Here is a 115,343-nt window from a genome sequence, read left to right as displayed (position 1 = left end):
AATATTTAGATTTAGTTTTTTCAATTTTATTTATGATTGAATTTCTTTCAGATTCTTTTTTTATAATAACATAATTTATATCGTCTGGAGTGAAAGTTAATTTCTCCTTTTGAATTTTTAAATTATATTTCTGTTTCATTCCTTGAATATTTTCTTCATTAATTTTTTTCATGTTTCCAAAAATCGAATGTTTTAAAGTTGGGTCTAAAACGTAACGCCATTCTCTTTCATCCGAAAAGCGATAATCTTTTATAGTTTTTTTTCCAATTCTTTTTAAATCAGCTTGATAATTCTTTAAATATCTAAAACAATCAAATGCAAGTTTTTTTTCCTCGGATAATTCCGTAATTTTTATTTTTTTTGATTCACCTTTTATTGTTTGCTGTAGTTTCATGAAATGGTTTGATAATGAAGAATTTTGATCTAGGTACAACACAGGGTTTAAACCATTTTTTTCTGCCCAGCTTTTTTTCAACCCTATTCCATAATTCCCGTAGTTATTTATATGCGATAAAATTTGAGAAAAAGGAATGTCACAAAATGAAACCATTGGGACAATAATATCTAAATAATCACTTTTAGTATGAATAATTTCTCTACAATATTGGACATTAAAATTATTTTCGATTATACTATTTAGTTTGGTAAGACTAGAGGTGAAATGAATTATTGAATTCGAGCTTAATGGCATATTATGATTTTTTCGGGTAATTACTTACAACGTTTTTGTATAAGATTAGTGTGGGAGGTAGACAATCGAAAAATTGTCAGCCGAGCCACAAGGTTATACTTATTTTATGTTTTTATCTTGTCGATTTAAAAATACACAAATAAGTAAAAGCGACATTGTAAAAAAGAAAAAACCTTTGGGCAAACCATAAAAACCCACATTAATTTTATTTGGTGTTGTGGCACGTTTTAAAAGTTATTTATATGAGAAAGAGCTTCAGAATGTGAAAGCTCGTTTTTTCCTTCGTAAATAAATATATGTTTTGAATTTAAATGTAGGAAAGAATCTCTTAAAGCACGTTTCTCGGTACTGGAGAGACCTCCTTCAGTTAATTCCATTTGATGAATTATTACCTTTAAAGAAGGGGCCAAAAAGTTATCTTTTGTTAATTCGGTAATTATATTCTTTAGGAAATTTTCTGCAATTTCAAATTCACCTAGTAAAACTCTTGAATTAGAGAATTTTTCTTTGGATTCTCTTGTGATACATTGTCCGGTGTCAAGTCTACATATTTTAGCTTTGTTTTTATATAGATTAGCATATATTGGTATAGAGGTAAATATTCCCATTATTTTATTGTTTTATTCTGATTTAATGTCATCATCGGTTCCAAATTTCCCGTCAAAACCTGCTGATATGATTAAAAATTTTTTTCTGTTATTAGTTGTGGAGTATTCATATGGTCGATTCCAAGAATCATTTTCCCAGAGTTTTCTTAAAGGGTTATTTCCAATTATCTCACTTAATGTCTCGGGGTATGAGTTGTATTTTTCATTCCACATTTCCATTCTTTCTGAAATCTCAGAAATTTCTTTTTTTGTTTCTTTCGGTAGCACCGAATTTCCTTGATAACTAAAAAACACAAAACCTATAATATTACCTATAACAAATATTAGAATTATAGCAATACTCGATGGTTGCAATAAATATTTTTGAAATGGTCTTTTATTTCCGTCTATAGCTTCTTTTTTTGAAACTTTTCTACGATGTTTGAAATCTCCTAGAATTATTCCAAAATCGGCTAAAATTGAAAGTATTAATTCAATCATTTTTTTCGGGGCTATGTGCTACAACGTGTTTGTATATGAAAAGTTGCGTTTTTTGGAACGCGAATTTTCATAGTATTTTGTTTTTTTATAAAAGTAATGAATTTTTCAATTTAAGTAGGAGCGTAGCAATTTTTTATATACGTTGTTGTAAACTATGCTTTTTATTTTTTCGCCATTAATTTCTCATAAAATTTTTCCTGTTCAGCGTCATTCTTTGCATTGTCAAATAAGTCAAAAAGACCAAACCAATATAGTCTCTCGTTCATAGTCATTCCGGTAATTCCATCAATTGCCGAGTTTCTAAATTCAGTCCACATTCCGTAAATCTTGTCAAAGTCATTTCGCTTTTCAATCCACGTATTGCCAAGAAATCGCTCAACATTATCTCTTAATTCAACAGCATTTCTTTCATCCGTTTTCCATTCCTGAATATTCTCGGCTAATTTTTGAACTATTTCTTCATTGGAAATTTTCCGAATATTTTTTGTCAGTTCGTCCAAATTCATTTTTCGAAATTCAGTTTAGGTATTGTTTACAACGTTTTTGTATATGATTTGTTGCGTGTTTTAAGTAACTAATTTAGTTAATAATTACCGACCAAGAAAGTACGCAAAGACTTTCGTAAGTAGGCAAGAAGCCAGCAATAAATTATATACGGTGTTAGCAAATCGTTTTTTATTTTTTCACAAGTTTCAAATTCCGTATTGCGTAGAATTCAATTCCATTTATTGGTTTTATTTTCCGCTTTTTTATTAGGTAAGTTATGGTCGAATTAATTTCATTCCATTTCTTATCCGATTTACTTTCTTTCTCCAGTTTTATAGTCAGAATAAGAGTTTCTTTTTCAATTTTCCATTCTCCTTTTAATTCCGAGTATAATATTTCGTGATAATGATAGAATTTTGTTCTATGAAAAGTTCCGTCTTTATAAAGTACTAAACTGTCAGAATCGACATAATTCCATTTAATTCCACTTTTAGATTTCTGTTTTGTCTTTTCTTTCTTATACACATATTCAGATTGGATTTCTTGCGAAACCAAAATGTTAGTTAAAAAACTAAAAATAAATATTAGAAATATTTTTTTCAAATAATAAAATTTTTGGTTATTTTCAGGTTTTGAGTGATTTTTTTACTTCGTAAATACATTATCAAGGCACATAAACTAATTGAATGTCAATTGAATATTCATTATTGTTTTCTCTTATTTCAGCATTCAGTACTAAATCGCTCAATCCTTCTTCTTTCGTATAAAGGTCTATAAGTACATTCCAATAATTTCTATAATAAATATAAACTGATGAATTCCAAGTTTCATTCGGAAGTTCAACTAATTCTTCTCCATAATCTTCAATATATTCTTTGATTTGTTCAGCAGTTTCATTTGAAATCGGATTCACGTTTTTTATTTCTGAAATTAAATTATAATCTCCTTTCACAAAACCGTTTACAATTTCCTTAAAAATCGGTCTCCAAATGTGTGGTATTGGAAGTTCATTTTCCTCGTTTTTCTCAACTTTAATTTCAGTCATTTCCTATAATTTATGATTTCCAAATTCAATTATTTCCTTTGTTGAGTTTGAGTAGTTAATGTTTGCTAACGTTTTTGTATAAGATTAGTGTGGGAGGTAGATAATTCGTGAATTATCAGCCGAGCCACTGAGCTTATACTTATTTTATGTTTTTATTCTTGTCGACCTAAAAATAGATAAATAAGTTTAAGCGGACTTTATAAATAAACTAAAACTTTGGGCTAAACCATAAAAACCCACATTAATTTTATACGGTGTTGTGCCCAGTTTTTATTTTTTCAATTAGTTTGTCAAATCGTTCATTTCTGCACCAGGCTGTTCTGTCAAAATTTATTTCGTGAACTGTTCTGTCATAATTTTTTATAATTAAAACCCTTTGTTTTCCAAAAAGAGAGTCTTCCTTGGTTTGTATATCGTAGCTTAAGTTTTTATAATCGTAATGATTATCATTTTCCTGATTATTTGCTAGGTTAACAGTTTTAATCTCTAGTTTTTGGTCAAAGTCATTAAAATCAATTTTGAAAACTTCTCCGAATTTATATTTTTTTCTAGTCCGATAGATAAACCAAGTTATAACTCCAATCGAAATTATGAGACTCGACCACAATGGATTTTCAAATAAAAGTTCAGCAGTTGTGTGTACTCTAGTCGGTTTACCTTTAGAAACTAATAATGGAATGACAATCCAACTTGCTAAAAAGAGAACAATGAATAATACAATATATTTAATTCCGATTGTAAAGAAATTTAAATCAGAAGTAGGTTTTTCTATTTCGTAACTCTCGTTCATAAATTGGGCACAACGTTTTTGTATAAAGTTAGTGTGGGAGTTGATAATCTCTAGATTATCAGCCTAGCACTAAGCTTATACATATTTAGTGTTTTTATCTTAGTCGACCTAAAAATAGTCAAATATGTGTAAGTGAGTTTATAAAGAGACCATAAACTTTGAGAAAACCATAAAAACCCACATTAATTTTATACGATGTTGTGCCACGTTATTTCTTGTTTTTCAATTCTTTAATCATTCTCGTTTTATTTTTTTCTGAAGGTAATATTTTAGACCAGGATACAATAATCAAATCATAGCCACCTGATTCTGATTTTTCCTCATCTGTCAATTTTATCACAATGTCATTTGATGCACTTACACAACTCTCTAGTCGATTTTTAACTGATTCAAAATACTGTTTTTTAGTTTGACTTCTCGAACCATTATTTCCGTAAAAGAATCCGATTTTTAATTTAGTAAAATCATAGTTTATCTTATTGTTTTTAAACACTCTATTGAAATAACCTGATTCTAGTTTTGTCAAAATGGGGTTTTCATCAAGTCCAAGTTGAAATAAGTTAGAAGGTTTTTCTTTCTCACATTCCGACAATCTTTTAATCACCTTTTCGATAATTTTTTCATTAATATCTTTTTTTTGAGTGTCCATAAGAACTAGAACATCATATCCATTTGTTTCTTTTCGTTGAATTGAATCTAGGACAATCATTTTGTTGTTGTTACAGTCGGAAATTTCATTCTTTTTGTAATAATATTTAAAGTAGTCATTTTTACTTCTCAGGTTTATTCCAAAATCAACAGATATGAATGCCGTTTTCTTTTCTTTGAAATCAAAATCAAGTCGTTGATTTTTTAATAAAGTATTCAAGTAATCTGATTCAGTCATGTTTAAAACTGGATTATTGTCAATACCTAAATACAAGCCTTGACAAAAAGCAAGTCCAATAGTCAGGTTAAATATTAAAATCAAGATAAGTTGTTTCAAATGCAGACTGTTTTATTTAATGTTGCACAACGTTTTTGTATAAGATTAGTGTGGGAGGTAGACAAACTTTATTTTGTCAGCCGAGCCACTGAGCTTATACTTATTTTGTGTTTTTATTTTTGTCGATCTAAAAATAGCTAAATAAGTTTAAGCGGACTTTATAAATAAACCAAAACTTTAGGAAAACCATAAAAACCCACATTAATTTTATACGGTGTTGGGCAACGTTATTTTAATTAAAGATTTTTGTTAAATTCTATATCCTTTTTTAATATTTTTTTTTGTTGATTCCCTCTAATGATAAATGAAATTCCACTAATTATAATTACTGTTCCTACTATCATATGAACTAGAAAAATAATTAAGCCAAAAATTAATACTAAAATACCGTAAAGGATATTTCGTTTAGGTTTTAATGACCCATTTTTAGAGTTATTATTTCCTGCTGCATCAAGTTTTTGGGTTAACTTTCTTTCTGCTTCTTCTTGGTCTTTGATAAACGATTCACATTTATCATCAAAGTCAGGTTTCTCATTTGTTAAGCTACAAGTCAATCCAATTTTGAAGTCAGTTTTTCTATTTTTACAAATTGTACAAAATTGCATTCTTTCTGTTGTTGTCATAGTCTATTTTATTATTCTTTCTTCGAGTTCATTTATAGTCTTAAATGTTTCAGTGATATATTTTTCATATTTACTTTTGGAAACACCAAAAAACCAGTTTTTTCGAGGTTTGTTAATTATTCGGTTAAAGAGAAGTTCGATTTTAGAATCGTTATCATAATTAGGGAAACTGTCTATTACTTGGTGTTGGGAAATCTGTCCACTAAAAAATTTACGTGCCATATATGCCGCATATTGTCTATCGGATTTTTTTTTGTTTTCGTTCATTACTTATGTTGCCCAACGTTTTTGTATATGAAAAGTTGCGTCTTTTGAAACGTAATTTTTCATAGTATTTTGTTTTTTATAAAAGTACTGAATTTTTCAACAGAGTAGAAGTGTAGCAATTTTTTATATACGGTGTTGGGCTACGTTTCAATTCACAATGACTACAAATGTAACTCCTACTAAAACTCCTATTCCGAAAAGCGTTTTACTGTATTTTTCACCTGCACCTATAAAAACTCCATTAATTTGATTTCTGTCAATTTCTATAATCTCTTTTCGACGTTTATTTTTTCCAGATTTATACTTTACTGAAGCTTCAGCAGTTATATAGTTTTCATTAATTTCTATTATTTTCAAATAATTAATTTTCAAATAATTGTTTTTTAATTTCCTCCGTGAATAGAACAAAATCTCTTTTTCATCTTTAGGTTCCGTTCTAGTTTTTTGACTAAAATTAAAAATCGAGTCATTTATTTTAATATTTATATCTGTGTTTTTTAATATAATGTCAAAATATCTGTTTTCAATAACCTTTCCAGTCCTTGTATTCGTTCCAGTTAATTCAATTTTTTCTTTACCTTCAAGTTTGTAATAAACAGTGTTTCCAAATCGAACCATAGGAGAAAATGGCCATATTTGAGCATAATTAATATTTGAAATAAAAAAGAATATAAACAGTAATTTTAATATTAGTTTTTTCATGATGCATTTTTATTCAAAACGTAATTCAGGTATGTTGCCCAACGTTTTTGCATAAGGGTAGTGTGGGGTTTTAAAATCCGTGAATTTTCAACCTAGCACTTAGCTTAAACTTTTTTATTTTTTAATTTGTGATTAAAAATAGGGAATAAGTTTAAGCGAACGTTTTTAAATAATAAATAATTTTCAATTTTTTTCTATATCCCACATTGGCTTTATGCGGTGTTGGGCATTGCGGACACACAGCTTAGTTTCGTACTGAGTAAGAATTCTTTAGTGTTTACATAGTTTTCGTTTTTATGATAATAAATATTTTTCAGATAGATGTTTTCATTCCGCAAGGAGCTTAAAGTCTGAGTACTTTCCTGCGTAATAATTCTCATTCGTGTTGAATATTCACACTATTCCATAATTTATGATTTTTTCACAAGAAGTGATAATTCCTACCATCTTATGAGGAATATTCTTTTGTAAAATATTCACTCCATAAGAAACTAAAAATCAAGAGAATTTAATAATTCCAGAATATTTTCAGATTAAATTTTCGGTACTGGGGAATGCAACTAAACAACTTCTAATAAACTGTGAGTAGGACTTTTATATAAAGTCCGCCGTGTTGCCCAACGGTTTTGTATAAGGTTAGTGTGGGAGGTAGACGATCGTAAGTTTGTCAGCCGAGTCACAAGCTTATACTTATTTTATGTTTTTATCTTGTCGACCTAAAAATACTTAAATAAGAATAAGCGACAATATAAACAGACCAGAAACTTTGGGAAAATCATAAAAACCCACATTAATTTTATACGGTGTTACCTGCTGTTTTCATTCAGTTTATCAATTTTCTTCGAACAACTATATTTTCCTATTCGTATTATTATAAGAATTAAAATTATAATGCTTGTAAACCAAGCGGTATTATATACTCCGGATGAAAACTCTTTTATGGGAATATATAGAGGGAAATTAAATCCGACTATTATTAAAATTAAAAATTAATAGTAATTGGTTTTAGTGAAATTTCTTATAATCCGATTATTAGTACAAATAGAAAGAAAGAATTGTATTTAGTTGCAAAACAAATTAATTCATAAAGATCAGGATTGTCTGATTTAAATGAGTATATATGGATAGGCTTAGTTGAATAAGAATTAGAACTATGGAGAAAATAGGAATGGTAATTTTCATGAAGGATTTCCTTGATGTTTCTTTCACAGCTATTTATTTCAATTCGTAATCGATTAATAACTCTCTTAATTTTAAATCTGATTTATACTCGACGACATTTTTGATAATATAATATTCATTATCGTTTTTTATATATCCTCTTTCTAATACTTTTAAATCAATTTTTTTTAGTTCATTCGTGAGTAATTCAATCGTGTTAAAGTTATTTTTTAATAATTCCGTGTTTAGGTTTTTTATACTTTCTTGATGGAAATCTTTTAACCAAATAATAAGGTCAGAAAGCATTATTTTTAAACTGTTAAATTTTATTTTATCACTCTTTAATTCTAACTTCTTTAGATTTTCAATAGGGTCAGTCCCTGGAGATTCAAACAGTTCTTTAATGAGTTTGTTTTCTGATTTTATAAATTTAATTATAATAGAAACCGTGTCTTTGTAATTATTGTAATTTTTAGAATTAATCATTTTTCATATTGCTGGTAACGTTTTTGGCTATGATAAGTTGCGTTTGGCTGTTTTAAAACGACCCGTTTTGGCGAACCGAACCGACCAGTACTTGAGCCAAAACATAGTGAGTGTTTTAAAACTGCGTACCTTTAGTTTCATAGCTTTTATAAGACCGTAATTTAGAAAAATAATTTTGAATGCAAATAGGAGTGAAGCAATTTATTATAGCCGGTGTTAGCTGCTGCTTTTTGTCGTATTAGGTTATTCAGTTAATTTCTTTCGTTAAAGACTCAATATTCTATTTGAAATTATTTCTCATTAAACGATTCATTAATTAGATTCGAGTCAATAGTAATTTTCATTGCTTTCTTGTTTTTCCTATTTGCTTTGTTGAAAATCTGTTTTTTACATTTATTGTTTTCACAGAAGTATTCTTTGGTTCCGATTTTCAGTTTTATAGTATCAATAATTTCACTAGGGAAATATTCAATAAATTTTTCGTCCCATTTTGTTCCGAATCCAAGTATTATATATCCTTTTTTATTCGGTTTGAATTCATATAAGTCAGATTCTTTATTGTTGCTTTTATTAGAATAAGAGATAATAACTCTTTCATTCAGTTTGTTGTTGACTTCAATTTTACCAGGTATATCACATCCAATTGTTATAAAACTTATTAAAATCAATAAAAATATTTTTTGATGCATTTTTGTCAATAAATTTTCGTGTACTGCTTGCTGCTAACGTTTTTGCATAAGGGCAGTGTGGGGTTTTAAAATTCGTAAATTTTCAACCTAGCACTTAGCTTAAACTTTTTTATTTTTTAATTTGTGATTAAAAATAGGGAATAAGTTTAAGTGAACGTTTTTAAATAATAAATAATTTTCAATTTTTTTCTATTTCCCACATTGGCTTTATGCGGTGTTGGGCATTGCGGACACACAGCCGAGTTTCGGACTGAGTAAGAATTCTTTCGCATTTACATAATTTTAGTTTTCATGATGAAAAATTTTTCCAAATACATATTTTCATTCCGAAAGTAGCTAAAAGTCCGAGTATTTTCCTGCGTAAAAATTCTCATTCGTGCTGAGGATTCACACAATTCCATAATTCATGATTTTTTCACAAGAAGTGATTATTCGTACAATTTTGTTAGAGTTTTTTTCAAAGATTATCTATGTAAGAAACTAAGATCTAAGAGGAATTAATAATTCAAAATTATTTAAATTCCATAATATTTTCAGAGTAAATTTTCGGTACTGGGGAAGGCAACTAAACAACTTCTAATAAACTGTGAGTAGGACTTTTGTGTAAAGTCCGCCGTGTTGCCCAACGTTTTTGTATATGAAAAGTTGCGTTTTTTGAAACGCGATTTTTCAAAGTATTTTGTTTTTTATAAAAATAATAAATTTTTCAAGTTAGTAGGCGTGTAGCAATTTTTTATATACGGTGTTGCCTGTAGTATTTATTCTAAGAATAATTTTATTTTAATTTCTATTTGTTCAAGAACATGTTGATAGCTTTCTACAGCTATAAAATGATTTTTAGTAAGGTTTTTCATATCATTGTATGCTGAAATGACTTTACTACAAATATTATTTATTTCAATTGAATCATAATCCTCGAGAACTAATTCCGATGATAAAATTAATAATGGATTTACAAATTTGTCAATTAATTTATCTCTTGTAATAAATCCATCTTTTGCAATGATTTCTTGATCGTTGTAAGTTTTTAGAACAAGTTTTGAATATTTATTCATAAAAACATCGTTAGATTCATATGACCAAGTTTTAACTCCGTTTATGGTAGTAACTCCATTACTTCTTTGTTTTGATAATTTAAAATAATTTGTAAAAAGCAAGAGTCTGTAATCAAAGAAATTTTGTTCGTAAAAATTATACTTATTTATATAATTTCGAATTTCTTGCCTCAGAGATTTTTGTAAGCTATATAGAGGGTATAAATTAGTCATAAGAATATTTATTTCTTCTATTTTTTGTTTATTTGAAAATCCAATTTTTCTATATATTTCTTTAATAGAAATAAATTGTAGAAATTCAACTTGTACCTCTTGGTAAATTTGAAGATTAAATTTTTTTTCGTTTAAATATTTTTTTATGGATTCGATTTGTTTTGAAATAGGAGTTTGAATAGAAATTAAGTTTATTTTTAATAATTCGTATTCGGAATAACGAAGTGATATTTCTTCAATCTTTTTGTCTTTTTTCTCAGCGTTATAGAAAAATCGTGCAATAAAATATGCACCAAAAATACTTCCTGCAGTCACAATTAAACTAATTATATCAAACCAATTTGGCTCATGTAAATTTAAATATATAATGTTAGTCATGTTTCAAAGTATTATTGGAAAACGGAGTTGTTTGTATTTTCTTTTCTAGTCTTTCGATTCTTTTTTCCTAATCACCTTTCCAATTTTCTTCTCTTGCTTTTTTGCACATAATAAGTGCCTCTTTGAAATTACGCTCTTTTTCAAGGATAATAGAATATTGTCTATAACCTTGATGAAAAGGTAGAGGTGAATCCTTATATTCAGTTAAAAATACTTTCTTTGTCTCAGGTGCTATTTCAATTTGTCTTAAACAGCTTTTTTTTGCTAACTCGTAAAATTTAGGATTTTCTCTTTTTTTATAGTAGTATGCTGTAATTTTTTGGAAATAAAAATGTCGGTCGACAACATCACTTGATTCAAGCAATACTTGCTCAGATAGAGAGATTATTTTCGAAAATATATTGTGATTATCAGTTTTGTTAGAAGTTGAAATAAAACTTGATAAAAATGCTAATTTTGATTGGCTAGTTTCTGAAATTTTAGTTTCAAAAAGTGATTTCGGATTTACCATTGTGCCTAGTGAGAATTTTTTCTGTAGTTCTTCTTTTTCTTCTTTTGTTAATGTTTCCCAAAAAGAAACTAAATCATAGTACTTGATTAACCCACTAGTTTTTTTCTGAAATAGTTTTCTAAACATTAGTTTTTTCTTTTTAAGAACGGATTATTTTCTTCGCTAGTGCACTTAATATTACTGGCAACGTTTTTGTATAAGATTAGTGTGGGAGGTAGACAAACTTTATTTTGTCAGCCGAGCCACTGAGCTTATACTTATTTTATGTTTTTTTCTTTGTCGACCTAAAAATAGATAAATAAGTTTAAGCGGACTTTATAAATAACCCAAAACTTTGGGTAAACCTTAAAAACCCACATTAATTTTATACGGTGTTGTAGCCAGTTTTTTCTTTTTTATTCTTTCTCCAAGCAATAACTTTTACTCCTTTCGAGTACTGGATTTTGTTCGGTTCATTTTTAATTAGCTTGTCAAATCTTTGATAATTTAATTCTAAATTTTTCAAGTCAATTTCATTAATTGGCCATTCCAAATGGTGAATTTCAAATTCATTAATCGACTTTTCTGTGTCTTGGAAAAGAGCGTATCTTTCGGTTAGCCATTTTTCCAATTCAGTTTTTTTCGTAATTGATTTTCCAATCTCAAACTGAATATATAATTTGTCATTAAATTCCGAGTTATTGGATTCGTATTGGTTTTTAGTCCGTTTTATTTTTGAAAATCTATACGGAAGTTCAGACATACCTTTTGCAACTTTACAAGACAATCTTTTTCCGCCTTCAATGCTCAAAAAATATACTCCAGTTTTTTTATTTGATTTTACATAAGTTCGAATATTAATTTCATCAAAATCCGAAATCGGTGGAAAAGCAGGTAAATTTTTAGGTCTTATCTTTTCCATAGTGAAAGCAACAACCGAAACCCATGGTTTTCCGTCAAAAAGGTCAATTTCAAGTTCCTTTGGGACAAACTTTTTCAATTCTGATAATTCCACTTGCCAATGAAGAAATATTGCATTATTCCATTCTTGATAAAATTTCCAATTTTCATTTGGGATGTTCCAAGGTCTGTGTTCTGTGGTATTTAATATCTTTCGGATTGTCATTCCTCAAATTGGCTACAACGGTTTTGTATAAGATTAGTGTGGGAGGTAGAAAATCTAAAAATTGTCAGCCGAGCCACAAGCTTATACTTATTTTATGTTTTTATCTTGTCGATTTAAAAATAATCAAATAAGTATGAGTGACATTGTAAAATGAGACAAAACTTTGGGCTAAAACTAAAAACCCACATTAATTTTATACGTTGTTGGCAAACGTGTTTTTTAATTTTATATTAAATTTACTTCCGATCGGGTCGGTTCCATTTATTTCTAATTCATTATTTTTTGTTCGTGATGTCAAATAATAATAATCAAACTGTTTTATTATTTCAATTCCGCCATTTGATAAGTTAATTGCAATAAGTTCACTTTTTAGTTCAAACTCGTTGTTTTTCTCAATTGGTAAAATCTGTTGTAAAAACACTCTGTTGTCAAATTCAGCTATAAAATCAGAAAAGACCTTTCCTTTCAAAAAAGGCAATTCGGGAATACTTTTTAAATAGTAAATAGGGTCTTGATCAAGCCATTCAATTTCCTGTTCACTTAAAAACATATTTGAAGGTTCAGATTTTTCTATTCTTAGATTTTCGTTTTCAATGAGAACAGTCCATTTTAGGTCTTTAAAGTTCTTTTCTTTTTGAAATGGTTTTAGAAACAAGTAATCAATTACGTTTCCGATTGCCCAAATTGGAACAAAAATTATTAGAAAAGGAATCATAATTATAAATAGCAAAATTTCAACATACCAAGGATTTTCCCCAATGTTGAGTTTGCCTTTTATTTCCCTTATTTCAATTGATAATCGTGAGTTCATTATATGTTTGCCAACGGTTTTGTATAAGATTAGTGTGGGAGGTAGACAATGATTATATTGTCAGCCGAGTCACAAGCTTATACTTATTTTGTGTTTTTTCTTTGTCGATTTAAAAATACTTAAATAAGTGTAAGCGACGCTATAAAGAAAGACAAATCTTTGGGAAAAGACAAAAAAACCACATTAATTTTATACGGTGTTGTAACCAGTTTTTTCTTTTTTATTCTTTCCCCAAGCAATAACTTTTACACCTTTTGAGTATTGAATTTTATTCGGTTCGTTTTTAATTAGTTTGTCAAATTTTGGATAATTAAATTCTAAATTTTTCAAATCAATTTTATTTATTGGCCATTCTAAATGGTGAATCTCAAATTCGTTAATTGACTTTTCTGTGTCTTGGAAAAGAGCATATCTTTCAGTCAGCCATTTGTCCAATTCCGTTTTCTCCGTAATTCCTTTTCCAATCGTAAACTGAATATTTAATTTGTCATTAAATTCCGAGTTATTGGATTCGTATTGATTCTCAGTTCGTTTGATTTCTGAAAACCTATATGGAAGTTCAGACATTCCTTTTGCAACTTTACAAGACAAACTTTTTCCGCCTTCAATACTCAAGAAATAGACACCAGTTTTATTATTTGATTTTACATAAGTTCGGATATTAATTTCATCAAAATCCGAAATTGGTGGAAAAGAAGGTAGGTTTTTCGGTCTTATCTTTTCCATTGTAAAAGCAACAACTGAAATCCAAGGTTTTCCTTCAAAAAGGTCGATTTCTAGTTCTTTCGGAACAAATTTTTTCAATTCGGATAATTCCACTTGCCAATGAAGAAATATTGCATTATTCCACTCCTGATAAAATTTCCACTTTTCAGTCGGCATTTTCCAAGGTCTATGTTCAGTTGAATTTAATATCTCTCGGATTGTCATTTCTCAAATTGGTTACAACGGTTTTGTATAAGGACAGTGTGGGAGGATTAAAATCCGTGGATTTTCAGCCGAGCACAAAGCTTAAACTTTTTCATTTTTTAATTTGAGTTTAAAAATAGAAAATAAGTTTAAGCGGACGTTTTAAATAAAAATAAATTTTCAAGTTTTTTTAAATTTCCCACATTGACTTTATGCGGTGTTGGGGCAGCGGATCGCAAGTAATTTTTCCATTCTGCTTTAATTCATGATATTTATATTCTTTTGGATTTTCCGAATACCACTATTTTTTCGTCTTTAATTTTCTTCTCAAGATTATTTCTGTCTAAGTTTATCAAATAATTTTTCTTCTGAGTTGTCTTTCGGTTTTGAGTGAGAATTCGGCAACACTTTTTCCAAAAGTTTTCTTTCAGTTTTGAGTAGATTTTTTCAAGTCGGGTAGAAGAGGAAAAATTCCGCTCTACTAGTTTTTCGATATACTTGAAATCTCGCTTATATTTTCAGACATAAAATGCGAGCAGTGAATTCAGAGTGAATTCACCCGTACGCCCCAACGGTTTTGTATAAGATTAGTGTGGGAGTTTGACAATGATTAAATTGTCAGCCGAGCCACAAGCTTATACTTATTTTGTGTTTTTTCTTTGTCGAACTAAAAATACTCAAATAAGTAAAAGCGGCATAATAAAGAAACCAAAACTTTAGGCTAAACCATAAAACCCCACATTAATTTTATACGGTGTTGTGCCTAGTTTTTTACTTTCGTTAAACTTAGATATTCTTTAAATGCTATGATTAAAAGTAATGAGAAAGGAAAATCAAATCTTTTGACTTCCGGTTTATCTAAGTAATTAACTTCACTAATATTGGCACTCGTTTGGTCTCTCCAATTTCCATATTTAATAACTGAATATTTAATCGAAATATTTAAATCTGAATTAGTATATTCATAATCACCTTCTGATGCCATATGATTTTTATAGTCAATTAAAGTAATTAAATTTCCATACTTCCTAAGTTGACTCTCATCAATTAGTTTTGTCGGATTTCGTTCAGCTAATTTTTCTAGAGCTGTCTTTAAACTCGTTATTGAACCATAAAATGAAACCAAAAAATCAAACACTAATATTTTTGAAAAATGCCAACTTGATGCTCTTCCATAATTTTCACCTATTCTGAACTCAAAAATATTTAATGTGTACTCCTTATCAAATAGTTTTAATAATGTTCTAAGGTTTAATAAATCATTATTGATTAAATCTTCTAAAATTTCTTGAAAATTTACAGTCGTCGCGCTTCTTTTTTCTTTTAAGTTAATTATGTGATCGTATGCACCTTGTATTTTTATTGATGAAAGTATCTTATCTACGGATTTACTAACAATTTTTTTATTGTCAAAATAATGTATTTCTCTACTGTAAAATTTGTCAATATAACCTGAGAAATCAACTTTTGTCCCATATTTTGAATGGAATAGATTCCTAATATTTTCAATATCACATACAAGAATTATTTTATGGAAACCAAATTTATTTTCTGTTGAATTTCCAATGTCAAAATGACAAGCAAAAACGTTTAGTATTCTGAAAATATGTTCAGGATCAAGTCTGTCTAAATCATCAATTACAAGAATTATTTCTTTATTATTTTCTTTAAGTTTTTGTATTAGTCCAGAAATTAATTCCGTTATTCTATTTTCTTCATAGATAGAATTATTTCTTGCTGTAAGTTCTTTTAAAAAATCAATAAGCTCTTTCTTCTCGTCAATTTGTGATTCAGAGTTATGCTCTTTAATATTGTTTACTAGTTTTTTAAAGTTTTCAGATATGTCACTAAATGCTTTTCCAATCTTTCCACCACTCTTTGCTAAAAGAGATATAGTGTCTAAAAAATTGTCTTTTAAATAAAACTGAGCTGTTAGTAAATTTGAAAAATCCGTTTTTTCATAATCAACATTTTTCCCAAGAAGCTCAAAAGCAATATCATATTTTATATAATCAATAATATCATCGTTATTTGAAATTGAATAATTGACAGGAGAAAGTAAAAATAATTCATAATCTTCAGAGTTTTGTTCAAAATATTCATTTAAAAAATAACTCTTTCCAATACCAAATATTCCAGAGAAAATCATTTGGGTATTGTCTTCTAGGTTCATGTGATTTTTGAACCTTTCAATTTCTGATGTAATGTCAATTTTCAATTTTATCGGATGGTTTTAAATTAGGCACAACGGTTTTGTATAAGGACAGTGTGGGAGGTTTAAAATCTGTGGATTTTCAGCCGAGCACTGAGCTTAAACTTTTTTATTTTTAATTTGAGTTTAAAAATAGGAAATAAGTTTAAGCGGACGTTCTAAAAAAAAATAAATTTTAGGTTTTTTAATATTTCCCACATTGCATTTATACGGTGTTGTGCTGCGTTTTTTAGTAATTCGTGTTATTCAGAACTTTTACTTTTTCAGATAAGAATAAAATAAGGTTTGTGATTTCTTTCGTTTTTTCAAATTCCACTAGAGAGACAGTTTCTTCTTTATTTTCGGTATGAATTTTTATGATTGTACATTTTTTCAAAGATTGATATAACCAATATAAACTTCCAACTAATAGAAAAATTGGCAGAATTGTCAGAATAATTCCACCCCTGTTAGTAAAGTCGGGAGTATTGCGAAAATTCGTGTTGTTTATAATGATTATTAACCAATAGGAATTCAGTATTGTAAGTAATGAAGAAACAATTATGGAAATTTTCCAATTCGAAATCATAAATCCTTTCTGCATTGTAATTTGATCAATGTCTGAGTAATAAAAATGTCTGATAACTTGGTTGTTCTTAATAATATCAATTCCAATCTCATTTATATTAATATATGGGGATTTGAATTTCATTATTTTCATCATTTTCAAATTAATTTCTCGGATTTTTCATGCGGGGAATATGCTGCACAACGGTTTTGTATAAGGACAGTGTGGGAGGATTAAAATCCTTGGATTTTCAGCCGATCACTGAGCTTAAACTTTTTCATTTTTTAATTTGAGTTTAAAAATAGGAAATAAGTTTAAGCGGACGTTCTAAATAAAAATAAATTTTTAAGTTTTTGAGATTTCCCACATTGTATTTATACGTTGTTACCTATTGGTGCCACAAGAAGCTAAAAAAATCTTCATTAACGAGCTCAAGCAAATCTCTTAGTGATTGGGAATGACTACATATCGTAAAAAAGTAATTAGATGAATCCTAAGACTACAACTCTCGATTCCGAAAGGAGCTAACAGTTCGCCGTAAAGAACTTCTTTCCTACGCTATAATTCAGAATACAGCTAAGAACAATTCGATTCCGTAAGAAATTTAGACTCTGGATAAAAGTTGCGTGAAAACTAATTATCGTAAAAAAGTAATTAGATGAATCTTAAAACTACAACCTTCGATTCCGAAAGTAGCTAAGATGTCGAGAGTGAGATATGCCGACCAAAATCAATGATTCCGTTTGAGTCGTCCGCGCTTATAGGTAACGGTTTTGTATAAGGTTAGTGTGGGAGGTAGACAATGTTTGAATTGTCAGCCGAGCCACAAGCTTATACTTATTTTGTGTTTTTATCTTTGTCGACCTAAAAATACTCAAATAAGAATAAGCGACATTATAAACAGACACAAAACTTTGGGCTAAAACTAAAAACCCACATTAAACTTATACGCTGTTGCCTACCGTTTCTTTCTTCTAAATATATTTTTCAATCCAAAATATGCTAGAAAACCTAAAACTAGATATAAAAGAGAATTATTTCTTTCAGTGTGTTCTTCAGTATTTGTTTCTGAAAGTTACTCAGACCTAAAGTTTAATACTTTTCTAATATTAAGTTCGTTGATAATTAATTCTGTTAACTCCTTAGGTTCAATTTTTCTATTGACATTTTTTAAATCAATTTCTAGACAATTTAAGTTGTCCCGTTTGATTTTTTTCAACTTATCTTCAAGTACAAATGATGTTACAGCTATTTCTATCAACCATTTTTCTTTGCTTTCAAGATTTTCAATAATTACATCAGGCTGATAATCATCTAATGGCTCATTTTTTCAACAAATATTACTTTTCGTTTTAAATTTTTTGAGTCAACACTTGTTTCAGGTTTCTAAGAAAAAGTTTCATTTATAAAGCTGCGTGAAATTCGACCAGAATTTCAGACTTATGTGAGCCAACGTATTTGGCTAGGGAACGTTTGGGAGTTAATGAGTGATAATTATCGTAATTAACGAACCAAACAAAAGCCATTTAATAGAATCTTTTTATACACCAAACTAAAAATAGAAAAACTAGGCAGCTTGAAAAAGAAATCAATAAATCTAATTGATCAACGGGAAATAATAAAATAAAATCATAATCCTTAATTGTTGCGGAGTAGCTGGAAACACAAAAAGGAAATAAAAAAAGCCTGATTTTTATCCAAACATCTTGCTCATTTCCCTTTTGTGCCGTGGATAAAATAAGAGCAAATCCAATAATACAAGATATGCCTAGAGAACTAGCCCATAGCTTTAAAGAAGGTTCGAAATAAATGGTGATAACCACCAGATACCATATCAAATAGCACCACAAGATTAGCTTTTGTCCTTTGATATTCTTGAAGTATTGTAGAGTACTAGCTATCATCTTTTTGCAATGGTTGGCAACGGTTTTGTATAAGATTAGTGTGGGAGGTAGATAATCGATAGATTGTCAGCCGAGCCACAAGCTTATACTTATTTTGTGTTTTTTCTTTGTCGATTTAAAAATACTCAAATAAGTGAAAGCGACACTAAAAAGAAGCCAAAACTTTGGGCTGAACCATAAAAACCCACATTAAACTTATACGGTGTTGTGTGTAGTTATTTTATTTCGTTAGTTATCTTTCCTTATAACTGACATTAAACTCCATATTAGAAATGTCATAAATATCAACGTTATTGTTTGACAAATAATAATATATAAAAATGATTCCCCTTCTGTAAACAAGATTATTTGAGGAAAAAAAGAAACTGGAAAGAATATGTAATAAATGATTCCATTTGAAATCATGTTGTTCATAGCATAGTAAGAATAAAACGTACCTAATATTATATAAATAAAAGCGATTATTAATGATAACATTCTATTTGACATTCTTGATTGTTTTATTATAAAGTATTAATATTGTGGGTAGTTACTTTCCACTTATTATATTTTTTAGTTTATAACCATATTCTCCGTGTTTTCCTCCACCCCAACTTTCGTATAAAACTTTTGTCGGTATTCCACAATCTGGACAATAATAATCAAGAAAAGAATTCGGCTTATCAATCAATTTTTTTTTAATAAATTCAGTCATTTTTTTCGAGTCTAAATCCGAAAGGTTGGTGAATTCTGATAGTTGATGTTTTTTTAGATGTTTAATATTCACCGAAATTTTATTATCACAATTTATACATTTTAGTTCCGTTGCGGGATGGGTTTCAAAATCCAAATAACTGTTAAATTCAGTTTTGTCAGTAACTGTATTAATTTCGATTAACTTCATTGATTTTTATATACGATTTTTTAATTACACACAACGGATTTGTATAAGATTAGTGTGGGAGGTAGACAATTGGTGAATTGTCAGCCGAGCCAATGAGCTTATACTTATTTTATGTTTTTATTTTTGTCGACCTAAAAATAGATAAATAAGTTTAAGCGGACTTTATAAATAAATCAAAACTTTGGGTAAACCATAAAAACCCACATTAATTTTATACTGTGTTAGCTGCTGCATTTTGTCTTATTTTTTTATTCAGGTTATTTCTTTCTTTATAGACTCAATGTTTTAGTTCAAATTATTTCTCATTAAATGATTCATTAATTAGATTTGAATCGATAGTAATTTTCATTGTTTGCTTGTTTTTCCTATTTGCTTTGTTGAAAATCTGTTTTTTACACTTATTACTTTCACAAAAGTATTCTTTCGTTCCAATTTTCATTTTTATAGTATCTATAATTTCGCTTGGAAAATATTCAATAAATTTTTCGTCCCATTTTGTTCCGAATCCAAGCATTATATATCCTTTTTTATTCGGTTTGAATTCATATAAGTCAGATTCTTTATTGTTGGTTTTATTAGAATAAGAGATAATAACTCTTTCATTCAGTTTGTTGTTAACTTCAATTTTACCAGGTATATCACATCCAATTGTTATAAAACTTATTAAAATCAATAAAAATAATTTTTGATGCATTTTTGTCAATAATTTTTCGTCTACTGCTTGCTGCTAACGTTTTTGTATAAAGTTAGTGTGGGAGTTGGAAATCGATAGATTTTCAGCTAAGAACTAAGCTTATACATATTTAGTGTTTTTATCTTAGTCGACCTAAAAATAATCAAATATGTGTAAGTGAGTTTATAAAGAGGCCAGAAACTTTGAGAAAACCATAAAAACCCACATTAATTTTATACGGTGTTAGGCACTGTTATTTTTCTCATAATATGAATTCAACATTGAATTAAAATTATCATAAACAGTTTCAATTTCAGGTTCAGAATTCAAGCTTGAATCATAAAATACAGAAATAATTCTATTATTGTGATTTGTGTCAAAACAAGCTATTTTTCCTCCGTCACAAAACCCAAAAGGGATTAATCCGTTTTCTATAGTCATTTTGGTTTCCTGTATTTTATATTGATTTATTAAGTCAGAATACCAACTCTCAGATTTGTGAGTAAAAAATTCAATATTTTTAATTTTCTCTAATTGATAAAAATGTTTATACTTAAGAAATTCACGATAGAGATTTGGATATTTTAAATTAATTTCTTTTTCTAATTTGTCTATTTCAATGTCGTTAACAAGGCTTTCAGATTCTTTCCAAGCATACCAACCATTTTTATCTGCAATTTCAGTATTTCTCATATTTAGAGGAATATTTGTGTCAAAAGTCCAGAGTAAGTCCTTTAATTTTAGAATTTCAATTGAATGATTTACAAAGAATTTCAGTTTTTCAATTTCAGTTTTCATTTCAATTTTTAAATAGTGCCTAACGTTTTTGTATAAGATTAGTGTGGGAGGTAGACAATCGAAAAATTGTCAGCCGAGCCACTGAGCTTATACTTATTTTATGTTTTTATCTTGTCGAGCTAAAAATAGATAAATAAGTTTAAGCGGACTTTATAAATAAACCAAAACTTTGGGCTGAACCATAAAAACCCACATTAATTTTATACGGTGTTGTAGCTAGTTTCATTCAATTATAAATGAAATTGGTATAGAATATTTCACATTAACACTTTTCCCATTATTGTAACCAGGAGATTTAAATTTTAGTTTATTGAAAATTTTAGTTAATTCCTTCTGAATTTTTTTATTCTCCGAGTTTACTATAATGTTTGATATTTTTCCTTTATTGTTAATTGTAAAATCAGTACTAATTCTATATTTTTTTTTCTCAAGTCCAATGTTTTGAATTTTTCTTGGATTGAATTTTTTTCTTATGTGTTCTGAGATATATGTGTCAAAACATAATTTAAGCCCAATTTCAGTAAGATTTTCATCACAGCCATAAGCAATTGGGTTTTTGTCTATGATTTCAAATATTAGAAGACTTGAGGGGTCTAAATTGGACTCATTTTTAGTTTTATATTCGACTTTTAGTCCTTTAAATGATTTAATATTAGATATGTTCTCATTTACGGTTTTACCAGTCAAATATTTGTTTTTGTCCATTGATTTTTCAGAAATTATTTCAGGAATAATTACTTTAATGATTAAATAATTTTTTTTTATTCCTTCGAAGTCAATTATTTCACTCTGAATACGAGTGTTTTTTGAATTCCAAATATTTTCAATCGAAAAAATAAAATCTTTTTCAGAAGTCTTAAATTTTATAGATGTAATCTCCTGATTAACTGAATTTCTAATAGATGTGTTTGCAGTAATAATCTGTGTCATAGTTGATATTAACAGAATTATATATGTGATCTTTTTCATTTTTTTGAGTAATTAGCTACAACGTTTTTGTATAAGATTAGTGTGGGAGGTAGACAATTCGGAAATTGTCAGCCGAGACACAAGCTTATACTTATTTTATGTTTTTATTTTGTCGACCTAAAAATAGATAAATAAGTTTAAGCGGACTTTATAAATAAACCAAAACTTTGGGCTAAACCATAAAAACCCACATTAATTTTATACTGTGTTGGCATTAGTTTTTTCTTTTTCCAGCATAGATTTCAACTCTTCATTGCATTCTATACTTTTTAATATAGTATTTTCAAAACCTGTCAAAGAAGTAATAATTTGTTCTTTATCGTTGATTTTGTAAAATATTTTAGTTCCGTTAAGCACAGCTATTTTTAAAGAATGGACCATATTATAAGCTACAGTTACTCCAGTTCTATTGTCATTCATATAAGCGTTAAAGTTATTGACAGAACTTTCATTCCATTCCAGTTTTTTGGGTTTATAATATTTAAACTTATTGATGATATATTCAGGGAGTTTTAAAGCGAATGAATTGCTCGATATTTTCTCTAAAATTTTTTCGTATGCTCTGACATTTAAATCCCAATTTCGTTCATTAACAAGAACAAGTTCCCTCAAAAGTTCACGATATTCTTCTGATGATTTATTATTGAAATAAAAATCAGAGTCAATTTTTAGATTATTCAGCATCTCAGTCGAAATATTGATGCAAGTTTGAGTTGCAATAGATTCCCTTAACAAATGAGAAATTTCTTGTAACGTTAGTTTAGAAATGCCTTTGGAAAGAATTGATTCGGTTTTGTCAGAAATTCGATTACCGACAAAAGTCAAATTTTTAATAGTGTTTTCTCTTTTAAACAATTTCATTCTTAAATTAATGCCAACGTTTTTGTATAAGATTAGTGTGGGAGGTAGACAAACTTTATTTTGTCAGCCGAGCCACTAAGCTTATACTTATTTTGTGTTTTTTTCTTTGTCGACCTAAAAATAGATAAATAAGTTTAAGCGGACTTTATAAATAAACCAAAACTTTGGACTAAACCATAAAAACCCACATTAATTTTATACGGTGTTACATGCTGTTTGATTTGCCATCAAAACTTCTGAAATCTAAAGGGAATGGATAATATGTCGGATATTTGTTTAATATTATTGGAGCATGTTTTAAAGACTTATATTTATTATAAAATTTAAAACCTGTTATATCAGTCACTTTATCCAGTGGTTTGTCATTATCTATGCTTAATACAAATCCGAACGGTGGAAAAGTAAAATCGCATATTGCTCCATAAAGATTAGTGAAGAAAATTGTACCTTTTTTAACCTGACCCTCATTATTTAGATACATATAAATTTTATACCTATCACTTAATTTTTCCAATTCGGGGTCTTTTACAAAGTCAATCAATTCAGGATACTGATCAGTAAATACACTTTGATTATTACAAATAAATATTGCTATTATTTGTTTTAAAAATTTTAAATGATTTATATCAGATATATCGAATTGATAAGCTTTTGCATTTTTATCCTCATGGGTAATGATACTCATACAAATATTTGCAAATTTCTTGTATTCTCTTACGTATTTTGATCCGAGGAAACTATTGCAATCAAAGCATAAGCAGTAATCTCCTATTCCACCTTGTTCAACTTTGGTTTTTATCTTCTCCTCTTTACTCAAATACTTTTCTACTTTTGTATAATATTCAGTCGAATCAACTATTTGGTATCTACTTTTGTTAAAGGCTGACCTTGGAGGAATATGCTCAAAATTTAATTCTTTTTCTTCTTTGCAAATTCTACAAATTCCAATCTTAGTTTTTTTGTTTTTCATTTTTTTCGGAAAATTGCATGTAACGTTTTTGTATAAGATTAGTGTGGGAGGTAGACAAACTTTATTTTGTCAGTCGAGCCACTGAGCTTATACTTATTTTGTGTTTTTATCTTTATCGACCTAAAAATAGATAAATTAGTTTAAGCGGACTTTATAAATAAACCAAAACTTTGGACAAAAACTAAAAACCCACATTAATTTTATACGGTGTTGGCATTTAGTGCTTTTTTATAATTTACCTTTTATTCGTACGATTATTTTCAGTTATTCTACCTATATATTTTCAATCAGTTCAAAACGAGAACTTATTGATATAATTCTTACTTATTTTCATAATTCTCGCATACATTATTCCAAAAATAAATATTGAAATTAGTATTCCAGATATAATGAAATAAAAAATTTCTTGATATAGATACATAAATAAATATGACGGAATTACTCCTATTAGCAGAGCAATAAAAAAGGCCTTGTTCAAATCGGTGTAAAGATTAATTATAATTTGATTATTTTTTTCATTAATAACTAATTTTGAAGGGAACCTAATATTTATTTTATGTCCTTTAATCATAATTTGTATAGGTAAACTCACTTTCTTATAATAATTTTTATTTGTGAGGTTTGAATCATATGAGTTAGACTCTTTCTCACTCCAACCTTTCAAAATGTTATCTCTAAGCTTACCGTTAATTGTTTTTGCGGACGTTTTAATTTTCATTTTTTCAGTATTAATGCCAACGGTTTTGTATAAGGTTAGTGTGGGAGGTAGACAAACTTTATTTTGTCAGCCGAGCCACTGAGCTTAAACTTTTTTTTATTTTTTAATTGAGTTTAAAAATAGGGAATAAGTTTAAGCGGACGTTGTAAATAAAAATAAATTTTCAACTTTTTGAGATTTCCCACATTGGTTTTATACGGTGTTACCTATTGGTGCCGCAAGAAGCTAAAAAATCTTCATAACCAAGCTCAAGCAAATCTCTTACTCTGGGAAAAGATTAATTATCGTAAAAATGTAATTAGATGAATCTTAAGACTACAACTCTCGATTCCGATAAACAGCTCAGATTTCGCCGTACAGATATTCTTTTCAGACTAATAATTCAACATACAGATTAGAAAAATTCGATTCCGTATAAAATTGCCGCTCTGGATAAAAGTTGGGTAAAAACTAATCTTCGTAAAAATGTAATTAGATGAATCTTAAGACTAAAACCTTCGATTCCGAAAGGAGCTAAGATCTCGAGAGTAAGATATGCCGACCAGAATCAACGATTCCGCTACTGTCATTCGCACTTTTAGGTAACGTTTTTGGCTATGATAAGTTGCGTTTGGCGGTTTTAAAACGACCTGTTTTGGCGAACCTAACCGACCAGTACTTGAGCCAAAACATTATGAGTGTTTTAAAACTGCGTACCTAGATTTTCATAGCTTTTATAAGACCGTAATTTAGAAAAATAATTTTAAACACTTATAGGAGTGTAGCAATTTATTATAGCCGGTGTTGTAAACTTTAATTTGGTTAGTCATAATATTCATTAAGTTCCTCTTGTAATCTTTTTAAATCGGAGTCAAAGGATCCATACTTTTTTAGATAGTTATTGGCTTTTACAATAGAGATGTTTCCCTTTTTAATATTTCCGTACCGAAGATAATTTTTTGTTAGTCCATAATATGACAAACCTTTAATAAAATCTATTTCCGAATTATTGATAACGTTTAGATACTCTTTTTCGGCATTAGTTTCTTCTCCTATCGTACTCAATGTTCTACCTAGGTTGATTCCAGAAACAAAGTATAAAGAATCAGATTGAGTGAATGATTTTCTGTAGTATTCTATTGCTTTAATAAAGTTTTTAGAGTCTCTTTCAACGTTTCCAATATTATTTAAGAGAAGAACGCTGTTTGAGTCAATACTCAAACCCTTTAAATATATTTCTCTTGCTTTTTTAAACTTACCATTATGAAATAATTCAATTCCTTGATTGTTGAAATAATGCAAAGAGTCTTCGAGAATATCAAATTTCTCATGATAAAAACTTATGTTATCTCCATTTCGAGTAAAAGTAATTAATGGAGAATTACTTAAAGTTTTTTTTTCGTATTTATTTTGACAGCTAATAAATGTTATTACTAAAAGAATATAAAATCGGTTTTTCAATTTTCTTATTGTTTACAACGTACTTGTATAAGAAAAGTTGCGTATTAAAACGCTATAACTTTCATGTTAAAAACAAACTTAATAAATTAAAATATAATAATTATGATTACAGAAATAAGCAATTTTTTTTATACGGTGTTGGCAACCGTTTTTTATTCAGATTTTATTCATTCATTCATTTTGACAAACCATTTAAATAATTCAACTACTGGCTTTATTAGAAGTAATATTTCAGTCATAAGTGTAATTATTGATGCTTTGTTATGTGTTTGTTTGTTAATTCTTTCAGGAGAATTTCGGAAAATTCGTAAAAGAAACCAATAAGCAGGTATTTGGTATAGTTTTTTAAAATCATACCATTTATAAGGATATAATTCAAATTTAGGTTTTCCTTCGTATATGTAAGCGTTGTGTTTTTCTAATTTTAAAATGTATTCTTTAAATGTCATAAAATCAATTTCATAGTACATTTCATTTGGTTTGTTTTCAGAACCATTAGTTGTTATTGTTCTAACTATTTTACTCGATTTATTCATTATTAATTTAAAATATCATGTCAAAAAAAGAAAACTACAAAGCCTATATACTCGACCAAAAAGGAACACGAGTGTACGCAACATTATTTATAAAAGAACCAGAACTTAAATCTTTTCTTTCAATACAAACTCCCGAGAGGTCTCTCTCTGTTTTTTAAAGTAAGTTTCAATTTTTTCGTTAGCTTCATTTAGCTTTGTTTCGACTACCTCAGAGACATCTTCTTTATTTGTAGATTTAATAAGTTCTTTTATTTCTATTTGATTTTTAAGAATTCCTCTTAATATAAAGTTGTTCTCGTTAGTCGTAGCTAATAATTCAATTAATGATCCGGCAATGTTAATTTCATAAGTTTTTGATTCGTCCATTATTTATGTGTTTAATGTTAAAAGCACGGCTACTGCTTCAAATGTTTGCCAACGTTTTTGTATAAGCTCAGTGTGGGGTTTTAAAATCCGTGGATTTTCAAACTAGCACTGAGCTTAAACTTTTTTTTATTTTTTAATTGAGTTTAAAAATAGGGAATAAGTTTAAGTGGACGTTGTAAATAAAAATAAATTTTCAACTTTTTGAGATTTCCCACATTGGTTTTATACGGTGTTACCTATTGGTGCCGCAAGAAGCTAAAAAATCTTCATAACCAAGCTCAAGCAAATCTCTTACTCTGGGAAAAGATTGATTATCGTAAAAATGCATTTAGATGAATCTTAAGACTACAACTCTCGATTCCGAAAAATTGCTCAGAGTTCGCCGTACAGATATTCTTTTCATACTAATAATTCAACATACGGATTAGAAAAATTCGATTCCGTATAAAATTGCCGCTCTGGATAAAAGTTGGGTAAAAACTAATCTTCGTAAAAATGTAATTAGATGAATCTTAAGACTAAAACCTTCGATTCCGAAAGGAACTAAGATCTCGAGAGTAAGATATGCCGACCAGAATCAACGATTCCGCTACTGTCATTCGCACTTTTAGGTAACGTTTTTGTATAAGATTAGTGTGGGAGGTAGACAAACTTTATTTTGTCAGCCGAGCTACTGAGCTTATACTTATTTTTTGTTTTTATCTTTGTCAACCTAAAAATAGATAAATAAGTTTAAACGGACTTTATAAATAAACCAAAACTTTAGGCAAACCATAAAAACCCACATTAATTTTATACGGTGTTAGCAAATTTTTTTATTTAATCGAAAATTGTTCAATAGGGATATTGTTTATTTTATCTGTGTTGTAATATGTTGTGAATTCCTCATCATTGATAGTTATTTCAAATAGATTAGCAATTCCAATACCACTAAAGGGTGGATCATAATTATAATCAATCTCAATGTAAATTTTTCGATTGTCGGATAATTCAATAATAACACAACCGTAGTCTCCTTTTTTTTCTACAAACTTGCTAATAGTTTCGTCCCATTTTTCAGATTTTCCAGTACTAATTTCATCAGCAGCAGGAATATCTATGTATTCAGTCTTATGTATTTTAATCGTTTTATCATCTATTACTTCACCAATAGAAATACTAGTTTGATTATATTCGTTATTAGTATTGTTTATAAACACAAATTCTCTTGAATCAAGAGAATCTTCTAATCCTAAAAAATTACAACTTATAAGTGTAAAAGTAAGAGATACAATGATGAGTATATTTTTTTTCATTTTTCTAATTTTTGCTAACGTTTTTGTATAAGATTAGTGTGGGAGGTAGACAAACTTTATTTTGTCAGCCGAGCCACTGAGCTTATACTTATTTTATGTTTTTATTCTTGTCGACCTAAAAATAGATAAATAAGTTTAAGCGGACTTAATAAATAAGCCAGAAACTTTGAATAAACCATAAAAACCCACATTAATTTTATACGGTGTTGCCTACAGTAATTTTGGAATTTAAAATATATTTTTCAAATCTTGACGTCCAACAATACTCATAATTTCCACAATTTCATTATTAACTCTGTAATATATATTGTCAGAACCACATGGACAACGTCTATAATTTTCTTTTATAAAGTCAACCGATTCAAAAGAGAATGGTCGTTCAGCTATGATTTCAAAATATTCAAAAAATGATTCGAAATATTTGTCGGCTTGTGCCATTCCAAATTTCTTAACTCCAAAATGGTGAATTCTTATAAGGTCTTCTTTCGCAGAATTACTCAGCTTATATTTAGCCATTAAGTAAAGATTTTGATTGAGCTAAGATCTGTTCTTTGCTGTCATTCGTAAAGCCACTATTCTCAGCTTTTTCCAGCTTAGAACTTATCCAATCAATTTGTTTTTGTTGTTTTCGCGCTTGTCTTATTAAGTCGTTCACAAGCTCACTTTTACTGGAATACTCATGATTATCTACTTGAGATTTTAACCATTCGTCGTTCGGTTGTGTGAATGAAATACTTTGTCTTGCCATAATTTTAGTTTTGATGTAAAAATACACCAATTATGAATCATCTGCAAATTTTCCTTATTGTTGGCAACGTCTCGGCTATGGTTAGTACGGGAATTAAAAGTAATGAATTTCCGATTAATCACTTAGCCAAATTTTTTTATTTTGTTTTATCTTTTCTTTATTAAAGCCAAATCAAAAGATTTGGCGGACTTAGTAAATATACCAAAACTTTGGGTTAAGCATCAAAACCCGTATTAATTATAGCCCTTGTTGCCAACCGTTATTTCAATTTATTGGGTATCTTATGGTCTATAGAAAGTTTTTATGCACCAAATTGGAAATAAAAACAATAAGCAATTCAGTATTGAAATAGATAAGTGTAAGAAATTACTAGGAAATAATAGAATGAAATCATAATCTTTTATTGTAGCTGAATAACTAGAAACACAGAAAGGGAACAAAAAAAGTCTAATTTTTACCCAAATATTTTGCTTTATGCCTTGTTGAATAGTGGATAGTATTAGGGCAAACCCGATGATAAGTGAAATTCCTATAGAGCTAGCCCATAATTTTAGTGAAGCTTCAAAGTATATGCTTATAATTGTTAGATACCAAACTAAATAACACCATAAAATCATTTTTTGGGATGTTATATTTTTGAAATATTTTAAAAAAACAGTTATCACAATATCGTATGCTTCTTTTTATCTTGTCTAATGTCAAGTTTTGTTATTCAGTTAATTATATTTGGGTCAAATCTACCAATTTTAATAAACATTTTAGAGTTTTTTTTCTCTTTAGCCCAAGGAATTTATCGGATTCTGATGGGTAATGGTTGGCAACGTTTTTGTATAAGATTAGTGTGGGAGGTAGACAAACTTTATTTTGTCAACCGAGCCACTGAGCTTATACTTATTTTGTGTTTTTTTCTTTTTCGATCTAAAAATAGATAAATAAGTTTAAGCGGACTTTATAAATAAACCAAAACTTTGGGAAAACCATAAAAACCCACATTAATTTTATACGGTGTTGGCACAAGTTTATTACAAATATTGATTTTCGATTATTTCCCAATCGTACATTTCGTTGAATTCAGAAAGTGACTTTGGTTTTACTTTAAAAGTTTTATTCTTAGTCTCTGTTTTTTCTTCAGAGATATGTCCAGATTCTGATGTCAGAATATTTTTCACAAAGTCGATTTTTTTACTTGAGAATTTTCCACTTGCTGAATTCACTCCGTTACTTTCAGCCATAACAATTTCCATTCTGTTATTATTTAACTTGAAGCTATAGGACTGATTTGATCTAGTTAATTGATAAAATATTTTCAAAATACCATTCTCTATAGATAATTCTGGCTCAATGTAGTTAGCCATTCTTCCTTCGTCTCCTCGAGCAATGAATTTATTGTTTTGAATGATTACTTGATTTTTTTCTTTTTGTGTCAGTGCAACGAGAATTATTCTTGCTTTGTTTTTTAAAACATGGCATTGAGAGCATCTTTTTTCGAAAACGCTATCCTTTGATTCTAGGATAAGTACGAAATCTTGAAACTCATCTTTGTTTAAATCTCCTGAAACTTTTTGTAATATTTTCCATTCGGAATTATTTTCAATTTCATTCAGATTTTTCTCAATAAAATTAGGGTATTTAAATTCCTTATTTTGGGAATAAGTAGAAATTACAAAAAACAGAAAGGATATTATTGAAAGTCGTTTTTTCATAATTTGTGCCAACGTTTTTGTATAAGATTAGTGTGGGAGGTAGACTATCGATAGATTGTCAGCCGAGCCACTGAGCTTATACTTATTTTATGTTTTTATCTTTGTCGACCTAAAAATAGATAAATAAGTTTAAGCGGACTTTATAAATAAACCAAAACTTTAGGAAAACCATAAAAACCCACATTAATTTTATACGGTGTTGTAAGTAGTTTTTTAAAAGTGAAGTATATTTCCAAATTTAGCGTTTTTTATTCTCTCAATGATTTCTTCTCCGTGTTCTCAATTATCACATTGAACTATTATTTTATTCGTAGCATTTTTTATATCATTCATCATGGCTAAGTTTCCAACCATCATTTTTTGAGTTTTCATTGTTCCAATAATCTTAGGTCTTTAAATGTCATTTTCTGAATTCACATTTTCTTCATTTAGCATTTTATCAACGAGTTCTCGCCATATTTTATTTTTTTCTTCTACTGGTAATTTTGAATTATAAAATTCATTTTGTTCTATTAACACTTTATTATAAATGTCTTTTCCTATTAAGTTTAATTCTGAAAAGGATGTTTCTTTATTTTCTCTTATTAAATCAATTCTCTTGTTGAATTTTCTGGCATATACTTCGTATAAATCAAATATTATTTTTTGCGATATTAAATCTTTTTCCAAGTTAGAATCTAATGAATCTTTAATCCAAGATTTGTCTTTATCAAAGTATGCTTTTGCATTGGCATTTTTTAATCCTGTAGATTCTAATACAATTGCATGATAAGACCAAACATTACTTGAGTTGTTGCTATTAGGTGTTTTTAAAAAATCTTTAGATTTTATTATTACGTTTGGGTTCCAATAAACGACATGTTCAGATAACAAATACATTTTTATTTTTATACTAAAATACTTGTAGCCAAAAAATAATATTATCACAGATGATAGTGCAATAACTATATACTTAATTTTTTTTTTCATAGTAATTACTTACAACGTTTTTGTATAAGATTAGTGTGGGAGGGTAGACAAACTTTATTTTGTCAGGCGATCCACTGAGCTTATACTTATTTTCTGTTTTTATCTTGTCGACCTAAAAATAGACAAATAAGTTTAAGCGGACTTTACAAATAAACCAAAACTTTGGGTTAAACCATAAAAACCCACATTAATTTTATACGGTGTTGTAAGTAGTGTTTTTTTCGTTCACTTACTTAATTTCAAAATCCGAAATGCTCCTTGAATTACCAACGCAAAAACGATTGTTCCGATAATCAAATCAGGTTTACTCGAACTCAACCAATTTACCAAAATTCCTGCAATTATTACTCCTAAATTTATAATCACGTCATTCGAGGTGAAAATCAAACTCGCTTTCATATGTGCCTCTTCTTTGCTCTTTGACTTTTGCAAAATATAAAGACAAATTCCGTTAGCGATAAGTGCAAAAATCGAAACGATAATCATTGTTGAAAAATCGGGATGTTTCTCGTTTCCGAAAAATCTTCTTAAAACTTCTACAAATCCAATAATCGCAAGTACTATTTGAAAATATCCGGCAAGTTTTGCAATCCGATTTTTCTTGATTAATGTTCCGCCAACCGCAAACAAACTAATTCCATACACAAAACTGTCCGCAAGCATATCCAAACTGTCGGCAACAAGCCCCATTGACTTTGAGATAATTCCTGTCGTCATTTCGATAACGAAAAAAGCAAAATTTATGACAAGTACAGACCAAAGTAGTTTTTTCTGATTTTCGTTTTCTTTAAATTCTGTTTGGTCGGTTTGTTCCGTTGAAATTTTCTTTCCACCTAAATTCAGTTCGAAAACAGACTTTTCTATTTGGTCAATTTCTCCGTTGTGAAAAACGGTCAATATTCGGTTAGGAATATCAAAGTCCAAATTCGCAATGCTTGAAATTCCGTCCAATTTCATTCGAATGAGGTTTTCCTCAGAAGGACAGTCCATTTTAGTTATTTCAAATGTTGTTTTTTTCATAGTTGTTAGAATTAGACTCTAGAGTTTGTAAAAATATCTCGTAATTCCTTTTCTATTGGAAATGATTTTAGAGGAGGAACATTGGCTCCTCCTGGATTACCAATAGGAATTTTCCCAACAAAGGATTTAATACCTCCAAAAATTAGTCTTGGAATCTGACCAAATATTTCTTCTCCGCTTTTGATTTTAAATCCAAATTTTAGCATTTTCCAATGTACTAGCGTATGTGTATACGGATATTTCTGTCCGATTATATGAGCGCGTTCTAAATGATTCCAAGCATTTATTAAATTTCCAGATATACTTTCAGTTCTGTATTTTTCTAATTCTGTATTGAAATAAGGTTTTAATTCTTTTGGTATTGAAGTATAAAGTTTCATAATATCGTTTTAATGATATTACAAATGTAATTATCATATGGTGCAACTCGATTGCAAAGATTATTTGTTACAGTTGTTACACAATCCTTTAACAACCATATTAGCTTGTTGTATTTTGAAGTTTTCGGGAAGTTCGATGTTTTGAAAAGGAACGTCAAAAAGACAAAATGTTTTGTCGCAATTATTACAATAAAAATGGTAGTGTAAGTCTTTTGGGTCACAATTACAGCCTTTGGCACAAACAGCATATTTTATCATACCAGAACCATCTTCTATACTGTGTATAACTTTATTGTCCTCAAATGTTTTTAAAGTTCGAAAAATAGAACTTCTGTCTGTATAAACTAATGCGTTTTCGATGTCTTTTAGTGACTGTGCCTTTTCTTGGTTTAAAAGGTGGCGTAAAACTACAGTTCTTACAGCTGTGTTTTTTACATTTTTTATTTTTAGTATTTCATCAACGGTTTGCATTTCCCTAAAATATAATTTTTTATTCAGATTATGATTTTCAGGCATTACTTACAACGTTTTTGTATAAGGTTAGTGTGGGGTTTTAAAATCCGTGGATTTTCAAACTAACACTGAGCTTAAACTTTTTTTTATTTTTTAATTGAGTTTAAAAATAGGGAATAAGTTTAAGCGGACGTTGTAAATAAAAATAAATTTTCAACTTTTTGAGATTTCCCACATTGCCTTTATGCGGTGTTGGGCATTGCGGGCACACAGCTTAGTTTCGTACTGAGTAAGAATTCTTTCGTGTTTACATAATTTTCGTTTTCATGATATAAAATATTTCCAGATACATATTTTCATTCCGCAAGTAACTAAAAGTCTGAGTATTTTCTTGCGTAAAAATTCTCATTCGTGTTGAGCATTCACACTATTCCATAATTCATGATTTTTTTACAAGAAATGATAATTCGTACTATTTCATAAGGAATATTCTTTTGTAAAAGATTCACAACGTAAGAAACTAAAATCGAGAGAATTTAATAAGTTCACATGATTAAAATTCCTAAATATTTTCAGAGTAAATTTTCGGTACTGGGGAATGCAACTAAAAAACTTCTAATAAACTGTGAGTAGGACTTTTGTATAAAGTCCGCCGTTTTGCCCAACGTTTTTGCATAAGAGCAGTGTGGGGTTTTAAAATTCGTAAATTTTCAACCTAGCACTTAGCTTAAACTTTTTTATTTTTTAATTTGTGATTAAAAATAGAGAATAAGTTTAAGTGAACGTTTTTAAATAATAAATAATTTTCAATTTTTTTCTATTTCCCACATTGGCTTTATGCGGTGTTGTGTTTTGCGGACTCACAGTGAGTTTTCGTCTGAGTGGCAATTCGTTCGTACAAATTTTTCCTGTCGATGCATTGTAGAACTAATTCTCGTTAAAAATATTTCTCGATTTCGCATAAAACTTTAAGTCGCAAGTAAATATTCGGAGTAGGAGAGTCGCACTGTTTTGTAGGATAATTAAAATTATTCAGAATTGAGTAAACATTCGGAGTATAACTTTTTAGAGTTGAGTGATAATTCAGAGTGTTTTTCAAGATCTGAGTGTCGATTCATATTGTGAATTCCGAAAGAAAGTCCAAATGGAATTTGGAATAAAAAATAATATTTCAACCAAAATTTTCCGAACTTGGAAGCGCATTATGAATTCCTGAAATATACTGTGAGTTAGAATTTCAGCGGAAATTCCACCGTGATACACAACGTTTTTGTATAAGATTAGTTTGGGAGTTTGACAATTCGTGAATTGTCTACCGAGCCACAAGCTTATACTTATTTTGTGTTTTTATCTTGTCGACTTAAAAATAGATAAATAAGTTTAAGCGAACTTGGTAAATAAACCAAAACTTTGGGTTAAACCATAAAAACCCACATTAATTTTATACGGTGTTAGCAAAAGTTATTTTTTTGAAATCTCTTTGTTGATAAATTTAGATTGTTTTATTAATTCTTTATAATTTGAATATCTCTCTATGCCAAATAAGTCTTTTTCACTTAACCAGTCTGTTGGAACTTCCAAATTTTTAGTTTTATGAAAGTTTAATAAGTATTCACCACCGTCATACCACATTTCACCCAGTTTGTCTGAGAAGTTTTTTTCATAATATGTAAATTTTTCATATTCCCTATGTTTTAACTCTTCCCTAAGAGGCAGGTATATATCGTTATATGCTTTTCTGTTACTTAAAGATTTTTCTTTGTTTTTGTAATTTAAACTTCGATGTTTCTTTATTTCAGGTGAATATTCATCTTCAAAGGCGATATATTCTTCTACCGCATCCCTCCACTGTTTATGTAGTGTTTTATAATTAGGTGATTGGCGCATAATCCAGAGAAGATTTTTGTCTTTTTGAGTTGCCAAAGAATATCGACTCTTTCCTTGTTTTATATTTTCTAAATAATATTCTAATTTTAAATAACTTAATTGTTTGGCAAGTTTATCTTTCTCGTTATTCAATTCTGAAAGATTCATTGATTTATATTTTGAATATTCTGATTTTTTCTGAGTTTCTACTTTAGAAAATTTCAATTCTGAAGTGGGCAGAGTTTTGTCCTTAGATTCAATTTTTTTTGTTGTTGAGCAACTTACTAAAATACAGATGCTTAATATAATGGTTGGAATTTTTATATTCATGTTATTTTTGCTAACGTTTTTGCATAAGGGCAGTGTGGGGTTTTAAAATCCGTGAATTTTCAACCTAGCACTTAGCTTAAACTTTTTATTTTTTTATTCAGTTTAAAAATAGGGAATAAGTTTAAGCGTATGGTGTAAATAAAAATAAATTTTCAATTTTTTTCTATTTCCCACATTGGCTTTATGCGGTGTTGTGTTTTGCGGACTCACAGTGAGTTTTCGTCTGAGTGGCAATTCCTTCGTACATTTTTTTTCTTTTTATGAATTGTAGAACTAATTCTCGTTAAAAATATTTCTCGATTTCGCATAAAACTTTAAGTCGCAAGTAAATTTTCAGAGTAGGAGAGTCGCTTTGTCTTGTAAAATAATTCAAAGTAAAAGTATTCAGAATTGAGTAAACATTCGGAGTATAACTTTTTAGAGTTGAGTGATAATTCAGAGTATTTCTTTCCAGATTCCAATGTCGATTCATACTGTGAATTCCGAAAGAAAGTCCAAATGGAATTTAGAATAAAAAATAATTTTTCTATCAAAATTTTCCGAATTCGGAAGCGCATAATGATTTTCTGAAATATACTGTGAGTTAGAATTTCAGCGGAAATTCCACCGTGATACACAACGTTTTTGGCTATGATAAGTTGCGGTTGGCATTTTTAAAACGACCCGTTTTGGCGAACCGAACCGACCAGTACTTGAGCCAAAACATTATGAGTGTTTTAAAACTGCATACCTTGAATTTCATAGCTTTTATAAGACGGTAATTTAGAAAAATAATTTTGAATGCGAATAGGAGCAAAGCAATTTATTATAGCCGGTGTTGGGGTATGTTTATTTTATCTCGCGCCCATTCTTAAATTCCGAAATATAAGTAGTGTCTCTTTGTGAAATAAATCCGTTTTCAAAATCATAAGAGTGATATTCCCAAATACCATTTATGTTTTTGTCAGGGTATAAATATGAAATCCGGATACCGTTTTTAAAGTCATGTAATATTTTTCTATTTTGATAATGATGAATTGAACCACTTAATTCTAGATATTGTTTAACTATAATTTCTCCGTTTTCATTTTTATATTCGGATATATCTCGCAAAGCTAAGTCTTTTGCAGAGTTTGATAAATTCCAAATTCCTACCCAAACAAAGGGGAAAGCTGTAATTCCTATAAGACTAAGTAATATAGCTTTTAATTTTTTTTGTTTTATTTTCGATCCAATCAGAATTAATATAAAAAATGTTACTCCGATTAGTATTGAGGCTCCTAAATGAAAAATTCTATATGCTGGCTGAATTCTTACTTCAATGGGGAGTCCATATATTAATCCAAGAAATAATAAGGTTAAGATTAATAGTATGGATGTGATTTTTATATTCATTTTTTCTAATATACCCCAACGGTTTTGTATAAGGGCAGTGTGGGAGTTTTAAAATCCGTGGATTTTCAACCTAGCACTTAGCTTAAACTTTTTTATTTTTTAATTTGTGATTAAAAATAGGGAATAAGTTTAAGCGAACGTTTTTAAATAATAAATAATTTTCAGTTTTTTTCTATTTCCCACATTGGCTTTATGCGGTGTTGTGTTTTACGGACTCACAGTGAGTTTTCGTCTGAGTGGCAATTCTTTCTTACAAGTTTTTCCTGGGGATGCATTGTAGAACTATTCTAATTAAAAATATTTTTTCGTTCCACATAAAATTTTAAGTCGCAAGTAAATTTTCAGAGTAGAAGAGTCGCTTTGTTTTGTGAAATAATTCAAAGTAAAAGTATTCAGAATTGAGTAAACATTCGGTTTATAGCTTTTCAGAGTTGAGTGATAATTCAGAGTGTTTTTCTCCAGATCTGAGTGGCGATTCATATTGTGAATTCCGAAAGAAAGTCCAATTGGAATTTAGAATAAAAAATAATTTTCCAACCAAGATTTTCCGAACTCGGAAGCGCATTATGATTTTCTGAAATATACTGTGAGTTAGAATTTCAGCGGAAATTCCACCGTGATACACAACGTTTTTGCATAAGGGCAGTGTGGGGTTTTAAAATCCGTGGATTTTCAACCTAGCACTTAGCTTAAACTTTTTTATTTTTTAATTCAGTTTAAAAATAAGGAATAAGTTTAAGCGTATGGTGTAAATAAAAATAAATTTTTAACTTTTTGAGATTTCCCACATTGGCTTTATGCGGTGTTGTGTTTTGCGGACTCACAGTGAGTTTTCGTCTGAGTGGCAATTCGTTCGTACAATTTTTTTCCGTGTATTACTTGCATTAGATTCTTATTAAAAATATTTTTATGTTGTGCATAAAACTTTAAGTTCCAAGTAAATTTTCAGAGTAGGAGAGTCGCTTTGTCTTGTAAAATAATTCAAAGTAAAAGTATTCAGAATTGAGTAAACATTCGGAGTATAACTTTTTAGAGTTGAGTGAAAATTCAGAGTATTTCTTTCCAGATTCCAATGTCGATTCATATTGTGAATTCCGAAAGAAAGTCCAAATGGAATTTAGAATAAAAAATAATTTTTCAACCAAAATTTTCCGAACTCGGAAGCGCATAATGATTTTCTGAAATATACTGTGAGTTAGAATTTCAGCGGAAATTCCACCGTGATACACAACGTTTTTGTATAAGATTAGTGTGGGAGGTAGACAAACTTTATTTTGTCAGCCGAGCCACTGAGCTTATACTTATTTTATGTTTTTTTCTTTGTCGACCTAAAAATAGATAAATAAGTTTAAGCGGACTTTATAAATAAACCAAAACTTTAGGAAAACCATAAAAACCCACATTAATTTTATACGGTGTTACCTGCTGTTTTCATTCAGTTTATCAATTTTCTTCGAATAACTATATTTTCCTATTCGTATTCTTATAAGAATTAAAATTATAATGCTTGTAAACCAAGCGGTATTATATACTCCGGATGAAAACTCTTTTATGGGAATATATAGAGGGAAATTAAATCCGACTATTATTAAAATTAAAAATATTCTAAATAGATATTTAATAGTAATTGGTTTTAGTGAAATTTCTTATAATCCGATTATTAGTACAAATAGAAAGAAAGAATTGTATTTAGTTGCAAAACAAATTAATTCATAAAGATCAGGATTGTCTGATTTCAATATATTAATAGACTCAATATGATTTAAATGAGTATTTATTGATAGGCTTAGTTGAATAAGAATTAGAACTATGGAGAAAATAGGAATGGTAATTTTCATGAAGGATTTCCTTGATGTTTCTTTCACAGCTATTTATTTCAATTCGTAATCGATTAATAACTCTCTTAATTTTAAATCTGATTTATACTCGACGACATTTTTGATAATATAATATTCATTATTGTTTTTTATATATCCTCTTTCTAATACTTTTAAATCAATTTTTTTTAGTTCATTCGTGAGTAATTCAATCGTGTTAAAGTTATTTTTTAATAATTCCGTGTTTAGGTTTTTTATACTTTCTTGAGGGAAATCTTTTAACCAAATAATAAGGTCAGAAAGCATTATTTTTAAACTGTTAAATTTTATTTTATCACTCTTTAATTCTAACTTCTTTAGATTTTCAATAGGGTCAGTCCCTGGAGATTCAAACAGTTCTTTAATGAGTTTGTTTTCTGATTTTATAAATTTAATTATAATAGAAACCGTGTCTTTGTAATTATTGTAATTTTTAGAATTAATCATTTTTCATATTGCTGGTAACGTTTTTGTATAAGGTTAGTGTGGGAGGTAGACAAACTTTTTTTTGTCAGCCTAGCCACTGAGCTTATACTTATTTTGTGTTTTTATCTTTTTCGAGCTAAAAATAGAGAAATAAGTTTAAGCGGACTTTATAAATAAACCAAAACTTTGAGCTAAACTATAAAAACCCACATTAATTTTATACGGTGTTGTGCATAGTATTTTTATTCTTTGCATATTATTCCGTCCTGCGAAATTTTTTGTCCGTCGCTAGTTGTCATAACTGCTTCGTAATACATACATTTACCTTCAATTTTTGTTTTAGAAACAACAATTCCATTATTATCATTTACATATTTTGTCATTTCGTCCATTTCTCCTTTAGAAGAGTCGTAAGTTAAACGATAAGTACAATCATCAATCCATTCAATAATTTCATAAGTTGGATTTCCGTTCTCAATTCCATTTTTCCATTCGGTTTGGTTTTTTTCTTTTCGTATTACTAACCATTTATTAATAGTAGAATCTCTTTCTGTATTGAATTTCATTATACTGTCTTTAGTACTTACTGTGTATTTTTTTAATTCCTCACTTGTCGGTATAATAAATTTTCCAGTTTTAAAATCCGCACAAGTCAATTCTTGAGCATTCACTTTAATTCCAATTAATAGTATTGTTAAATATAAAATTGTATATTTTTTCATATCTGATTTAGGTTGATCAATATTATGCACAACGTTTTTGTATAAGATTAGTGTGGGAGGTAGACAAACTTTATTTTGTCAACCTAGCCACTGAGCTTATACTTATTTTGTGTTTTTTTCTTTGTCGACCTAAAAATAGCTAAATAAGTTTAAGCGGACATAATAAACAAACACAAAACTTTGGGTCAAAACTAAAAACCCACATTAATTTTATACGGTGTTGTAACACGTTTTTTATTCAATGAATTGTGCTCTGATACGCTCAATTAATTCGTCTTTATATTGCCAAAGTAATAGATAATTAGGTGATTCAATTCCTCTTAAAATATTAATCTCATTCCGTAAAAAGGTAGTCAATTCAGGAATGCTAACTGAATCTTCGGGGTCAGTTGTATATTTTAAATATGCTGGAATATGAATTGCAAAAACCTGGTCAATAATCAAGTAATTTATATCTCTCACAATTCCAGAAAATAATTCGTTGTCCATAATCAGTCCTTGATTTCGTGAAAGATTTAAACGTGGATTTGCTTTGTTAATTTCAGTTATATAGTGTTCGAGTTGGTCAATCATACTTCTCTTTGCTTGTCTACTATATTGTTTATCCTCAACTTGAACTATTTGAGACTCTAGGTTATCAATTTGTAGGTTAATACTTTCCAATTCTTGAGCAAAACGAACTCTTTCCTCAACATTAGTCCAAATCTCAATTCTTAATTTTAGGTCGTGTGCAATTCTTTTCGCTTCTATAAGTTCTTTTAGCAATTCAATTTCATTCATTTTTAGCAATTTATTTAGTACGGTTAAATGTGTTACAACGTTTTTGTATATGAAAAGTTGCGTTTTTTGAAACGAAATTTTTCATATTATTTTGTTTTTTATCAAAGTACTGAAATTTTCAACAGAGTAGGAGTACAGCAATTTTTTATATACGGTGTTGGCAATAGTATTATTGGTTAGTTTTTGTATTCAAAATGGTTTTAAAGAATTCTATTATTTTTTTTTTCTTATATTTTAATCTTATTTTTTTAGAAAACCTATACTCTAGACCTTCCTCTATCGTATAAAGACAAGGATTGCATTTTCCACAAGGTTTATTTTTTAAGGGGTTATGACAAAACCAAGTTTTATTCATAATGTCAATCAATCCACTATTCTCAGCATTTTTTTTCATTTCTAATTTAGTTATTTTCAGTAGTGGGAAATGGTAGTTTCCGAAAACATTAATTAAGTTAGTTGATGAAATCGAAGTGTTTAATTCAAAATACTCCCCTTTATAAGTATTATTTTTTTTATTAACTCCTCCGTGTTTGTTAATAATTAAGCATGCTTTATCGTCTTCATGAATTGTTAACTCTAAATGATCAATGTTTTTAGAGAATCTAGCGAGCCAATCGTATTGACTTCCAAAAAAATCAGTTTTTAATATATCTTTATATGATTTAGTAATTTCAAAATCCTCTGGAATATCTACAACTTTAGCTGTAATTAGTTCCTTTAATATACAATTTGTTTCTGAGTGTTTTTTTATTATTCTAGTTATTGTATTTATTGCTTGTAGTTCTTGTTTTTCAGAGTTCCGATTGTCTAGAAGATAATATGGTTGAATAATGACTTCTTTTTTAAAAAGTTGTAATATTCTATATGTCGAATCCCATCCTCCTGTCCAAAGTAAATTAATTGTTTTCATTTTTTTTATTATTGCCAACGTTTTTGCATAAGGCCATTGTGGGGTTTTAAAATCCGTGGATTTTCAAACTAACACTGAGCTTAAACTTTTTTTTATTTTTTAATTGAGTTTAAAAATAGGGAATAAGTTTAAGCGTACGTTGTAAATAAAAATAAATTTTCAACTTTTTTCTATTTCCCACATTGCCTTTATGCGGTGTTGGGCATTGCGGGCACACAGCTTAGTTTCGTACTGAGTAAGAATTCTTTCGTGTTTACATAATTTTCGTTTTCATGATAAAAAATATTTCCAGATACATATTTTCATTCCGCAAGTAGCTAAAAGTCTGAGTATTTTCTTGCGTAAAAATTCTCATTCGTGTTGAGCATTCACACTATTCCATAATTCATGATTTTTTTACAAGAAATGATAATTCGTACTATTTCATAAGGAATATTCTTTTGTAAAAGATTCACAACGTAAGAAACTAAAATCGAGAGAATTTAATAAGTTCACATGATTAAAATTCCTAAATATTTTCAGAGTAAATTTTCGGTACTGGGGAATGCAACTAAACAACTTCTAATAAACTGTGAGTAGGACTTTTGTATAAAGTCCGCCGTTTTGCCCAACGTTTTTGTATAAAGTTAGTGTGGGAGTTTGACAATTCGTGAATTGTCAGCCGAGGCACTGAGCTTATACTTATTTTGTGTTTTTATCTTGTCGACCTAAAAATAGATAAATAAGTTTAAGCGGACTTTATAAATAAACCAAAACTTTAGGAAAACCATAAAAACCCACATTAATTTTATACGGTGTTGGCAGTAGGTGTTTACCTTACAAATTTTTCTATAATTGTACTACTCGGCATAGAAGGAGAAGAATCCTCCTTTAGAAGACCAGTATCAGCTCGACTGAATAATGACTGCAAAATCATTTGTCTATCACTTTCCGTTACATTACTGTCTTTTTTCAAAGCAAGGTAAACGTACGTCAACTGTTCTCTCTCTTCAGAATCTCTTGATAAATGAAAAGAACTGAATGTTAGCTTAGCAAATATTTTAATTCCAAAAGCCATTATTGATAAAAATGAAATGTAAATAATAGTCCATTTGATAGCACTAACATTACCTTTAAATATTTTAAGGAAAATCCCATCAGGAACTTGCCAAAGCAGAATAAATAATGAACCTGCTGTAATTAATATCAACGCTATCAATACTTCTAGAAATTTATTACCTTCTTTTTTTAACTTAATTGATCGCTCATTCCAGTATTTTGCTGGGGCTTCTAATTTTAATTTTTCAGAATAGAGTTTCTCATTGTTTTCAATACTTGTATTTGAATTTTCATAGAACTTATCAAATTTTTTAGATTTTTCTTCAAACCATTTTTCAAAATTATCGTCTTTTAATTCTTTGAGTTTATCTATTTCTTCAGTTTGCGTCTTTAATTTATTTTCAGAATCCTCTAATATTGAATTAAGACTGATTTCTGAGTCAGCTGTATATTTATCGAATGAATTCTTGATTAAACTAATACTACTACGTTCTGTACTTCTTCTTTTAGTTAGTTTATTTGTGTCTTGAAACTTAAACTCATATGCTCTTAGATATCCCGTAAATGGATTTATTTGGTTTGCATTTATTGCTTGCCCTGTTAAATAGGCATACGCTCCATCGGTCCAATTTTCATTTTCGAGATGTAACTCCTTTAAAAATATACTCTCAGGACAAGTACTAGTAAATAAAAACTTACCACTATATTTAGGTGATTGAATGTCCGTTATAAGAGTTTGTAGCTTATACTTGATATTATGTTCAGTATGATTGTTATTAACTAAATCTAATAAACTTGATTTGAGTCTTTTGTAATATTCCTTCGATACAGTTAAATTCTTTGGCAGTAATTCTCCGTTTTTATTCCAGTTGTCAACTTCTCTAGAAATGAAATTAAAAACAGCCTTCAAACCCTTTATTTCGTTTTTGTAAGAAATGTGTTGATAATTTATTTCAAATATAACTTCATTAAATAAATCTTTGAACTCTGATTCATCTACTTTTTTTCGAAATTCTTTTGCTGTCATATTTTTGTTTTTAAACTTACTGCCAACGTTTTTGTATAAGATTAGTGTGGGAGGTAGACAAACTTTATTTTGTCAGCCGAGCCACTGAGCTTATACTTATTTTGTGTTTTTATTTTTGTCGATCTAAAAATAGCTAAATAAGTTTAAGCGGACTTTATAAATAAACCGAAACTTTTGGAAAACCATGAAAACCCACATTAATTTTATACGGTGTTGGGGTTAGTTTATTTCCTATATTTTATCTTTCTTTTGAACTTTTTATAGATTTTTCTATTTTTTAATTCTCCGTTTATTTTGTTCAATGTGAAGGTCTTTTTTTCTACCCAATTTCCTAATTTATCATATTTATATTCTACTTGATAGAAAACGTTATCATTTTCATTCCAATTTCTGGGATAAAGTATGCAATCTCCAAAGTCATTATATTTATTAGTACTAGATTTTTCGGAAATTTTGTTTTTTATTATTTGGGTAGTTGATTGATTTATCATTTTGCCAGCTCCATTGTAAACTTTCCAAACTTTCGTGTTTTCGGTATAAAAGTAGTCTGTAGTTTCATAGCCTACAAGCTGATTTTTAGAGTTGTATAATTTTGATAAAGTTTTGTTTTTTAATGAGTCATTTTCGATAATTTCTAAATCAATTAAATTCCCGTTTTGGTCCATGGTTCTGGTCTCAATTCTTCCAGTATTATCATATTTATACTTTGTAGATTTATATCTCCATCCAGATATTGAGTTCTTATTTTTAAAAGACCTGTAAATTAAATTTCTGTTTTTATTAAAAATGAATACTAACTCCGCGTTAAATTCACCATTTTTATATCTCTTTTCAGAAATTGTATCTAATTTTTTAGAATAAGTAATAATTGATTTTTGATACTCAGTATTATTCTTGTTGTAAAAAGTATAATTTTTAGTGATTTTTAAAGGGACTCCAAATTTTATATTGTAACTATCATGAATATTAGTATTAAATGATTCATTTTTTTGAGCTGTTAAATGAGTCCAAAATAGTATAGAAAGTCCTAAAGTGATAAATTTATATCTCATGATTTTAATTAACCCCAACGTTTTTGTATAAGGTTTGTGTGGGAGAAAATGTCCGTGGACTTTTCGCCCTAGCACGAAGCTTATACTTATTTTGTGTTTTTATCATTGTCGACCTAAAAATACTTAAATAAGTAGAAGTGACATAGTAAAAAGACACAAACCTTTGGAGTAAACCATAAAACCCACATTGACTTTATACGGTGTTACCCACAGTTTTTTTTATTATCAATCCAATTATTAATAATAGTATAATTATATAATAAATATTTGAATCCGAATTTAGGTCAATTCCCAATTCTTTCTCAATCTGATGTTTGCTCCAATGTTTTGTATCTGAAGAATCATTAGAATTAATTGCTCCGATTATTGAATCATGAGAAACATCTAGCGCACTCTCAAAGCAAATGGATAAATGAAATTCTTTATTATCTCCCTTTAAGTCAAATAAATTAAACAACCATTTATTGCCAGTATCTAAGTCATCAGTATCAACAGTACATGATAAAGATGAATCCCCTTTAAGAATTGTCAATTCATCATATGAGTAACTGTCTTTAAAGTCTTTTACTACTCGAAAAATTATTTTCTCCGAGGTCGTTTTAATTTTCTCTACCAAAACGGTATGAGTAGTATAATTCATCGCATGTTTAAATCCCGCCCAACTTGTTTCAGAGCCCCTAAATTTTGGACAAGAACAGCTGAAAATCTCTATTGAGGTCAGTATAAAAAATAGGATTAAAATTTTCGTTTTCAATTGTGGGTAACGTTTTTGTATAAGATTAGTGTGGGAGGTAGACAAACTTTATTTTGTCAGCCGAGCCACTGAGCTTATACTTATTTTATGTTTTTATTCTTGTCGACCTAAAAATAGATAAATAAGTTTAAGCGGACTTTATAAATAAACCAAAACTTTGGGCAAACCATAAAAACCCACATTAATTTTATACGGTGTTGGCAACTGGCTTTTTTAGTTTTCATCTAATTCAATATTTGGTTCTCCTTTTGTGTAAATTTTCTGAACAATTAAAATTGTCAAAATTACAGATGAAATTAAGAACGGAATACTCGACCAAAATGAAAATTCATATAACGAATTATAATTCCAATTTCCTGATGTTAAAAAACACACAGAAATCCACAAGAGTAAAATTCCGATTATTTCAGCCAAGATTTTATTCCGTTTTGATTTTAAGAAAAAGCTAAAGATCAACGTGGTTTTTCCAATTATAGAAATAAGTCCAACAAGCATTAATTTATCGCCATAATCAGCATTCAGATTATATTCAATTTTATTCATAAATAAAGCAGGAATACTTCCAAAATCAAAAACGATTAAAAATATTATTCCGTGCCCAATTCCAATAAGAATTAATGAATGAAGAATAATTGTAAGGATTTTAATTTTTTTCAAAGTTTCAATTTTTCAGCGTACAGTTTTTTGCTTGTTGCCAACGTTTTTGTATAAGATTAGTGTGGGAGGTAGACAAACTCTATTTTGTCAGCCGAGCCACTGAGCTTATACTTATTTTGTGTTTTTATTCTTGTCGACCTAAAAATAGATAAATAAGTTTAAGCGGACTTTATAAATAAACCAAAACTTTGGGCAAACCATAAAAACCCACATTAATTTTATACGGTGTTGCCTACTTTACTTTTTCAGAATTGTATTTATAAAATTCAATAATTTCTTTTGTGTATTCATCATTTAGAGCAGGAACTCTATTGAATAAATCTATTAGTTTAAAAAATGAGTTTTCAAGTTTACATTGATAAAATGTTTCAAGTTTCTTTGAAAACAAATTTTTAAAGTTCTCATTTACGTTGGATAATTTAATTCTTTCTTCGATTAGTTTAAATGAACGAACGACCAATATTATGTTTTGTGACATGTCATATTCACTGAATTTTTTTTCAGAATTCACCATATAAAATTTATTAACTGTCTCACTATACTCAGTGAGTGCTTCATATCCATATAGTTTAGGTTTGTCTTTCTCCTTAATATTATAATAATAAATCTGATTATATTCAGTATTTAGTTGATTTAACATCAAGAATATTAAGTCGCTTTCATTCTTGATTTGTTGATCTTTGATTCCGTCTATTTGCTTATTAAGAGTTAAATACAAAAACATAACACTTATTATTCCCAATATAGGAGATGTAAGTCCTCCAATTGTTCCACCAATATTTGATGTCTCAGTTAGATTGAATCTGACTAAAATGGCCGGACTTGTAAATATCCAAACACAAAATATTGATAAGATTATTAGAACAATAATTAACAGAATGGTTTTTTTATAGACAATATTCATTTTTCAGTATTGTTGGCAACGGTTTTGTATAAGATTAGTGTGGGAGGTAGACAAATTTTATTTTGTCAGCCGAGCCACTGAGCTTATACTTATTTTGTGTTTTTATCTTGTCGACCTAAAAATAGATAAATAAGTTTAAGCGGACTTTATAAATAAACCAAAACTTTGGCTAAGTCATAAAAACCCACATTAATTTTATACGGTGTTGCCCGCAGTTATTCGGTCTTCAGTTTTTCATAAAACTCTTTAAATTTAATTTCTCCAGTATAATCGAGTAAATCAGATTTACTTTTCTCTTTCGAGATTATTTTGATTTTATCATGTATTAAAATCGCTTTTGTAACTCTGTAAATAATTTCTTTTTCGGGTTTCTCAACTAGTATAATTCCGATTTGATTTGGAAGGTCACTTTCTTTTTTATTTACAGTTTGATTTTCTGTTATATAACCATATCTTTTTTCACCATTTGGTAGAAAATATTCATATCTAATTGATGCTAATTTTTTCAGGTTAGGAATGTCATTGAAATGAATTTTTAAACTAAAATTATTATCTAATTCCATTTTGCGCTTAATATCCTTTAGGTTCGCATTATAATCGTAAACGAATTGAATTTCAATATTTTTTTCAGATAATTTTGAGTTTTTGTCTGTTTTAAAATCAAGTTGAAATTGTTTACTCTTATTTTTGGTAGAGAATGTAAATCGTGCATCTTCTTCTACAACTTCATAATGGTCAGAAAAAATAAGTGTGTCATTTTTCTTTTTCCAAGTTCCATTGTATTCTCTCCAAGTCAGGCAACTTGAATGCATTGGGAAACTCCGAAATTCAAATTCGGTTTGTGATGTAAGAGTTATTTCGCTAATCCGGTCATCCCAATCAATTCCGGTTGAAGAACTATCTTTTACTCTTCCATTATTCACGAATGATATTGGCGTTTTCTGCCCAAAAACAGAATGTCCAATCAGTAGTGATATTATTATCGAAAAGACGTTTTTCATAATTGTGGGCAACGTTTTTGTATAAGATTAGTGTGGGAGGTAGACAAACTTTATTTTGTCAGCCGAGCCACTAAGCTTTTACTTATTTTATGTTTTTATCTTTGTCGACCTAAAAATAGATAAATAAGTTTAAGCGGACTTTATAAATAAACCAAAACTTTTGGGAAATCATAAAAACCCACATTAACCTTATACGGTGTTGGGCAAAGTAAACTTATTTTTATTTATAAAATCATTTGCAGTTTCGATTGAAATCTTTTTGATATTATTAAGTGTAGCACCTTTCCAATATTCTTGTCTAGTATTTCCATACTCCAAGTCATTCCATGCCCAATAAAGAAGAAAAAAATCAAAAACCATGTTTTCAGTAGATTTTTCAATGTTTATATTCATAAGTATTCCTAAGTTTTCTTTAATGTTTTTAGATTCAGAAATTTTCTTAATTAAGAATAATGAATATGAAATCAGGGCTTCATTTCCCGTGGTAAATTTTAAGTTTAATTCGTTAAAGGTTTTCTCAAGGAGCTCAACAATTTCAAAATAATTTGTTGGTTTGTTTAATTCGCTCATAACCATTAAAGAATTTGATGTGTATCCGAGTTCAATCATTTCTTTTGACCAATCAATACATTCGTCCGTTTCAAAATTGGGAATCTCCGAAAAGGCGGATATTTTTAGTGTGAGATCACTAGTTTTTTCCTTCATAATTATTTTGCCCAACGTTTTTGTATAAAGTTAGTGTGGGAGTTGGAAATCGATAGATTTTCAGCCTAGCACTAAGCTTATACATATTTAGTGTTTTTATCTTAGTCGACCTAAAAATAATCAAATATGTGTAAGTGAGATTATAAAGAGACCAGAAACTTTGAGAAAACCATAAAAACCCACATTAAATTTATACGGTGTTGTAAAACGTTTAATTCTTATTATTCGGAAATTTATTAACTGAAAGTGGAGGAGGAGGAATCATTCTATTTATTCCAAATTTTGAAAAATCAATATTTAATAGTAGTTTGTCTTTTGTCTTATTATTTATTTTATTATACGTTTTAAATAATAATATTAGAGTTGATTTTAAATCTTTTATGGATTCAGTATTAGGTTTTAAAAATCGGATTGTTAATTTTTCTGGACTTTCGGCAAACTTATTGTCTGTTCTATTATTCAATAAATCTTTTTCCAATATGTTTCTCAGGCTATCGATGGGGTAGTATTTATTTTGTTTGTAAATAGAATCTTTTGAAATTCCGAGTAGGTTCTTATTCTTCACTAATCCTCCTGGACTAAAGCAACCATAATTCAAATCCACAGTTTTTAAATGGAACACATTACGATTATTTCTAATAATAAATACAAGATTACTTTTTTCAAATTTATTTATGAAAGACCAAATAGTATCTTTAATTTCTTTGAAACTTTCAAATTTCTCAATTGATAAAGTGTCTATACTTTTAATCTTGTTATATTCTTCTATACTGGGATAATAATATTTTTTTTCTTTTTTTTCACAGCTGAACAAAATTATTAGGATAATTGTAGAATAAAGTATTATTTTCATTTTTCTCCTAATGTTTTACAACGGTTTTGTATAAGATTAGTGTGGGAGGTAGACAAACTTTATTTTGTCAGCCGAGCCACTAAGCTTATACTTATTTTATGTTTTTATTTTTGTCGACCTAAAAATAGATAAATAAGTTTAAGCGGACTTTAGAAATAAACCAAAACTTAGGGAAAACCATAAAAACCCACATTAATTTTATACGGTGTTGTATGTAGTTTTATTATTTCAATAATTTCTCTATTTGTTTGGCCAGATTATCTACACTTTCTGATGATTTACCAGATGAAACGTATTTAATAATTCCATTTTGGTCAATTATATAATTCTTAGGAATATATTTACGTGCATATTTATCCCATATAGTTTTATCTGGATCTAGGCCAACATTAAAATCAATACCTTTTTCTTTTAATTTTAACATTTTAAGTTGAACAACTGACTCATTTTCACCTCGAGAAATAGGAATAAAAACGAAGTCCTTATCTTTAAACTGTTCTATAATTTTTTTAGGGATTTCTTGGAACTCCGACATACAAGGAGCACACCATGTTGTCCAAAAGTTTAGTAATATTACTTTACCTTTCAGGTCAGATAGTTTAATATCTTTTCCCGTAAGCATATCGACTGTAAAGTCTTCTGCTTTGTCTCCAATGTTTAAGACATATCCTCTGTCTTTTCTCTCAGTCGTTATAATAGTCTTGCTCGTTTTTTTTTGTTTTTCGGGAAATAAATTAACCATCATTATTGATTCTTTCTCTCCAATTATTTCACCAAACTCATTATAGAGTTTAGTTCTAAACTCTTCAGAAACACCTTTGAAAATATTTTTTACTTTTCCATTTTTAGAAAATTCTTTTAATTTTTTCTCTGAGATAATTTTATGATTAGCAATAATAACATATTTGGGTTTTATATTTTCTTGACTAAATAAAATTGTACAAAACAAGGATAGAAAAAGAGATAATAGATATTTCATAGTTTTTTTTTGGGATGTTCTTAAATTACATACAACGTTTTTGCATAAGGGCAGTGTGGGAGTTTTAAAATCCATGGATTTTCAACCTAGCACTTAGCTTAAACTTTTTTATTTTTTAATTTGTGATTAAAAATAGGTAATAAGTTTAAGCGAACGTTTTTAAATAATAAATAATTTTCAAATTTTTTCTATTTCCCACATTGGCTTTATGCGGTGTTGGGCATTGCGGACACACAGCTTAGTTTCGTACTGAGTAAGAATTCTTTCGTGTTTACATAATTTTCGTTTTCATGATAAAAAATATTTCCAGATACATATTTTCATTCCGCAAGTAGCTAAAAGTCTGAGTATTTTCTTGCGTAAAAATTCTCATTCGTGCTGAGGATTCACACTATTCCATAATTCATGATTTTTTTACAAGAAATGGTAATTCGTACTATTTCATAAGGAATATTCTTTTGTAAAAGATTCACAACGCAAGAAACTAAAATCAAGAGAATTTTAAAAGTACAGATGATTAAAATTCCAGAATATTTTCAGAGTAAATTTTCGGTACTGGTGAAGGCAACTAAACAACTTCTAATTAACTGTGTGTAGGACTTTCGTGTAAAGTCCGCCGTTTTGCCCAACGTTTTTGGCTATGATAAGTTGCGGTTGGCAGTTTTAAAACGACCTGTTTTGGCGAACCGAACCGACCAGTACTTGAGCCAAAACATTATGAGTGTTTTAAAACTGCGTACCTCGAGTTTCATAACTTTTATAAGACCGTAATTTAGAAAAATAATTTTGAATGCGAATAGGAGTGTAGCAATTTATTATAGCCGGTGTTGTATGGCGTTTCTTCAAGTGTTGTTTCTATTAAATGTCTTTATCAATTCGTCCTTTAATTTTCTTAAATCTTTCAGCATGTTGTTTCGAGAAAATAAGAAGACTCCAGAACTAAAAATAGTTCCTACTATAAATTCAAGATTATCAAACATACCTATAAGCGAAATAATGAAAACAATTCCTAAAAATGCATAAAGCGGTATGAATTTGTAGTCAAATCCTTTTATTTTTGTTTCTATTACAATTCCATTTTTTGAATCATAAATTTTTCCATGAGCTGTTGCGGTAGCATAAGATAAACTACTCATTGATGTATTTCTTTTCAGCTTAAACGAGTCGTTTTCAAGTATTCCAATTAATGGTTTATTTAATTTTTTTAAACTCAGAGTTTTATTGAATTCCGAGAAAAAATCAATATTTGATTCTTCAAAATCCTGAGTTAAGTTCTCTTTGAATTTTTCTTTGTCAATATTTAATTCGGTTATGAATTCTGTTCTAAATCGATTATTTTTCATTGTTTTTTTTTAATGACTTACAACGTTTTTGTATATGAAAAGTTGCGTTTTTTGAAACGAAATTTTTCATATTATTTTGTTTTTTATCAAAGTACTGAAATTTTCAACAGAGTAGGAGTACAGCAATTTTTTATATACGGTGTTGGCAATAGTATTATTGGTTAGTTTTTGTATTCAAAATGGTTTTAAAGAATTCTATTATTTTTTTTTTCTTATATTTTAATCTTATTTTTTTAGAAAACCTATACTCTAGACCTTCCTCTATCGTATAAAGACAAGGATTGCATTTTCCACAAGGTTTATTTTTTAAGGGGTTATGACAAAACCAAGTTTTATTCATAATGTCAATCAATCCACTATTCTCAGCATTTTTTTTCATTTCTAATTTAGTTATTTTCAGTAGTGGGAAATGGTAGTTTCCGAAAACATTAATTAAGTTAGTTGATGAAATCGAAGTGTTTAATTCAAAATACTCCCCTTTATAAGTATTATTTTTTTTATTAACTCCTCCGTGTTTGTTAATAATTAAGCATGCTTTATCGTCTTCATGAATTGTTAACTCTAAATGATCAATGTTTTTAGAGAATCTAGCGAGCCAATCGTATTGACTTCCAAAAAAATCAGTTTTTAATATATCTTTATATGATTTAGTAATTTCAAAATCCTCTGGAATATCTACAACTTTAGCTGTAATTAGTTCCTTTAATATACAATTTGTTTCTGAGTGTTTTTTTATTATTCTAGTTATTGTATTTATTGCTTGTAGTTCTTGTTTTTCAGAGTTCCGATTGTCTAGAAGATAATATGGTTGAATAATGACTTCTTTTTTAAAAAGTTGTAATATTCTATATGTCGAATCCCATCCTCCTGTCCAAAGTAAATTAATTGTTTTCATTTTTTTTATTATTGCCAACTAGTTATATGTTTCATAAATACATCGTTTATCAGTTTCAGTAACGGGATAACGATGTATATGATGTGTTGTTTTTGGTAAAACTAATTAATTTTTTTTCGCTGCTCTAACTGTTTTACAATTAAATCTAATGGATTTGTAATCTTTTTTAAATCTTGACTTTGTACATGGGTATAAATCATCGTAGTTTCTGGTCTGCTGTGGCCTAATAATACTTGTATATACCTAATGTCAGTTCCGTTTTCTAATAAATGAGTGGCATAACTATGTCGTAACGTATGGGGTGTAACTTTTTTAATAATCCCCGCTGCGGCACAACTCCTTTTTAAAAAACTACGTATAGAAACAGGAGAATATGGACTGCCTTTCTCTGTTCCTTCTATTAAATAATTTACAGGTTCATAAGTGTTCATGTAATTATGTAATAACGGTAACATCACTTCCGCAATAGGAACATACCTATCCTTTCGTCCTTTTCCCTTCTGAACTTTTAGCATTTTTCGATCAAAATCTAAATCCTTCAATTGTAAACTAATCAACTCCCCAATACGTAAGCCTGAAGAATATATAAGCGCAATGCAAATTCTGTGTTTTAAATTTTTGGTTACTCGTATCAATTCAATCACCTCATTATGTGACAATACTTGTGGTAAACGTTTGTCTTTTCGTGGAGCAAATTCTTGAAATTCCAACTCTATATCAGACCCAATAAAATACAAATAGTGCTTCATGGCACTAATAAATTGCCGGTGTGTACTTATAGCCCTTTTCTTAGCAGCCATTACCGTTTCTGAATGCGCTTCTATCGCTTTGGCATCAATCGGCTGATCCTCTCTTTTTAGCAATATAAACTCCGCAATTAAATGAGTATAAATCTTTAAGGTACTTTCACTAAAACGTTTGCCTTTTAAGAATATATAAAATTGATTCAAATGATCTCTTTGACTGGCACTCAATTTATCTTTTAAGCGCACTTCTTTGGAGCCTAATTTTAGAGATACATCGTTTGAATTTATATCTAAATGTGCTTCGTTTTCAAACAAATGCCGTAGCCTATCCATATCCATAAGACTTGTGGGATAATACCAAAATTCTTTCGTAGCACTCCACCTAGCTTTTGAGTCTTTACAGATTTCTATTAAATCACGATCATAGCTAAATTTTAAAGAATAAACTCGCTCTTTTCTATGATTTGTGATGCTAACTGTTACGGTTTTTTTATTTTTTTTCATCACTATAAGATAAGAAAAAAAGACGACTTAAACGGGGTGAGTGGGTTTAAATCTGGTGGCTTTTATACGATTACCTATGCATAAAACCCGTAACAATATCTGCTTCAATCATCACAACAGGGGGTATGTTCCTAATCTCAGGGGAGCTCCGTTTCAAATACCCAAAAAAATCCCATAGAAAATAATTTTTGGAATAAATTTTATTTCTTGAAACTTATAAACAAAATTTATTTGATGATGATTAAAATATATCAGACCCTTCTAATCTTATGCTTCACAGTAAAAGTAACTGCCCAATTAACAACTCATTTAAATAGTGATAAACCCAATGTGATTATTCTATATTTTGATGACATGGGGTATGGTGATTTAGGAGCCAATGGCAAAACAGGACTGCAAATACCAAAAGATTGTAAATTTCTCGACCCAAACAAAAAAACATTGACACCCAATCTCGATAAATTTGCTAGTCAAAGTGTACGTTTTACTAACGGACATTCTTCTGATGGTGTCTGTTCTCCTTCGCGTTACTCACTTGTAACAGGTAAGTATTCATGGAGAACAAAACTTAAAAAAGGGGTTACCGGTGGATACAGTCCTACATTTATGCAAAAAGATTGTTTTACAATTGGTACCTTATTTCAAAATAATGGTTACCAAACTGCCATGGTAGGTAAATGGCATATCGGAATGACTTTTTATGATGTACACGGAAAACCCTATAGCAAAAAAGGAAACGATCCGAACGTTATGGAACGTGGTTTTGTTGATTTTTCAAAACCTGTTACTGATACACCGGCTCATAGAGGGTTTGATTATTGGTTTGGTACCCCAGCTTCTTTAGATATGCCTCCTTATGCCTGGTTAGAATCTAAAAACGGAACTGTACAGGTACTTTACAAAGGGGCTGTTGTAAATAACGGCCAAGTTGATTTCTCTCTAGCAAAACCCGCTTCTAATAAAGATTTTGTGAATTTTAAAAAGAATGATGGAGTCCATGCTCGAGGTGGCGCAAAAGATCCTAGTTTTATTTTTGAAGATTATTTGCAAATACAAGCTCAAAAAGTAACAGATCTGATTGCCAATTATAAAAAAGAAAAAACACCATTTATGATGTATATTCCAATGCCAGCCCCACACGAACCTCATGCGGTACAAAATAAGTTTAAAGGAACCACTGGCTACGAATACGGCGACTATCTGGTACAAACAGACTACTATGCCGGTCAAATTATTGATGCTTTAGGCGATCCTAAAGATCCAAACAGCTTAGCATCAAATACAGTGGTCCTTATTACCAGTGACAATGGTCCAGAACAAGGGGCATTTTATAAAAGTTTAGCCCAAAATCATGATGCCAACGGTCCATGGGCAGGTATCAAAAGAGATAATTATGAAGGTGGCACTAGAGTACCCTTTATGATCAGATGGCCAACAGTTGCAAAGCCTAAAGTTACTAATGAAATTTGTTTGCAAGGAGATATCTTGGCAACCATGGCTTCCTATTTAAAATATGAGTTAAAACCGAACCAAGCACCAGATTCAGAAAGCTTATTACCAATATTAAAAGGGAAAAGAAAACCTAAAAATTCACGTGCCGGAATCATTGAACATTCGAGTCGTGGACAGTTTGCTTTTGTTGATAAAAAAGGGACCTATAAATTAATTGATGGAACAGGAGGTGGAGGGAACGCTACGACTGTTGATGCTGATAATAATAGAATCCTCAAATTGGGCGTGCTAAGAGAACAACCGCGCCAGTTATTTAATCTCAAAAAAGACCCAGGCGAGAGAAATAATTTATTGGTGGATGATCCCAATAACCCCAACGACAACAATGATCCCACAAAGGCGGCACTTCAAAAGGAAAAAGAATTATTCGAACAACTAAATTTAGTCAGGGGTGACAAAATGTGGGGGACAGATATAGCAGAAAAAAACAACAAAAAATAATCATCATTTAATAAGATTTTATTTTTGTAACATCATATAAAATAATGTACTTTTGCCAACAAATTTATTAGAATGGCTACAACGCAAGAATTGAAAGATTTTTCTCAACAAGTTAGAAGAGATATATTACGTATGGTACACGCAGTGAATTCTGGTCACCCAGGTGGATCTTTAGGATGTACAGAGTTTTTAACAGTTTTGTATCAAGATGTAATGTCTTACAATTCTGAGAGTTTTGACATGGATGGTTTAAATGAAGATTTATTCTTTTTATCTAATGGTCATATTTCTCCTGTTTTTTACAGTGTTTTAGCTAGAAGTGGTTATTTCTCAGTATCAGAATTAGCAACTTTCAGATTATTAAATTCTCGTTTACAAGGACACCCAACTACACACGAAGGTTTAGAGGGGATCCGTATGGCTTCTGGTTCATTAGGACAAGGAATGTCAAATGCTATTGGAGCAGCACAGGCTAAAAAATTAAACGGTGAGGATAAATTGGTATACTCTTTACATGGAGATGGTGAGTTGCAAGAAGGTCAAAACTGGGAGGCAATTATGTATGCATCTGCTAAAAAAGTAGACAACTTAATCGCAACAGTAGATTTAAACGGTAAACAAATTGATGGTACTACAGATCACGTATTAGCAATGGGTTCTGTTAAAGATAAATTCGAAGCTTTCGGATGGATCGTTTTAGAAGAAAAAGAAGGGAATGATATTGAGGCCATTCAAGCGGTACTAGCAAAAGCAAAAGACTTATCTGGTAATGGTAAACCTGTTTGTATTTTATTAGAAACTGAAATGGGGAATGGTGTTGATTTTATGATGAACACGCATGCTTGGCACGGTAAAGCGCCAAATGATGCTCAATTAGAAGAAGCATTAGCTCAAAACCCTGCTACTTTAGGAGATTACTAATTCTAAAGTATCTATAAAATATAAAAGCCCAATCATTTATTGATTGGGCTTTTTTTTGCGTCTAATAAATACTGATAACAAAAGGCTGCAAATTTTAATACAAACGCTTTCTAACCTTTTATTCTGTTCGTATCTTTCCATAAAAATGCAACCTAACTACAATGATTCATAAATTACTGCATCTTAAAAACATAAGTTTTATAATTCTATTTGTTTTGTTGATAGGTTCTCTATTAAACATACCTGCCATAAAAATAGATGCAGATATTGCTCAGTTTTTTCATGAGGATGATAAGGATTTTGAATTTTACCAAGAACTAAAATCAGAATTCGCCAATCAGGAAGATGTAATTCTATTAGGATTCCAACCAAATGATTCATGTTTGGAAAATAGTTCCTTAGTAGCTTTACACAACATCTCCCAAAAAATAAAAGAACTGCCATCTATTGAAAAGGTAAGCAGTATTCTTACAGTTTCTTATCCTATTAAAACTAGTTTTGGATTGATTCCTACACCTTATATTTCAAAAAACAAACAAGGTAAGTATCAATGCAATCCAAAAAATATACACAATGATCCATTGATGAAAAGTTTTGTTGCAGACGATGCATTGTTTATTTGGATGGAAATTACACCAAACTTAGACCCTCTTTCGCTAGAGAAACTAATTGCAGATATCAATAACATACGTGATCAAACAACACAAAAAACGTTTCTTTGGGGTAGGGAAGTAGTAGATGTTACCTTTAAAAATATTCTAGTACAGGAAATAGGTAGGTTTTTATTTTGGGTGATTCTATTCCTATGCATCAGCTTACTTTTAATCTTTAAAAGGCCTATTGCGATCTTGTTTCCTATCCTGTTAGTTATAGTGGTAGTTATTTTATTTTTAGGTGGAATGGCAATGCTAAATAGGCCGTTAACCACAATGTCTAATCTGTTACCCACCATCATACTCATTGTGGCAGTGTCAGATGTAATCCACTTATGCATCAAGTTTGATTCAGAATCTCAAAAAGGGCTACCCATAAAAAAAGCAATTCAGCATACCTTGTCTGAAATAGGTTTTACAACTTTTATTACTTCTTTCACAACGGCAGTTGGTTTTATGGTTTTGTATTTTTCTCCTATCAAAGCCATTCGTCATTTCGGAATAGAATCTGCGTTTTTAGTTGTACTAACCTTTATACTAACTTTGATATTTCTACCGATATATTTTAGCAAAATTAGAGATATTCATTTATTTCAGATTAGGGAAAATTTTACAAGTCTAGCGACAAAATTAAATAAATGGTTGAATGTAGTATACAAAAAAGAACGACAAGTTATGATGGTTTTTGGGGTGCTTATTTTTATAAGTCTTTTTGGAATTCAGTTTATAAGCACCAATCGTAGCCACTATTCCATTCCAAAAAACACAGATCTACATAATAGTTATCAGTTCTTTGAAACTAAATTTGGAGGCTCTAGAACCTTTGAATTAATTCTAAGTAGCACAGAAAATCAAAGTTTATTGGACAGTACTTTGTTTGTACAAGTATTAAAAGTTGAAAATTACTTATCCTCAAAAAAGGAACTGAACGAATTAAAGTCTCCGGTAAATTATTACAGACTTCTGCAAAACACAAACTCCACATTAAACCTACAGTCTTTAAAAAAGAATGACAAGCAATTGGCTTTGTTTATGAGCAAAGATTATTTAGCGAATGCCAATAGAACTCGTTTTAAATTTAGTGCTCAAATGAAAGATTTGGGCTCAGAAAAAGTAGCTGAATTAGAAAAAGAAATTTTAAAAAATGTTTCTGGAATTCTTGCTACACACTCAATAAAACCGCAGTTATCTGGCATTGATTTATTGATAGGTATCTCTCAAGAGAAAAGTATTAAAAATACTTTTATAGGTTTGCTGATTGCCATTATTATTGTTTCCATAACACTTAGTTTAGTCTTTAAAAATATGGCTTTAGGTTTTTTGGCAATTGTGTTAAATATGATTCCATTGATTATAACAGCTGGGATAATGGGCTTTTTTGGTGTCGAACTTCGTGCTGAAATTGCACTGATATTTACAGTAGGATTTGTAATCGCTGTAGATGATACCATCCATTTATTAAGTAAACTTCAATGGGAACGAAAAAAAGGAAACACCATAGAGCAATCTATTAAAAATGCAGTTGGGGAATGTGGCAAAGCCATTCTAGCTACGAGTGTTATTTTAATGGGTGGCTTTTTTATTTTAATGCAATCTATTTCTTTAGAAATATACACACTAGGTGTTTTAGTAGGCTTGATTGTATTGATAACTTTAGCAGTAGACCTCATTTTAGCCCCTGTTATTGTGCTAAAATATTTCAAAAGATATTTGTAGGATAATTGTTAGAGAAAAACTAGAATGGTTAAGTGACCACTTTGTTTCATCTTTAAATCAATTTTCTTGTTGAAAACAACAGCGTATTTCCATAAAACGCCTTAAGTTTTATGACTTGATTTTTTTTAATCTAATAAAGTGAATTTTTAATTTATAAAATATTAGACACTTTTGTAACTAATATTCCAACGCTTATGGATTTTTATAAAAACCAAAACTAATATTTCCACAACTTTGATTGTAAATAATTTCGTTGAAATCGGTATCACTGATATCTAAATTCAAAGAAAACCTTAAGTCAAAATTATGGAAAAGAAAACCTTTACAGTAGCAGATTATCTTTTAACACGCTTGCAACAATTGGATGTCACAGAATTGTTTCAAATTCCTGGTGATTATGTTAAAAATTTCACACAGGCTTTAGAGCATTTCGAAGGCATTAAAACCATTGGAACCACGAACGAATTAGATGCTTCTTATGCAGCAGATGCCTATGGTAGAACCAGAGGATTGTCTGCGGTTTCATTGCAATATGGTGTAAGTACTTTTAGTGCTTTAAATGCGGTTGCTGGAGCTTATGTTGAATCGAGTCCAATGGTAGTGATCAGTGCCACACCTGGTTCAAATGATCGTCAAATTGGTGATATGTACAATGTTCTATATCATCATTCTACAGGGAATTTAAAAGCAGATCAAGAAATCTACAAGCATGTTACTGTTGCTTCAGAAACGTTGAGTACTTCAGTTGGAGCAGCCAAAAAGATTGACAATTTGATCGTAGCTGCAATTACACACAAAAAACCAGTTTACATGGCTTGTTACAGTGAAGTCTGGGGAGAACCTTGTGAAAAACCTTCACCAAAAAAACTAAAACCCAAAGTTAAAAAAAGCAAAGAAACTGCCCTACAAAATGCGGTAGATCAAGCATGGAAACAACTTACGGAAGCCAAACAACCGATGATTTTCGCGGGGGTAGAAATTTTACGTCATGGCTTGTCTGACTTGTTACAGAAATTAATTGATGCCAGTGGTTTTGTGTATACGACAACCTCTCTAGGCAAAACAGTTTTAAACGAAGAGGGAGATAAATTTATTGGAACCTATTCAGATGCAGCTTCTATAGAAAATGTAACCAAATATGTGCAAGAATCTGATTGTTTTTTGTCTTTAGGAACACTCATAACCGATGATTATTTATGGTTTGTAGAAAATAAATTCTCAGAGATGATTTTGGCAACAACCTCAGAAATAAGAGCAGGGTATTTTACATATAATAAAGTAACCATGAAGGATTTTATGGAGGCTTTATTGGTACGGTTTGAGCAGAGCAATGCATATCCATTAAAGCATATAGCGCCAAAACAACCAACATATCCTGAACCATGGCAGTCACAATCAGACGCAAAATACAATGACAAGCCGGATATGCTAACCTACAATCGTTTTTTTCAACATACCGTAAAACATATTGAAAGTAATAACCTATGGAACGATATCAACCTCACTTTTGGGGTTAGTTCTGCTATGTACGTGGCAACCAATATATACGGCATGAAGCAAAATAGCTTTATCAGTTCTGCAGCTTGGCAATGTATTGGTTATGAAACAGGAGCGGCCTTAGGAGCTCAATTAGGAAGCAAAAAACAATCATGGACCATCGCTGGAGATGGCGGCTTTATGATGATTTGTCAATCTTTGTCAACCTTAGCTAAGTATAAAGTAAACAGCGTCATTTTTGTAATGAGCAATCAAGTATATGCTATTGAACAAGTTTTTGTGGATGTAAATGCATTTTGTCCCAATGGTACCTTTGATAGTTTTGATGATTTAGCCAAGTGGGATTATATGGCACTAGCAACTGCATATGGTGCACATGGATATAAAGCCAGTACAGTACAGGAATTAGAAAAAGTACTTCACAAAATAAACACCAAAACAACGGATAAACCAACATTGGTAGAAATTGTTATTCCAAGAAAGGATTTGGCAGGTCAGATGAAAAATCTGACACCACAAATTATGAATTGTAAAAACTAATAAAAATAAAAATGGAACAGAAAACCTATTCAATCTTTGGAGCTGGAGCTGCAGGATTGTACACTGCATGGAGATTATTAAACGGGAAACCTGCACATGACAAAGACAGGTCAAAAAATTTAAAAGAAGGTGATATTCTTGAACTCTATGATTGGGGAAAATATCAATTCTCAAAAGAAGAAAAAGGAACACGTGAAGCTGGCGCTAGAGTATGTACTTGGCATTATAAGGACGACCCAAAAGCTTCGTATTTAGAACTAGGAGGGATGCGATATTCAGCTTGGGATTATAAAAAAACCAAGAACAACCCTAATCCAAATGACGCCAACAATCCAGGACATAGATTGGTTACTAAAACCATCAGCGAAATCGGGTTAGAAAAATATGCCGTTCCTTTCAATGAAGCAAGTGACCCTTTGTTGTCTTTGAGGGCGAAAAGTATGTATACGTCAGATATCAATGCGAGCAATCCAGCACCTTATAACGCCAATAATTATACGGCAGATAGTGCTCCAGATGATGGTTTTACTAAAATAGAAAGCGTAGGGATAAATGTTTCTGAAGATGCCTTACCACCTACAAGAAAGCAATGGTGTGATTTTTACGAGCATGGAAGGATCACGAAAGATATGGGAGACGAATCTATTTTTAAAAAAGGGCAAAAATTAAAGGATATAGGATATTGGAACTTAGCGTATGATGTATTAGGACAAGAAGGCTTTGGATATTTAGCCGATGGAAATGGATATTCCTCCAATGTAGTCAATAGTAATTCTGCCCAGTCTTTTGAGGTAAACAATGAGTTTACACCTGGTACTTTATACAAAACATTGACGATTGGATACTCAGGAATCTTTTCCACTCTTTTTCAGGAAGTTGTTGCATTGGCAAAAAAGAACGGAATTAAATTTGAATATCACCCGAATACCCGACTACGATCTATCTTAGAAAAAGGGGATACCATCCATTTTACAACTGCTAGTAGAAAAGATCCTTCTAAAGAATTGGATTCGAAAACCTGCAATGCTGCCTTTTTAGCTATGGGTAGATATGCTATTGATCAGGTAGCACAAGCCACCAGATATGCTCATAAAAATGAAGATGATTTTGATGTATTAAACGAAGAAAAAGTACAATTGTATTTAGAATCAGTATTAATGCAACCTTCTTACAAAATTGGAATGTTTTTCGACACTCCTTGGTGGAGAGATGATATTCCTTCACCTGCAAAATACCCCGCAAAGCTAAATAGTTATTTTTTGACGCAGGAAGGGATGAAAACATTGAAGAAAGAAAAATTCCCAACAAAATACCTGAAAGCAATTGAAAAAGCAGCCTCAGAGGCCGCAAAAGCAAAGCAAAAGGCGGAAAAAGAAGGGAAAGCCTACGATAATTCCGTTACTTCATTGATAGAGGTAAGCTATACTAGTGAAGCAGCATTTTTAAGTGCCGCAGAATCCATAACAGAAGCACTATTTAGCTATAAAGAAAAGGAGCAAATTACTAGCATTGCACATTTAGACACTATTGGACCGAGTGCAACAGATATGCCTATTAGACAAGTAGTTTATTTTGGAGACAATGCACGTGATACAAAAGGGAAAAAAGTTTACGGAATTTTAGCTAGCTATGATGATATCCAATATACAACTTTTTGGAAGGCTTTAGAAATTGGACCTGAAGGTGAAAGAACAACACCAGAGTCACAGGACACTCAACCTTTAGAAGGGCCACGAAAAGCAACTCCAATCATGGTAAAAATGTTGCGTAAACAATTGGCAAGTTTGCATTATGGAGATCAAGCAAATTATACCGCAATTCCAGAACCTCTGGAAACTAAATACATGGATTGGTCATTACCTCCATTTAATGCAGGATACCATGCATATTTTTCTCACTATAATATTGGTGATGTTCAACAAAAAATAAGAAAACCATCCACTTTAGTAGAAGGGAAAGATACCAATATATTTATCATAGGTTCCACGTATTCAAATGACCAAGCTTGGGTAGAAGGAGCTTTCTGTACTGCTGAATCAGTTCTAAATGACTTTTTCAATATTGAAAAATTAATTGATGATAAAGAATACCCTTTTATCTGCCCAAAATAAAAATTGCATTAGTAACAATAATTAATAATTAAAACGAAAAAGAAATGTCAAAAGAACCACAAAAATCATCAGTAAAACCCTATTTACCTTGGAAAGAAGGTTTACCTAAAGGAAAGAATGATGGTGCTCAGTTTGGAATTTTATCAAAATTACATGGTACTTGGGTCAACTGGAAAGATGGTCCAACAGGTTTACACACTACACCAATGCCTTCCCCTGGAACTACATCAGAAACTATTTTTGGTGTGTTTCATTTCAAATCTCAAGAATACAGAGAACAGTTAAAATTCACACAAGTAAATGCCCCTGTAAGAAATCGAGCGGGGTCTAATGAGCAATTCAATGCTGCAGTTAAATATGAAACTGCGATCATTGATAATAATGATGAATTACAACATTTTGAGGATGGAATGTACCTATGGCTAGGAGATAATAATATGCCTTGGAGCGAGAAAAGTCCTTATCAAAACCCTCCAAATATGTTCAGTCATGCTTCTACAGAAGAATCTGTAAAAGAAGATGGGGGAGAACCTGTGATAGGACCGGGAGAATTGGGACCACAATTTGTACCTCCCTATCAAATTTCTCGTTCTGGAGTGATTCCTCATGGAACAACGATCCATCTTACTGGGAATTCTCAGGAAAATAATAAAGGAGAAGCCCCAAAAATAGCAGAACTGTGGGAACAGCAATATTTGGCAGTATCGCCAACAATGGGAATTGACCCTGCTACAGATTTGATACCTGGTTCCTTAAAAAAACCGGATTGGACCAAATTGTCTCGTGAAGCACAAAACCCTGATGGAGGGATCGGAAATACGGGTGTGAACAGTGGGCGTGCTTATTTTGAAAAAATATTTAATTACGATCAATTCGGAGCTAAATTTCCTTACACAGTACAGCCTAATTTAAAGTTATCAGAAGCCAATGAAGGTTTGAAGTTTAAAAGATACGACTTGATTGAGTTGGATTCTTTCCATGATACAGGGCTACAGGGGGCAACCATCAATAACCCAATGGTAAATCGCTATTGTAAAGTTACTAGAATGCGTTTTCGTATGTGGTTAGAAGAAATTGAAGATGAAGAATACGGAGGTATTATTGAACAATTGCAATACGAACAAATTGTGGATTTTGAATTCCAATTTGGGTCTACAGGTGGCACTACAAAATGGCCTCATATTCAAGTGAACACTTTGCGTAGAGAAAAAGACATTCCAGCAAACAGACGTCTTCCGTCAATACAATTACCAACGGAAGCTCATGAAAAAAGTAATGAAAATGCAGCCCCACCGGTTTGTCCAGTGATGGGACACAAACGTGGATCATAAGCTTTAAAAATGAAACTATAATAGTACCTTAAAGTTAGGCTCAAAACAAGCAATTTGTTTTCGGGCCTTTCTTTTTATAAAAACAAGAATGATGAAAAATGAAATAAACAATGCTGATATATTAATCGTTGGTGCCGGTGTTTCTGGCTTATATGCGGCATATAGATTGTTAGAACAAGATTCCAATAGAAAAGTAGTTGTTTTAGACCGTTTGAATAGAACTGGTGGAAGACTTGACTCTGATCTGGTAACTATTAAAGATCCTTATGATGAGAAACGTTCTATTGTAAAAGAAGAAGAAGGAGGTATGAGATTTGAAGATTCCATGGCGGAATTAATGTCTTTATTTTCTGTCTTAGATCTTTGTAAGGATGCAGTATATTTCCCAATGACTTCAAATAGGTATTACGTACGTGGTCATAGTTTTACAGAAGAGGAATCTAATGCCAATAACAACGCTATTTGGGGAGAATTATACGACCTGGAGCCTGCTGAACAACAGCAGAGTCCTGGTGCTATTTTAACGGTTATTTATCAACGAATTTTAAATGTGAATGGTGTTGAAACCCCTCCAGAAAAACCTACACCAGAATTTTGGCAAAAATTTCGTCTTGATTTTAAATGGGATGGAATTCCTTTAAATGAATGGCAACTGGGAGGTTTGATTAAAAGCATGGGGTATTCTGAGGAATGCATCACTATGTTAAGTGAAGTACTTGGTTTTAGAGGACCGTTTCAAGGATTACCAAATGCGGGAGAGGCATGGCAAATTCTGGAAGATTTTCCTGCAAACCCACAATATTTTACTTTAAAAAGAGGTTTTAGTTCGTTGATTCAGAAATTAGAGCAAAAGGTCAAAGCTCTAGGAGGAGTGATTGCTACAGGAATCAATGTCAACAGAATTGACGGTCAAAAAGGAGCATATAAAACAGAAGTGAGTATTGCCGATAAGGGAAATTCAGCTTTTGTTTTTGAACAGGATACGAAATCCGATGTTCTCGAGTCGAAACAACTTATTTTGGCCATCCCAAGTAAAGCTATGAAAGTTTTATTTGCAACTTCACCAATCCTAAACGGCAATAAAAATGCGCGTACTTTTTGGAAGGATATCAATTCTATTCAGCCCATGAGTCTTCTAAAAATAAACTTGTACTTTGATCGACCATGGTGGGCGGATGGATCCACAGGACAACCTGATGTTTTAGCAGGTCCTTCTTTTACAGATTTACCAATAAATTCAATTTATCCATTCTATACCGTTCAAACTGAACCAGGAAAGCCGAATAAAGGAAAACCAGCAGCACTTACTATTTATTGTGATTATACGAACACCATTTTTTGGCAAGGTTTACAAAATGTAGGTGAAAAATTTAATAGCGAGCTGCAAAGAGAACATGATAAAACACCACAGACCTTATTTCCAGCTTCTGAAAAAGTTGTAGAAGAAGCTCTTAAACAATTAAAAAAATTATTTGCAACGCATTACATACCAAAACCTGTATTGACAAGTTTCCGTTCGTGGGATGGTGAAAATGATTTTCCACATGCATACCATCAATGGGCATTGAATGCTGATGATCGTGCCGTAATTGCAAGAATGGCAACTCCACTCGAAAACGAAGATGTTTTTACTTGCAATGAATCTTGGTCTGATATGCAAGGTTGGGTAAATGGTTCTTTGAGATCTACAGAGGTTATGCTACAAAACAATTATAATATAGATTCGATTACTGTTAACCATAGGGGTTGTGTGTTGACACCTCCGAAAGGATAATTAGTTTTATTTTTGAAAGATAGGAGTAAAAGACAATTTCTTTTACTCCTTTTTTTGCTTCATAAAGAATATGATGTAGGAACAATCACAACTTCAACCCTGATTCTTATTTTTCGAAAGGAAATTATCTTTAAAAAAAACTTGTAAAAAATCTAACTTAGAAATCTTATTTTTGTTGTATATAATTAAGTTATAAAAATTTTAGCCTTGTTACAAAAGAGCCATCAATTTTCTGAAAATTCTTCTTTAGATACAGATTATTTTATTTACTGTTTAGAAGCTGTTCATGATATTTCATCAGAGCAACTAACAGAGACAAAAAAGAAAATGGAACAATTGGCCATGGATTATGGTGTTGCCAGTATCTATAATACTTGTGATACGATAGAAGGACTTGAAAGCTGCCTAAATACCTTGGCGTTAGAGGATCATAATTTTAAGGATTACGAGGTGATTTATTTGGTAATCAAAGGGGAATCAAATTCTATTTGCATCAATAACTATTATTACAACTTACAAGAAATTGCAGAAATTTTTGAAGGTAGATTGAAAGGGAAAATTTTACACTTCTCAAATGCTAAAGTATTGGATCTAGAAGGGGAGGAAGCACAATATTTCTTAGACATCACCGGAGCAAAAGCGATTTCTGGTTATGGAAAACAGTTAGGAGAGATTCCAAGTTCAAACCTAGACATGGCTTTCTTTAATTTATTCAATGAGGACGAAAATATGTTGGACGTGGTAGAAGAATTACATCAAAGACATTTCAAAATGTGTAAACTTCTAGATTTTAGAATGTATTATTAACTATTATAATTTAGAAATGTATTTCTAAATGTCATTTTATTGAATATCTTTCATGGTAAGTGCCCTTAAGTTTCCCTAACTTTAATATCAGAAAATTTTTAATTCTATGAATGTTGTAAAAACTCCGAAAGGACCATCTACCGGTGCAAAACCTATAAACGGATTTCAAATTATTTCCATAAGAGAATTTAATGACAATGTCCATATTTCAGATACAATAAAGTATGCGCCTCATCAGCTCTATTTTGATTTGATTATTGTTTATACAAAAGGTAAAGGCAAGCACAATGTCGATTTTGTGGATTATGATTACGAGCCAGGTACCATATTTATTATCAAGAAAAATCAATGTCATCATTGGTATCCAAATGCTGAAAAAAATGGATTCTTATTGTTTTTTACAGAAGGTTTTGAAAAAAGCTTGTTGTATGATTTTACTAGTGTTATATTTTCTAATAAAAATCTAGTACTCCCAAATCCAGTAATTCATGTTTTAGGAGCCCAAAAACAACAAAATTATTTTAAACTTTTGCAATTGATTTCTGAGGAAATGAAAGATCTTGAAAATAAAGTGTTGCCGTTTTTGTTGTCTGGTTTTATAAAAAAACTAGAGGCAGAATATATTGATGAACATCCCTCATTAAACCATAATCAAGAATTAGTGCTTTTTCAAGAATTTCAAGAGGTTTTGAATCAAGAGATAAAAAACTCAAGAAATGGAAATTATTTTGCTTCAAAATTGAATACAACATTCCACAATCTTAATCGCATTTGTAAAATATTTACAACTAGTACTTTGAAACATTATATTGATAATTTTATCATAACTAAGGCCAAAACAAAGATAAACAACACCGAAAAAAACATCTCTGACATCGCTTATGAACTTGGTTTTCAAGAGGTGGGTAATTTTAGTAAATTTTTTAAAAAGCACACTGGACATAGTCCAAACACATTTAGAAACCAACATTAAACAAATAAAATTTACCTTAAATAGTACAATTTTTACCTTTTTTACATTTTGATTCTTTCTATTTTTAATTTAAAAAAACTGAATGAAAAATTGGCACTGTATATTTCTACTCCTATTTCTTTTAATTCCTCTTGGTATATTAGCTCAAGATTCTGCTGAAGAAAGTGGAAATTGGGACAATGTAATGTATGTGGGTAATAAAGTTACTTGGGGAAAGAAAAAATGGATGAATTCGGTAGAATGGCAAGTTCGTTTGAATAATGATTTTAAAAGCCTCCTGCAATGGCAGTTAGAATATGTCGGTTCGTATTTGATGTCAGAACATGTAGAAATTGTACCTGATTTTAGATATACCGTTAAACAAAATCGTTACGAATTTCGCCCAGGTCTTGGTGTGGTTTTGAAACATAGAACGAGTAGAGGACAATTTACGCATCAAATAAAAGGACAAATAGATTTTAAAAGTTCTGGGCCAACGACACAGGTTGTTCGATACTTTCCGTCTTACAATCATTTGATTAATAAACATTGGATTGGTTCATTGCTTTTAGGTAGCTACTATAAGTTTACTCCAGAGAAAAATGGTCTTGAGGTATTGATGGCTGGAGTAAATGCAGCCTATATTGTAAACAAGCAACACACTGTAAACTTGGGGTATTTGTATGCAACACAACTTAATTTTGTAACCAATCAACGCTCAAATTTTGGGATTATAGTAGCACGTTTGATCATCAATATCAAAAAAGACTACGACTATTTACCTGCAAAATACTTTAACTTTTAATTATAAAATTGTAATCAAAAACCACAACTATGAAATGTTTTTATTCCTTTTTAGTAGCTTCGCTACTAATGACTTCTGCAAGTGCTCAAACACTTTTTACGAACGTAAAAATTTTCGATGGACAAACCAATCAATTAACAGAAGGCAATGATGTATTGGTTGTTGAAAATTTAATTTCAAAAATAGGAACGGACCTAAGCACACCAGAAGGCACCAAAGTAATCGATGGAAAAGGGATGACATTAATGCCTGGACTTATTGATAGCCATACGCATTTAAACACCTACAAAACATGTTCTCTACACGAATTGGAAGGAACTACATGGGAAGAAATTGGTGCTCGTGCTGCTGCTTTTGCACAAGAAATGTTAGCCATGGGATTTACTACTATTAGAGATATGGGAGGTGCCCATGTTGGTTTAAAGAATGTGATTGATGAAGGCTTATTGCCAGGGCCAAGAATCTATTCAGCAGGTGCATGGATATCTCAAACTTCTGGACATGGAGATTTAGGGATGTTGACCCAACGCAAGGGAGAAAGTAATTTAGAGCGTTTAGAAATGACGAGAATTGTAAACGGTAGAGCAGAAGTTCTAGAAGGGGTTAGACGTAATTATGCTTTGGGTGCACATTACACCAAAATTATGGTGAGCGGTGGAGTTACTTCTTTAAAGGATCCAATTCATGCATCTCAATTTACTGATGATGAGATAAGTGCAGCCGTAGAAACGGCAGAAGACTGGGGTTCGTATGTTGCAGTTCATGTATTTCAGAACCCTGACTTAAAAAGATCGTTAGAATTGGGAGTAAAAGTAATAGACCATGGACTAAATATTTCTGAAAAAAACATGAAATTAATGGTGAAAAAAGGAGCCTTTTTCTCTCCAAATCTTACCGGAATGGCTCCTGAAGCTTTGTTGCATCCAGCGCATCAAGATCCAGAGTTTCCTTCTACCAAAAAATTTATGACGCTTAGAGAACAAAGTAAAAACCTAACTGCTTATATCAAAAAGTACAAACCTAAAATGGTCTTTAATTCTGATTATGTTTTACTTACAGATGTCCCTTATCGTCAATGTATGGATTTTACGAAATTCCATATGGCTCGTGAGTTCGGGAATTTTTGGGCATTGCAAACCATGACTGTAAATGGTGGAGAATTGGCAAAACTAACAGGTCCAGAAAACCCATATCCTGATGGAGATTTAGGAGTGATTAAAGAAGGTGCTTATGCAGATATTTTACTTGTTAACGGAAATCCTTTAGAAGATATTATGGTAATTGGAGCAAATGACAAATGGTTTGACGCTGAACCAAGAGAACAAGATGTAGCATCAATCAAATTTATTATGAAAGATGGTAAAGTTTACAAGAATACATTAGACTAACCAAACCATTAAATTATCAAAATCAAAAATTATGAAAAAATTACTATTACTAATGATTTCTGTATTTCTAATAACAGAAAGTGTTTTTGCGCAAAAGTCACCTAAAAAACTTGTGTTATTTACCAATGTAATGGTGTTCGATGGAATTTCTAATGAATTGTTAAAAAGAGATGTTCTGATAGAAAACAATATGATATCACAAGTATCGGAAGAACCTTTGGCAATTATTGCTTCTGAAAATGCCACGATTATAGATGGTAAAGGAATGACGTTAATGCCTGGTTTAATTGATAGTCATGTACATATGAATATGTATAAAACTTGTACACTACACGAATTAGAAGGAACTACGTGGGAAGAAATTGGTGCGAGAGCAGCTGCATTTGCTCAGGAAATGTTGGCGATGGGATTTACGACGATAAGAGACATGGGAGGAGCACACGTTGGACTAAAAAATGTGATTGATGAAGGTACGCTTCCTGGGCCAAGAATTTATGCTGCTGGAGGGTTGATTGGACAGACCGCTGGTCATGGTGATTTTGGAATGCTAACCCAACGCAAAGGAGAAAGTAATATGGAGCGTTTAGAAATGACTAGAGTTGTAGATGGTAGAGCTGAAGTAATGGAGGCAGTTAGGAGAAATTATGCTTTAGGAGCACATTATACCAAAGTAATGGTAAGTGGTGGGGTAACTTCCTTAAAAGATCCTATTTATGCATCTCAATTTAGTGATGACGAGATAAGTGCTGCTGTAGAAACAGCAGAAGACTGGGGGTCGTATGTCGCTGTACATGTACATCAAGATAAAGATTTAGGTAGAGCTCTAGATTTAGGAGCAAAAGTCATCGATCATGGTTTGACGATTTCAGAGAAAAACATGAAAAAATTGGTTAAGAAAGATGCAGTTTTATCACCAAACTTAACAGCTTTAGCGCCTGAAGCAATGCAGCACCCGGCACATCAAGACCCTAATTTCCCACCAACGAAAAAGTTTATGCATTTACGAGAAGAAAGTGCAGAATTCTCTAAGTTGGTGAAAAAGTACAAACCTAAAATTGTATTGAATTCAGATTACGTACTTCTCACAGGTGTACCTTATCGTCAATGTATGGATTTTACGAAATTTCACATGGCAAGAGAGTTCGGTAATTTTTGGGCTTTGCAGGCTATGACTATCAATGGCGGAGAATTGGCAAAATTAACAGGTCCAGAAAACCCATATCCAGATGGGGATTTGGGAGTGATTAAAGAAGGAGCTTATGCAGATATTTTACTTGTAAACGGAAATCCACTAGAAGATATTAAAGTAATTGGAGCAAATGACAAATGGTTCGATGCTGAACCAAGAGAGCAAGACGTAGCATCTATCAAATTAATTATGAAGGATGGTATAGTGTACAAAAACACTTTAAGTAAATAATTATGAAAAAAATAGTTTTATTATTTTTCATAATGTTTGTTTGCCTAACAACGAAAGCACAGGAAAAGCGAACGCTTATGTTTGTTGGTGAACTTAATGCTACTGCATGGAAACTAATGATGGACAACCCAATAGATCGTAAAGAGGCAGTCTCTGCTGCCTTTGAAAAATTAGGAGGTAAGATACTCAGCTATTATTTTGGTTTGGGTGACGGTAAAAATTATATTATATGTGAATTACCTAATGACAATGAATTGATTCAAGCTGTTTATTTGATGAGATTGCCTACTGGCCTTTTAAAAGACTATTCAATAGTTGAGCTGATGTCCAGCAAAGACATGAGTAAAGCACTAGTGAAAAGCAAGGAATTGATTGAGTTAGAAAACAAAACCAATGGTGGTACTTCAAATAAATAATTATTGGAATAATCTTGTCCGGAGCATTAGTTTGGTATTGTTGCTACTGTGTGTTCCAAATATAGGTTGGTCTCAATCTGACAGTAGTGAAACTCAAAAAAGTAATGGAAAATCAGGTTATGCCAATCAACTAGAACAAGGTATTGGGTCGTTGACAGCTTTTTTAGCTATTACAGATGATGAGGAAGAAACATTTTTACGAATTTCCGTTCTAGATAGTATTACACAACCATGGTTTCATTGGAAAAAAAGTGTAAATGATAAAATAGGTTTACAGGTGAGTACAAGTTATACCGCTACCAATCAGTTTGGAGAGAATTCTCCTTATAAGAGAAGTGATTTTACTGGAAGTGGTATTTTTAAAATTTATTCTAGATGGACCTTGGTCAACAGGAATTCATTAAACAACGGTACTTTCGTGGTTAATATGGATCACAGACACAAGTACACACAAATAGCGCCTTCAAACTTGGGTTTTGAATTAGGTTATAATGGAATTCCTGCACTTTTGTTTTCTGATGCTCGATTTTTATTGCTAGAAATGACTTGGCAACAGAAATTTAACAAGGGGAGAACAGGAGTTATTATCGGAAGGTATGATCCCAATGATTACTTTGATGTATTAGGGTATGTGAATCCTTTTACTACTTTTCAAAATTTATCCATTTTGGTAAATCCTTCAATCGCATTAGCAGATACCAGCACAGGTATTGGTATTGGGCATTATATCAAGAATCAATTTTTAATTCAAGCTACGGTAAACGACGCCAACAGCACCGCCAATGATTTCGAGTTTTTTAAAAATTTTAATGAGTTGTATACATCCGTAGAATTCTCATGGACACCTTCAAGACAAGAACGTTTTTATAAGAATTTTCATGTGATGGCCTGGCATTCTGATGAAAGGGTTGCGGCAGCTATTGAAGAGGGTCGGGGTATTGTGATTGGTGCAAACTGGACATTCCACGAAACTTTCATGCCGTTTTTTAAAGCGGGTTGGTCAGAAGGAAGTGCGCCTATTTATTCTGAGTCCTATACCGGTGGATTTATCATTAAACCCAATGTAAACAAAGATTTAATCGGTTTCGGTTTGAATTGGGGTAAAACGCAAAACGATATAGGTCAATTATCTACTGAAATTTTCTATAGATTTCAGTTTTCTCAAAACTTTGCAATTACACCGAGTTTCCAATACTTTTCTAATCCAGCTTTAGATCCTACAATTGAAAGTGCTTATGTTTTTGGTTTACGTGGAAGGGTAGCATTATAAAATACATAATTACAATGTTTTAATAATTTATTTTATACTATCCAATTTGACCGTTATTGTGAATGACGACAACTATATTTATTTTTGACACTATACTAATGATAGTATAAATTATATAAAATAAATATCTATGAATACTCCAAACATTGACTCAAAAGACATTTTAGAAGCCTTCAATTTCAGACATGCAACCAAAGAATTTGACCCTTCTAAAACCTTAACCGAAGAGCAAATTACTTTTATTTTAAAAACCGCTAATCTTTCTCCAAGTTCCTTTGGTTTTGAACCTTGGCATTTTGTGGTTGTACAAGACAAAGAACTAAGAGAGCTATTAAAACCTGTAGCGTGGGGAGCTCCTTTAAAATTGGATACCGCAAGTCATTTTATTTTAGGTTTGAGCATGAAAGCGCCCATGGTAAAGCATGATTCGGATTATATCATGCATATGATGAAAGAAGTAAAACAGCTACCTGCTGATGTGATTGAAATGTATTCTAAATTTTATAGAGAGTTTCAAGAGCGTGATTTTAATTTGGATACAGATAAAAAATTATTCGACTGGGCCTCTAAACAGACGTACATAGCCTTGGGGAATATGATGACATCAGCCGCCTTGATTGGTGTTGATTCTTGCCCCATAGAAGGATTTCATCAAGAAAAAGCAGAAACTTTATTAAGTGAAAAATTTGATATCGATACTGACAAATATGGATTGTCATTTATGGCGGCTTTTGGATACCGAAAAGCTAACCCAGAACATGGAAAATCAAGAAGAGCTTTTGAAGATATTGTAACTTGGAAATAATTTAGTTTTAACCTCTAGTAAAAACGACCTCAGATAAATTTGGATAAAATAATTAGAAGAAAAGAACTTAATATTTAGAATTGATTTTAAAATATAGAGATTGATCTGAGATTATTTCCAAATGTATCTGCAGCCTAAAATTCACCATCAGCATTAGCTTGCTCATAAAATTAAAGATTCTTAATCTTTAACTTTTATGCCGTGTTTCAAGACAAAAGATAATGAAACATAAAAAGAAAGATTAATTGATGTTCTACATATAACAAGTGTATAGAAATTTATGTTTTTTAAATTTTATACTCTTGTGGCAAGCTTACGAGAATCGCGTAGAAAAAAATATTATGCACAATTATTCAAATACGCTAAAATTTCAATAACATTTAAAAGCTAGCTTTTTTTGGTATTGGGAAAACGGTTTGAAAATGTGTTTAAAAATAAGTTCCATTTACGACATTTAAACTTTTAAAAGTAATCGAGCGCATTGTATGGAATGATACCTTACGAATATTTTCTGTTCAATTATGCGTCGTTTAAATAGGCTTTAACATAATATCTATCGATATAAAACACTGCGTGTTGGTTATATCTGATATTATGTCAAATACTGCGTATTCGCCAATTTACTTATAAAACCATATTTGTATTATAATTTACATTATGTTAAATAGAGTTTCTCGAAACACAATTAATAGATAATATATCTTAAAAATACTACCCTAATTGACTATTTCAATTTTCGTGTTTCTCTTCTTAAAAAAATATAGGTCACAATAGTTGCGCCTACATCAGCTATTGGAAATGCGTACCATGCTCCATACACACCAAAATAATTTGGAAGAATTAAAATTAAAGGAATCAAAAAGAAACCTTGCTTTGATAAAGTCAGCAACAATGCTGGCACAGCTTTTCCTATCGATTGAAAATATGCACCACCAATCATGTTTACAGCAATCAAAGGTGTTGCCAAAAAAATCAATCGTAAAGCTGGTACAGTTTGCCTAATTAATTCGGGATCATTGGTAAAGGCTTGCACAATATACTCAGTCAAGCTCATAATTATTGTAAATATAATCAATGCAATTACCGTCGCCGTTTTCATAGATAAGGTTACCAAGGCTTTTACACGGCGATATAATTTTGCTCCATAATTATATCCTAAAATCGGAACGGTTCCTTGTGTAATTCCCAAAACAGGGAAATTCGCAAACATCAACATTCTACTTGCTATTCCATACGCTGATAATGACAATTCTCCTCCATACGCAAATAAAGTATTATTCAACACAACAGACAATAAACTAACTGCTCCTTGTCTCGCTAACGTAACAGAACCGATAGCTCCTATTTCCTTGATAATAGCTATATTAGGATGAATACAGCCTAAATTTATTTTTATCTGAGAATCACCTTTGATAAAAAACCACAAAGTAAACATCGCACTAGCCATATAAGAAATACTCGTAGCCCAAGCAGCACCTTTGATCCCCATGTCAAACCCAATGATAAATATAGGATCTAATACAATATTAGTCATCGCAGGAATCAACAGCGTTAACATCGCCATTTTAGGATACCCCTCTGCACGAATCACATTATTACTCATCATCGCCCAAGCTAAAAATGGTACTCCAATAAGTGTAATTCCGAAATAATCCCTTGCTGGTTGTAATATTTCACCTTTCCCACCAAAAGCATTTAAAAATTCATCTTGATATAAAAAACCAAATAACACAAATAAAAGCGCTAAACTGAGCGTCATCATCATTTGATTACCAAAAACTTTATATGCCTTTTGATCATTTTTTTCTCCAAAAGCTCTTGAAATAATAGAAGCTCCACCAACACCAATAGCCATTCCAATACTTGAGATTAAAAAGGTAATTGGCATCACTACGGTAATGGCACCAATACCATATGTACCAACCCAACGCCCAACAAATATAGTATCTACGATCCCATACACAGACATTACCAAAATACCAATAGACGCAGGAATAGACTGTGCTTTTAATAATTTACGAAGCGGTTCTGTTCCAAAAATTTCTTTGTTTGTAGCCATCGGTATGCAAGATACTCGTTATTCTTGTAAATGTTTCCGAGTAAGTATTGAATTTGACTATAATGTGATTAGCGAATTGCTATCTTTTGCCCTACACGTAACATAGTTTTTGTGGTGATGTGATTGCTCTTACATAAATTTGGTATGGAGACTTGATATTTATGAGAAATTGACGATAGCGTATCACCTCTTTTGATAATATGATAAGTAATTTCCGGTGCTGCTATTGCTTTCGCTTCCTCTAGCGTGTGACATATATGAATTATTTCTTGATGTCTTGAGTTTTGTGTATAAGCTTGAGACCACTTTTTATTCACCCATATTTCAGAAGCTCTCACTTTATTTTCTGGACCGAAATCAAATACATATTCAGGATTGATACAGGTTCCTTTAAAGCGTACTTCTAGATGTAAATGACTTCCCCTAGCATTTCCTGAAACACCTCCTTTTCCTATAATCTGACCTTTTTTCACAGAATCATTTACTTGAACTAATTGTTTAGATAAATGAGCGTAAACCGTCTCTAAACCATTATAGTGACGAATAACCACAACATTGCCATGTCCGTAATGCCACTTTACATAACGCACCTTACCTCCCATCATTGCCAGTACTTTATCTCCTGTGTACAAATCAATATCAATTCCCTTGTGTGCACTTCCTCTCCTCCATCCAAAATGAGATGTAATTACTTTTTTCCTTTTGATAGGTGATGCGAATACACTATCCTTAAAAGTTAATTTAAAAGGATATTCCAAGACGGTATTTTCATAAGGATTGAATCTCGTTGTAATCCAATTTTCGGCTATATAATCTTTTTCAGGAATAATTTCAGGAACCACTAGAACTGGAGTTTTAGAAAACTCCCCTAACACAACTTTTTCTAGAATTTCAATTTCATCATTTTTCTGGAGATTTTTAGAGCGAAAATAACCATCATTCTGTGCAAAGCCAGAAAAGAAACCTAACACCGTGACAACACCTAAAAAAGACTTTATTATTTGACCCCAAAAAAGCACCCTACACAACAAATGACATAGATTTAAAATTCAGCCCAAATATACCAACTTTGTTCAAGGAGGCTTTCTCTGAAGTGTTTCAAAAATGTTAAAAATCCTTCCTTGTTACTTTGTTGTATCTTCTTCTTTAAAAAAACGTTTAAAACCAATGCGCTTTAACATTTTTTTCTCCATTGCCCAGAAAAATTTAAACTGACCTACACACCAACCTACGATAGGCAATGTTGTTTGATATACTACAAAGATTAAAAAGATACGAATTGGCCAAAACACCCAAGGATTTGTTGTTTCGTAATCCAATCCAATAAATTCAGTTAGTGGCTTCGCGATATATGAAGCGAATGAACCGTTGATAGAAAAGGCTATTATTATAAAGAAGATATCCCAATTAGATTCTATTCCCCAACGTTGTTTTAATTTTTCCATTTTCTACCTCTAAATTTGACGGCAAAAATAAACTTTTATCTTAATTCAACATACTTTTTTATTAAGATCTCAAATAAATTATACTTCAATTCCTAATTTAAAGGGTAGAAGAAATAAACCAATTAGTTTAAAAATATTTTTTCTGTGTTGAGATCTATACCATCTACTTTAGTTTTCAATAAGTAGATTCCTCTAGAGACATCAGAATAATCTAGATCTATAGCTTCCTCTATATCAGTACTAATGGTGTTTTTAATTAATTTGCCTGAAAAGTCAATTAATGAAAGCTCCACAATCCCGCCGGGAATTCCCATAAGGTTAATTTTTGTTCGGCCTTTTGATGGGTTGGGAAAAATAATTAAAGATCCGGTTATGTTAGAAACAACCGTTCCTTCACATTCTTTGTTCGAATTTACTTCTATCAAATCACCAATTTTTCCATCTACATGAAAACGCAAATCATCAGTCTTGGCCATCACCTCCTTATTTAAAGAAATAGTAAACGGAGGTGTTCCTTCTAAAATAGTAATTTCAGTTTTATTTTGAATATTTTTAGTAACTAATGAAAGCTTTTCTATGGCGGCAATATAAAAGGAATAACACTCTTTACTAAGTTGTCCCTTGGGAAAAACACAGATTTCATAAGTGCCAGGTGTCAAATGATCTAATGTTATCGATCTCTCAAATTCTTTGTCAACACCATCTAAACTAGCAATACAGATAACTTCTAAATCCGTATTGATCGTGATTTTACCATCATTAGTATCCGGACATGTCTCAGATCTGGTTTGAATAACAAAAGTTGAATTTCCTTTTACTAAGGGACATCCATATTCATTTACCAAAACACCAAGTTTCGTGTTTGGACAGTTATCATAAGCATCAAATACACCATCTCCATCTGTATCAATGGCTGCAATTGGACTTTCCGTCAGTCCAGCTCTTATTAATATTGCGCCAACTGCTCCAACCTTATTATCTGGAAAATTGACTTCAATGCTATTGTGTTCTCTAAGCAGGTATCCAGCAATCTTAAATGATTTGGTAGTAGCATAATCATCATCACCCGCAATTCTGTCCGCGCAATCCTCTAAAGAAACCTTTAGTTTAGTACCATTCAAGGTAATTTCAACCTCTTTAGAAAACGAGATATCTCTATCAATCCCAACACGTAACTCTCCGTACTTTACTCTTTTGTATTCAGGGATCTCAACGGTAAACTCTTTTTTACCAGTAAAACTAGTTACAACATCCTTACTATAATATACTTGTTCATCAATAGTCTGTGTTGCTTGTATTGGGTTCTCATAGTTCACTGCAACCACCAAAGAACCTTGCGGGGCAATAGTCAAATCTTTTAGATCGCCCCTATTGCTCTCCGTTAGTTCCGGTCTAAAATCTTCTTTTCTTTTCAACTCCCTTACTTGGTAATTCAATATTGAGTTTTGCGCTACATCATCAATCTCCAAAGAAATTTCTCCAGAAACATCACTTTGATTGTGCAAAACTAAAATTAACTTATTACCATCCACAAAAGCATGTTGTTGAATATCTGGGTCTTTAGAAAAAGACTCTACTCTTCTCCCCTTTACATTTTTAAAAAACTGATAAAAATGAATCAATTTAGATTCAGCAAAATTCTCGCTAGTCTTGTCAAAGTTTTCTTTAACCAACAGACTAGAATAATAATAAGGATTCCATCCTGAGGTTTCTAATAAAATAAAAGGAACCGTTTTTTCTACCACATGAGGATGATTCATAAAAGTAAGCGTATTGGCAATTGCACTGTTTACCATTAAAAAATTATCAATGCTTCTTTTTTCCATTTCGAACTCAAATCCATCTCCAGGAAAATAGGTATTTGCCAAGTAATCCAAAGCTTGTTGTCTGTTATCAGTATCTGAGATGTATCCGCCGTGTTCTGATGCAACATAGCTCAACTCTCTACCATAGGTATTAAATGTATAGGATGCTAATACATCAAAAACACTTTCCAAAGGAAGACCTGAGGTGACACTACCTATGAAATTTTTATTGTCATGATCCCAACGCATATAATCATAGGTATGAAAAGAATAGAAATCCAGTTCAAAATTAGTATTATCAATAAAATCCACAATTTGATTTAGATTACCAAAGCCCTTCTTATAGAAATAGGAAACCGACATACAGGGTCCTCCTACTTTGGTTGGTACATTTAATTCGTCTACTTTTAGTTTTGCTTTTCTGTGAAACTCATGAAACCTAGGATCTCCCCAGAATTTCCAGTGCGGCTCGTTAACAAGCTCAAAATAAGCAGGTCTTTGAAAGTCAGTATAATTGTATTTTAAAAAATTTGCAACAATCTCTGCAGCAGCGTCATTATTAACAGGGAAATAAGTATCATGAGTACCCTCCTTCGTATAGGATTCCATAAAACTTGGGTACGCTGTATGTCTATCGTGCATTGCTAAATCTTGATTTTCACCTAGCAAAGATTTCATAAGATCGTATCCGGTATCATTAGGGTTTAACTTTGATTTCATATAATCGACATCGATAAATCCAGGCCTATTCGAATCTTCTCTAAAAGAATTCCCCCAACGGTTTTCTGAATAAACCATACCCAAAGCTCTACCTAAGGTCATTTCTAAGTCCTTAAAATAATAATTGATTTGATGATTATCTAAACTTTTAACAGCTTCTCTTGAAGATCCCGCAAGACTGAAATATTTTTTACGATTCAGATCTAAATGTCCCTCAATAGAAGTATTCACTGATGGAGATACGCTTATCTTAATATTTTGCTGTGCTGTAGATTTTAATGGCATACCTATATAGCACATAAAAACTGTCAAAACTAAAATGCCTTTTTGATGAATAATATTCACGATGTGATTGATTGTTTTCATGGGTTACCTTTTTTAGACTAGCAATATAAACTTAGAGCTGTACTCTAAAAAGTAAGAAAACAATTTTAGCCCTGAATAAGACATTTGTTCTGTCGAAATATTTAACTAACAACAAATTAACTTCTTTATATAATAATTCTAGATTGTTCTTAGAATGTATATTTGAGATGTTTTTAGTTAGCTACAAATATGGATAAGCTTCTCTAAAAAAAAATAGTTAATGATTTCTAGTGAGATACAATCCTTAGACTTGGGGTACAAAAAAAGGTCTGATAAAAATCAGACCTTTGAAACTGTGGGTGGAAGACGGGACTCGAACCCGCGACACTCGGTACCACAAACCGATACTCTAACCAACTGAGCTACAACCACCATGTTTAACGGTTGCAAATTTACATTTTTTTTCCAATTTCAAAACTTTTTTGCAACATATTTGTAGTAATATTTTTTACTTTTTAAACATAAAAAAAGGTCTGTAAAAACAGACCTTTAAAACTGTGGGTGGAAGACGGGACTCGAACCCGCGACACTCGGTACCACAAACCGATACTCTAACCAACTGAGCTACAACCACCATGTTTAACGGCTGCAAATTTACACTATTTCAACAATTGTGCAAGCATTTTTTTTAAATTAAATCATCTAATTTTTCTACTGCCACATAACGTTCTGATACAAAACCTTCTGCACTTTCTACTCCAATCAATCTTCCTAGATCATTTGCACGATAGATCACACTATCAATGAAGTTTTTACTCGTAATTGGAGATTCTGGCTCTTTACTATTAGGATCAAAAAACTGAGAAGCGTATGCTTTTACTGCTTTCGTTTTTATATCCATAAACCCAGTAACATCTACTACAAAATCTGGTTCTAAAGGTTGCCATTGGATATAATGATATACTTTTTTTGGTCTCCAGGCATTTTGCTCCGCTCCATCTAAACTCGTTACAATCTTTCTAAGTCCTGATAAAAAACAAGCGTCCGAAGCCAATTTGCTTCCTTTAGGGTGATCAATATGCCTATCCTCAATAGCATTACACAAAACCACATCAGGCTGGTATTTCCTAATAATTTCTATAATTTTTAATTGATGTTCTTTATCATTCACAAAAAAGCCATCGGCAAAAGACAAGTTTTCTCGCACAGACACTCCCAGGATTTCTGCCGCAGCTGCAGCTTCTTCATCTCGTATTTCAGCCGATCCCCTAGTACCCAACTCACCGCGAGTTAAGTCTAAAATCCCAACTTTTTTCCCATTTGCAATTTCTTTCGCAATGGTTGCTCCACAGCTAAGCTCTACATCATCTGGATGCGCTCCTATAGCAAGTATATCTAACTTCATATATTATTCCTTTTCTATCAAAGCAATCATTTCTGGATCATTTGGTTTTGTTTTAGGAGAAATCACTTTTTCTAACTCCCCTTCTCTATTGATTAAATATTTTTGAAAATTCCATTTGACTTTTGAATCCTCTAAACCATTTTTTTTCTTTTCTGTTAAAAACGAATAGACGTCATGTTTTGAACTTCCTTTCACTTTAATTTTTTCCATCATAGGAAAGGTAACTCCATAGTTTTCTTTACAGAAACTAGAAATCTCTTCTGATGAACCTGGCTCCTGCCATAAAAAATCATTTGATGGAAAACCAACCACCACTACTCCAGCATCTTTATAGGTGTCATATAACTTTTGTAAACCTGCGTATTGAGGTGTTAAACCGCATTTAGATGCTGTATTCACAATAATGATTTTTTTACCTTTAAGTGTATTAAAATCAAACTCATCCCCATACAAATCTGTAACCTTATATTGATAAATATTTTCGATCTCTTGAGTTAAAACAGTTTTATCATTGTCTTTAAAATCAATCTTCTGAATCGCAAAAAAACAAAGGACAGATAAAATTCCGTAGTACATATAAGGTGATTTAATAATTCGCATAATCAAAAGTACAAATTCCTTTCCTAAAAATAGGATTGCTTTGTATATTCGCTGCATGGTACGTGTTGTTTTACTTGGTGGCGGGAATCTTGCATTTCATTTAGCAAATACTTTTGCGAAAAATGAACATATTGAATTAATGCAAGTTTACAACAGAACCTTATCCAATATCCAGAAGTTAGAAAAATTCGCTCCAATCACAGATACCATAGAAGAAGTGAAAATTGCCGACATTTATATCATTGCAACAAGCGATAATGTAATTGCAGACATATCTTTAAAACTAGGCGACCTACCTGGATTGATTGTTCATACAAGTGGTGCCACAGAAATGGATGTACTCGCCTCAAATAACAGAGGTGTGTTTTACCCGCTACAGTCTTTTACAAAAGAGAAAAACGTTAATTTCAACACGATTCCTTTGTGTCTTGAGACGAATAACAAAGAAGACTATTTTATTTTAGAGAAACTTGCCACAGCTATTTCTGAAAAAGTCTATCCAATGACTAGCAAACAGAGAAAGAAACTACATGTAGCAGCTGTGTTTGTAAATAATTTTGTCAATTACATGTATGGGATTGGCGAAAAAATATGTCTTGAAAATAAAATACCGTTTGAAGTTTTAATCCCGCTGATTCAAGAAACGGCTGACAAAATGGAAACCTTATCGCCTTCGCAAGCACAAACAGGACCTGCCATTAGAAACGACAAAGAAACTATTGCAGCTCACAAAAAAGAGCTCAAAAAAGAAGAAACAGAAATATACAACTTGCTCACTGAAGCAATTTTAAATACCCAAATAGATGGAAATAAGTTATAAAGAATTAATGCCTCAAATCGATACTTTTATCTTTGATGTAGATGGTGTATTAACCAATGGAATCGTTACAATTTTTCCTAACGGTGAATTGGTACGTCAAATGAATATAAAAGATGGATATGCTTTAAAATCTGCAGTAGATGCAGGTTTCAATGTTTGTATTATTTCTGGTGGCTCTAGTGAAAGTGTCAGAACAAGACTACAAGGACTTGGGGTTACAGAAATTCATTTAGGTGTGCATGACAAAATAAAAGTTTACGAAGAACTAATTGAAAAATTCAATTTAACTCCTGAAAATGTTCTATATATGGGTGACGATGTACCTGATTATCCGGTTATGGAAAAAGTTGGATTTGCCTGTGCTCCCAACGATGCGGCACCTGAAATCAAAAAAATATCAAAATACGTTTCTCCTAAAAAAGGTGGCGAAGGCTGCGCTAGAGATGTAATTGAGCAAATTATGCGTGTTCAAGGGAAATGGAAAGGTAAGTTTTATGCTAAATTTGATTAATGTATCTTTAGCTAAGCACTCAACTATATTTAGTTGAATTTTTACTCTAAGAAAAAACTCCTAAATATCGCTATATGAAAACATTAAAGATTTTAGTTCTATCTATAAGCATTGCATCATTGTTTGCCTGTGAACAACAAAAATCTCACCACAAAAAAAGCGTTCAGAATGTCATTGTTCCGAAACTATCAAAAGCCGATAGTATTTTGAACCTAACGATGAAAGCACATGGTGGTGAACTTTATAATCATGCTCATTATTCTTTTGTTTTTAGAGGGAACCGTTATGAATTTCAGAATCAAAACAGCACCTACACTTACTCAAAAACTAGTTCGAATAAAAATTCTATCACCAAAGATATTCTGGAAAATGGTAAATTCTCAAGATATACAAACAACAAGATAATAACGCTCAAAGAAGAAAAATCAAACAGTGCTTTGAATAGTTTAAACTCTGTTATCTATTTTGCAACCTTGCCACATAAACTTGGAGACGCTTCAGTAATCAAAAAATATATTGGAAGTACCACTATTCAAGAACAAGAATATGAATTACTGAAAATTACCTTTTTAAAAGAAGGTGGCGGCGAAGATTATGACGATCAGTTTGTTTACTGGATCAATAAAAAAAATCATCTTATAGATTATTTAGCCTATAGCTATAAAACTAACAACGGAGGAATTCGCTTCAGAGCTGCTTATAACAGAAGGAACGTTTCAGGAATTATTTTTCAAGACTACGTCAATTTCAAAGCCTTAATAGGGACTAACCTAGAGCATCTTGGACAATTATATGAATCGAATCAATTAGAAGAAATTTCACGCATACAAACGGAACAAGTAAGAAAATTAAATTAAAATTTTTCTTGATTAATCAGAATGCTCATATGTTATTTAAAAGCTAGATAGTATATCTTTGTTCTTTTAAAAATTACTCACAATATTTTACCCATGTCAGCACTTCCAATGCCTTTTAAAAAGCTTCATACAACGATCAAAGAATTGTTAGAAAATTTAGAAATTTCGGAACCAACAAAATTTCAAATAAAAAGCATCCCTGTAATTAAAAGTGGTGCCAATGTTTTCTTCACTGGTCCTGCTGAATCAGGGAAAACAACTACTTTAATCCTAACTACCATGCACAAACTAAAATGTGAAGCGGTAGGTACAGCTCCTAGAGCAATTGTTCTTGTTGAAAATAGAGACAAAGCAAATACGCTATATGACACCTTCTCAGCATATACAAGATACAATAGCTTGCGGGTATATTATGCGGATGAAAAATCTCATATAGACTTGTTGAAATCTGAAATTTTTGAAGGTATAGATGTCCTTATTGCAACACCACAAACCTTAAACAAACTCTTATTGGCAAATGGAGTAAGTACATCTTCATTGATGTTGTTTAGTATTGATGATGCAGACTTTCTTTCGCAACGCACTCCATTTTCAACCTTACTCTCGATCACACCAAGCATCACGAAATGTCAATTTGTACTATATGCGCAAAAAATGACACCAAAATTAAATTCACTCGATTCCTATTTTATGGAATATGCCAAAATTGTAAGCGTTTAAAAAAAACAATTCTAAGTATATTAAATCCCATCTTTTTAGATGGGATTTTTTTTGATTAACATTTGTTAATCCACAACTCTTTTCTATCCCTGTTTCTATTTTTAAAATTTTATAAAAACACAGCTCATTTAAACTAGTTAGATATAGCTAGTAAAAAAACACCATTCACAATATTCTAAAGCACTGAATTACAACTACATGAAATTACCACTAAAATTTAAAACCACTTAAATCAACCAACTATTTATTTTTAACAACTCCTAATATATACGGATAAGGAAATACCAATTTTATTGGGGATTGATTATCCTTTTTTAAGTTTTTAAAATTGTTACCCTTAAAGTAAAATAAGTAATACTCCCATAATCGATATGTTGGTATGCTTATAAACTTAAAAATAAAGTTATGAGATCAAGAAAAGAAATTAATGGGGTTTCAATGCACCTAATAAGTGGTACACATGTGGTATTACTTTGCTTGAACGTAAATACACAAACTAGAGAAAACCTATTAGGATTTTATTTAAGTCGTAAAGACATTACTACTGGAAAAGTAAAAAAACTGAAAGGAGTTAAAGAGTTTAAAAACAAAGGAAAAATTGATGACAAGGAATTAATTCAAGCATTTCTTTGGGGAGATTATACAGCAAAACCCAATACAACATATTCTTATTCGGCAACGCCTGTGTACGGAAGTCCAGAAAAAATGGATAAAGGAGTTCCATTAGACATCAAAATATCTACAGAAAACCCTGACGAAGGTACTCATGGTGTTTTTTTTAATCGTGGAACTGTTGGACAAGCCTATGCAAGAAAGTTCAACAATCAAAGTCCAGATAAATTCCCCAATAATGAAGCTTATAAATGGCTATCACGTGGCTTAGAAGAAGCTATGCTTTCTTTTATTAACAATGCAAAAGATTCCAACTATGCTTTGCATGTTGCAGCCTATGAGTTTGACCACGTACCGGTAATCCAGGCCCTATCTGATGCTACAAAAAGAGGTGCTGAAGTAAAAATTATTTATGATCGCTCTAAACGAGGTCCTTGGGAAAACACTGATAAAGCTGTAGCAAAAGTACCAGGTATTGAAAAGCACATGATACCAAGAAGCTCAAATGCTTCTATAAAACATAATAAATTTATTGTTTTATTACACAAAGGAACACCCATTGAAGTTTGGATGGGCTCAACCAACTTTACGAGAGGAGGAATATTTGGTCAGTCTAACGTTGGACATATCGTTAGAGACAAAAAGATAGCGCAAGATTATTTTGATTACTGGACTCGGTTATCAAAGGATCCTCAAATGAAAGACATCAGACCAGAAAATCATGCACACACACCTACTCCAACTTCTGAACTTAATCAAGGAATCACGCCAATATTTAGTCCAAGACCAGATTTAAGTATTTTAGATTGGTACGGTAATCAAATTAAGGATGCCAATGAATCTATCGGTTTTACAGCTGCATTTGGAGTAAACCAAGAGTTTGCTGAAATCATGAGTAAGGAAGATGAATCCTTACGTTACATTTTACTAGAACACCAGGGAAATACTTTTGATAAGTTTAAAGATACCTCCAACAATAGAATTGCCCTTGGCGCAGTTTTAAATAAAGAAGAAATTAAAGAAGAAGGCCTAAAAGGCTGGGAATCCGAACACTTAACAGGATTAAACGATCATGTTAAATACCTACACACCAAATATCTACTAGTTGACCCTCTAACAGATAACCCGACCTTAATTACAGGATCGGCAAACTTTTCAGAAGCCTCTACAAAAAATAATGATGAAAACATGATCATTATAAAAGGAGATACAAATGTCGTAGACATTTATTTGACTGAATTTGTGCGTTTGTTCAACCATTTTGAATTTAGAGATCAAATGGCAAATCAAGGTTTAGACGAATCTTTATTTAGTGACTATTTATTTGAATCCAATTCATGGACAGATATATATTTCAAGGAAGGGACTCAACATCATATGGAACGCGAATTATTCAGTTAATTAAGGATTTCTTCTAAATAAAAATTTATGAAAATAACAAATGAGCAGCAAATAGGTGGAGATGTCTGCAACGACAAACTAAAATCCGAATTAATATTCGCTGAAGGTCAACATCTTACTCACACCAACAAAGAAGCTTTATGGGAACTTTTTGAAGCTATTGGAAGTAATTGGTCCAACACCATCTACAACTCAAATAACCAACGCAGTTCTTGGTATGAAATGATCAAAGCAAAAACAGAAAATGCTCCAAATTATACCGGTGAGTACGTAAATGCATTATACGTAATAAATGAGTTAAAATCAATTTATGGTACCGAAGAAGCTTTTAAGAAACTATTTTTTGAGAGTGGTGTTGATAACGACTTACCTCCCACTACCAGATTGGCTCATTGTAAAATTTATGTTGTAAACGAATTTATCCGGATGCAGATCACAGCAGGTGGCTTTAAAAGTTGGGGGAATAAATATGGCGGAGAAAAAGGTAAAAACTATCATGGTTTTTTAAGCGGAACTCGCTACAACCGAGAATCAAAGGTAAGAGCATACCAACCAAAAAACAAAGATAACAACCATGAATGAAAATTTTGATTACATCATTGTGGGAGCCGGTGTTGCTGCTGCTACGATAGCCAAAGGATTACTAGAACACAAACACGACACGTCCATTTTAATTCTTGAGGCTGGACCTGAAATTATTGCAAAAGATCGTCGTTTTTGGTGGGACTATATTACAAAAGGAGAACGACCTTACACGTATACTTATGATCAAAAATGGGAAGCAGAAAGCACAGGAAATATTGAGTATCAAACAGAAGGTGTTCGAGTAAAAGCTTATGGTGGTTCTACTATGCACTGGGGAGCTTGGTGTCTAAGATTTAAGCCAGAAGACTTTAATCTTTTTTCTAATACTGGAGAAGGCGCCGATTGGCCAATTAATTATGAAGACCTTGAAAATTATTACAATAAAGCCGAAGCGTATTTATCTGTATGTGGTGATGCTTCTGAAAATTGGTTTCCTAGATCCAAACCCTACCCTGTACCTCCATTTCTTTGGACTGCAGCAGATGGCGAAATGATAAAAGCCTGGGAACAACTTGATGTAACATACCAAGAAGGCGACCTAAACCCTGGAACAAAAGAAAAAATAAAATCGGGTAAAATGCCTATCGCAAGATACAGAAAATGCATGACTACCGGAACCTGTAAATACTGCCCTATTGGAGGACGGTTTAGCGCTCAATATGTACTTGATGATTTAAAAAATGATAAGAGATTTGTGAATTTTGAAGTCCGAACAAACGCTCCTGTTCATCAAATTAATGTAAAAAGTAAAAACACTATCGAGTCCGTTAGTTACACAAATAATCTGAACGGTGAGGAGATCACGGTGTATGGTAACAAAATAATAGTTGCATCTGGAGCTTATAACGTACCAAAATTATTGATGGCTTCGAAAAGTAAATATTGGACAGAAGGTATCGGAAACGATCATGATTTAGTAGGTAGATATGTGGTATCACATTCTATGCTAAATGTAGTGGGTAAGGCAAAATCAAATCCTAATGGTTGGTTTCAAGAATACGATTTCCCTACGCTAATGTCTCACAGTTACAACACTAAAGAACATCAGAAAAAAGGTAAAATTTTCATGTTTAAAAACAGAACTACACCAGATACAGATATTGCACAACTAATGATTGATGGTAAATCAAGAGAAGAAATAGATCGAGTTGTATACGGTGAAATGAAAATCAATTTACAAGCTTTCCTAGAAGAAAAAGGTAAATTTTCAAATAGACTGATAGCTAAAGAAGGTACAGATCGTTTTGGTCTACCACAAACATCAGTTCATTTTAGCAGAACTGATGAGGAAACAAAAAATGCCAATGATCGGTTAAAACTACTAGAAGATGTAATCACTAAAATGGGGTTAGAAATCATCTCTTCAAAAGTAGATAAACCCGGAGGTCATCACACAACGGGAACTGCTCGTATGGGAACCTCTCCAGAAAATAGTGTTACCGATAAATATATGAAAGTACACAATACAGATAATTTATTTATTTGTTCCAATGCTGCTTTCCCTACAGGATCCGCAGTTAACCCAACACTTACACTTACTGCCTTATCATTTAGGCTCGTAGAACATTTAATTAGTCAATAAACACTCAAATACATGATTGCAACACCCGAAATATATCAAAATTCCTTTCAAGAAAAAGCCTTTCGAACGAACAACATAAATGAATTAATAAATCATTCTAAATCCGTTGAAGACATTCATGAGGATAAATTATTTGTCTTAAAAGAATTATTAAATAGTGCGGTAATATTAGAATTTGCTACTATCCCTATCTACTTACAAGCCATGTGGTCTATCAAAGACAACAACTGTGAAGTAGCCAAATCCATCAGAAACATATTTCAAGAAGAAATGCTTCATATGGCAATGGTTTGTAATATGATTGTTGGAATTGGTGGAGAACCAAGAATTTATGATCCGAAATTTGGATTAAAATTTCCCTCAGGCTTACCAGGAGGGGTTCATCCTGATTTGTTTTTACATTTAGAAGGGTTGAGTGACCGTTCACTTAGAAACTTTATAGAAATTGAATTACCAGATGCCGTTGCAGACATCTATGATTACGAAACAGGCGAGCTTGTAAAACTTTGCGGTTTATACAACGCTGATGGGACTCCGGGAAAAGCCAACACCAATCATATTCACAACACCACAATAGGTCAACTATATGATCGAATTAATGAGCTTTTCCAAGAACTACAGCCAGAAATGGATGTAGAAAGACAATTAGCAGGGCCTTTATCATGGTGGGTAATGGCAGATGCAACAAGTGTATCTAAAGCAATTGACATGATTAAGGAACAAGGTGAAGGATCTGAAGATGTTGGTCCGGAAAGTACCGGAATGGATAATCTTGCTCATTTTTACAGATTCTGGGAGGTTTTTCAAGGCAAAAAAATAATTGAAGAAAACAACAAGTTTTATTTCAAAGAGGAGCTGCCTAGACCTGATGCATATAAAACTGCCAGAATACCAGATGGTGGCTATCAAAAAGAAGATGTTGATGAAAAAGTATGGCACCTTATTAGAGAGTTTGATATAGCTTATACAGATTTAGTGAAATTACTTGAAAATGCTTGGGCTATCGGGGGACGTGGACAAGCGGCCTTAGTAAATGCTATCGAGGTTATGTTTAAACTAGAAAAATATGCAATTCCACTAATGCAAATACCTATACCTAATAACACTAAAGGAGAAACATACGGTCCTTGTTTTAGAATGTTATAATCCAAATAAAAAATAAAAACTCAAAAAATATATTATGGGAAGTTTTGTCGAAATCAATGACACATTACAACTAACAGAGGAACAAGGCTTCCCTGTTGAAATTTTTAACTTAGAGAAACACCAAGTCAACCCTGTCACACTGAAAGATGTGGAAGGTAGAATTTTCGAATTTAAAAATAAACCAAGTGCTCGTATTTTTCAAATAGATCCAGTTAGAGTTTATTTTGCTCATAACATCAATGGTAAGTGGTTGTTTTGGGGAAGAGTATTAATTCAATCTCAAAAGGTAGAAAAATCGTTAAATGACGATGGTTCTTGGACAGAAGGCTCATGGAAAACATCGGGAACCTATAAAATTCTAAATGTCTATAGTCCGGAGTATCAAAAAACATTTACTACAAATGAGGCACCTGACGACCGAAACTATTACAAATAGTCTCATGCAAAACTGCCAAGAATCACAAAAATCAGTATTAAAATTAAGCCAAACTAATTTAGATATTGAAGACCCGGGACTAAAAGATGTTTTTGAGGATATTCAGGGTAATATATTTAAAAGTCATGGTCGTGCCTATTCAAAGCATGTATTTTTAAAATTAGGCGATGATATTCATCGAAATAGAAAATTTGTAAACGCCTTAGCTCCCAAAATCACATCAGCATACACACAACATCATACCTCAATTGATCACAAAGAAAACGGCAAAGAACACATTTTTACTGGGGTTTTGTTAAGTCACAACGCCTATATAGTACTTGGAGTTGATGTAAAAAACATCCCAGATGACAAAGCATTTGTGGCTGGGATGAAAGATACAGAATTTCAATATGACACTGGCCCTAGAGGAGTACATGCTAGAACAAAGAATCCATTAAACGATACGATAGAATCATGGGAAACAACATTCCAAAACAATATTGATCTATTAATCATTTATGGCTATGGAAGCTCTCAAACGAATGCTGTGATAGCAGATAACACTCTTTGCGATGAGGTAAAAAAACTAAAAGAATTATTAGCGGGTACTGGTGAAATTCTTGGTATTGAAAATGGCTATGTTTTAAAAAATAAAAATGATACCACTATAGAACACTTTGGTTTTGCAGATGGGGTTAGTAACCCTGTTTATTTCAAATCTGATATGGAGCGCTTACAGGAAGTTGACAAATACAACCCGACAGGTTCGTTTGGATTAGTAGCCACAGAAGACCCAGGAGGTGCATTCGCTGAAAGAAGTTACGGAAGCTATTTCGTTTACAGAAAACTTCAACAGAATATAAAAGGGTTTAAAGAGCAAGCCAAACAATTCTCAGACCTTTTATCAAAAGCAACAAATTCAAAAGTAAGTGAAGAGTTTGCCGCTGCATTAGCAATTGGAAGACATAAAAATGGAGCTCTTTTGGATGAAAACATTACCTCTGATACTGGTGAAATCCCCAATAATTTCAATTTCGCTAATGATACCCATGGATACAAATGTCCATTTCAATCCCATATTAGAAAAACCAATCCTAGGGGTGATACGGCGGTACGAAATGGTGTTCCTATATTCAACGAAAGAAGCAAACGAATTACAAGAAGAGGTATCAGTTATGGAGACAAAAACCTGACGCCAGATAAAGAATGGACAGATGCAGGACTCCTCTTTCTTTCTTGTCAAAGCGATATTGAACAACAATTTTTGGTAACGCAAACCGGTTGGTCAGACAATCCTAATTTCCCTATTAAAGGAATTGGTACCGACCCAATAACATCCGGGCAGAACACAACGATTGACAATCAATCAAAACGATGGAAAATTAAAATCGGAGACAAGTTAATAGAATCCGAGTTTGGCTTTCAAGATTTAATCAAGGTACGTGGAGGTGAATATTTTTTTGCCCCTAGCCTTTCTTTTTTTAAAAACTTAATAAACAAAAAATAATATGACAGAAATTGGTTACAAAGATTGGCGCGTAGTACAATCTATCGAATTAGGAGCCTCTGCGGAGGAAATTTGGAATGTTATCGGTGGTTTTTTTACCATCCATGAATGGCATCCAGAAATTACAGAATTGAATGTTTTAAAAGAACAAACAGAAACAAGAGAAATAAGAAGACTTTTAACATTTCCGGGGCAACCAAAAGCTATTGAAGAATTGGTAATGATGGATAATGAAAATTTCCATTACAGATACAAATGGTATGCTGGAGAATGGGGAGAAGCTATCCATAACTATTATTCAGATCTAAGAGTATTCGATATCAAAGGAGGAACCTCTATTGTGCAATGGGTTGCCACTTTTTACTACAAAGAAGATGCTATATCTGAGTTTTATCAAAATGGATTTGATGAATTATTGAAAAGATTTCCAATTAAAAAATAAAAATTTATATCATGAGCGAAACAAGAATATTAAAGCCGAACGAAGGAAAAACAACAAAAATCACAGGATTTGATGCTATCTACAAAACAGAAAAAAGTGTTACCGGTGAGTATTTAGATTATTTTGAATTGGTAGTACCTGCGAAACAAGGTGCCCCATTACATATTCACCATAAAAACGATGAAAGTCTACAAGTAACTGAAGGTACATTCACTTTTCAGGTTGACGAAACAGTTTATGATGCACCTGTAGGAACGTTCATTTATTTACCACGTGGTGTAGCTCACAAATTCACAAATGTTGGAGATACCGAAGGTCGTCTGATTGGTACATTTACCCCATCAGGAACATTTGACTTTTTCGATAAATTAACAGAAGTTGATTCTGATGACTTTGAAGAAATTCAAGCATATTCGAAAAAATATGGACACGAGGTTTTAGAGGTAGGAACTTATTAATTTTTCAAAATGACATCATCTAGACTTGAAGCTTTTAGTGATGGGGTAATAGCTATTATCATCACAATTATGGTTTTAGATTTAAAAGCACCCAAGGAATATACTTTAATTGGGTTTTATGAGGTTGTCCCTAAATTCATTGGGTATTTTGTGAGCTTTCTTTATGTAAGCATTTATTGGGTCAACCACCATCAACTCTTTAAAATTGTTGAAAAAATAGATGGTAAGGTATTGTGGGTAAATCTATTATTGCTTTTTTGGCTTTCTTTAATACCCTTTTCAACTAGTTGGATTGGTGAGGGAAACCACCATACAGATATAACTCCTGTATTACTCTATGGTTTTATTTTATTGATGAGCCAATTGTCATTTATGCTTTTAAGAAGTTACATTATTAAAATCCATGGTAAAGAATCGAAGGTGTCTGAAATGCTAAGTAAAAAAACAATAGATTTCAGTTGTGCCTTCGTTTGTTTGGCCGGTATATTTCTATCATTTATGAACACATATATCTCTATGGGACTCTTCTTATCTGCAGGATTTTTAAAGGTTCTTAAACTTAGGAATTTTTCAAAAAACTCCTTTGTGTAATTCAAAAACAAACCACTCTATTAGACTTTTTGACTTTAGAGTGGTTTTATCTTAACTCTTGATGCTCCACAATTAATTAGTGAAATACACTAGAAAGTATTACATCTTTAACAGCTATCGCTTCAATAGTCTTATCATGATTATCTTCTGAAATAAGAATTGGCAGCTCATTCTTTGGTACATTGATCCTACCGTGTGACCCTTGAATCATCTCTCCTTTTAAAGGGATAAAATCAAATAAAACTCTGAATCCCATTTTTTTTAGTAATAATTTCGCTACTACTTGAAGTTTAACAGCCGTCTTATCTGTATCTAAAAACATCTCAACAGGATCATAGCCAGGCTTATCATGAATCGCAACCGTTCTAGCAAAATCAGGTGCCTGCTTATCATTTTTCCAATAATAATAGGTAAACCAAGAATTCTTTTTGGCTACTACCATAAAAGTCCCTGAACGTTCTTTATGCCATAATTTTCTTTGTACTTGTTCTTTTTTATTTAAAACTTCCTCCACCCCATCTATATGAAGCAATAGTTGATACACTTTTCCCTCTACTTCAGGAGCGCAATATACATGTGCAACTTGATGGTCTGCTACCGCAAAAGCCTGACTTGCACCTGCATCTAATAATTCTTTATTATTTTCAGTACGTACCTGCAACAATCCAGAATCACGGAGTACTCTATTCAAATGAATTGGAGAATCTACAGGAGAAATACCATATTCAGAAAGGACAATAGGCTTTACATTTTTCGATTCATAATACTGGATCAAATTTTTAAGCAGATCATCTATTTCCTTGATATCCTTTTTTACTTCATAAGAATCACCTTTGTATTTTTGAAAGCAATAGTCCAAATGAGGCAAATAAATTAACTGTAAAGTAGGATTGTATTTTTCATGCACATATACTGAGGCATCTGCAATCCATTGACTTGATTTTATCGTTGTTCTGGGGCCCCAAAAATCAAACAAAGGAAAAATACCAAACTTATCCTGCAATTCATCCCTTAAACCAGCAGGAACACTATAGCAATCTGGCTTTTTCAAACCGTTGGCCCAATATTGCGGTCTTGGTGTAACTGAATAATCTACAGATGAATACATATTATACCACCAAAACATATTAGCACAAGTAAAATTTTTATCTCTTTCTTTACCATCGTCCCACAAACTTGGTACTTCTACTATTTTATTAGATTGTTTCCAGAACTGAACTTCAGATTGTTCTTTGTTATACCATCCGTTTCCAACAATTCCATGTTCCGATGGAGATTTACCTGTTAAATAAGTAGTTTGCATTGTACAAGTAACTGCAGGTAACACAGGAGTAATTGTAGCAACATTTTTTTCTTTTTTGCTCCATTGAGAAATAAAAAGACTGTTATCCTCTAATATTTTTGAAGTTAGTCCAACTACATTTATTACTACAGTTTGCTTCATCTAATTCATTTAATTTGGTTCAAAACCCATTTCATTTCTCTTGTTACTGCTGATGTGATATCCGTTTGCATTTGATTAGGTAAAACATCCCAGGTATATGTTTCAATTTCTAGATGCTTTGTAAAAGATCTTTTTTTCCACAATTGTAAAACTTCTATCAAGTCATCTTGTGTAGATTGCAATTTTTGATAATCTGCAAGAAATATTGGTACATGATAATGCGTTCTTAATTCCTCAAAACTCAATGAATCCATAGCTTCTATAGCTACATCTAAATCTGGAAATTTATGATACACTCCGTCTTTTGACTTAATGATTGCTTGATGAAGGTAATTCGGTTCACAAAACTCCTGTAGGAACTTTTGTAACTCCAAGCTTGAATAAGCACCGTCCATATTACATTTCAAAGCAGAGCTTAATTGTAATTTCCCTATGTTAATTCGATTCGTTTCCATCATATTAACAACTTCCAACGGTTTTTCATAAGCCACAGCAGCATGACAAATATCAAAACACAATTGAACATGCTCTCGAATTGCTGATTCAGCTTCCGACTTTGTACACTTCACAAGATCCATTAACTGATTTACTCCTCTATCTATGAGGTAATCATTATAAAACTGAACAAACTCAATGGAGTTTTCTATAATTCCATCCGGCTCAGGTTCAATATCTAAATGCATAGACTTACCGTTTCTCAGCTTAATTTTCATCAAATGCTCCACTACCTCTATTATCGAGGTACAAGCTTGACTTTTAGCCATTTTTAATTCTAACTCAGAAGCATGCCAAAATTTATAGGATATAGGAGAAGTTGAGATCCCTCCTTCCATAGAATCGGGCAACAATTCTCCTAGAATATCGAACAGCTGCTTTGTATATTGCTTTCTTGTGTCATTTGTCCAATCCGGTGCATGAACCTGATCCTTTATCACTTCGTCATGAAAACTGCCAAACGGAAAACCATTCATTGTATATACATACAATTGGTTCAACGTTAGCCACTCCTTAAACTCCAATAAAACGGAAGGTTTGCTCAATTCTACTGCAGCCAGGTTTGATAAACGCAGTCCAACTCCAAAAGCTCCTTGAGGCGAAATTCTATGTTTCACTTCTATCACATACGTTTTTAAATTATCAAATATTTCTTGCCATGTTTCACCGGCATGAATGTTAGTGCAATAACTTAAATCTCCATTCCCTATTCTCATATACTTTGTAATTGTGATACAAACTGATCAATATAAGCAACTGATTGATGAAGTTTAGAATCCTCCATCTCATTAATTTCTTCTCCCTTACCGATAGCTTTTAATAACATAATAGTTAGTTTCCCTCCTAAATGTTCTCTAAATTCTTCTAACCCTCTTAATAATTCAGGATTCATTTTTGAACGATCGTCAGAATTGAAAAGTAACAAAGGGTTCAATTCAAATTTTAATGAATGAAAACAACGTACTATCCTTAACAACTCTTCTTCCGATATAAAACCTTTAAAATATGAATAACAACTATCTAAAACGATACCTACAGCAACCGCTTCTCCATGGGTTAGCTCATAATTTGTTAAGTTTTCTAATTTATGAGCGGCCCAATGTCCAAAATCCAACGGTCTTGATGAACCTTGCTCAAAAGGGTCTCCTGCCGTTGCTATATGCTCTGTATGCAATTCGGCACATCTAAATATCAAATAATCAATAGCCCCTTTATCCCTTTTATTCAAAAGGCTAACATTAGATTCTATCCATTCAAAAAACAAGCTATCTTTAATCAAAGCAACCTTAATTGCTTCAGATATACCAGAGCGATAATCACGATCCGATAAACTATCTAAGAACCGAGCATCGTTAATTACAGCGAAAGGTGGTTGGAAAGTTCCCAAAAAGTTCTTTTTTTCAAAATAATTGAATGAATTCTTTACACCAACTCCAGAGTCATTTTGTGATAATACTGTTGTCGGAATCCTAATCAAACGGACCCCCCTATGGGCTATGGCGCTTGCAAACCCAACCATATCCAATACAGCTCCTCCTCCTACGGTGATGATAAAGGAATGTCGATCAATTTTTTGAGTGTTTAGTAATTCTAACACACTTTCAACAGCTTGCCAATTATTTTTAACAAGTTCTCCTCCATCCACAATTAAAGGTATTCCTTGTAAACTTATATTTTTATGATACGACTGAAAATACTTTTTTATCTTCTCTATTAAGTAACTATGATGAACAAACATCCCACTGTCTAATACGACCACAACTTTGGCTGTACCTATATTTGGAACACTGTTCAAAACATCTTTTAAAAAAGGGTTCTCGGTTCCGAAAACATCCTCTGTAAAAGAAATGTTATAATTGAATTTAACTTCAAAATTTTGTTGTATTACTTTATTCATATTTTACAAACCTAAATAATCATTCTACTCATTCTTATCTTCAACCTTCTAGGTCACTGCATAACGTTTTGCTATCAAAACAGACAAAGGCAATAAACATAAAAGCAACAATCCATGAATCGGATGTGCAAAACCAGCAACATAAATAGCATTGAGTGGAATTAAAGACAACACACCTGTCTTAACAGCCTTCATTATCTCTTCTGGAATATTATTTTTTATCGCGTTAATCTTTGCATTCAAGTTAATTCCATACCAAAATAATAAAAAAGGGATCGCTGCATAGGTATTTAAGTATCCTTTAAATATTAAAACTATAAAAAAACAGACAACAGAAGTGTCCAAAAATATAGCTTTTACAATGGCTTTTCTATTGTTTCCTTGTGCTTCTTTTTGACCAACCAAGGTAATGGCACCAACAAATAGTAACGGTACAAAACCAATAAACCACATAGAGCTAACTACGCCAGGAATAATACTCATTCCTAACAATAGGTTTGTTGCTCTACATAATCCCATATTTATGGGACCTAATATAGCATGATGTTTGGCATATTTATCATAAGACAAAGCCAAAACAGCAGTAATAGCCGCTAAAACTCCACTGAAAACAGATACATTTAACGCACATACTATACCCACTACAAACAAAACTAACCCAAAATAGATAGCCTCTTTTTTTGTAATAATACCTCTTGGTAATACTCGTTCTGGTCTATTTATTTTATCATCTTCAAAATCAAAAACATCGTTAAAAACAATTCCTCCACCATAAAGTCCAATCGTGGCAATCATCAAAAGCATACTTGAATTAAACGATGTTTGTTCAAAACCATTATTAAAAACTCCTGCAATTGCCAACCCAGCAACAATATCTGAAATCGCGGTGATGATATTTGCCGGACGAGCTAATTTTATAAAACTACCTAACCTCATGTTAGTTCTTGATAATATTAGAGTATGTTTTTTTCACAAACTCTTGTCCACGCAACACGGAATTCCCATTCAACAATTCCTGTTCTTCAATTTTCATTTCTGTAAGCCAATCAGCCTCATTAAATTGGCCACTTTGTCCATATACGTCTAAAGCATTTTGATAACATGTAAGGTGCATATCTTCTTTAGAAACACCTCTTTCTAACATTAGCGCAGCAGTCTTAGGAACTGCTAACGGATCACTCACTCCCCAATCGGCAGAACTATCAACAATGATTCTTTCAGAACCATATTGTTTTACAACTTCCACCATTCTTTCGTTCCCCATTTTTGTATTAGGGTAAATAGTAAATGCAGCCCAATACCCCCGATCCAAAACATCTTTTACTGTTTCTTCATTGTTATGATCTATGACTACCATGTTTGGAGCAACACCATGTTCTTTTATCACCTCCATACTCCTAAGAGTACCATTCTTTTTATCTCTGTGTGGTGTATGGACCATAATTGGAAGATTCAATTCTTTTGCCAATTCTATCTGCTGTCTAAAATATTTATCTTCAGCAGCAGTTTGATCATCATAACCAATTTCTCCAATGGCTACCACCCCTTCTTTTGCCGCATAGATCGGAAGTAACTCCATTACTTCTTCCGCCAAAGCCTCATTATTAGACTCTTTAGAATTAAGTCCGATTGTACAATAATGTTTAATTCCGAATTGAGATGCCCTAAAACGTTCCCAATTGACTAAACTATTAAAGTAATCTTGAAAGGAACCTACCGATGTTCTCGGTTGTCCCATCCAAAAAGCGGGTTCAATAATAGCAACAATTCCTGCCGCTCTCATAGCCTCGTAATCATCTGTAGTACGAGAAACCATGTGTATATGTGGATCAATAAAATGCATTTGTAAAAGTTTAATTATATAGTGTAGTGTTTATGTATTCTTTTCCAATAGTATTCCAAAATTCTATTTCATAAATTTCAGATCCACTATTGATATTTAGTACTTTCGTGGCAGCATTCTTTTCTAAAACATCGCTTGAATTTTTAGCTTTTGTTAATGATATTTTCATTTCGTCATTATTAGCCCCAATCATAAGTTGCCAAAGTTCTGGAGTAAATGTTCTACCTGCCGCCCAGCGTTCTTTAACATAATCATTAGCTACTAGTGCTAATTGCTTATTGTTACGTTGCTGTAAATTGTAAATTAAATATAAAGGGCGAAAATTAAATATCCCTTTTAAAACAAGTTGATTCCAGCTATTCTCAGACAAAAACGTTGCCGCAAACGGATTGTTATGTGCAATAGCATCGTATACCGTAATTACGTTACTTCGAATCCCCTCTTCTATAAAACTCGAAAAATCTTCTGCGTTTTCAAGGAAGTAAAGACTTTTATATAAATCTTCTTGTTCTTTATCACTTGCAGTATTCTCAAGTTTCTGAAGAATTGATTTATTGTTTTCTATTTTTAAACGTGACATCATCACCGCTCTTGATAAAGAGTGCGTGTTCCATTGTTCACCACAGAAAGAAGGATAAATAACATCCAACTCTTTAAGTTCTTTTTCTGAATAAGCAACAGCTTCTTTTTTAATAAATCTTTGCACTAAACTATAAGACAATAAAAATTTATTTCCAGTTGTATCTTTATCAATTTTATGAAGACTTGAATCTAACCATTCCTCTTCTTTTTGAGGTAAATGATTCCTTAATATTTTTTCTAGAAACACTCCTTTATTAATTCCCGACATATTCCTTTCTTTCTTGATATTATTTGCCTGCAATTTGTTTTAATTCAATTAAAATAACCACTGCAACCGTTTCTAAAATTACTTTCTTATTATTAGATAATCAAATGCTTTTCAAAATAATTCTATAACTTATTATTTCATCACGCTAATCCTTTATTTTATAAGGACATACTATTGCTTAATCGTTTAAGCAAATTATGCATTCATCTCTAAACCCTATTAAAAATCCGATAACAAATATGCTATCGGACTTATAACTAACAAAAGTCTAATTCTGTTTAACAAATATCATGCTAAAATCATGATACTCGCTCTAAATCAACTTTTAGTGAGGCTTTTTCATTTTCCGTTAAATCTTGAGAAACGACATACTCATAGCTCGGTCCTGCCACAAACCCAGGATTATTAGGATCAGGCAAAGCCATTAGTTTTAATGCATACAAGCGCAATGCATACATAGATCCCATGGCATTACTTAACTTCTCTGGGGCCCCATTAAACGTATCATGTAAACTGTTTAATAAATTGGTATAATTATAATTAAATAATTTACTGTTCAAGTACGCCAATGATGAAACGGAATAATTACTCGTTTTAGGATTTTCAGTCATATTTGGCACTTCATTTTCATAAAAAGGAATGGTTTCACCTGAATAAGAATATCCCACTTTAGCATTACTATCTTTTACTAATTCTTTTCCTGCAAAAATTTCGGCAAATCTGTAATAATGAGCGGGCTCACTAGGTGTATCTCCATCATTATCGGTATCAACAAAAGGATCAGTCGTACTACCCTCACCTTGATCTACAATAATTTCAATGGCTCTTTTAGCACTCGCTAAATCTGTTATCGCAAAAAGCTCAGATTCAGGAAACCATTTAGGGTTTACAACTTGCTTAGCCACATCACCTTTAAAAATGGTATCTCCTTTTAGTTGAGCAATAATTTCATAAATCTCCAATAATAAGGTGATATACTCATAATACTCACCAATAGTCAAAGAATCTTTCTTTTCTAATATAACAACTCTTGCTTCTAACTGTGATTTTAAATCAGTAGCTCCCTCTAAATTATTTCCTTTTAATTTAATATCAATAGGGTTTTCAGGCTCTTCGATAACCATAAAAACATTTTTAACCAAATTCTTAGAAAATTTTGCAATTGGTACAATTAAACCTGTTTCAACACCACCTGGTAAAGGACCGGGATAGTTTGGAACAAATTCTGGTTTATTCAAAACAGGCTCGCCTTTTATGGCATTCAATAAGTTACATGCAATAGTTAAGTGAAGCATTTCTTCAATAACAACGGAATGAATTAACCCAGCTATTTTAGTGTTCTTTGTATTCGCTAGAGAAAACATTGCAGTTAAATAAGGCGGAATTGTAGCATGTTCTAACTCAATTGCTGTTTGAATTGCACCTTTTAATTTCTCAAGTGAATCTATTTTTTTGTTTTTTAGTAAAATCATAATATTCTATAAGTTTTTCTAATTTGTTTCCACAGTTTCGTTTTTCTTCTTATCACTTAGAACACTGTCTAAATAGTTTAGAATCATCTGTTGTTTGTCTCTAGACAAATCTCTTGTTACCGGCATATAGTTTGGATCAGATACTTCTTTGCCAAAAACAAATTTTAGAATTTCAGCATGTTCATCGACTACCTCTTGATTTGATAATTTGAATACTCCTCTAGACATAATAGGATATAAATTTGAGTATTGTTGCATTGTTGGCTGTAAATCAGCCCAAGTAGGATTCTTTACAACAGCAGCATCTACACTATCAAAAACCATAATACTGATAAAGTTTATCGGATTACAATCTGCAAAAAATTCACCTTCTAAGCTATAATTCAACGCATATAACTGACCATCAATAAACGCTCTTGGATTCCCTGGATCCGAAGCATTTAATTTGATCTCCGCGATACCTTTGGAATCTGTCTCTGTGGCTGCCGTAAAACTTAAAGCATTCTTAGGAACTCCCAAAATTGGATTATCGGCCCCTTGCAATAAATTTGTAGTATCGTCATTCAACACAATAGCACTATTCTTTAATGGCTTACCATATTGAGTCGCATAAAATTTAACCGTTGCTTCATCATCCGGGTTGATCCTAAACACATAGGTATCTGCAACCACATAATTTTTCTTCTCTTCCAGCATTGGCATTACCGATTGTTTTAAGCTTAAACTACTTGTTTGGGTAGAGGAATAATCTAAAATTACCAATGGATTATTTTGAATCAAGACTAAATTTTCAGGAGATAGTTGAAATGTACAAATTCCCGAATCTTGTTCGTACCAACCTGGATCAGTATAATTTACTGCCCCTAAAAACACGTAATTCGGATCCTCTTTTGTACCGTTGTTAATCGCTAATGTCATGGTCGCTGTTTCAACAATACCTACATTGGCAGTAGCTATCTGTTCTGCTTTTCCTTCAGTATCAATTATCTGAACAGGTGCTTCTGGCGCAATTCCAAATTGCAAAGAATTCGATAAATTTAAAACAACTTGGCTTAATTTTTCATCCACTATCGCCATTGCATAATTAACTGTTGGAATACTAGGAAACAACTGTCTTCCTTGAATATGATGAATTGGTTCATCATCAAAAACAGGTCCGATACTTCCCACCATTCTACCAAGTGTAAATTCTGGAGAGGTATGATCTCCATTATATCTATCCACAGTAAATTGTATTGACAACTTTTCTTTACTTGTTTGCATTAACTCTTTTAAATACCTAGAACCAGAGGTTTCAATATTTTTCCATTCTAAATTTTTCAATTGAGATTGATAACTTGCAGCTGCCGCTGCATCGCGAGATTTATCTGTAGACCTATTAAACCAAATATTGGTAAAAGCTGCTACATCGTAGTCACCTGAAAGATAAACTTGATCGCCTTTTCCAATGCGAACGATCAATCCCCATATTTCTGAAACCATTTGCTGCTGTGAATCCAAATCCACCATTTTTCCAGCAACCCTTGAATCAGTATCCATAATATTCATACCGATAATGGGATCCTTTTTAGGATCTTTAGTACTAGTCCCATCTAAATAGGTAACACTTTGAATTTTCAGATCTATTAATCTAAAGTTACCTGTACCTGTTGGGTTCCACCAACCATTGGCATTTTTTTCATCTTGAAAATCTTGATAACTCGACTGAAATGTGGCATTATTGAAATGATTAGGATCATTGTTTACCGTGGATACATCCGACTGAAACCTTCCTGAAAAGGTGAGCCTAGGGCTTTGTAAATAAGACATTTTATTTTTTTTAGTTGATTATTTATTCAATCATTATGAGTACAAACATTTTGATTAAATTTAGTATCAATATTAAAGATTTCGAGAAACTGAAATTTTACAAATTCCATAAACACCCTAATTTTAAGCATAAGTGCATTTCCTAAACACACAATCGTTAAGGATAATTTTATTTATTTGAATAGCAATTCAAGGAACTTCTCTTGTATTTCAAAAGGATTGTTATATTTGTTCAAAGTGACGAACTACTTAACATTATAAAATGATAGAACTTTCCGGAATTATAATACTTGGAATTTTAGCACAATGGTCTGCTTGGAAATTTAAAATACCTGCCATCTTACCTTTAATATTAATTGGTCTTTTAGTGGGACCTGTTGCTTCTGAATGGCTTAGCTCTGATGGTACTAAATGGATTGAACCAGTATGGAATGGTGAAAAAGGATTATTTCCTGGAGAAAGTCTTTATTACTTTGTCTCTCTGGCTATTAGTTTGATTCTATTTGAAGGAGGGTTAACATTGAAATTGAACGAGATAAAAAATGTTGGTCCCGTTATTACGAAATTAATAACTATCGGTTCTGCAGTTACTTTTTGGGGAGCTGGATTTGCTGTTCATTTTATTTTTGAACTGTCTTGGCAAGTTTCTTTTCTATTTTCAGCCTTAATCATTGTGACTGGTCCAACTGTAATCACTCCGATTTTAAGAAACATTCCTTTAAAGAAAGACATCTCTGCTGTTTTAAAATGGGAAGGAATATTAATTGATCCTATTGGAGCATTGGTTGCCGTATTGGTATTTGAGTTTATCAATGTAGGCACAGGAACAACCTATACCAAAACAGCTTTTGTTGAATTTGGAAAAATTGTTTTATTTGGTTCAACTTTCGGGTTTACATTTGCGCATGCCTTGGGGTATGCCATTAGAAGAAAACTAATCCCACATTATTTATTAAACGTTTTCGTTCTTGCTTCTGTTTTGGGGATTTTTGTATTATCTGATGCTTTCTCTCACGAATCAGGATTATTATCTGTTGTTGTGATGGGAATGGTTTTAGGAAATTCGAACCTTCCACACTTAAATGAAATATTAGATTTTAAAGAATCTATAAGTGTGCTCCTGATTTCTATTTTATTCATTTTATTAGCTGCAAATGTCAATTGGAGTGATTTGATGTTGATTTATAACTGGAAAACTTTGGCGATTTTTTTAATTGTTGTTTTTGTAGTGAGACCATTGGGCGTATTTCTATCTTCAATCAATTCTACCTTAAAGTTCAATGAAAAACTCTTTATTAGTTGGGTTGGGCCTCGTGGTATTGTTGCCGCAGGTATTGCCTCTCTATTTGGTTTAAAACTTGTTAAAAACGGCGTAGAAGGAGCAGAATACATTACACCATTGGTTTTTGTTATTGTGTTGGGAACCGTATTATTTAATGCCACAACAGCCCGTTTATTTGCAAAAATATCCAAAGTGTTTTTACAAAACTCTAACGGAATTCTAATCATCGGTGCATCAAAATTCTCTAGACTTATTGCGGAATACCTAAATGAAAACGACCAACAAGTGGTATTGATGGACTCTAATATTGCTAATATTGAAAAGGCAAAAAAAATGGGATTAGATGCTTCCTTGGTAGACATTTATTCAGATGAACTAATAGACAATATTGAATTGAGTAATATTGGATTTCTGATTGCCTTAACAGGAAATGCGGAAATAAACAAATACGCTATTCAACGATTCAAAAAACAATTTGGAGAAAATGGTGTTTTTAGAATTCGTACTCACGATGAGGTTGTTGAAAACCCAAGAAACTCAAATTTAATGTATCATAAAAATGATTATGTTTCTGTAATGGAAGTTGCCAATCAGTTCCCTACTGTTCAAGAAGTTCCATTTACGACCAAAGAAGAATATATAGCATTGATTCGTTTGACCGAGAAAGATGAGGATATGATACCACTATTCGTCAAATTTCCTGATGGCCATTTAGACATCATTACATACGTAAATAAAACACGTTTGGAGAATATAAAAACTGGGACAAGTTTTGTTTATCTAGGGAAAGAAATCGAAAGCCCGACAAAATAGCTTTGTATAATTTCGAAAAAATTGACGTCCCAAACACAGGAAGACATTATAATGACATAGAGCTACTTTTTGATTCAATTGAATAATTAATTTGGAACCAAATTCCGAAAGGTCACCGGGGTGCTTTTTAACCAAATAGCCCCTTATTAGGAATTAAATATTAACCAAATTAAACCAAACTTCATGTATTCATCGAGTAAAAATGATTTATGTAATTTAAGTCAAAATTGTAAATCTAAATTTTTCAATTACAAATTCATTCCAATTGCTATTCTGTTATTCGTTTCTTCTGTTAGCTATGCTACTCTCCCTCCAGAATCTGCATTTTACAACAAAATCCCTACAGTCAAAACTATTAAATTTACCATCGAAAATCCCTGGGACAACACAGGTAATGAAAGTAATGCTTTACAAAAAATAATTGATGAGAATCACCAACTTGTTAACGGCACTAAAAAAGGGATAACTATATTAATTCCCAATGGAAAATATTTTCTAGAAAACATTCAAATGAAATCAAATGTCCACATATTAGTGAATAAAAATGCAATTATTTATTTGGCTGATGGATATAATAACACTGATAAGAATAAACACATTTTTCGTTTTGGACCAGACAACAAAGAACAAGTAGAAAATGCAAGTATCAAATGCATGACAGATGGAGAAAATTTTATTATAAATTTGGTACAATTCAATGCTGGAAAAAAGATAATGCCCATTACCCTTAACAATGTCAAAAACTTTATGGTAAGCGGTATTAGAATTTTAGAAAAAAGATCACAATTTCAAGGTATAGATTTGTCACCATCAAAAAAAAAGGATGGTAGCTTTGCAAGACCAATCAATGGAATTGTTGAAAATATAGAAATTAACAATGCGGATTATGGATACGGCTTGGTTCAAATGCATTGCGGTAAAAATATTCTTTTTCAAAATCTTTATGGGGTTGGTGGTACCACATTACGGCTAGAATCTGATTATAGAGATGGCGTAAATGAAGCCCAACACCTTGTTATTGAAGATGTTTTTGCAAGAAATATAACATGCAAATACGGAAACAGTGCAGTAATGCTTTCTCCTCATGAAAGATACAACTTAACAGTTGATATTGACGGTGTAAAGGCAGTTGAATGTGGATGGGCAGTAAGAGTTGGTGACTCCTATGCAAATGATGATGTTCATAGATTAGGTCGATTTTCGAGTGACTCTAAAATTAGAAATGTAAAAGTACTTTATGGTAATAATGCTAGAGTAAAACTAAATCATATCAATAGATATACTTGCAACATAGAGACTTATACCCTAGAGCCCAATAATCTATTACCCGATACAAATGTTTTAGGTTACAAAGGACCATCTATTGCAGGTGCCTTATACGAAGCTTCTTATGTAATTGATTTTGATCCCAATAACCATATTACTGTTTTGTCAGGAAGTATCAGTGGTTTACCTAAATTTCTCAATGATAAGGTGAATTGTAATTCCAATAAAATTGGATCTCAAAAAGCTAAAAAACTGGAAACCTTAACAAATGATTTTAAACTATTCCCAAATCCTACTAATAACAAGATCACAATTGAATCTAAAGAAATCCAAACTTTTATTGAAATTTTCAATGCAACAAATAATAGGGTATTCAGTTTTGAACCAACAAAAACCAATATAAGCATTCTAGATATTTCACAATTAAGACCTGGGATCTATTGGGTAAAAACAAAAACTCATGAAAACGAATATAATATTCAACTTATTGTAAAATAAAACTAAAAAAGAGCTCATCGAAAATCTAATGAGCTCTTTTAATTTACCTCACTCTAATTTTATATCTTAATTACCTTTTTGAAGGCAGTATTATCATCAGCTTTAATACGCAAAAAATACATTCCTGAAGATAAATCAGACACATCTATTCTTGGGAGTCGAGTATCTAAAGTTATCTTCTTTATCAATTGCCCAGAAGCAGATAATATCTCCACTTCTAAATTTTTGATTCGTTCTTGAATTGAAATATAAAAAGAATCGCTTGATGGGTTTGGGTATATTTGAAGTTTTTTAGAAAACTCATTATCAACACTTAGTTCTCCTTCAGATCCAATATTTCCAGATACTCCGTTAACCGTCACATCAAATCGCCATAAATTATATTCGGTATCTTCAGAAAAAATCCAATTTGAACTGTTATTAATGCTAGTTCTTAAATCCGATTCAGAACCGGACAAAGCACCTGTATAAACTCCATAATTGTGTTTTTCTCCTACAAAATTGGCATTAACACCATTAGTCAATGCAGATGGTAACTCACAATATGAGTTTCCTCCTCCTTGACCCCATCCCAATCCAGTATGTATTCCAGTCACCCATGAACTAGCATTTCCATCTGTTGGTAGCACAAAAGGATCTGATTGAAAAAATAAGATTCCATCACCATTTGTAGATAAATCAAAATCTCCATCACTTGATTCAGCCACTTTACCTGTATAATCATGAGTTGTTGTACCGACAACCTCTAAATTATTGTTGACGACACGCTTTACCGAACCGTCAGAATCAAGAATAAAATGATCCCCTACTTGAAGCGCTTCTCCTACAGACCAAGTCCATATGTCATCAACACTATAGTCTCCGGTAAATTGATTGGAAGTATTATTCCAGGTTCTATTTGATATAGAAATTTTTGTTGTTGCACTAATGTCCTTTAATAAGACAAATGAAATATTACCTGCCCCAGCTTTCCAACCTGTAATTGCAATATCACCTGCTGTAATAATTGTTGGGTTTATAACATCGTATACTATAATCTGAGCTGTTGTTTCATTTACAGTTCCTGTTGATATTCCTGTCAAGGATATGATCACCGATTCGCTAGTTTCATCAATACCATCCTCAACAGCAATAATGGTAACTACATTTGAATTAGTTCCTTCTAAAATTGTTACAGTTCCTGAAACCATTGTATAATCAACACCGTTTGTGGCTTCTCCAGATATTGTGTAGTCCACATTTATATCCTCTTCCGCAAAAACATCTTCAGGTAGGCTTACTGTAAATACGCCATTCGTTCCTCCTTCAATAGCATCGTTGGCTCCGGTTACTGAAACAACACTTAATTCTCCCTCTAATTTAAGTGATGTGTCTTCAAATAATCTATCATAACCAGGTAAGGTTCCGTCTTTCCATAAAGGATCATGAACATGAGTATCTCCTACACCATCGTTATCACTATCGTAATGGCTATTGTCATACCACGCTGGTTTTACATCTTTAAAGTCTTTAACCAAGTCCACTGCTTTGTCTAAAATATTCTGAACTATTTCTTCTCCGCCAGACTCACTTCTAATATTTGTACTTTCGCCTGGATCAGTTGCGATATCATATAAACTCCATTGTCCACCATTAGCAGTTTTTACAATTTTATAATTCTCATAAGCGAAAGCCCCATTATGAAAACCGTTTTGAGGTCTCATAACCAATAAACCTTCATTAGGTCTAGCATCATCTCCATCAATCATCGCATCCATAAAATCAACACCATCAATAATTTTTCCATTGGGTACGGACTCTCCTGCCAAACTTATCAAGGTTGGATATATATCTAAAGAACTTATTTGATGCTCATAAGTCGCAGGTGAAATTTTATTCGGCCATGATACGAACATTGGTACTTTGTGTCCTCCATCTCTAACACTTCCCTTACCAGCATCCAAAGGATAATTTACTGCTCCTTTACTATGCGTATATCCGCCATTATCACTTAAAAATATGATTACCGTGTTATTGAATTTGGTCATATCTTTTTTCAATTCGGTTACTAACCTACCAATGTTAGTATCCATATTAGAGACCATAGTTGCATAAGTAATCCTAGCGGCTACAAATTCGTCAATCAAATCTTGTTTCTCTTGCGGATCTGTAAGTTTTTCTACGGGTGTAGATTCTGTTATATAAGTACTATTACTAATTAAACTTTCAAAATTAGGATTGTCAATTTTGAATTGAGCTTCTTCCGCAGCTGGAACTTGTAAAGGTGTGTGCGGTGCATTATAAGACAAATACATAAAATAAGGATCTGATGAATTTGAAATACTTTGAATATAATTAATGGCATCGTCTGTTATAACATCTGTCAAATAATCTTCTTCTCCAGAATTACTGTACTCGTCTCTATCCACATACCCTCGATTTCTCCATACAGGATCCTGATACTCATTTGTTACCGGGTTATCTCCTCCTAACCTATTATAGAAAGCATCCTCGTAAATTGACTCAAAATAATTCTTTCCTCCCCCTAAGAAACCGAAAAAATAATCAAACCCTCTGTCAAGTGGTTGGTAGGAACCTTCTGTAAACCCTAAATGCCACTTTCCAAAAGCAGCAGTGTTATAATCAGAATCCTGTAAAACAGTTGTAAAATAAGTCTCATTTATTGGAATCCCTAAAGGGGTAGTAATATCATTAGGCAAATTATATTGTGCCCCAATTCTATGTGGTAACATTCCTGTAAGCAATGCAGCTCTACTAGGTCCACAAAATGGGTGGGCTACGTGCGCATTTTTACAAACGATTCCGCTATTTGCAAGTTTATCAATCTCTGGAGTTGGAATCACTCCCCTGTCAACAGGAAAATCATCTTCTCTATTGAAACCAACATCTCCATACCCCAAATCATCTGCTAAGATAACAATAACATTAGGTCTGGTTCCATTAGTGGTTTGAGCGCACAAAACATTCGATCCATGCAAGATTAAAAAAGAAAAAAGTAGTAGTTGTAGTTTATTCATATCTTTAATTTCATTTTTGCAATTAAATTTGCTCAAACAAAATTAAATAGGATTCGGTGTTCAAAACATAACAATTTTGTCCTTAACTGATACTAGATATTCCCAATTACACCTCTAAACATCTGTTTATGTTCTGAATAAAATTTCAACTTTTAATATTAATAATCAATTACCGTTTTTCCTATTGACCTACCAGACTCTTGTAGTTCGTGGGATTTTTTAATATTTTCAACTGTAAATCCTTTCAATATAGTTGTCAAAGTAGATATTATTACTCCTTGCTCTAAAAGTTCTGAAACATGATTTAAGATATCACCTTGCCGTTCCATATCTTTAGTTGTATACATAGATCTAGTATACATAAACTCCCAGGAAAAGGTAACACTTTTAGATTTTAGAATATCTAAACTTAAAGGAGTATTACTACCTGTAATAGATACGATATGTCCTTGTGGCTTTATTAAATCCGCTATAAGATCCCAATACCCTTCTAAATCTACAAAGTCGAGAATATAATCTACTTGCTCTTGCTCAATAGATTTTAAGGATTCTTTTAAATCTCTATGATTCACAACATGATCTGCTCCTAATTGCAAACACCAATCGATTGATTCTTTTCTAGACGCCGTAGCGATTATCCTTAGGTTTGTTAATTTTTTTGCTAGCTGTATTGCTACTGAACCAACACCACCAGCTCCTGCCAGAATTAAAATAGTTTTTCCAGCATCTTTAGCATCATTGTATTTGATTCTATCAAAAATCGACTCGTAAGCTGTTAAGGTAGTTAAAGGCATTGCAGCAGCTTCCGCATTGGTACAACTTTTAGGTTTAAACCCAACAATTCTTTCGTCAACTAATTGGTATTCTGCATTACTTCCATTCCGGGTGATATCCCCTGCATAATACACCTGATCCCCAATTTTAAAATTCTTTACAGCTTCACCAATTGCTTCCACAACACCAACAGCATCCCAACCTATTATTTTTGGAGTTGATAAAACAGTGTCCTTCGCCGCATTTTGTCTTACCTTAAAATCAACAGGATTAACTGAAGTAGCTTCAATCTTCACTAATATGTCATGTCCCTTAGGCGCCTCAATTTCCGTTTCAAACTCAATAAAACTATCCTTTTGATTTATAGACAAAGACTCTTTAAAACCGATTGCTTTCATAAATCTTACCCCTTTAAAATACTTTCTGTAACCTCTATCAATTCATGTATCTTTTCTACATCATATGCATCTGCATGTGCTGGTGCAAAATATCCAACATCCTCTCCTTTATCGTTATCAAAGTATTTACCTGAATCTTCGGAATAAACTTCATTTAGTGCTAAATCAACTAAAATATTACTTCCTTTTTCCGCAGGTGCCCATGTTTGTCCATAGCCCTCTTGTGCCATTCTGGTATCTAATAAAGAACCTGGATTTACAGCAATAACAACTACATCCTCTAATTTTTTAGCTAAATCAAAACTCCACATAGTCAATGCTAACTTACTTTGAGCATAAGCTTCATTATCAGTTATCAATGCTTTACCCGCTAATTGCACCAATGAGACTGTTGCTTGAGCCGCAGAACTTAAATTTATAATTCTAGACTCATTTTCACTTAACAACTCCAAAAGTTCATTTGTTAAAATATATGGCGCCAAATAGTTTACCACAAACCGAACATCCAAACCCTCATCATTTCTATCAACACTTGATTTGAATACGCCAGCATTATTAATAACAACATCCAATCTATTAATAGAACTCTTTATGTCTTCAGCCATTTCCCTTACCGCATTCAAATCTGCAAAATTTGCTAAGAATCCATTTATATTTTTATTCCCCGACTCCTTTTTGATCTCTTCAATGGTTGCCGCTAATTTCTCTTTATTTCTTCCATGTATACTCACAGTATGACCTTTCTTTGCTAACGCCATCGCTGCTAACTTTCCAATTCCGGCGGTCCCTCCTGTGACAAGTATTTTCTTTTTCATACTTCTATATTTTCTAATTATAAATCAGGAAAAAAAGTTACTACTTTTTCAGGTAAATCAACTAAAGTATCTTCATAATTTATAAAATAAAAAACCGCATCGAATATTGAATAACGAACGGACTTAATCACTTCTTACAGTTTATACATACAAACCACAAAGTGATTAAATAAGTCCTGTTTTTTCTTTCAAAAGTGTATATAAAAAGTACCTTTGCCGGAATGTGGATGTATTTAGGCCTGCTGTCGGCTTTATTTTTAGGATTACATAATTTATGTAAAAAACATGCTGTTCAAGGAAATGAAGTTTTTCCTGTATTGTTAGGAACTATAACTTCTGGTTTTCTATTAATTCTACCGTTTTTTATCGGCTCTGTATATTTTCCTAATGAGACAAAAAAAATGGGATTTTATATAGATGCGATTCCTTGGAGCACACATGGATTCATTTTTATCAAATCAATGATAATGGCTTGTAGTTGGGTTTTAGCCTACCAAGCCTTAAAACATTTGCCCATCACAATTGTGACTCCTATTCGATCGGCAGGACCGTTTTTTACATTTTTGGGGGCTATTTTTATTTATCAAGAGAAACCAAATGGTTATCAATGGATTGGTTTTTTTCTAATTATATTTTCCGTTTTTCTTTATTCTAGAATTGGAAAAAAAGAAGGCATTGTTTTTAAAAAAAACAAATGGGTTTTCGCTATTATTGGAGCCACATTTTTAGGAGCCTCAAGTGGTCTGTATGACAAGTTTTTAATTCAATACCAAGGATTAAATCCACAAACTTTACAGTTCTGGTTTTGTTGGTACACAGTTTTGATATTACTTACCATCTTGGGCTTTACTTGGTTTCCTTTTAAAGCGAAACGAAATGCCTTCACTTTTAGATGGTCTATCCCTGCAGTTGGAATTTTATTACAAACCGCTGATTATTTTTATTTTAAAGCTTTACAAGATCCAGAAGCACTTATTATGCTTTTGTCTGCCATTAAAAGAAGTCAAATCTTAATAGCAGTAGTTGTAGGAGGTTTAATTTTTAAAGAAAAAAACAAAAGAAAAAAGTTGGTTCCTTTATTAGGGATTATTATTGGAGTTGCTTTGATATTGTATTCATAATACTTAACAAAAAATGTAATGGTTTTTCCTTAACAATATTACAGTACATTAATATCTATAGATGAAAATGAATGAATATTCATTTTATTTTTATATATTTGATAAGTTACAATGAAACAACTAGAAAAAAGCAAAATAAAGAGAGAGGCAATTATTAAAGCAACTTTGGCCCTAGTTAACAGCAACGGTTTTCATGCTACACCCATGTCAAAATTAGCTAAAATGGCGGGCGTATCACCAGGAACAATCTATTTATATTTTGAAAACAAACAAGATTTAGTTAACAAGGTTTATCTAGAAGTTAAAGAAAAATTTGCCAACTATTCTTTTGCTAATTACGACTCTGAATTATCCGTTGAAGATAATTTTAAAGAAATGTGGTTTCGCATCGCAGGTTATAAATTAAAGGAAATTGATGAAGCATTGTTTCTAGCACAATGTGACAATACTCCGATTATTGACGAAAACATTAGACAAGAAGGAATTATTCATTTAACTCCACTTATAGAAGTTATACACAGAGGAAAAACGGAAGGAATAATTAAGAATATATCAGATTATCTTATATATGCTTATACCATAACCCCAATTTCCTTTTTGATAGTAATGCAAAATCGTGAAGCTCATTTTATGGATAAAAAAAACATTGAGGAAGCATTTCAATCTGCTTGGAATAGTATCAAAAATTAAAATAGCACTATGGAATTATTAGATAAATTAAATTGGAGATATGCTACAAAAGCCATGAATGGTAAAAAGGTAGATCAAGATAAAATAGATAGAATTATTGAGGCAGCGAGATTAGCGCCTACCTCAAGTGGTTTGCAACCTTTTGAAATTATTGTTATTACCAATCAAGATATAAAAGACAAAATACGTCCCGTAGCATGGAACCAATCTGTAATTAGTGATTGTTCACATTTGTTGGTATTTGCTGCTTGGGACACTTATACAGAAGACAGAATAAACATGATGTTTGATCTGACTAATGAAATAAGAGGCTTTAAAAATCAAGGTTGGGAAGATTATCGTCAAATG

Annotated in this window: 105 protein-coding genes and 2 tRNA genes (2 of these 107 running past the window's edge); 34 read left to right on the top strand and 73 right to left on the bottom strand. The window is 31.6% G+C overall.

Annotation, left to right across the window (positions count from 1 at the left end):
- The 38 genes from AC2DZ0_RS03740 to AC2DZ0_RS03555 form a co-directional block, all read right to left on the bottom strand.
- Positions 1 to 691 carry the 5' portion of an abortive infection system antitoxin AbiGi family protein gene (locus tag AC2DZ0_RS03740; protein ID WP_484643767.1) on the bottom strand. It extends 68 nt beyond the left edge of the window, so 691 of the gene's 759 nt are visible here — the first part of the coding sequence; its start codon is at positions 689 to 691; the stop codon falls past the left edge of the window.
- Positions 692 to 918: 227 nt separating this feature from the next.
- Positions 919 to 1,299 carry a hypothetical protein gene (locus tag AC2DZ0_RS03735; protein WP_484643766.1) on the bottom strand — a complete coding sequence of 127 codons (381 nt, stop codon included), beginning with the start codon at positions 1,297 to 1,299 and terminating at the stop codon, positions 919 to 921.
- A 12-nt stretch (positions 1,300 to 1,311) separates the two neighbouring features.
- Entirely contained in the window at positions 1,312 to 1,779 is a 468-nt protein-coding gene (locus tag AC2DZ0_RS03730) for a type II secretion system protein GspG (RefSeq protein ID WP_484643765.1), read from the bottom strand.
- Positions 1,780 to 1,940: 161 nt separating this feature from the next.
- A complete protein-coding gene (locus AC2DZ0_RS03725; RefSeq protein WP_484643763.1) occupies positions 1,941 to 2,285 on the bottom strand; it encodes a hypothetical protein in 345 nt (114 codons plus the stop codon).
- 169 nt (positions 2,286 to 2,454) lie between these two features.
- Positions 2,455 to 2,868: a hypothetical protein gene (locus AC2DZ0_RS03720; RefSeq protein WP_484643762.1), complete on the bottom strand. Its 414-nt coding sequence runs from the start codon at positions 2,866 to 2,868 to the stop codon at positions 2,455 to 2,457.
- A 61-nt stretch (positions 2,869 to 2,929) separates the two neighbouring features.
- Positions 2,930 to 3,310: a DUF7668 domain-containing protein gene (locus AC2DZ0_RS03715; protein WP_484643760.1), complete on the bottom strand. Its 381-nt coding sequence runs from the start codon at positions 3,308 to 3,310 to the stop codon at positions 2,930 to 2,932.
- Positions 3,311 to 3,557: 247 nt separating this feature from the next.
- A complete protein-coding gene (locus tag AC2DZ0_RS03710) occupies positions 3,558 to 4,100 on the bottom strand; it encodes a hypothetical protein (protein ID WP_484643759.1) in 543 nt (180 codons plus the stop codon).
- 208 nt (positions 4,101 to 4,308) lie between these two features.
- Positions 4,309 to 5,085, bottom strand: coding sequence for a DUF8192 domain-containing protein (locus AC2DZ0_RS03705; protein WP_484643758.1), 777 nt, complete (start codon positions 5,083 to 5,085; stop codon positions 4,309 to 4,311).
- Between the two features lie 236 nt (positions 5,086 to 5,321).
- Positions 5,322 to 5,708, bottom strand: coding sequence for a hypothetical protein (locus tag AC2DZ0_RS03700; RefSeq protein ID WP_484643756.1), 387 nt, complete (start codon positions 5,706 to 5,708; stop codon positions 5,322 to 5,324).
- A 414-nt stretch (positions 5,709 to 6,122) separates the two neighbouring features.
- Positions 6,123 to 6,677, bottom strand: coding sequence for a hypothetical protein (locus AC2DZ0_RS03695; protein ID WP_484643754.1), 555 nt, complete (start codon positions 6,675 to 6,677; stop codon positions 6,123 to 6,125).
- 1,215 nt (positions 6,678 to 7,892) lie between these two features.
- Positions 7,893 to 8,324 carry a hypothetical protein gene (locus tag AC2DZ0_RS03690; RefSeq protein ID WP_484643752.1) on the bottom strand — a complete coding sequence of 144 codons (432 nt, stop codon included), beginning with the start codon at positions 8,322 to 8,324 and terminating at the stop codon, positions 7,893 to 7,895.
- 290 nt (positions 8,325 to 8,614) lie between these two features.
- A complete protein-coding gene (locus tag AC2DZ0_RS03685; RefSeq protein ID WP_484643750.1) occupies positions 8,615 to 9,013 on the bottom strand; it encodes a hypothetical protein in 399 nt (132 codons plus the stop codon).
- Positions 9,014 to 9,771: 758 nt separating this feature from the next.
- Positions 9,772 to 10,659, bottom strand: coding sequence for a hypothetical protein (locus tag AC2DZ0_RS03680; RefSeq protein WP_484643748.1), 888 nt, complete (start codon positions 10,657 to 10,659; stop codon positions 9,772 to 9,774).
- A gap of 67 nt (positions 10,660 to 10,726) precedes the next feature.
- Positions 10,727 to 11,296, bottom strand: a complete 570-nt coding sequence (locus AC2DZ0_RS03675) for a hypothetical protein (protein ID WP_484643746.1) — start codon at positions 11,294 to 11,296, stop codon at positions 10,727 to 10,729.
- Positions 11,297 to 11,534: 238 nt separating this feature from the next.
- Positions 11,535 to 12,275, bottom strand: a complete 741-nt coding sequence (locus AC2DZ0_RS03670; protein WP_484643744.1) for a YqjF family protein — start codon at positions 12,273 to 12,275, stop codon at positions 11,535 to 11,537.
- A gap of 193 nt (positions 12,276 to 12,468) precedes the next feature.
- Positions 12,469 to 12,990 carry a hypothetical protein gene (locus AC2DZ0_RS03665; RefSeq protein ID WP_484643743.1) on the bottom strand — a complete coding sequence of 174 codons (522 nt, stop codon included), beginning with the start codon at positions 12,988 to 12,990 and terminating at the stop codon, positions 12,469 to 12,471.
- 285 nt (positions 12,991 to 13,275) lie between these two features.
- Positions 13,276 to 14,016: a YqjF family protein gene (locus AC2DZ0_RS03660; RefSeq protein ID WP_484643741.1), complete on the bottom strand. Its 741-nt coding sequence runs from the start codon at positions 14,014 to 14,016 to the stop codon at positions 13,276 to 13,278.
- A 742-nt stretch (positions 14,017 to 14,758) separates the two neighbouring features.
- Positions 14,759 to 16,213: a P-loop NTPase fold protein gene (locus AC2DZ0_RS03655; RefSeq protein WP_484643739.1), complete on the bottom strand. Its 1,455-nt coding sequence runs from the start codon at positions 16,211 to 16,213 to the stop codon at positions 14,759 to 14,761.
- Between the two features lie 223 nt (positions 16,214 to 16,436).
- Positions 16,437 to 16,898: a hypothetical protein gene (locus AC2DZ0_RS03650; RefSeq protein WP_484643737.1), complete on the bottom strand. Its 462-nt coding sequence runs from the start codon at positions 16,896 to 16,898 to the stop codon at positions 16,437 to 16,439.
- 2,289 nt (positions 16,899 to 19,187) lie between these two features.
- Entirely contained in the window at positions 19,188 to 19,541 is a 354-nt protein-coding gene (locus AC2DZ0_RS03645; RefSeq protein ID WP_484643735.1) for a hypothetical protein, read from the bottom strand.
- 295 nt (positions 19,542 to 19,836) lie between these two features.
- Positions 19,837 to 20,235 (bottom strand): hypothetical protein, encoded by a 399-nt coding sequence (locus AC2DZ0_RS03640; RefSeq protein WP_484643734.1) that lies wholly within the window; start codon positions 20,233 to 20,235, stop codon positions 19,837 to 19,839.
- Between the two features lie 222 nt (positions 20,236 to 20,457).
- Positions 20,458 to 21,012, bottom strand: a complete 555-nt coding sequence (locus tag AC2DZ0_RS03635) for an SMI1/KNR4 family protein (protein ID WP_484643732.1) — start codon at positions 21,010 to 21,012, stop codon at positions 20,458 to 20,460.
- Between the two features lie 222 nt (positions 21,013 to 21,234).
- Positions 21,235 to 21,981, bottom strand: coding sequence for an energy transducer TonB (locus tag AC2DZ0_RS03630; protein WP_484643730.1), 747 nt, complete (start codon positions 21,979 to 21,981; stop codon positions 21,235 to 21,237).
- A 198-nt stretch (positions 21,982 to 22,179) separates the two neighbouring features.
- A complete protein-coding gene (locus AC2DZ0_RS03625; protein ID WP_484643728.1) occupies positions 22,180 to 22,842 on the bottom strand; it encodes a hypothetical protein in 663 nt (220 codons plus the stop codon).
- A gap of 205 nt (positions 22,843 to 23,047) precedes the next feature.
- Positions 23,048 to 23,812, bottom strand: a complete 765-nt coding sequence (locus AC2DZ0_RS03620) for a hypothetical protein (protein WP_053974526.1) — start codon at positions 23,810 to 23,812, stop codon at positions 23,048 to 23,050.
- Between the two features lie 1,519 nt (positions 23,813 to 25,331).
- Positions 25,332 to 25,970, bottom strand: coding sequence for a tetratricopeptide repeat protein (locus AC2DZ0_RS03615; protein WP_484643727.1), 639 nt, complete (start codon positions 25,968 to 25,970; stop codon positions 25,332 to 25,334).
- A gap of 167 nt (positions 25,971 to 26,137) precedes the next feature.
- Positions 26,138 to 26,506, bottom strand: coding sequence for a hypothetical protein (locus AC2DZ0_RS03610; RefSeq protein WP_484643725.1), 369 nt, complete (start codon positions 26,504 to 26,506; stop codon positions 26,138 to 26,140).
- A 105-nt stretch (positions 26,507 to 26,611) separates the two neighbouring features.
- Positions 26,612 to 26,872, bottom strand: a complete 261-nt coding sequence (locus AC2DZ0_RS03605) for a hypothetical protein (protein ID WP_484643723.1) — start codon at positions 26,870 to 26,872, stop codon at positions 26,612 to 26,614.
- A gap of 815 nt (positions 26,873 to 27,687) precedes the next feature.
- Positions 27,688 to 28,167 carry a hypothetical protein gene (locus AC2DZ0_RS03600; protein ID WP_484643721.1) on the bottom strand — a complete coding sequence of 160 codons (480 nt, stop codon included), beginning with the start codon at positions 28,165 to 28,167 and terminating at the stop codon, positions 27,688 to 27,690.
- Between the two features lie 228 nt (positions 28,168 to 28,395).
- Positions 28,396 to 28,683, bottom strand: coding sequence for a type II toxin-antitoxin system RelE/ParE family toxin (locus AC2DZ0_RS03595; protein WP_484491656.1), 288 nt, complete (start codon positions 28,681 to 28,683; stop codon positions 28,396 to 28,398).
- Positions 28,676 to 28,915 carry a ribbon-helix-helix domain-containing protein gene (locus tag AC2DZ0_RS03590; protein WP_484491655.1) on the bottom strand — a complete coding sequence of 80 codons (240 nt, stop codon included), beginning with the start codon at positions 28,913 to 28,915 and terminating at the stop codon, positions 28,676 to 28,678. Before AC2DZ0_RS03590 ends, AC2DZ0_RS03595 begins: the two co-directional genes overlap by 8 nt.
- Before the next feature lie 1,022 nt (positions 28,916 to 29,937).
- A complete protein-coding gene (locus tag AC2DZ0_RS03585) occupies positions 29,938 to 30,618 on the bottom strand; it encodes a hypothetical protein (protein WP_484643720.1) in 681 nt (226 codons plus the stop codon).
- 393 nt (positions 30,619 to 31,011) lie between these two features.
- On the bottom strand, positions 31,012 to 31,587 hold the full coding sequence (locus AC2DZ0_RS03580) for a hypothetical protein (RefSeq protein WP_484643718.1): 576 nt from the start codon (positions 31,585 to 31,587) through the stop codon (positions 31,012 to 31,014).
- A gap of 225 nt (positions 31,588 to 31,812) precedes the next feature.
- Positions 31,813 to 32,607 (bottom strand): cation efflux transmembrane domain-containing protein, encoded by a 795-nt coding sequence (locus AC2DZ0_RS03575; protein ID WP_484643716.1) that lies wholly within the window; start codon positions 32,605 to 32,607, stop codon positions 31,813 to 31,815.
- An 11-nt stretch (positions 32,608 to 32,618) separates the two neighbouring features.
- Positions 32,619 to 32,987: a DUF3703 domain-containing protein gene (locus tag AC2DZ0_RS03570; protein ID WP_484643715.1), complete on the bottom strand. Its 369-nt coding sequence runs from the start codon at positions 32,985 to 32,987 to the stop codon at positions 32,619 to 32,621.
- A 60-nt stretch (positions 32,988 to 33,047) separates the two neighbouring features.
- A complete protein-coding gene (locus tag AC2DZ0_RS03565; protein ID WP_484643713.1) occupies positions 33,048 to 33,503 on the bottom strand; it encodes a Fur family transcriptional regulator in 456 nt (151 codons plus the stop codon).
- Positions 33,504 to 34,901: 1,398 nt separating this feature from the next.
- Positions 34,902 to 35,636 (bottom strand): hypothetical protein, encoded by a 735-nt coding sequence (locus tag AC2DZ0_RS03560; RefSeq protein ID WP_484643712.1) that lies wholly within the window; start codon positions 35,634 to 35,636, stop codon positions 34,902 to 34,904.
- Between the two features lie 828 nt (positions 35,637 to 36,464).
- Complete coding sequence (locus tag AC2DZ0_RS03555; protein WP_484491671.1) at positions 36,465 to 37,010, bottom strand: hypothetical protein; 546 nt, start codon at positions 37,008 to 37,010, stop codon at positions 36,465 to 36,467.
- Positions 37,011 to 38,513: 1,503 nt separating this feature from the next.
- On the opposite strand from AC2DZ0_RS03555, the gene AC2DZ0_RS03550 reads away from it, so the two are divergent.
- Positions 38,514 to 38,726 carry a hypothetical protein gene (locus tag AC2DZ0_RS03550; protein WP_484643711.1) on the top strand — a complete coding sequence of 71 codons (213 nt, stop codon included), beginning with the start codon at positions 38,514 to 38,516 and terminating at the stop codon, positions 38,724 to 38,726.
- A gap of 155 nt (positions 38,727 to 38,881) precedes the next feature.
- Here AC2DZ0_RS03550 and AC2DZ0_RS03545 read toward each other — a convergent pair whose 3' ends face one another.
- The 16 genes from AC2DZ0_RS03545 to xerA all read right to left on the bottom strand — a co-directional run bounded on the left by AC2DZ0_RS03545 (position 38,882) and on the right by xerA (position 54,162).
- Positions 38,882 to 39,313, bottom strand: coding sequence for a hypothetical protein (locus tag AC2DZ0_RS03545; RefSeq protein ID WP_484491701.1), 432 nt, complete (start codon positions 39,311 to 39,313; stop codon positions 38,882 to 38,884).
- A gap of 221 nt (positions 39,314 to 39,534) precedes the next feature.
- Positions 39,535 to 40,014, bottom strand: coding sequence for a hypothetical protein (locus tag AC2DZ0_RS03540; protein ID WP_484643709.1), 480 nt, complete (start codon positions 40,012 to 40,014; stop codon positions 39,535 to 39,537).
- A 234-nt stretch (positions 40,015 to 40,248) separates the two neighbouring features.
- Positions 40,249 to 40,794, bottom strand: a complete 546-nt coding sequence (locus tag AC2DZ0_RS03535; protein ID WP_484643708.1) for a hypothetical protein — start codon at positions 40,792 to 40,794, stop codon at positions 40,249 to 40,251.
- 169 nt (positions 40,795 to 40,963) lie between these two features.
- Positions 40,964 to 41,704 carry a 7-cyano-7-deazaguanine synthase gene (locus AC2DZ0_RS03530; protein ID WP_484643691.1) on the bottom strand — a complete coding sequence of 247 codons (741 nt, stop codon included), beginning with the start codon at positions 41,702 to 41,704 and terminating at the stop codon, positions 40,964 to 40,966.
- 811 nt (positions 41,705 to 42,515) lie between these two features.
- Positions 42,516 to 43,769: a DUF6161 domain-containing protein gene (locus AC2DZ0_RS03525; protein ID WP_484643707.1), complete on the bottom strand. Its 1,254-nt coding sequence runs from the start codon at positions 43,767 to 43,769 to the stop codon at positions 42,516 to 42,518.
- Between the two features lie 224 nt (positions 43,770 to 43,993).
- The gene (locus AC2DZ0_RS03520; RefSeq protein WP_484643705.1) at positions 43,994 to 44,821 is read right to left on the bottom strand and encodes a hypothetical protein; all 828 of its coding nucleotides are present in this window, start codon (positions 44,819 to 44,821) and stop codon (positions 43,994 to 43,996) included.
- A 193-nt stretch (positions 44,822 to 45,014) separates the two neighbouring features.
- Positions 45,015 to 45,461 (bottom strand): hypothetical protein, encoded by a 447-nt coding sequence (locus AC2DZ0_RS03515; protein ID WP_484643704.1) that lies wholly within the window; start codon positions 45,459 to 45,461, stop codon positions 45,015 to 45,017.
- A gap of 327 nt (positions 45,462 to 45,788) precedes the next feature.
- Positions 45,789 to 46,232: a hypothetical protein gene (locus AC2DZ0_RS03510; protein ID WP_484643703.1), complete on the bottom strand. Its 444-nt coding sequence runs from the start codon at positions 46,230 to 46,232 to the stop codon at positions 45,789 to 45,791.
- Between the two features lie 232 nt (positions 46,233 to 46,464).
- Positions 46,465 to 46,956 (bottom strand): hypothetical protein, encoded by a 492-nt coding sequence (locus AC2DZ0_RS03505; RefSeq protein ID WP_484643701.1) that lies wholly within the window; start codon positions 46,954 to 46,956, stop codon positions 46,465 to 46,467.
- A 395-nt stretch (positions 46,957 to 47,351) separates the two neighbouring features.
- A complete protein-coding gene (locus AC2DZ0_RS03500; RefSeq protein ID WP_484643699.1) occupies positions 47,352 to 48,137 on the bottom strand; it encodes a hypothetical protein in 786 nt (261 codons plus the stop codon).
- Between the two features lie 189 nt (positions 48,138 to 48,326).
- The gene (locus AC2DZ0_RS03495; protein WP_484643698.1) at positions 48,327 to 48,842 is read right to left on the bottom strand and encodes a hypothetical protein; all 516 of its coding nucleotides are present in this window, start codon (positions 48,840 to 48,842) and stop codon (positions 48,327 to 48,329) included.
- Positions 48,843 to 49,053: 211 nt separating this feature from the next.
- The gene (locus AC2DZ0_RS03490) at positions 49,054 to 49,695 is read right to left on the bottom strand and encodes a hypothetical protein (RefSeq protein ID WP_484643697.1); all 642 of its coding nucleotides are present in this window, start codon (positions 49,693 to 49,695) and stop codon (positions 49,054 to 49,056) included.
- Positions 49,696 to 49,918: 223 nt separating this feature from the next.
- A complete protein-coding gene (locus tag AC2DZ0_RS03485) occupies positions 49,919 to 50,674 on the bottom strand; it encodes a peroxiredoxin family protein (RefSeq protein WP_484643695.1) in 756 nt (251 codons plus the stop codon).
- An 842-nt stretch (positions 50,675 to 51,516) separates the two neighbouring features.
- Entirely contained in the window at positions 51,517 to 52,017 is a 501-nt protein-coding gene (locus tag AC2DZ0_RS03480) for a hypothetical protein (protein WP_484643693.1), read from the bottom strand.
- A 154-nt stretch (positions 52,018 to 52,171) separates the two neighbouring features.
- Positions 52,172 to 52,912: a 7-cyano-7-deazaguanine synthase gene (locus AC2DZ0_RS03475; RefSeq protein WP_484643691.1), complete on the bottom strand. Its 741-nt coding sequence runs from the start codon at positions 52,910 to 52,912 to the stop codon at positions 52,172 to 52,174.
- Between the two features lie 101 nt (positions 52,913 to 53,013).
- Positions 53,014 to 54,162: a site-specific tyrosine recombinase/integron integrase gene (gene xerA, locus AC2DZ0_RS03470; RefSeq protein ID WP_484643689.1), complete on the bottom strand. Its 1,149-nt coding sequence runs from the start codon at positions 54,160 to 54,162 to the stop codon at positions 53,014 to 53,016.
- A gap of 234 nt (positions 54,163 to 54,396) precedes the next feature.
- Here xerA and AC2DZ0_RS03465 point away from each other — a divergent pair, with 234 nt between their 5' ends.
- The 15 genes from AC2DZ0_RS03465 (at position 54,397) to AC2DZ0_RS03395 (ending at position 74,521) form a co-directional block, all read left to right on the top strand.
- Entirely contained in the window at positions 54,397 to 56,115 is a 1,719-nt protein-coding gene (locus AC2DZ0_RS03465; RefSeq protein WP_484643687.1) for a sulfatase family protein, read from the top strand.
- A 72-nt stretch (positions 56,116 to 56,187) separates the two neighbouring features.
- Positions 56,188 to 57,036 (top strand): transketolase, encoded by an 849-nt coding sequence (locus AC2DZ0_RS03460; protein ID WP_484491644.1) that lies wholly within the window; start codon positions 56,188 to 56,190, stop codon positions 57,034 to 57,036.
- Positions 57,037 to 57,197: 161 nt separating this feature from the next.
- Positions 57,198 to 59,405 carry an efflux RND transporter permease subunit gene (locus AC2DZ0_RS03455; protein ID WP_484643685.1) on the top strand — a complete coding sequence of 736 codons (2,208 nt, stop codon included), beginning with the start codon at positions 57,198 to 57,200 and terminating at the stop codon, positions 59,403 to 59,405.
- A 306-nt stretch (positions 59,406 to 59,711) separates the two neighbouring features.
- Positions 59,712 to 61,442 (top strand): alpha-keto acid decarboxylase family protein, encoded by a 1,731-nt coding sequence (locus AC2DZ0_RS03450; protein WP_484643684.1) that lies wholly within the window; start codon positions 59,712 to 59,714, stop codon positions 61,440 to 61,442.
- Between the two features lie 11 nt (positions 61,443 to 61,453).
- Positions 61,454 to 63,553 (top strand): flavin monoamine oxidase family protein, encoded by a 2,100-nt coding sequence (locus AC2DZ0_RS03445; protein ID WP_484643682.1) that lies wholly within the window; start codon positions 61,454 to 61,456, stop codon positions 63,551 to 63,553.
- A 44-nt stretch (positions 63,554 to 63,597) separates the two neighbouring features.
- Complete coding sequence (locus AC2DZ0_RS03440) at positions 63,598 to 64,884, top strand: peroxidase, FMP-type (protein ID WP_484643681.1); 1,287 nt, start codon at positions 63,598 to 63,600, stop codon at positions 64,882 to 64,884.
- 91 nt (positions 64,885 to 64,975) lie between these two features.
- On the top strand, positions 64,976 to 66,658 hold the full coding sequence (locus AC2DZ0_RS03435; RefSeq protein WP_484643679.1) for a flavin monoamine oxidase family protein: 1,683 nt from the start codon (positions 64,976 to 64,978) through the stop codon (positions 66,656 to 66,658).
- Between the two features lie 207 nt (positions 66,659 to 66,865).
- Complete coding sequence (locus tag AC2DZ0_RS03430; RefSeq protein WP_484643677.1) at positions 66,866 to 67,465, top strand: DUF6642 family protein; 600 nt, start codon at positions 66,866 to 66,868, stop codon at positions 67,463 to 67,465.
- 106 nt (positions 67,466 to 67,571) lie between these two features.
- The gene (locus AC2DZ0_RS03425; protein WP_484643675.1) at positions 67,572 to 68,438 is read left to right on the top strand and encodes an AraC family transcriptional regulator; all 867 of its coding nucleotides are present in this window, start codon (positions 67,572 to 67,574) and stop codon (positions 68,436 to 68,438) included.
- 82 nt (positions 68,439 to 68,520) lie between these two features.
- The gene (locus tag AC2DZ0_RS03420) at positions 68,521 to 69,222 is read left to right on the top strand and encodes a hypothetical protein (protein ID WP_484643674.1); all 702 of its coding nucleotides are present in this window, start codon (positions 68,521 to 68,523) and stop codon (positions 69,220 to 69,222) included.
- Between the two features lie 29 nt (positions 69,223 to 69,251).
- Entirely contained in the window at positions 69,252 to 70,610 is a 1,359-nt protein-coding gene (locus AC2DZ0_RS03415; RefSeq protein WP_484643672.1) for a metal-dependent hydrolase family protein, read from the top strand.
- Positions 70,611 to 70,641: 31 nt separating this feature from the next.
- The gene (locus tag AC2DZ0_RS03410; RefSeq protein WP_484643671.1) at positions 70,642 to 72,030 is read left to right on the top strand and encodes a metal-dependent hydrolase family protein; all 1,389 of its coding nucleotides are present in this window, start codon (positions 70,642 to 70,644) and stop codon (positions 72,028 to 72,030) included.
- Positions 72,031 to 72,032: 2 nt separating this feature from the next.
- Positions 72,033 to 72,446: a GYD domain-containing protein gene (locus tag AC2DZ0_RS03405; RefSeq protein WP_484643670.1), complete on the top strand. Its 414-nt coding sequence runs from the start codon at positions 72,033 to 72,035 to the stop codon at positions 72,444 to 72,446.
- Entirely contained in the window at positions 72,424 to 73,716 is a 1,293-nt protein-coding gene (locus AC2DZ0_RS03400; protein WP_484643669.1) for a carbohydrate porin, read from the top strand. Before AC2DZ0_RS03405 ends, AC2DZ0_RS03400 begins: the two co-directional genes overlap by 23 nt.
- A 130-nt stretch (positions 73,717 to 73,846) precedes the next feature.
- Positions 73,847 to 74,521, top strand: a complete 675-nt coding sequence (locus tag AC2DZ0_RS03395) for an NAD(P)H-dependent oxidoreductase (protein WP_484643667.1) — start codon at positions 73,847 to 73,849, stop codon at positions 74,519 to 74,521.
- Positions 74,522 to 75,245: 724 nt separating this feature from the next.
- Here AC2DZ0_RS03395 and AC2DZ0_RS03390 read toward each other — a convergent pair.
- From AC2DZ0_RS03390 to AC2DZ0_RS03355, 8 genes are all read right to left on the bottom strand, one after another.
- Positions 75,246 to 76,580: an MATE family efflux transporter gene (locus tag AC2DZ0_RS03390; protein ID WP_484643666.1), complete on the bottom strand. Its 1,335-nt coding sequence runs from the start codon at positions 76,578 to 76,580 to the stop codon at positions 75,246 to 75,248.
- 68 nt (positions 76,581 to 76,648) lie between these two features.
- Positions 76,649 to 77,551: a peptidoglycan DD-metalloendopeptidase family protein gene (locus tag AC2DZ0_RS03385; protein ID WP_484643664.1), complete on the bottom strand. Its 903-nt coding sequence runs from the start codon at positions 77,549 to 77,551 to the stop codon at positions 76,649 to 76,651.
- 153 nt (positions 77,552 to 77,704) lie between these two features.
- Positions 77,705 to 78,025, bottom strand: coding sequence for a DUF6787 family protein (locus AC2DZ0_RS03380; protein WP_484491630.1), 321 nt, complete (start codon positions 78,023 to 78,025; stop codon positions 77,705 to 77,707).
- A 122-nt stretch (positions 78,026 to 78,147) separates the two neighbouring features.
- Positions 78,148 to 80,916 (bottom strand): T9SS type A sorting domain-containing protein, encoded by a 2,769-nt coding sequence (locus AC2DZ0_RS03375; RefSeq protein ID WP_484643663.1) that lies wholly within the window; start codon positions 80,914 to 80,916, stop codon positions 78,148 to 78,150.
- Between the two features lie 297 nt (positions 80,917 to 81,213).
- Positions 81,214 to 81,289 (bottom strand) — tRNA-His (locus AC2DZ0_RS03370).
- Positions 81,290 to 81,415: 126 nt separating this feature from the next.
- Positions 81,416 to 81,491, bottom strand: a tRNA-His gene (locus AC2DZ0_RS03365).
- Positions 81,492 to 81,544: 53 nt separating this feature from the next.
- Entirely contained in the window at positions 81,545 to 82,261 is a 717-nt protein-coding gene (bshB1, locus tag AC2DZ0_RS03360; protein WP_484643662.1) for a bacillithiol biosynthesis deacetylase BshB1, read from the bottom strand.
- Positions 82,262 to 82,264: 3 nt separating this feature from the next.
- Positions 82,265 to 82,837: a glutathione peroxidase gene (locus AC2DZ0_RS03355; RefSeq protein WP_484644822.1), complete on the bottom strand. Its 573-nt coding sequence runs from the start codon at positions 82,835 to 82,837 to the stop codon at positions 82,265 to 82,267.
- Positions 82,838 to 82,916: 79 nt separating this feature from the next.
- Here AC2DZ0_RS03355 and AC2DZ0_RS03350 point away from each other — a divergent pair, with 79 nt between their 5' ends.
- The 13 genes from AC2DZ0_RS03350 to AC2DZ0_RS03290 all read left to right on the top strand — a co-directional run bounded on the left by AC2DZ0_RS03350 (position 82,917) and on the right by AC2DZ0_RS03290 (position 94,511).
- Positions 82,917 to 83,681: a Rossmann-like and DUF2520 domain-containing protein gene (locus tag AC2DZ0_RS03350; protein WP_484643661.1), complete on the top strand. Its 765-nt coding sequence runs from the start codon at positions 82,917 to 82,919 to the stop codon at positions 83,679 to 83,681.
- Positions 83,665 to 84,192, top strand: a complete 528-nt coding sequence (locus tag AC2DZ0_RS03345) for a KdsC family phosphatase (RefSeq protein WP_484491626.1) — start codon at positions 83,665 to 83,667, stop codon at positions 84,190 to 84,192. The genes AC2DZ0_RS03350 and AC2DZ0_RS03345 overlap by 17 nt, the downstream gene beginning before the upstream one ends.
- Before the next feature lie 74 nt (positions 84,193 to 84,266).
- Positions 84,267 to 85,049, top strand: a complete 783-nt coding sequence (locus tag AC2DZ0_RS03340) for a DUF6503 family protein (RefSeq protein ID WP_484643659.1) — start codon at positions 84,267 to 84,269, stop codon at positions 85,047 to 85,049.
- 93 nt (positions 85,050 to 85,142) lie between these two features.
- Positions 85,143 to 85,769 carry a DEAD/DEAH box helicase gene (locus AC2DZ0_RS03335; protein ID WP_484643657.1) on the top strand — a complete coding sequence of 209 codons (627 nt, stop codon included), beginning with the start codon at positions 85,143 to 85,145 and terminating at the stop codon, positions 85,767 to 85,769.
- Positions 85,770 to 86,174: 405 nt separating this feature from the next.
- Complete coding sequence (locus tag AC2DZ0_RS03330) at positions 86,175 to 87,782, top strand: phospholipase D-like domain-containing protein (protein ID WP_484643655.1); 1,608 nt, start codon at positions 86,175 to 86,177, stop codon at positions 87,780 to 87,782.
- A 27-nt stretch (positions 87,783 to 87,809) separates the two neighbouring features.
- Entirely contained in the window at positions 87,810 to 88,364 is a 555-nt protein-coding gene (locus tag AC2DZ0_RS03325; RefSeq protein WP_484643654.1) for a hypothetical protein, read from the top strand.
- Complete coding sequence (locus AC2DZ0_RS03320) at positions 88,357 to 89,949, top strand: GMC oxidoreductase (RefSeq protein ID WP_484643652.1); 1,593 nt, start codon at positions 88,357 to 88,359, stop codon at positions 89,947 to 89,949. The genes AC2DZ0_RS03325 and AC2DZ0_RS03320 overlap by 8 nt, the downstream gene beginning before the upstream one ends.
- Positions 89,950 to 89,961: 12 nt before the next feature.
- Positions 89,962 to 91,095, top strand: coding sequence for a ferritin-like domain-containing protein (locus tag AC2DZ0_RS03315; protein WP_484643651.1), 1,134 nt, complete (start codon positions 89,962 to 89,964; stop codon positions 91,093 to 91,095).
- Positions 91,096 to 91,129: 34 nt separating this feature from the next.
- Positions 91,130 to 91,531, top strand: a complete 402-nt coding sequence (locus tag AC2DZ0_RS03310; protein ID WP_484491619.1) for a hypothetical protein — start codon at positions 91,130 to 91,132, stop codon at positions 91,529 to 91,531.
- 4 nt (positions 91,532 to 91,535) lie between these two features.
- Positions 91,536 to 93,020, top strand: coding sequence for a Dyp-type peroxidase (locus AC2DZ0_RS03305; RefSeq protein WP_484643649.1), 1,485 nt, complete (start codon positions 91,536 to 91,538; stop codon positions 93,018 to 93,020).
- 1 nt (position 93,021) lies between these two features.
- Positions 93,022 to 93,462 carry an SRPBCC family protein gene (locus AC2DZ0_RS03300; RefSeq protein ID WP_484643648.1) on the top strand — a complete coding sequence of 147 codons (441 nt, stop codon included), beginning with the start codon at positions 93,022 to 93,024 and terminating at the stop codon, positions 93,460 to 93,462.
- Positions 93,463 to 93,473: 11 nt separating this feature from the next.
- Complete coding sequence (locus AC2DZ0_RS03295) at positions 93,474 to 93,920, top strand: cupin domain-containing protein (protein WP_484491616.1); 447 nt, start codon at positions 93,474 to 93,476, stop codon at positions 93,918 to 93,920.
- Between the two features lie 9 nt (positions 93,921 to 93,929).
- Positions 93,930 to 94,511 (top strand): TMEM175 family protein, encoded by a 582-nt coding sequence (locus tag AC2DZ0_RS03290; RefSeq protein ID WP_484643647.1) that lies wholly within the window; start codon positions 93,930 to 93,932, stop codon positions 94,509 to 94,511.
- A gap of 76 nt (positions 94,512 to 94,587) precedes the next feature.
- On the opposite strand, the gene AC2DZ0_RS03285 is transcribed toward AC2DZ0_RS03290, so the two are convergent.
- The 8 genes from AC2DZ0_RS03285 to AC2DZ0_RS03250 form a co-directional block, all read right to left on the bottom strand.
- The gene (locus AC2DZ0_RS03285) at positions 94,588 to 95,955 is read right to left on the bottom strand and encodes an alkaline phosphatase family protein (RefSeq protein WP_484643645.1); all 1,368 of its coding nucleotides are present in this window, start codon (positions 95,953 to 95,955) and stop codon (positions 94,588 to 94,590) included.
- A gap of 5 nt (positions 95,956 to 95,960) precedes the next feature.
- Positions 95,961 to 97,166 carry a metabolite traffic protein EboE gene (eboE, locus tag AC2DZ0_RS03280; RefSeq protein WP_484643644.1) on the bottom strand — a complete coding sequence of 402 codons (1,206 nt, stop codon included), beginning with the start codon at positions 97,164 to 97,166 and terminating at the stop codon, positions 95,961 to 95,963.
- Entirely contained in the window at positions 97,163 to 98,347 is a 1,185-nt protein-coding gene (locus AC2DZ0_RS03275) for a 3-dehydroquinate synthase (RefSeq protein WP_484643643.1), read from the bottom strand. The genes eboE and AC2DZ0_RS03275 overlap by 4 nt, the downstream gene beginning before the upstream one ends.
- Before the next feature lie 48 nt (positions 98,348 to 98,395).
- Entirely contained in the window at positions 98,396 to 99,283 is an 888-nt protein-coding gene (eboC, locus tag AC2DZ0_RS03270; protein WP_484643641.1) for a UbiA-like protein EboC, read from the bottom strand.
- A gap of 1 nt (position 99,284) precedes the next feature.
- Positions 99,285 to 100,190, bottom strand: coding sequence for a TatD family hydrolase (locus AC2DZ0_RS03265; protein ID WP_484643640.1), 906 nt, complete (start codon positions 100,188 to 100,190; stop codon positions 99,285 to 99,287).
- A 10-nt stretch (positions 100,191 to 100,200) separates the two neighbouring features.
- Positions 100,201 to 101,040: an EboA domain-containing protein gene (locus tag AC2DZ0_RS03260; protein WP_484643638.1), complete on the bottom strand. Its 840-nt coding sequence runs from the start codon at positions 101,038 to 101,040 to the stop codon at positions 100,201 to 100,203.
- Positions 101,041 to 101,339: 299 nt separating this feature from the next.
- Positions 101,340 to 102,512, bottom strand: coding sequence for a ferritin-like domain-containing protein (locus AC2DZ0_RS03255; protein WP_484643637.1), 1,173 nt, complete (start codon positions 102,510 to 102,512; stop codon positions 101,340 to 101,342).
- A gap of 18 nt (positions 102,513 to 102,530) precedes the next feature.
- Entirely contained in the window at positions 102,531 to 104,321 is a 1,791-nt protein-coding gene (locus tag AC2DZ0_RS03250; RefSeq protein WP_484643636.1) for a hypothetical protein, read from the bottom strand.
- 262 nt (positions 104,322 to 104,583) lie between these two features.
- Between AC2DZ0_RS03250 and AC2DZ0_RS03245 the strand changes: the two genes are divergently transcribed.
- Both AC2DZ0_RS03245 and AC2DZ0_RS03240 read left to right on the top strand, forming a co-directional pair.
- A complete protein-coding gene (locus AC2DZ0_RS03245; RefSeq protein ID WP_484643634.1) occupies positions 104,584 to 106,416 on the top strand; it encodes a cation:proton antiporter in 1,833 nt (610 codons plus the stop codon).
- 183 nt (positions 106,417 to 106,599) lie between these two features.
- Entirely contained in the window at positions 106,600 to 108,180 is a 1,581-nt protein-coding gene (locus AC2DZ0_RS03240) for a T9SS type A sorting domain-containing protein (protein ID WP_484643633.1), read from the top strand.
- A 59-nt stretch (positions 108,181 to 108,239) separates the two neighbouring features.
- Here the strand turns inward: AC2DZ0_RS03240 and AC2DZ0_RS03235 are convergent, their stop codons facing one another.
- From AC2DZ0_RS03235 to AC2DZ0_RS03225, 3 genes are all read right to left on the bottom strand, one after another.
- Complete coding sequence (locus AC2DZ0_RS03235; protein WP_484643632.1) at positions 108,240 to 111,197, bottom strand: sulfatase-like hydrolase/transferase; 2,958 nt, start codon at positions 111,195 to 111,197, stop codon at positions 108,240 to 108,242.
- A gap of 158 nt (positions 111,198 to 111,355) precedes the next feature.
- Entirely contained in the window at positions 111,356 to 112,369 is a 1,014-nt protein-coding gene (locus AC2DZ0_RS03230) for a zinc-binding alcohol dehydrogenase family protein (RefSeq protein WP_484643631.1), read from the bottom strand.
- A gap of 5 nt (positions 112,370 to 112,374) precedes the next feature.
- A complete protein-coding gene (locus tag AC2DZ0_RS03225; RefSeq protein ID WP_484643630.1) occupies positions 112,375 to 113,184 on the bottom strand; it encodes an SDR family NAD(P)-dependent oxidoreductase in 810 nt (269 codons plus the stop codon).
- Positions 113,185 to 113,405: 221 nt separating this feature from the next.
- On the opposite strand from AC2DZ0_RS03225, the gene AC2DZ0_RS03220 reads away from it, so the two are divergent.
- From AC2DZ0_RS03220 to AC2DZ0_RS03210, 3 genes are all read left to right on the top strand, one after another.
- Complete coding sequence (locus AC2DZ0_RS03220) at positions 113,406 to 114,305, top strand: EamA family transporter (RefSeq protein ID WP_484644821.1); 900 nt, start codon at positions 113,406 to 113,408, stop codon at positions 114,303 to 114,305.
- A gap of 111 nt (positions 114,306 to 114,416) precedes the next feature.
- Positions 114,417 to 114,995, top strand: a complete 579-nt coding sequence (locus AC2DZ0_RS03215) for a TetR/AcrR family transcriptional regulator (RefSeq protein ID WP_484643629.1) — start codon at positions 114,417 to 114,419, stop codon at positions 114,993 to 114,995.
- Positions 114,996 to 115,004: 9 nt separating this feature from the next.
- On the top strand, positions 115,005 to 115,343 hold the 5' portion of the coding sequence (locus AC2DZ0_RS03210; RefSeq protein ID WP_484643627.1) for a nitroreductase family protein. Its footprint extends 294 nt past the window's final position; only the first 339 of its 633 coding nucleotides appear in the window; the start codon lies at positions 115,005 to 115,007; its stop codon lies off the right edge, out of view.

Source organism: Flavicella sp. IMCC45668 (genome assembly GCF_057219105.1).
This window is presented reverse-complemented; position numbering and strand designations above follow the sequence as displayed.

Excerpts from the sequence above, each read along its gene's own strand:
- AC2DZ0_RS03735 (WP_484643766.1), bottom strand. The coding sequence starts at position 1,299 with ATGGGAATATTTACCTCTATACCAATATATGCTAATCTATATAAAAAC.
- AC2DZ0_RS03730 (WP_484643765.1), bottom strand. The coding sequence starts at position 1,779 with ATGATTGAATTAATACTTTCAATTTTAGCCGATTTTGGAATAATTCTA.
- AC2DZ0_RS03725 (WP_484643763.1), bottom strand. The coding sequence starts at position 2,285 with ATGAATTTGGACGAACTGACAAAAAATATTCGGAAAATTTCCAATGAA.
- AC2DZ0_RS03715 (WP_484643760.1), bottom strand. The coding sequence starts at position 3,310 with ATGACTGAAATTAAAGTTGAGAAAAACGAGGAAAATGAACTTCCAATA.
- AC2DZ0_RS03710 (WP_484643759.1), bottom strand. The coding sequence starts at position 4,100 with ATGAACGAGAGTTACGAAATAGAAAAACCTACTTCTGATTTAAATTTC.
- AC2DZ0_RS03700 (WP_484643756.1), bottom strand. The coding sequence starts at position 5,708 with ATGACAACAACAGAAAGAATGCAATTTTGTACAATTTGTAAAAATAGA.
- AC2DZ0_RS03695 (WP_484643754.1), bottom strand. The coding sequence starts at position 6,677 with ATGAAAAAACTAATATTAAAATTACTGTTTATATTCTTTTTTATTTCA.
- AC2DZ0_RS03690 (WP_484643752.1), bottom strand. The coding sequence starts at position 8,324 with ATGATTAATTCTAAAAATTACAATAATTACAAAGACACGGTTTCTATT.
- AC2DZ0_RS03685 (WP_484643750.1), bottom strand. The coding sequence starts at position 9,013 with ATGCATCAAAAAATATTTTTATTGATTTTAATAAGTTTTATAACAATT.
- AC2DZ0_RS03680 (WP_484643748.1), bottom strand. The coding sequence starts at position 10,659 with ATGACTAACATTATATATTTAAATTTACATGAGCCAAATTGGTTTGAT.
- AC2DZ0_RS03675 (WP_484643746.1), bottom strand. The coding sequence starts at position 11,296 with ATGTTTAGAAAACTATTTCAGAAAAAAACTAGTGGGTTAATCAAGTAC.
- AC2DZ0_RS03670 (WP_484643744.1), bottom strand. The coding sequence starts at position 12,275 with ATGACAATCCGAAAGATATTAAATACCACAGAACACAGACCTTGGAAC.
- AC2DZ0_RS03665 (WP_484643743.1), bottom strand. The coding sequence starts at position 12,990 with ATGATTCCTTTTCTAATAATTTTTGTTCCAATTTGGGCAATCGGAAAC.
- AC2DZ0_RS03660 (WP_484643741.1), bottom strand. The coding sequence starts at position 14,016 with ATGACAATCCGAGAGATATTAAATTCAACTGAACATAGACCTTGGAAA.
- AC2DZ0_RS03650 (WP_484643737.1), bottom strand. The coding sequence starts at position 16,898 with ATGAAATTCAAATCCCCATATATTAATATAAATGAGATTGGAATTGAT.
- AC2DZ0_RS03645 (WP_484643735.1), bottom strand. The coding sequence starts at position 19,541 with ATGAAGTTAATCGAAATTAATACAGTTACTGACAAAACTGAATTTAAC.
- AC2DZ0_RS03640 (WP_484643734.1), bottom strand. The coding sequence starts at position 20,235 with ATGCATCAAAAATTATTTTTATTGATTTTAATAAGTTTTATAACAATT.
- AC2DZ0_RS03635 (WP_484643732.1), bottom strand. The coding sequence starts at position 21,012 with ATGAAAACTGAAATTGAAAAACTGAAATTCTTTGTAAATCATTCAATT.
- AC2DZ0_RS03630 (WP_484643730.1), bottom strand. The coding sequence starts at position 21,981 with ATGAAAAAGATCACATATATAATTCTGTTAATATCAACTATGACACAG.
- AC2DZ0_RS03625 (WP_484643728.1), bottom strand. The coding sequence starts at position 22,842 with ATGAAATTGTTTAAAAGAGAAAACACTATTAAAAATTTGACTTTTGTC.
- AC2DZ0_RS03620 (WP_053974526.1), bottom strand. The coding sequence starts at position 23,812 with ATGAAAAACAAAAAAACTAAGATTGGAATTTGTAGAATTTGCAAAGAA.
- AC2DZ0_RS03610 (WP_484643725.1), bottom strand. The coding sequence starts at position 26,506 with ATGAATAAATCGAGTAAAATAGTTAGAACAATAACAACTAATGGTTCT.
- AC2DZ0_RS03605 (WP_484643723.1), bottom strand. The coding sequence starts at position 26,872 with ATGGACGAATCAAAAACTTATGAAATTAACATTGCCGGATCATTAATT.
- AC2DZ0_RS03600 (WP_484643721.1), bottom strand. The coding sequence starts at position 28,167 with ATGAAAAAAAATATACTCATCATTGTATCTCTTACTTTTACACTTATA.
- AC2DZ0_RS03595 (WP_484491656.1), bottom strand. The coding sequence starts at position 28,683 with ATGGCTAAATATAAGCTGAGTAATTCTGCGAAAGAAGACCTTATAAGA.
- AC2DZ0_RS03590 (WP_484491655.1), bottom strand. The coding sequence starts at position 28,915 with ATGGCAAGACAAAGTATTTCATTCACACAACCGAACGACGAATGGTTA.
- AC2DZ0_RS03585 (WP_484643720.1), bottom strand. The coding sequence starts at position 30,618 with ATGAAAAAACGACTTTCAATAATATCCTTTCTGTTTTTTGTAATTTCT.
- AC2DZ0_RS03580 (WP_484643718.1), bottom strand. The coding sequence starts at position 31,587 with ATGAAAAAAAAAATTAAGTATATAGTTATTGCACTATCATCTGTGATA.
- AC2DZ0_RS03575 (WP_484643716.1), bottom strand. The coding sequence starts at position 32,607 with ATGAAAAAAACAACATTTGAAATAACTAAAATGGACTGTCCTTCTGAG.
- AC2DZ0_RS03570 (WP_484643715.1), bottom strand. The coding sequence starts at position 32,987 with ATGAAACTTTATACTTCAATACCAAAAGAATTAAAACCTTATTTCAAT.
- AC2DZ0_RS03565 (WP_484643713.1), bottom strand. The coding sequence starts at position 33,503 with ATGCCTGAAAATCATAATCTGAATAAAAAATTATATTTTAGGGAAATG.
- AC2DZ0_RS03560 (WP_484643712.1), bottom strand. The coding sequence starts at position 35,636 with ATGAATATAAAAATTCCAACCATTATATTAAGCATCTGTATTTTAGTA.
- AC2DZ0_RS03555 (WP_484491671.1), bottom strand. The coding sequence starts at position 37,010 with ATGAATATAAAAATCACATCCATACTATTAATCTTAACCTTATTATTT.
- AC2DZ0_RS03550 (WP_484643711.1), top strand. The coding sequence starts at position 38,514 with ATGCTTGTAAACCAAGCGGTATTATATACTCCGGATGAAAACTCTTTT.
- AC2DZ0_RS03545 (WP_484491701.1), bottom strand. The coding sequence starts at position 39,313 with ATGATTAATTCTAAAAATTACAATAATTACAAAGACACGGTTTCTATT.
- AC2DZ0_RS03540 (WP_484643709.1), bottom strand. The coding sequence starts at position 40,014 with ATGAAAAAATATACAATTTTATATTTAACAATACTATTAATTGGAATT.
- AC2DZ0_RS03535 (WP_484643708.1), bottom strand. The coding sequence starts at position 40,794 with ATGAATGAAATTGAATTGCTAAAAGAACTTATAGAAGCGAAAAGAATT.
- AC2DZ0_RS03530 (WP_484643691.1), bottom strand. The coding sequence starts at position 41,704 with ATGAAAACAATTAATTTACTTTGGACAGGAGGATGGGATTCGACATAT.
- AC2DZ0_RS03525 (WP_484643707.1), bottom strand. The coding sequence starts at position 43,769 with ATGACAGCAAAAGAATTTCGAAAAAAAGTAGATGAATCAGAGTTCAAA.
- AC2DZ0_RS03520 (WP_484643705.1), bottom strand. The coding sequence starts at position 44,821 with ATGAGATATAAATTTATCACTTTAGGACTTTCTATACTATTTTGGACT.
- AC2DZ0_RS03515 (WP_484643704.1), bottom strand. The coding sequence starts at position 45,461 with ATGAATTATACTACTCATACCGTTTTGGTAGAGAAAATTAAAACGACC.
- AC2DZ0_RS03505 (WP_484643701.1), bottom strand. The coding sequence starts at position 46,956 with ATGTTTTTGTATTTAACTCTTAATAAGCAAATAGACGGAATCAAAGAT.
- AC2DZ0_RS03500 (WP_484643699.1), bottom strand. The coding sequence starts at position 48,137 with ATGAAAAACGTCTTTTCGATAATAATATCACTACTGATTGGACATTCT.
- AC2DZ0_RS03495 (WP_484643698.1), bottom strand. The coding sequence starts at position 48,842 with ATGAAGGAAAAAACTAGTGATCTCACACTAAAAATATCCGCCTTTTCG.
- AC2DZ0_RS03490 (WP_484643697.1), bottom strand. The coding sequence starts at position 49,695 with ATGAAAATAATACTTTATTCTACAATTATCCTAATAATTTTGTTCAGC.
- AC2DZ0_RS03485 (WP_484643695.1), bottom strand. The coding sequence starts at position 50,674 with ATGAAATATCTATTATCTCTTTTTCTATCCTTGTTTTGTACAATTTTA.
- AC2DZ0_RS03480 (WP_484643693.1), bottom strand. The coding sequence starts at position 52,017 with ATGAAAAATAATCGATTTAGAACAGAATTCATAACCGAATTAAATATT.
- AC2DZ0_RS03475 (WP_484643691.1), bottom strand. The coding sequence starts at position 52,912 with ATGAAAACAATTAATTTACTTTGGACAGGAGGATGGGATTCGACATAT.
- xerA (WP_484643689.1), bottom strand. The coding sequence starts at position 54,162 with ATGAAAAAAAATAAAAAAACCGTAACAGTTAGCATCACAAATCATAGA.
- AC2DZ0_RS03465 (WP_484643687.1), top strand. The coding sequence starts at position 54,397 with ATGATGATTAAAATATATCAGACCCTTCTAATCTTATGCTTCACAGTA.
- AC2DZ0_RS03460 (WP_484491644.1), top strand. The coding sequence starts at position 56,188 with ATGGCTACAACGCAAGAATTGAAAGATTTTTCTCAACAAGTTAGAAGA.
- AC2DZ0_RS03455 (WP_484643685.1), top strand. The coding sequence starts at position 57,198 with ATGATTCATAAATTACTGCATCTTAAAAACATAAGTTTTATAATTCTA.
- AC2DZ0_RS03450 (WP_484643684.1), top strand. The coding sequence starts at position 59,712 with ATGGAAAAGAAAACCTTTACAGTAGCAGATTATCTTTTAACACGCTTG.
- AC2DZ0_RS03445 (WP_484643682.1), top strand. The coding sequence starts at position 61,454 with ATGGAACAGAAAACCTATTCAATCTTTGGAGCTGGAGCTGCAGGATTG.
- AC2DZ0_RS03440 (WP_484643681.1), top strand. The coding sequence starts at position 63,598 with ATGTCAAAAGAACCACAAAAATCATCAGTAAAACCCTATTTACCTTGG.
- AC2DZ0_RS03435 (WP_484643679.1), top strand. The coding sequence starts at position 64,976 with ATGAAAAATGAAATAAACAATGCTGATATATTAATCGTTGGTGCCGGT.
- AC2DZ0_RS03425 (WP_484643675.1), top strand. The coding sequence starts at position 67,572 with ATGAATGTTGTAAAAACTCCGAAAGGACCATCTACCGGTGCAAAACCT.
- AC2DZ0_RS03420 (WP_484643674.1), top strand. The coding sequence starts at position 68,521 with ATGAAAAATTGGCACTGTATATTTCTACTCCTATTTCTTTTAATTCCT.
- AC2DZ0_RS03415 (WP_484643672.1), top strand. The coding sequence starts at position 69,252 with ATGAAATGTTTTTATTCCTTTTTAGTAGCTTCGCTACTAATGACTTCT.
- AC2DZ0_RS03410 (WP_484643671.1), top strand. The coding sequence starts at position 70,642 with ATGAAAAAATTACTATTACTAATGATTTCTGTATTTCTAATAACAGAA.
- AC2DZ0_RS03405 (WP_484643670.1), top strand. The coding sequence starts at position 72,033 with ATGAAAAAAATAGTTTTATTATTTTTCATAATGTTTGTTTGCCTAACA.
- AC2DZ0_RS03400 (WP_484643669.1), top strand. The coding sequence starts at position 72,424 with ATGGTGGTACTTCAAATAAATAATTATTGGAATAATCTTGTCCGGAGC.
- AC2DZ0_RS03395 (WP_484643667.1), top strand. The coding sequence starts at position 73,847 with ATGAATACTCCAAACATTGACTCAAAAGACATTTTAGAAGCCTTCAAT.
- AC2DZ0_RS03390 (WP_484643666.1), bottom strand. The coding sequence starts at position 76,580 with ATGGCTACAAACAAAGAAATTTTTGGAACAGAACCGCTTCGTAAATTA.
- AC2DZ0_RS03380 (WP_484491630.1), bottom strand. The coding sequence starts at position 78,025 with ATGGAAAAATTAAAACAACGTTGGGGAATAGAATCTAATTGGGATATC.
- AC2DZ0_RS03375 (WP_484643663.1), bottom strand. The coding sequence starts at position 80,916 with ATGAAAACAATCAATCACATCGTGAATATTATTCATCAAAAAGGCATT.
- bshB1 (WP_484643662.1), bottom strand. The coding sequence starts at position 82,261 with ATGAAGTTAGATATACTTGCTATAGGAGCGCATCCAGATGATGTAGAG.
- AC2DZ0_RS03355 (WP_484644822.1), bottom strand. The coding sequence starts at position 82,837 with ATGTACTACGGAATTTTATCTGTCCTTTGTTTTTTTGCGATTCAGAAG.
- AC2DZ0_RS03350 (WP_484643661.1), top strand. The coding sequence starts at position 82,917 with ATGGTACGTGTTGTTTTACTTGGTGGCGGGAATCTTGCATTTCATTTA.
- AC2DZ0_RS03345 (WP_484491626.1), top strand. The coding sequence starts at position 83,665 with ATGGAAATAAGTTATAAAGAATTAATGCCTCAAATCGATACTTTTATC.
- AC2DZ0_RS03340 (WP_484643659.1), top strand. The coding sequence starts at position 84,267 with ATGAAAACATTAAAGATTTTAGTTCTATCTATAAGCATTGCATCATTG.
- AC2DZ0_RS03335 (WP_484643657.1), top strand. The coding sequence starts at position 85,143 with ATGTCAGCACTTCCAATGCCTTTTAAAAAGCTTCATACAACGATCAAA.
- AC2DZ0_RS03330 (WP_484643655.1), top strand. The coding sequence starts at position 86,175 with ATGAGATCAAGAAAAGAAATTAATGGGGTTTCAATGCACCTAATAAGT.
- AC2DZ0_RS03325 (WP_484643654.1), top strand. The coding sequence starts at position 87,810 with ATGAAAATAACAAATGAGCAGCAAATAGGTGGAGATGTCTGCAACGAC.
- AC2DZ0_RS03320 (WP_484643652.1), top strand. The coding sequence starts at position 88,357 with ATGAATGAAAATTTTGATTACATCATTGTGGGAGCCGGTGTTGCTGCT.
- AC2DZ0_RS03315 (WP_484643651.1), top strand. The coding sequence starts at position 89,962 with ATGATTGCAACACCCGAAATATATCAAAATTCCTTTCAAGAAAAAGCC.
- AC2DZ0_RS03310 (WP_484491619.1), top strand. The coding sequence starts at position 91,130 with ATGGGAAGTTTTGTCGAAATCAATGACACATTACAACTAACAGAGGAA.
- AC2DZ0_RS03305 (WP_484643649.1), top strand. The coding sequence starts at position 91,536 with ATGCAAAACTGCCAAGAATCACAAAAATCAGTATTAAAATTAAGCCAA.
- AC2DZ0_RS03300 (WP_484643648.1), top strand. The coding sequence starts at position 93,022 with ATGACAGAAATTGGTTACAAAGATTGGCGCGTAGTACAATCTATCGAA.
- AC2DZ0_RS03295 (WP_484491616.1), top strand. The coding sequence starts at position 93,474 with ATGAGCGAAACAAGAATATTAAAGCCGAACGAAGGAAAAACAACAAAA.
- AC2DZ0_RS03290 (WP_484643647.1), top strand. The coding sequence starts at position 93,930 with ATGACATCATCTAGACTTGAAGCTTTTAGTGATGGGGTAATAGCTATT.
- AC2DZ0_RS03285 (WP_484643645.1), bottom strand. The coding sequence starts at position 95,955 with ATGAAGCAAACTGTAGTAATAAATGTAGTTGGACTAACTTCAAAAATA.
- eboE (WP_484643644.1), bottom strand. The coding sequence starts at position 97,166 with ATGAGAATAGGGAATGGAGATTTAAGTTATTGCACTAACATTCATGCC.
- AC2DZ0_RS03275 (WP_484643643.1), bottom strand. The coding sequence starts at position 98,347 with ATGAATAAAGTAATACAACAAAATTTTGAAGTTAAATTCAATTATAAC.
- eboC (WP_484643641.1), bottom strand. The coding sequence starts at position 99,283 with ATGAGGTTAGGTAGTTTTATAAAATTAGCTCGTCCGGCAAATATCATC.
- AC2DZ0_RS03265 (WP_484643640.1), bottom strand. The coding sequence starts at position 100,190 with ATGCATTTTATTGATCCACATATACACATGGTTTCTCGTACTACAGAT.
- AC2DZ0_RS03260 (WP_484643638.1), bottom strand. The coding sequence starts at position 101,040 with ATGTCGGGAATTAATAAAGGAGTGTTTCTAGAAAAAATATTAAGGAAT.
- AC2DZ0_RS03255 (WP_484643637.1), bottom strand. The coding sequence starts at position 102,512 with ATGATTTTACTAAAAAACAAAAAAATAGATTCACTTGAGAAATTAAAA.
- AC2DZ0_RS03250 (WP_484643636.1), bottom strand. The coding sequence starts at position 104,321 with ATGTCTTATTTACAAAGCCCTAGGCTCACCTTTTCAGGAAGGTTTCAG.
- AC2DZ0_RS03245 (WP_484643634.1), top strand. The coding sequence starts at position 104,584 with ATGATAGAACTTTCCGGAATTATAATACTTGGAATTTTAGCACAATGG.
- AC2DZ0_RS03240 (WP_484643633.1), top strand. The coding sequence starts at position 106,600 with ATGTATTCATCGAGTAAAAATGATTTATGTAATTTAAGTCAAAATTGT.
- AC2DZ0_RS03235 (WP_484643632.1), bottom strand. The coding sequence starts at position 111,197 with ATGAATAAACTACAACTACTACTTTTTTCTTTTTTAATCTTGCATGGA.
- AC2DZ0_RS03230 (WP_484643631.1), bottom strand. The coding sequence starts at position 112,369 with ATGAAAGCAATCGGTTTTAAAGAGTCTTTGTCTATAAATCAAAAGGAT.
- AC2DZ0_RS03225 (WP_484643630.1), bottom strand. The coding sequence starts at position 113,184 with ATGAAAAAGAAAATACTTGTCACAGGAGGGACCGCCGGAATTGGAAAG.
- AC2DZ0_RS03220 (WP_484644821.1), top strand. The coding sequence starts at position 113,406 with ATGTGGATGTATTTAGGCCTGCTGTCGGCTTTATTTTTAGGATTACAT.
- AC2DZ0_RS03215 (WP_484643629.1), top strand. The coding sequence starts at position 114,417 with ATGAAACAACTAGAAAAAAGCAAAATAAAGAGAGAGGCAATTATTAAA.